Annotated in this window: 96 protein-coding genes, 4 tRNA genes and 1 pseudogene (2 of these 101 cut by a window edge); 37 read left to right on the forward strand and 64 right to left on the reverse strand. The window is 71.0% G+C overall.

Annotation, left to right across the window (positions count from 1 at the left end; all coding sequences use genetic code 11):
• On the forward strand, positions 1-449 hold the 3' portion of the coding sequence (locus B072_RS0118175; RefSeq protein WP_043244264.1) for a response regulator. 127 nt of this gene lie to the left of the window's left edge; 449 of the gene's 576 nt are visible here — the last part of the coding sequence; its start codon lies off the left edge, out of view; it ends in the stop codon at positions 447-449.
• A 33-nt stretch (positions 450-482) separates the two neighbouring features.
• On the opposite strand, the gene B072_RS0118180 is transcribed toward B072_RS0118175, so the two are convergent.
• Positions 483-2,372: an AMP-dependent synthetase/ligase gene (locus B072_RS0118180; RefSeq protein ID WP_018531390.1), complete on the reverse strand. Its 1,890-nt coding sequence runs from the start codon at positions 2,370-2,372 to the stop codon at positions 483-485.
• Between the two features lie 221 nt (positions 2,373-2,593).
• Positions 2,594-4,456 (reverse strand): translation elongation factor 4, encoded by a 1,863-nt coding sequence (gene lepA, locus B072_RS0118185; protein ID WP_026245984.1) that lies wholly within the window; start codon positions 4,454-4,456, stop codon positions 2,594-2,596.
• Between the two features lie 236 nt (positions 4,457-4,692).
• Here lepA and rpsT point away from each other — a divergent pair, with 236 nt between their 5' ends.
• Positions 4,693-4,959, forward strand: a complete 267-nt coding sequence (rpsT, locus tag B072_RS0118190; RefSeq protein WP_018531392.1) for a 30S ribosomal protein S20 — start codon at positions 4,693-4,695, stop codon at positions 4,957-4,959.
• Positions 4,960-5,231: 272 nt separating this feature from the next.
• Here the strand turns inward: rpsT and holA are convergent, their stop codons facing one another.
• Positions 5,232-6,221: a DNA polymerase III subunit delta gene (gene holA / locus B072_RS0118195; RefSeq protein ID WP_018531393.1), complete on the reverse strand. Its 990-nt coding sequence runs from the start codon at positions 6,219-6,221 to the stop codon at positions 5,232-5,234.
• 176 nt (positions 6,222-6,397) lie between these two features.
• Here holA and B072_RS43410 point away from each other — a divergent pair.
• Positions 6,398-7,351, forward strand: a pseudogene (locus B072_RS43410) (IS481 family transposase).
• Here the strand turns inward: B072_RS43410 and B072_RS0118205 are convergent.
• The 7 genes from B072_RS0118205 to leuS all read right to left on the reverse strand — a co-directional run bounded on the left by B072_RS0118205 (position 7,348) and on the right by leuS (position 17,366).
• Positions 7,348-7,593: a hypothetical protein gene (locus B072_RS0118205; protein WP_026245986.1), complete on the reverse strand. Its 246-nt coding sequence runs from the start codon at positions 7,591-7,593 to the stop codon at positions 7,348-7,350. The pseudogene B072_RS43410 and the gene B072_RS0118205 overlap by 4 nt on opposite strands.
• Before the next feature lie 52 nt (positions 7,594-7,645).
• A complete protein-coding gene (locus B072_RS0118210) occupies positions 7,646-8,530 on the reverse strand; it encodes a YceI family protein (protein ID WP_026245987.1) in 885 nt (294 codons plus the stop codon).
• A gap of 325 nt (positions 8,531-8,855) precedes the next feature.
• Complete coding sequence (locus tag B072_RS0118215) at positions 8,856-11,462, reverse strand: ComEC/Rec2 family competence protein (protein ID WP_018531398.1); 2,607 nt, start codon at positions 11,460-11,462, stop codon at positions 8,856-8,858.
• Positions 11,459-12,481 carry a helix-hairpin-helix domain-containing protein gene (locus B072_RS0118220; protein ID WP_018531399.1) on the reverse strand — a complete coding sequence of 341 codons (1,023 nt, stop codon included), beginning with the start codon at positions 12,479-12,481 and terminating at the stop codon, positions 11,459-11,461. The genes B072_RS0118215 and B072_RS0118220 overlap by 4 nt, the downstream gene beginning before the upstream one ends.
• Positions 12,482-12,701: 220 nt before the next feature.
• On the reverse strand, positions 12,702-13,550 hold the full coding sequence (locus B072_RS0118225) for a DegV family protein (RefSeq protein WP_018531400.1): 849 nt from the start codon (positions 13,548-13,550) through the stop codon (positions 12,702-12,704).
• 84 nt (positions 13,551-13,634) lie between these two features.
• A complete protein-coding gene (locus tag B072_RS0118230) occupies positions 13,635-14,342 on the reverse strand; it encodes a hypothetical protein (protein WP_078506478.1) in 708 nt (235 codons plus the stop codon).
• Between the two features lie 117 nt (positions 14,343-14,459).
• A complete protein-coding gene (gene leuS, locus B072_RS0118235; RefSeq protein WP_018531402.1) occupies positions 14,460-17,366 on the reverse strand; it encodes a leucine--tRNA ligase in 2,907 nt (968 codons plus the stop codon).
• A 506-nt stretch (positions 17,367-17,872) separates the two neighbouring features.
• Here leuS and B072_RS0118240 point away from each other — a divergent pair.
• Together B072_RS0118240 and B072_RS0118245 are read left to right on the forward strand one after the other, a co-directional pair.
• Complete coding sequence (locus tag B072_RS0118240; protein ID WP_234018878.1) at positions 17,873-19,018, forward strand: ferric reductase-like transmembrane domain-containing protein; 1,146 nt, start codon at positions 17,873-17,875, stop codon at positions 19,016-19,018.
• Positions 19,015-20,589 carry an NADH-ubiquinone oxidoreductase-F iron-sulfur binding region domain-containing protein gene (locus tag B072_RS0118245; RefSeq protein ID WP_018531404.1) on the forward strand — a complete coding sequence of 525 codons (1,575 nt, stop codon included), beginning with the start codon at positions 19,015-19,017 and terminating at the stop codon, positions 20,587-20,589. Before B072_RS0118240 ends, B072_RS0118245 begins: the two co-directional genes overlap by 4 nt.
• An 87-nt stretch (positions 20,590-20,676) precedes the next feature.
• On the opposite strand, the gene B072_RS0118250 is transcribed toward B072_RS0118245, so the two are convergent.
• Positions 20,677-20,749: transfer RNA gene (locus B072_RS0118250), tRNA-Ala, on the reverse strand.
• Between the two features lie 155 nt (positions 20,750-20,904).
• Here B072_RS0118250 and B072_RS0118255 point away from each other — a divergent pair.
• A complete protein-coding gene (locus B072_RS0118255) occupies positions 20,905-22,095 on the forward strand; it encodes a glycosyltransferase 87 family protein (protein ID WP_018531405.1) in 1,191 nt (396 codons plus the stop codon).
• Here the strand turns inward: B072_RS0118255 and B072_RS0118260 are convergent.
• The 3 genes from B072_RS0118260 to B072_RS0118270 all read right to left on the reverse strand — a co-directional run bounded on the left by B072_RS0118260 (position 22,064) and on the right by B072_RS0118270 (position 23,976).
• Complete coding sequence (locus tag B072_RS0118260) at positions 22,064-22,297, reverse strand: hypothetical protein (RefSeq protein WP_026245990.1); 234 nt, start codon at positions 22,295-22,297, stop codon at positions 22,064-22,066. The genes B072_RS0118255 and B072_RS0118260 overlap by 32 nt on opposite strands.
• 10 nt (positions 22,298-22,307) lie before the next feature.
• On the reverse strand, positions 22,308-22,529 hold the full coding sequence (locus B072_RS0118265; RefSeq protein ID WP_018531407.1) for a hypothetical protein: 222 nt from the start codon (positions 22,527-22,529) through the stop codon (positions 22,308-22,310).
• A gap of 88 nt (positions 22,530-22,617) precedes the next feature.
• A complete protein-coding gene (locus B072_RS0118270; protein ID WP_018531408.1) occupies positions 22,618-23,976 on the reverse strand; it encodes an MFS transporter in 1,359 nt (452 codons plus the stop codon).
• A 212-nt stretch (positions 23,977-24,188) separates the two neighbouring features.
• On the opposite strand from B072_RS0118270, the gene B072_RS0118275 reads away from it, so the two are divergent.
• Entirely contained in the window at positions 24,189-25,094 is a 906-nt protein-coding gene (locus tag B072_RS0118275) for a helix-turn-helix transcriptional regulator (RefSeq protein WP_199791057.1), read from the forward strand.
• A 21-nt stretch (positions 25,095-25,115) separates the two neighbouring features.
• On the opposite strand, the gene B072_RS0118280 is transcribed toward B072_RS0118275, so the two are convergent.
• From B072_RS0118280 to B072_RS48705, 7 genes are all read right to left on the reverse strand, one after another.
• Positions 25,116-25,188, reverse strand: a tRNA-Ala gene (locus B072_RS0118280).
• A gap of 127 nt (positions 25,189-25,315) precedes the next feature.
• Entirely contained in the window at positions 25,316-25,963 is a 648-nt protein-coding gene (locus B072_RS0118285) for a histidine phosphatase family protein (protein WP_018531410.1), read from the reverse strand.
• Positions 25,960-26,415 carry a ribosome silencing factor gene (rsfS, locus tag B072_RS0118290; RefSeq protein WP_018531411.1) on the reverse strand — a complete coding sequence of 152 codons (456 nt, stop codon included), beginning with the start codon at positions 26,413-26,415 and terminating at the stop codon, positions 25,960-25,962. Before rsfS ends, B072_RS0118285 begins: the two co-directional genes overlap by 4 nt.
• 140 nt (positions 26,416-26,555) lie before the next feature.
• Positions 26,556-28,223: an LCP family protein gene (locus tag B072_RS0118295; protein WP_018531412.1), complete on the reverse strand. Its 1,668-nt coding sequence runs from the start codon at positions 28,221-28,223 to the stop codon at positions 26,556-26,558.
• Positions 28,224-28,248: 25 nt separating this feature from the next.
• Positions 28,249-28,911: a nicotinate-nucleotide adenylyltransferase gene (nadD, locus tag B072_RS0118300; RefSeq protein ID WP_026245991.1), complete on the reverse strand. Its 663-nt coding sequence runs from the start codon at positions 28,909-28,911 to the stop codon at positions 28,249-28,251.
• A 44-nt stretch (positions 28,912-28,955) separates the two neighbouring features.
• A complete protein-coding gene (locus B072_RS47365) occupies positions 28,956-29,120 on the reverse strand; it encodes a hypothetical protein (protein WP_018531414.1) in 165 nt (54 codons plus the stop codon).
• Positions 29,121-29,235: 115 nt separating this feature from the next.
• Positions 29,236-29,403 (reverse strand): hypothetical protein, encoded by a 168-nt coding sequence (locus tag B072_RS48705; protein WP_018531415.1) that lies wholly within the window; start codon positions 29,401-29,403, stop codon positions 29,236-29,238.
• A 94-nt stretch (positions 29,404-29,497) separates the two neighbouring features.
• Here B072_RS48705 and B072_RS43420 point away from each other — a divergent pair, with 94 nt between their 5' ends.
• Positions 29,498-30,616, forward strand: a complete 1,119-nt coding sequence (locus B072_RS43420; RefSeq protein ID WP_043244269.1) for a M48 family metallopeptidase — start codon at positions 29,498-29,500, stop codon at positions 30,614-30,616.
• 73 nt (positions 30,617-30,689) lie between these two features.
• Here the strand turns inward: B072_RS43420 and B072_RS0118320 are convergent, their stop codons facing one another.
• The 5 genes from B072_RS0118320 to proB all read right to left on the reverse strand — a co-directional run bounded on the left by B072_RS0118320 (position 30,690) and on the right by proB (position 35,782).
• Positions 30,690-31,769: a hypothetical protein gene (locus B072_RS0118320; RefSeq protein ID WP_026245992.1), complete on the reverse strand. Its 1,080-nt coding sequence runs from the start codon at positions 31,767-31,769 to the stop codon at positions 30,690-30,692.
• 89 nt (positions 31,770-31,858) lie between these two features.
• Entirely contained in the window at positions 31,859-32,473 is a 615-nt protein-coding gene (locus B072_RS0118325; RefSeq protein WP_078506479.1) for a hypothetical protein, read from the reverse strand.
• Positions 32,474-32,513: 40 nt separating this feature from the next.
• Positions 32,514-33,803, reverse strand: a complete 1,290-nt coding sequence (locus B072_RS0118330; RefSeq protein ID WP_018531419.1) for a glutamate-5-semialdehyde dehydrogenase — start codon at positions 33,801-33,803, stop codon at positions 32,514-32,516.
• Positions 33,804-33,957: 154 nt separating this feature from the next.
• The gene (locus B072_RS0118335) at positions 33,958-34,449 is read right to left on the reverse strand and encodes a hypothetical protein (protein WP_026245993.1); all 492 of its coding nucleotides are present in this window, start codon (positions 34,447-34,449) and stop codon (positions 33,958-33,960) included.
• Positions 34,450-34,645: 196 nt separating this feature from the next.
• Positions 34,646-35,782, reverse strand: a complete 1,137-nt coding sequence (gene proB / locus B072_RS0118340) for a glutamate 5-kinase (protein WP_199791058.1) — start codon at positions 35,780-35,782, stop codon at positions 34,646-34,648.
• A gap of 304 nt (positions 35,783-36,086) precedes the next feature.
• Here proB and B072_RS0118345 point away from each other — a divergent pair, with 304 nt between their 5' ends.
• Positions 36,087-38,186: a hypothetical protein gene (locus B072_RS0118345; RefSeq protein WP_018531422.1), complete on the forward strand. Its 2,100-nt coding sequence runs from the start codon at positions 36,087-36,089 to the stop codon at positions 38,184-38,186.
• 66 nt (positions 38,187-38,252) lie between these two features.
• Here the strand turns inward: B072_RS0118345 and obgE are convergent, their stop codons facing one another.
• The 7 genes from obgE to B072_RS0118380 form a co-directional block, all read right to left on the reverse strand.
• Positions 38,253-39,701, reverse strand: coding sequence for a GTPase ObgE (obgE, locus tag B072_RS0118350; RefSeq protein WP_018531423.1), 1,449 nt, complete (start codon positions 39,699-39,701; stop codon positions 38,253-38,255).
• Between the two features lie 150 nt (positions 39,702-39,851).
• Positions 39,852-40,109 carry a 50S ribosomal protein L27 gene (gene rpmA, locus B072_RS0118355; protein WP_026245994.1) on the reverse strand — a complete coding sequence of 86 codons (258 nt, stop codon included), beginning with the start codon at positions 40,107-40,109 and terminating at the stop codon, positions 39,852-39,854.
• 16 nt (positions 40,110-40,125) lie between these two features.
• Entirely contained in the window at positions 40,126-40,446 is a 321-nt protein-coding gene (gene rplU / locus B072_RS0118360; RefSeq protein ID WP_018531425.1) for a 50S ribosomal protein L21, read from the reverse strand.
• Between the two features lie 206 nt (positions 40,447-40,652).
• Positions 40,653-41,978: a phospholipase D-like domain-containing protein gene (locus B072_RS0118365; RefSeq protein ID WP_018531426.1), complete on the reverse strand. Its 1,326-nt coding sequence runs from the start codon at positions 41,976-41,978 to the stop codon at positions 40,653-40,655.
• 238 nt (positions 41,979-42,216) lie between these two features.
• Positions 42,217-46,224 (reverse strand): Rne/Rng family ribonuclease, encoded by a 4,008-nt coding sequence (locus B072_RS0118370; RefSeq protein ID WP_018531427.1) that lies wholly within the window; start codon positions 46,222-46,224, stop codon positions 42,217-42,219.
• A gap of 255 nt (positions 46,225-46,479) precedes the next feature.
• Complete coding sequence (locus B072_RS0118375) at positions 46,480-47,283, reverse strand: TIGR03936 family radical SAM-associated protein (RefSeq protein ID WP_018531428.1); 804 nt, start codon at positions 47,281-47,283, stop codon at positions 46,480-46,482.
• A 46-nt stretch (positions 47,284-47,329) separates the two neighbouring features.
• The gene (locus B072_RS0118380; protein ID WP_026245995.1) at positions 47,330-48,532 is read right to left on the reverse strand and encodes a hypothetical protein; all 1,203 of its coding nucleotides are present in this window, start codon (positions 48,530-48,532) and stop codon (positions 47,330-47,332) included.
• Positions 48,533-48,618: 86 nt separating this feature from the next.
• On the opposite strand from B072_RS0118380, the gene B072_RS0118385 reads away from it, so the two are divergent.
• The gene (locus tag B072_RS0118385) at positions 48,619-49,206 is read left to right on the forward strand and encodes a TerD family protein (RefSeq protein WP_018531430.1); all 588 of its coding nucleotides are present in this window, start codon (positions 48,619-48,621) and stop codon (positions 49,204-49,206) included.
• Positions 49,207-49,343: 137 nt separating this feature from the next.
• On the opposite strand, the gene B072_RS0118390 is transcribed toward B072_RS0118385, so the two are convergent.
• The 10 genes from B072_RS0118390 to folC all read right to left on the reverse strand — a co-directional run bounded on the left by B072_RS0118390 (position 49,344) and on the right by folC (position 62,343).
• Positions 49,344-51,296 carry a TIGR03960 family B12-binding radical SAM protein gene (locus B072_RS0118390; RefSeq protein ID WP_043244222.1) on the reverse strand — a complete coding sequence of 651 codons (1,953 nt, stop codon included), beginning with the start codon at positions 51,294-51,296 and terminating at the stop codon, positions 49,344-49,346.
• Positions 51,297-51,337: 41 nt separating this feature from the next.
• The gene (locus tag B072_RS0118395) at positions 51,338-52,864 is read right to left on the reverse strand and encodes a CYTH and CHAD domain-containing protein (RefSeq protein ID WP_018531432.1); all 1,527 of its coding nucleotides are present in this window, start codon (positions 52,862-52,864) and stop codon (positions 51,338-51,340) included.
• 426 nt (positions 52,865-53,290) lie between these two features.
• Complete coding sequence (rodA, locus tag B072_RS0118400) at positions 53,291-54,436, reverse strand: rod shape-determining protein RodA (protein WP_086020373.1); 1,146 nt, start codon at positions 54,434-54,436, stop codon at positions 53,291-53,293.
• 62 nt (positions 54,437-54,498) lie between these two features.
• Positions 54,499-56,679, reverse strand: a complete 2,181-nt coding sequence (mrdA, locus tag B072_RS0118405) for a penicillin-binding protein 2 (RefSeq protein WP_018531434.1) — start codon at positions 56,677-56,679, stop codon at positions 54,499-54,501.
• Between the two features lie 98 nt (positions 56,680-56,777).
• A complete protein-coding gene (mreD, locus tag B072_RS0118410) occupies positions 56,778-57,452 on the reverse strand; it encodes a rod shape-determining protein MreD (protein ID WP_018531435.1) in 675 nt (224 codons plus the stop codon).
• 12 nt (positions 57,453-57,464) lie between these two features.
• Complete coding sequence (gene mreC / locus B072_RS0118415) at positions 57,465-58,415, reverse strand: rod shape-determining protein MreC (protein ID WP_018531436.1); 951 nt, start codon at positions 58,413-58,415, stop codon at positions 57,465-57,467.
• Positions 58,416-58,547: 132 nt separating this feature from the next.
• Entirely contained in the window at positions 58,548-59,567 is a 1,020-nt protein-coding gene (locus B072_RS0118420; protein ID WP_018531437.1) for a rod shape-determining protein, read from the reverse strand.
• Between the two features lie 317 nt (positions 59,568-59,884).
• Positions 59,885-60,298 (reverse strand): nucleoside-diphosphate kinase, encoded by a 414-nt coding sequence (gene ndk, locus B072_RS0118425; RefSeq protein WP_018531438.1) that lies wholly within the window; start codon positions 60,296-60,298, stop codon positions 59,885-59,887.
• Between the two features lie 165 nt (positions 60,299-60,463).
• Positions 60,464-60,808, reverse strand: a complete 345-nt coding sequence (locus B072_RS0118430; RefSeq protein ID WP_018531439.1) for a DUF4233 domain-containing protein — start codon at positions 60,806-60,808, stop codon at positions 60,464-60,466.
• Positions 60,809-60,813: 5 nt separating this feature from the next.
• The gene (gene folC, locus B072_RS0118435; RefSeq protein ID WP_018531440.1) at positions 60,814-62,343 is read right to left on the reverse strand and encodes a bifunctional tetrahydrofolate synthase/dihydrofolate synthase; all 1,530 of its coding nucleotides are present in this window, start codon (positions 62,341-62,343) and stop codon (positions 60,814-60,816) included.
• Between the two features lie 144 nt (positions 62,344-62,487).
• On the opposite strand from folC, the gene B072_RS0118440 reads away from it, so the two are divergent.
• Positions 62,488-63,501 (forward strand): rod shape-determining protein, encoded by a 1,014-nt coding sequence (locus B072_RS0118440; protein ID WP_199791067.1) that lies wholly within the window; start codon positions 62,488-62,490, stop codon positions 63,499-63,501.
• 12 nt (positions 63,502-63,513) lie between these two features.
• Here the strand turns inward: B072_RS0118440 and B072_RS0118445 are convergent, their stop codons facing one another.
• A complete protein-coding gene (locus B072_RS0118445) occupies positions 63,514-64,707 on the reverse strand; it encodes a sensor histidine kinase (RefSeq protein ID WP_043244271.1) in 1,194 nt (397 codons plus the stop codon).
• Positions 64,708-64,769: 62 nt separating this feature from the next.
• Here B072_RS0118445 and B072_RS45580 point away from each other — a divergent pair, with 62 nt between their 5' ends.
• The 6 genes from B072_RS45580 to B072_RS0118475 all read left to right on the forward strand — a co-directional run bounded on the left by B072_RS45580 (position 64,770) and on the right by B072_RS0118475 (position 69,556).
• Entirely contained in the window at positions 64,770-65,504 is a 735-nt protein-coding gene (locus B072_RS45580) for a response regulator transcription factor (protein ID WP_018531443.1), read from the forward strand.
• 151 nt (positions 65,505-65,655) lie between these two features.
• Positions 65,656-66,807, forward strand: a complete 1,152-nt coding sequence (gene wecB, locus B072_RS0118455; protein WP_026245997.1) for a non-hydrolyzing UDP-N-acetylglucosamine 2-epimerase — start codon at positions 65,656-65,658, stop codon at positions 66,805-66,807.
• A 54-nt stretch (positions 66,808-66,861) separates the two neighbouring features.
• Complete coding sequence (locus B072_RS0118460; protein WP_018531445.1) at positions 66,862-68,229, forward strand: glycosyltransferase; 1,368 nt, start codon at positions 66,862-66,864, stop codon at positions 68,227-68,229.
• Between the two features lie 106 nt (positions 68,230-68,335).
• Positions 68,336-68,512 (forward strand): hypothetical protein, encoded by a 177-nt coding sequence (locus B072_RS48710; RefSeq protein WP_018531446.1) that lies wholly within the window; start codon positions 68,336-68,338, stop codon positions 68,510-68,512.
• A gap of 59 nt (positions 68,513-68,571) precedes the next feature.
• Entirely contained in the window at positions 68,572-68,904 is a 333-nt protein-coding gene (locus B072_RS46560) for a sensor histidine kinase (protein WP_237499935.1), read from the forward strand.
• A gap of 91 nt (positions 68,905-68,995) precedes the next feature.
• A complete protein-coding gene (locus tag B072_RS0118475) occupies positions 68,996-69,556 on the forward strand; it encodes a hypothetical protein (RefSeq protein WP_018531448.1) in 561 nt (186 codons plus the stop codon).
• A gap of 76 nt (positions 69,557-69,632) precedes the next feature.
• Here the strand turns inward: B072_RS0118475 and B072_RS0118480 are convergent, their stop codons facing one another.
• On the reverse strand, positions 69,633-72,263 hold the full coding sequence (locus B072_RS0118480; RefSeq protein WP_018531449.1) for a valine--tRNA ligase: 2,631 nt from the start codon (positions 72,261-72,263) through the stop codon (positions 69,633-69,635).
• 115 nt (positions 72,264-72,378) lie between these two features.
• Here B072_RS0118480 and B072_RS0118485 point away from each other — a divergent pair, with 115 nt between their 5' ends.
• Positions 72,379-73,353, forward strand: coding sequence for a hypothetical protein (locus tag B072_RS0118485; RefSeq protein WP_018531450.1), 975 nt, complete (start codon positions 72,379-72,381; stop codon positions 73,351-73,353).
• Positions 73,354-73,425: 72 nt separating this feature from the next.
• Here B072_RS0118485 and clpX read toward each other — a convergent pair whose 3' ends face one another.
• From clpX to B072_RS0118510, 5 genes are all read right to left on the reverse strand, one after another.
• The gene (clpX, locus tag B072_RS0118490) at positions 73,426-74,712 is read right to left on the reverse strand and encodes an ATP-dependent Clp protease ATP-binding subunit ClpX (protein WP_018531451.1); all 1,287 of its coding nucleotides are present in this window, start codon (positions 74,710-74,712) and stop codon (positions 73,426-73,428) included.
• Positions 74,713-74,880: 168 nt separating this feature from the next.
• Positions 74,881-75,540 (reverse strand): ATP-dependent Clp protease proteolytic subunit, encoded by a 660-nt coding sequence (locus B072_RS0118495; RefSeq protein ID WP_018531452.1) that lies wholly within the window; start codon positions 75,538-75,540, stop codon positions 74,881-74,883.
• A gap of 56 nt (positions 75,541-75,596) precedes the next feature.
• The gene (locus B072_RS0118500) at positions 75,597-76,202 is read right to left on the reverse strand and encodes an ATP-dependent Clp protease proteolytic subunit (protein WP_051127231.1); all 606 of its coding nucleotides are present in this window, start codon (positions 76,200-76,202) and stop codon (positions 75,597-75,599) included.
• A 294-nt stretch (positions 76,203-76,496) separates the two neighbouring features.
• Complete coding sequence (tig, locus tag B072_RS0118505; RefSeq protein ID WP_018531454.1) at positions 76,497-77,879, reverse strand: trigger factor; 1,383 nt, start codon at positions 77,877-77,879, stop codon at positions 76,497-76,499.
• 161 nt (positions 77,880-78,040) lie between these two features.
• Positions 78,041-78,117: transfer RNA gene (locus B072_RS0118510), tRNA-Pro, on the reverse strand.
• Between the two features lie 175 nt (positions 78,118-78,292).
• Here B072_RS0118510 and B072_RS0118515 point away from each other — a divergent pair.
• Positions 78,293-78,363 (forward strand) — tRNA-Gly (locus B072_RS0118515).
• A gap of 78 nt (positions 78,364-78,441) precedes the next feature.
• Here B072_RS0118515 and B072_RS0118520 read toward each other — a convergent pair.
• The gene (locus tag B072_RS0118520) at positions 78,442-78,636 is read right to left on the reverse strand and encodes a hypothetical protein (RefSeq protein ID WP_026245998.1); all 195 of its coding nucleotides are present in this window, start codon (positions 78,634-78,636) and stop codon (positions 78,442-78,444) included.
• Between the two features lie 666 nt (positions 78,637-79,302).
• Between B072_RS0118520 and B072_RS0118525 the strand changes: the two genes are divergently transcribed.
• Complete coding sequence (locus tag B072_RS0118525) at positions 79,303-80,484, forward strand: acyltransferase family protein (protein WP_018531456.1); 1,182 nt, start codon at positions 79,303-79,305, stop codon at positions 80,482-80,484.
• 21 nt (positions 80,485-80,505) lie between these two features.
• Here B072_RS0118525 and B072_RS0118530 read toward each other — a convergent pair whose 3' ends face one another.
• Together B072_RS0118530 and B072_RS0118535 are read right to left on the reverse strand one after the other, a co-directional pair.
• Positions 80,506-80,943 carry an HD domain-containing protein gene (locus B072_RS0118530; protein WP_018531457.1) on the reverse strand — a complete coding sequence of 146 codons (438 nt, stop codon included), beginning with the start codon at positions 80,941-80,943 and terminating at the stop codon, positions 80,506-80,508.
• A 71-nt stretch (positions 80,944-81,014) separates the two neighbouring features.
• On the reverse strand, positions 81,015-81,812 hold the full coding sequence (locus tag B072_RS0118535) for an ABC transporter ATP-binding protein (RefSeq protein ID WP_018531458.1): 798 nt from the start codon (positions 81,810-81,812) through the stop codon (positions 81,015-81,017).
• A 229-nt stretch (positions 81,813-82,041) separates the two neighbouring features.
• On the opposite strand from B072_RS0118535, the gene B072_RS0118540 reads away from it, so the two are divergent.
• Positions 82,042-83,220, forward strand: a complete 1,179-nt coding sequence (locus B072_RS0118540; protein ID WP_018531459.1) for a cation:proton antiporter — start codon at positions 82,042-82,044, stop codon at positions 83,218-83,220.
• Positions 83,221-83,528: 308 nt separating this feature from the next.
• Here the strand turns inward: B072_RS0118540 and B072_RS0118545 are convergent, their stop codons facing one another.
• The gene (locus tag B072_RS0118545) at positions 83,529-84,701 is read right to left on the reverse strand and encodes a PP2C family protein-serine/threonine phosphatase (protein ID WP_026245999.1); all 1,173 of its coding nucleotides are present in this window, start codon (positions 84,699-84,701) and stop codon (positions 83,529-83,531) included.
• Positions 84,702-84,840: 139 nt separating this feature from the next.
• On the opposite strand from B072_RS0118545, the gene B072_RS0118550 reads away from it, so the two are divergent.
• Positions 84,841-86,070 (forward strand): GNAT family N-acetyltransferase, encoded by a 1,230-nt coding sequence (locus tag B072_RS0118550; RefSeq protein WP_018531461.1) that lies wholly within the window; start codon positions 84,841-84,843, stop codon positions 86,068-86,070.
• A 140-nt stretch (positions 86,071-86,210) separates the two neighbouring features.
• Here the strand turns inward: B072_RS0118550 and B072_RS43430 are convergent, their stop codons facing one another.
• From B072_RS43430 to B072_RS0118565, 3 genes are all read right to left on the reverse strand, one after another.
• Positions 86,211-86,432, reverse strand: a complete 222-nt coding sequence (locus B072_RS43430) for a superinfection immunity protein (protein WP_018531462.1) — start codon at positions 86,430-86,432, stop codon at positions 86,211-86,213.
• Positions 86,433-86,453: 21 nt separating this feature from the next.
• Positions 86,454-87,272 (reverse strand): Fpg/Nei family DNA glycosylase, encoded by an 819-nt coding sequence (locus B072_RS0118560; RefSeq protein ID WP_018531463.1) that lies wholly within the window; start codon positions 87,270-87,272, stop codon positions 86,454-86,456.
• A 125-nt stretch (positions 87,273-87,397) separates the two neighbouring features.
• Complete coding sequence (locus B072_RS0118565; protein WP_018531464.1) at positions 87,398-87,886, reverse strand: ribose-5-phosphate isomerase; 489 nt, start codon at positions 87,884-87,886, stop codon at positions 87,398-87,400.
• A gap of 181 nt (positions 87,887-88,067) precedes the next feature.
• Between B072_RS0118565 and B072_RS0118570 the strand changes: the two genes are divergently transcribed.
• Entirely contained in the window at positions 88,068-89,483 is a 1,416-nt protein-coding gene (locus B072_RS0118570; RefSeq protein WP_018531465.1) for an amino acid permease, read from the forward strand.
• 36 nt (positions 89,484-89,519) lie between these two features.
• Here B072_RS0118570 and B072_RS0118575 read toward each other — a convergent pair whose 3' ends face one another.
• Positions 89,520-91,133 carry a serine/threonine-protein kinase gene (locus tag B072_RS0118575; protein WP_078506481.1) on the reverse strand — a complete coding sequence of 538 codons (1,614 nt, stop codon included), beginning with the start codon at positions 91,131-91,133 and terminating at the stop codon, positions 89,520-89,522.
• Between the two features lie 186 nt (positions 91,134-91,319).
• Between B072_RS0118575 and B072_RS0118580 the strand changes: the two genes are divergently transcribed.
• Both B072_RS0118580 and B072_RS0118585 read left to right on the forward strand, forming a co-directional pair.
• Positions 91,320-92,057: an LPXTG cell wall anchor domain-containing protein gene (locus tag B072_RS0118580; protein WP_018531467.1), complete on the forward strand. Its 738-nt coding sequence runs from the start codon at positions 91,320-91,322 to the stop codon at positions 92,055-92,057.
• Between the two features lie 44 nt (positions 92,058-92,101).
• Positions 92,102-93,442, forward strand: coding sequence for an FAD-binding oxidoreductase (locus B072_RS0118585; RefSeq protein ID WP_018531468.1), 1,341 nt, complete (start codon positions 92,102-92,104; stop codon positions 93,440-93,442).
• Between the two features lie 18 nt (positions 93,443-93,460).
• Here the strand turns inward: B072_RS0118585 and B072_RS0118590 are convergent, their stop codons facing one another.
• The gene (locus B072_RS0118590; RefSeq protein ID WP_018531469.1) at positions 93,461-94,057 is read right to left on the reverse strand and encodes a biotin transporter BioY; all 597 of its coding nucleotides are present in this window, start codon (positions 94,055-94,057) and stop codon (positions 93,461-93,463) included.
• 247 nt (positions 94,058-94,304) lie between these two features.
• Between B072_RS0118590 and B072_RS0118595 the strand changes: the two genes are divergently transcribed.
• The 5 genes from B072_RS0118595 to B072_RS0118615 all read left to right on the forward strand — a co-directional run bounded on the left by B072_RS0118595 (position 94,305) and on the right by B072_RS0118615 (position 98,649).
• The gene (locus B072_RS0118595) at positions 94,305-95,672 is read left to right on the forward strand and encodes an amino acid permease (RefSeq protein ID WP_018531470.1); all 1,368 of its coding nucleotides are present in this window, start codon (positions 94,305-94,307) and stop codon (positions 95,670-95,672) included.
• Positions 95,673-95,838: 166 nt separating this feature from the next.
• Positions 95,839-97,260: an amino acid permease gene (locus B072_RS0118600; protein ID WP_018531471.1), complete on the forward strand. Its 1,422-nt coding sequence runs from the start codon at positions 95,839-95,841 to the stop codon at positions 97,258-97,260.
• A gap of 135 nt (positions 97,261-97,395) precedes the next feature.
• Positions 97,396-98,037, forward strand: coding sequence for a superoxide dismutase (locus tag B072_RS0118605; RefSeq protein WP_018531472.1), 642 nt, complete (start codon positions 97,396-97,398; stop codon positions 98,035-98,037).
• A 131-nt stretch (positions 98,038-98,168) separates the two neighbouring features.
• The gene (locus B072_RS48220; protein ID WP_158689207.1) at positions 98,169-98,384 is read left to right on the forward strand and encodes a hypothetical protein; all 216 of its coding nucleotides are present in this window, start codon (positions 98,169-98,171) and stop codon (positions 98,382-98,384) included.
• A gap of 55 nt (positions 98,385-98,439) precedes the next feature.
• Positions 98,440-98,649, forward strand: a complete 210-nt coding sequence (locus B072_RS0118615) for a hypothetical protein (protein WP_018531474.1) — start codon at positions 98,440-98,442, stop codon at positions 98,647-98,649.
• Between the two features lie 2 nt (positions 98,650-98,651).
• On the opposite strand, the gene B072_RS0118620 is transcribed toward B072_RS0118615, so the two are convergent.
• Positions 98,652-99,293 carry a DsbA family protein gene (locus B072_RS0118620; protein ID WP_018531475.1) on the reverse strand — a complete coding sequence of 214 codons (642 nt, stop codon included), beginning with the start codon at positions 99,291-99,293 and terminating at the stop codon, positions 98,652-98,654.
• A 167-nt stretch (positions 99,294-99,460) separates the two neighbouring features.
• Here B072_RS0118620 and pepN point away from each other — a divergent pair, with 167 nt between their 5' ends.
• The 5 genes from pepN to B072_RS0118645 all read left to right on the forward strand — a co-directional run bounded on the left by pepN (position 99,461) and on the right by B072_RS0118645 (position 107,543).
• A complete protein-coding gene (gene pepN, locus B072_RS0118625; RefSeq protein ID WP_018531476.1) occupies positions 99,461-102,067 on the forward strand; it encodes an aminopeptidase N in 2,607 nt (868 codons plus the stop codon).
• A gap of 135 nt (positions 102,068-102,202) precedes the next feature.
• Positions 102,203-103,528 (forward strand): hypothetical protein, encoded by a 1,326-nt coding sequence (locus B072_RS43435; RefSeq protein WP_018531477.1) that lies wholly within the window; start codon positions 102,203-102,205, stop codon positions 103,526-103,528.
• A 187-nt stretch (positions 103,529-103,715) separates the two neighbouring features.
• Entirely contained in the window at positions 103,716-104,963 is a 1,248-nt protein-coding gene (locus B072_RS0118635; protein WP_051127233.1) for an AAA family ATPase, read from the forward strand.
• A gap of 119 nt (positions 104,964-105,082) precedes the next feature.
• On the forward strand, positions 105,083-106,288 hold the full coding sequence (locus tag B072_RS0118640) for a DUF2201 family putative metallopeptidase (protein WP_018531479.1): 1,206 nt from the start codon (positions 105,083-105,085) through the stop codon (positions 106,286-106,288).
• A gap of 169 nt (positions 106,289-106,457) precedes the next feature.
• Positions 106,458-107,543: a hypothetical protein gene (locus B072_RS0118645; protein WP_018531480.1), complete on the forward strand. Its 1,086-nt coding sequence runs from the start codon at positions 106,458-106,460 to the stop codon at positions 107,541-107,543.
• A 107-nt stretch (positions 107,544-107,650) separates the two neighbouring features.
• Here B072_RS0118645 and B072_RS0118650 read toward each other — a convergent pair whose 3' ends face one another.
• Together B072_RS0118650 and B072_RS0118655 are read right to left on the reverse strand one after the other, a co-directional pair.
• The gene (locus B072_RS0118650; RefSeq protein ID WP_018531481.1) at positions 107,651-109,411 is read right to left on the reverse strand and encodes a TIGR03767 family metallophosphoesterase; all 1,761 of its coding nucleotides are present in this window, start codon (positions 109,409-109,411) and stop codon (positions 107,651-107,653) included.
• A 221-nt stretch (positions 109,412-109,632) separates the two neighbouring features.
• On the reverse strand, positions 109,633-110,097 hold the full coding sequence (locus B072_RS0118655; protein WP_026246002.1) for an NUDIX hydrolase: 465 nt from the start codon (positions 110,095-110,097) through the stop codon (positions 109,633-109,635).
• Positions 110,098-110,466: 369 nt separating this feature from the next.
• Between B072_RS0118655 and B072_RS0118660 the strand changes: the two genes are divergently transcribed.
• Positions 110,467-113,802, forward strand: a complete 3,336-nt coding sequence (locus tag B072_RS0118660) for a S8 family serine peptidase (protein ID WP_018531483.1) — start codon at positions 110,467-110,469, stop codon at positions 113,800-113,802.
• Between the two features lie 79 nt (positions 113,803-113,881).
• Here the strand turns inward: B072_RS0118660 and B072_RS43440 are convergent, their stop codons facing one another.
• Positions 113,882-114,607, reverse strand: coding sequence for a hypothetical protein (locus B072_RS43440; RefSeq protein WP_018531484.1), 726 nt, complete (start codon positions 114,605-114,607; stop codon positions 113,882-113,884).
• Between the two features lies 1 nt (position 114,608).
• Positions 114,609-115,124, reverse strand: a complete 516-nt coding sequence (locus B072_RS0118670; protein ID WP_018531485.1) for a sigma-70 family RNA polymerase sigma factor — start codon at positions 115,122-115,124, stop codon at positions 114,609-114,611.
• Positions 115,125-115,310: 186 nt separating this feature from the next.
• Between B072_RS0118670 and B072_RS0118675 the strand changes: the two genes are divergently transcribed.
• A protein-coding gene (locus tag B072_RS0118675) for an aspartate-semialdehyde dehydrogenase (RefSeq protein WP_018531486.1) crosses the window boundary here: on the forward strand, positions 115,311-115,343 show its start. It continues 984 nt past the right edge of the window; 33 of the gene's 1,017 nt are visible here — the first part of the coding sequence; the start codon lies at positions 115,311-115,313; the stop codon falls past the right edge of the window.

A 115,343-nucleotide genomic window follows, 5' to 3' on the forward strand; every position in this document is an offset into this window, starting at 1 on the left:
GCGAGGAGGCCATGAAGGCCCTGCTGCGCCGCCGGTTCGCCGTCGTCCTCCTGGACATCCGGATGCCCGGCATGGACGGCTTCGAGACGGCGACGAACATCAAGCGCCTGGACCAGACGAAGGACGTCCCGATCATCTTCCTCACGGGGACGGACGCGGACGCCGGCTACGCCTTCCGCGGCTACGCCACGGGCGCCGCCGACTACCTGACCAAGCCCTTCGACCCGTGGGTGCTGCGCGCCAAGGTCACCGTCTTCCTCGATCTGCACCGCAAGAACCAGCAGTTGGAGCGGCTGCTGGCCCGTGAGCAGGAGCAGTTCGACGAGCTGGCGGCCAGCATGTCGTCGATCGAGCACCAGCTCGCGGAACACCCGAACCCGGACGTCAGCAGACTGCGTGTCGACATCACCCAGATGGAGGAAACGTTGCGCTCGATGAGGCGCCCCTAGGAGCGAGGGGCCGCCTCGTCGTCGCGCGTCCCGCTAGCCCTCCCGGGACCCGGCGTACATCTCGTCGAGCAGGCCCTTGTAGGTCCGCTCCACGACCGGGCGCTTCAGCTTCAGGCTGGGCGTCAGCTCCCCGTGCTCGATGTCGAGATCACGGGGAAGGAGCTTGAACTTCTTGATGGTCTGCCAGCGCTGCAGCCCCTGGTTCAGCTCCTGCACGTAGCCGTCGACGAGCTGCACGGTGGCGGGCGCCGCCACGACCTCGGCGTACGACTTCCCGCCGAGCCCGTTCTCCTTGGCCCACTCCAGGATCGACGGCTCGTCGAGCGCGATCAGCGCGGTGCAGAAGTTCCGGTCGGCGCCGTGCACCAGGATGTTGGAGACGTACGGGCACACGGCCTTGAACTGGCCCTCGACCTCGGCCGGCGCGATGTACTTGCCGCCGGACGTCTTGATGAGGTCCTTCTTGCGGTCGGTGATCTTCAGGTAGCCGTCCACGGACAGCTCACCGATGTCGCCGGTGTGGAACCACCCGTCGGACTCCAGGACCTCGGCGGTCTTGTCGGGCAGCTTGTGGTAGCCCTCCATGATGCCGGGGCCGCGCAGCAGGATCTCGCCGTCGTCCGCGATCCGTACCTCGGTGCCGGGCATCGGCTTGCCGACGGTGCCGGTGCGGTACGCCTCACCGGGGTTGACGAAGGACGCGGCCGACGACTCGGTCAGGCCGTAGCCCTCCAGGATGTGGACTCCGGCGCCGGCGAAGAAGTAGCCGATCTCCGGCGCGAGCGCGGCCGAGCCGGACACGCAGGCCCGCAGCCGCCCGCCGAAGGCCTCCCGCAGCTTGCTGTAGACGAGGGCGTCGGCGACCTTGTGCTTGGAGGCGAGCGCGAACGGCACCGAGCTGACGCCGGTCCTGCGGAAGTTGTCCTGGCTGACCTTCGCGTACTCGCGGGCCACCCCGGCCGCCCACTGGAAGATCTTGTACTTGGCGGCGCCGCCGGCCCGCGCCTTGGCCGCGACCCCGTTGTAGACCTTCTCGAAGATGCGCGGCACGGCGGCCATGTACGTCGGCTGCACCACGGGCAGGTTCTCGATGATCTTGTCGACGCGCCCGTCGACCGCCGTCACGTGCCCGACCTCGATCTGACCGCTGGTGAGCACCTTGCCGAAGACGTGCGCGAGCGGCAGCCACAGGTACTGCACGTCGTCCGGGCCCACGAGCCCGGTCGCGGTCATCGCCTTCGCCATGTACGACCAGTTGTCGTGCGGGAGGCGCACGCCCTTGGGCCGGCCGGTGGTTCCCGAGGTGTAGATGAGGGTGGCGAGCTGCTCCTTCTTGAGCGCGCCGACCCGCTCCTTGACCACCTCCGGGTTCTTCTCCAGGTAGGCGGCGCCGCGCGCCTCCAGGTCCTCGAGGGTGAGCAGCCAGCCGTCGGGGTCGGCGGCGTCCGGCTCGACGCCGGTCGCGTCGATGACGACGACGTGCCGCAGCTCGGGCAGCTCGGCCCGCTGCTCGCGCGCCTTGGCGAGCTGCGCGGCGTCCTCGGCGACGAGCACCTTGGACTCCGAGTCGGAGAGGATGAACGCCGACTCCTCGGCGTTGGTCTGCGGGTAGACCGTGGTCGTCGCCGCGCCCGCGCACATGATGCCGAGGTCGACGAGGATCCACTCGACCCGCGTCGAGGAGGCGAGCGCCACCCGCTCCTCGGCCTGCACGCCCAGTTCGACCAGGCCGGCCGCGACGGCGTAGACCCGCTGCGCGGCCTGCGCCCAGCTCAAGGACTTCCACTCGTCCGGGCCCGCACCGCCGGCCGCGGGCACCGGGTAACGGTAGGCCTCGGCATCAGGTGTGGCCGCCACGCGCTCCAGGAAGAGAGACGCCACGGAGGGCGGCCGGTTCTCGATCAGGGTCTGTGTGTCGCTCACGACGTCCTCCGGGGCCCGCGACTGTTGAAACGCGGCTTGTTTAACTGGCGAGTAACCATTGAGCAGTGATCAGAGTAAGGGTCACCCGCCCGGCGCGTAAGAGGCCCCGGCCCCCGACTTGCGCAAGGTGCACCCCAACCGCCCCTGCCCACACAGGGCCCACACAAAAGCGCCTGTCCGATGGACGGACAGGCGCTCAGGTGCGGATCGGGAGCCGAGGGCTACTTCTTGCCCTTGCCGGCGCTGTCGTCGCTGGACAGCACCGCGATGAAGGCCTCCTGCGGCACCTCGACGGAGCCGACCATCTTCATCCGCTTCTTGCCTTCCTTCTGCTTCTCCAGCAGCTTCCGCTTCCGGGAGATGTCACCGCCGTAGCACTTGGCGAGGACGTCCTTGCGGATGGCGCGGATGGTCTCGCGGGCGATGACCCGGGAGCCGATGGCCGCCTGGATCGGCACCTCGAAGGCCTGCCGCGGGATGAGCTCGCGCAGCTTGGCGACCAGTCGCACGCCGTACGCGTAGGCCTGGTCCCGGTGCGTGACGGCGGAGAATGCGTCGACCTTGTCGCCGTGCAGCAGGATGTCGACCTTCACCAGGTTCGACGTCTGCTCGCCGGTGGGCTCGTAGTCCAGGGACGCGTAGCCGCGGGTCTTGGACTTCAGCTGGTCGAAGAAGTCGAAGACGATCTCGGCGAGAGGCAGCGTGTAGCGGATCTCGACGCGGTCCTCGGAGAGGTAGTCCATGCCGAGCAGGGTGCCGCGCCGGGTCTGGCACAGCTCCATGATCGAGCCGATGAACTCGGACGGCGCGAGGATGGTGGCCCGCACGACCGGCTCGTAGACCTTGTCGATCTTCCCCTCGGGGAACTCGCTCGGGTTGGTGACGGTGTGCTCGGAGCCGTCCTCCATGTCGACGCGGTAGACCACGTTCGGCGCGGTGGCGATCAGGTCGAGCCCGAACTCCCGCTCCAGGCGCTCGCGGATCACGTCGAGGTGCAGCAGGCCGAGGAAGCCGACGCGGAAACCGAAGCCGAGGGCGGCGGAGGTCTCCGGCTCGTAGACCAGGGCCGCGTCGTTGAGCTGGAGCTTGTCCAGTGCCTCGCGCAGGTCCGGGTACTCCGAGCCGTCCAGCGGGTAGAGCCCGGAGAACACCATCGGCTTGGGGTCCTTGTAACCGCCGAGCGCCTCCGTCGCACCGTTGTGCAGGGAGGTGATCGTGTCACCGACCTTGGACTGACGGACGTCCTTCACGCCGGTGATGATGTAGCCCACCTCACCGACGCCGATGCCGTCGGCCGGGGTCATCTCCGGCGAGGAGACGCCGATCTCCAGGAGCTCGTGCGTGGCGCCGGTGGACATCATCCGGATCCGCTCGCGCTTGTTGAGCTGGCCGTCGACGACACGGACGTACGTGACGACGCCGCGGTACGAGTCGTAGACCGAGTCGAAGATCATCGCGCGGGCGGGGGCGTCCTGCACACCGACCGGGGCGGGGATCTGCTCCACCACCCGGTCGAGCAGCGCCTCGACGCCCATGCCGGTCTTCGCGGAGACCTTCAGCACGTCCTCGGGGTCGCAGCCGACGAGGTTCGCCAGCTCCTCGGAGAACTTCTCCGGCTGGGCGGCCGGCAGGTCGATCTTGTTGAGCACCGGGATGATCCGGAGGTCGTTCTCCATCGCCAGGTAGAGGTTGGCGAGGGTCTGGGCCTCGATGCCCTGGGCGGCGTCGACGAGCAGGATCGTGCCCTCGCACGCGGCGAGCGAGCGCGAGACCTCGTACGTGAAGTCCACGTGGCCCGGGGTGTCGATCATGTTGAGGATGTGCGTATTGCTCTTGTCGTGGGTCGGGGCCCACGGGAGACGCACCGCCTGGGACTTGATCGTGATGCCGCGCTCTCGCTCGATGTCCATACGGTCGAGGTACTGAGCACGCATCTGCCGCTGCTCGACCACTCCGGTCAGCTGGAGCATCCGGTCGGCGAGCGTGGACTTGCCGTGGTCGATGTGCGCGATGATGCAGAAATTGCGGATCAGATCCGAGTCGGTACGGCTCGGCTCGGGCACATTCTTAGGGGTCGCGGGCACGCAGGGTCCTGTCTCTTGAGGCGCCGTTTGCCTCAGGTCGGCCTCGGTTGGGAACGATACGTAGCTTCCATGGTCCCACGGCCGGGGAGCAGGGACTGGTTTGGGCCGGTGGGAGTACGGCTGGTACCGTGGGCAGCTGTGTCTCATGCCCTCTCAGCACGAGACGCACACTCAGTGAAAATCATCGGTACGGGACCCTTACCGGCCCCGTGCCTGAACCTGCAAAGGCTCATTTCGTGGCGAACATCAAGTCCCAGATCAAGCGGATCAAGACCAACGAGAAGGCTCGGCTGCGCAACAAGGCCGTCAAGTCCTCCCTGAAGACCGCGATCCGCAAGGCCCGTGAGGCTGCTGCCGCGGGTGACGTCGAGAAGGCCACCGAGTACCAGCGCGTTGCCGCTCGTCAGCTCGACAAGGCTGTCTCGAAGGGTGTCATCCACAAGAACCAGGCCGCCAACAAGAAGTCGGCGCTTGCTTCGAAGGTCGCGTCCCTCAAGGGCTGAACCTTTCTTTCTTGATCTGAAAAGCCGGAAGGACCCGGGCGGGCCCTCTCTCATCCGCCCCCGACCGGCCTCCCGAGCCGCACACGACTGCGTTCGCCACGCGGGTGCGGCTCACATGAAGCGTGACCGAAGGCCCCGGCCAGGATCTCCTGGCCGGGGCCTTCGGCATACCCAGCCCGTCCGGCGTTTGAGGACGAGGCCGAAGGCCGATAAGCGGGGTCTGGGGGCGCAGCCCCCAGGGACGGGACGGGAAGGGGTGGCGGGGGCGAAAGTCAGCGGTTGCGCCCGGCCCGAGCGGCCCGCGCAACGGCGACGACGGCCTTCTCCAGCGCGTACTCGGGATCGTCCCCGCCCCCCTTGACCCCGGCATCGGCCGCGGCCACGGCGGTGAGCGCCACGGCAACCCCGTCCGGAGTCCACCCCCGCATCTGCTGCCGCACCCGGTCGATCTTCCACGGCGGCATCCCCAGCTCCCGAGCGAGGTCGGCCGGCCGCCCCCCGCGCGCGGAGGACAGCTTCCCGATGGCCCGCACGCCCTGCGCCAGCGCGCTGGTGATCATCACGGGCGCGACGCCGGTGGCCAGCGACCACCGCAGCGCCTCCAGCGCCTCCGCGGCCCGCCCCTCCACGGCCCGGTCGGCCACGGTGAAGCTGGACGCCTCGGCCCGCCCCGTGTAGTACCGCCCGACGACGGCCTCGTCGATGGTCCCCTCGACGTCGGCGCCGAGCTGGGTGACGGCGGACGCGAGCTCCCGCAGGTCGCTCCCGATGGCGTCGACGAGCGCCTGGCACGCCTCGGGGGTGGCGGACCGCCCGATCGTGCGGAACTCGGCCCGTACGAACGACAGCCGGTCCGCCGGCTTGGTCATCTTCGGGCAGGCGACTTCCCGCGCCCCCGCCTTGCGAGCGGCGTCGAGCAGCCCCTTGCCCTTGGCGCCACCGGCGTGCAGCAGCACCAGCGTGATCTCCTCGGCGGGCGAGCCGAGATACGCCTTCACGTCCTTGACGGTGTCCGCCGACAGGTCCTGCGCATTGCGTACGACGACGACCTTGCGCTCGGCGAACAGCGACGGGCTCGTCAGCTCGGCCAGCGTGCCGGGCTGCAGCTGATCAGGGGCGAGATCCCGCACGTCGGTGTCCGCGTCCGCGGCACGCGCGGCCGCGACCACCTCCTGCACCGCGCGGTCGAGGAGCAGGTCCTCCTGCCCCACGGCGACGGTGAGCGGAGCGAGGGGATCATCGTGTGCACTCTTCCTGGCCATCGCGGTCAAGCATCCCACGCGGCACTGACAACCCGGCCCGTCCGCTCGGAGCTGCTAGGTGTTCTGTCCTGGGGGTTGTGGACGGGTGAGGCAGGTCTCGGCTGAGGGATCTTGAACGGGTGAGGGCCTTCCGGTTCGGTGTGGATTGCGACATCTACCCCGACAGAAAGGCCCTCGTGGTCCACCGTGATGCACCCCTGACCGAGACCGGACGGCTGTGTCTGGCCCGCTGCGTGGTCGAGGACGGCTGGCCGCTGCGGCGGGCGGCCGAACGCTTCCAGGTCTCGCCGACCACGGCCCGGCGCTGGGCCGACCGCTACCGCACGCTCGGCGCGGCAGGCATGAGCGACCGCTCGTCCCGACCGCATCACAGCCCGGGCCGGACCCCGACCCGCACCGAGCGGCGCATCATCAAAGTCCGTGTCCTGCGCCGCTGGGGACCGGCCCGCATCGCCTGCCTGCTGAAATTGAACCCGTCCACCGTGCACCGGGTCCTGGCCCGCTAGCAACTGGCCCGCCTCGCTCACCTCGACCGCTCCACCGCACGGGTGATCCGCCGCTACGAACGCTCCGCGCCGGGCGAGTTGGTGCACGTGGACATCAAGAAGCTCGGCAACATCCCCGACGGCGGCGGCCACAAGACCCTGGGCCGCCGGGCCGGCCGCAGGACCCGCTCCGGCGTGGGCTGCAGCTACCTGCACAACGCCGTCGACGACCACTCCCGCCTCGCCTACAGCGAGATCCACGCAGACGAGAAGAAGGAAACCGCAACCGCCTTCTGGACCCGGGCCCAGGCATTCTTCGCCCAGGCCGGGATCACCATCCAGCGGGTGCTGACCGACAACGGCTCCTGCTACCGCTCACGCGACTGGCGCGATGCCCTGGCCGCAGCCGAGATCACCCACAAGCGGACCCGCCCCTACCGGCCGCAGACGAACGGCAAGGTCGAACGCCTCAACCGCACCCTCCTGGACGAGTGGGCCTACACCCTGCCCTACCGCACGGAGACCGAACGACGCGAGGCGTACCCCGGCTGGCTGCACTCCTACAATCACCACCGCGGACACACCGCCCTGAAAGGTCAACCACCCGCCAGCCCCGCCCCCAACCTCACAGGGCAATACACCTAGGGCTCCTCGCGCCACCCGTCCCACTCGCCCGCGAACGCGTCGAGCTCCTTCGGGTCGAGTCGGCCCCGCGGGTCCTCGACGACCAGCAGCCACTGCGCGTCCTCGGCGTCGTCCTCGCCGGCCAGCGCGTCCCGTACCAGCTGGGGCTCCTCGGCCACGCCGAAGCGCTCGGCGAGCGCTTCGGCGGCCTCTTCCGCGGCGTCGCGGTCGGGCAGCACCAGTACGTGTCTCACATCGCTCACGCCACCATCTTCGGGCACGCGCGCGACGGCTCCGCACCGGGGCGGCCGCCGGTCAGCCCTCCTTGGGCACCATCTGTACGTCGAGGTCGATCCGGACGCTGGACCCGACGACGGCGATGCCGCGGGCCAGCATGGTCTGCCAGCTGACCGTGAAGTCGTCGCGGTGCAGTTCGGTGGTGGCGCGGCAGGCGGCGCGGGTCTCGCCCTCCATCCCGTTGCCCAGGCCCAGGTACTCGGCGTCGAGCGTGACCGTGCGGGTCACGCCGTGCAGGGAGAGCGCACCGGTGATCCCCCAGCGGTTGCCGCCCTTGTGCACGAAGCGCTCGCTGTAGAACTCCAGGGTCGGGAAGCGGTCGACGTCCAAGAAGTCGCCGGACCTGAGGTGGTCGTCGCGCATCTTCACGTTCGTGTCGATGGACGACGCGTCGATGACCACGTGCATCGCGGACTGCTCGATGCGGTCGGCGACCCGCAGCGCTCCGGCGAAGGTGTTGAACCGGCCGTGGATCCGGGCGAGCCCGATGTGCCGTGCCGTGAACGCGATCGAGGAGTGCATCGGCTCGATCTCCCAGTCGCCCGCGTCGGGCAGCTGGGGCGGCGTGGCGACCTGGAGCGTCACGTCGCCGAGCGAGGCGTGCGCGCTCTCGGCGACGGTGGCGCCACCCCGGAAGGGCGCGTACCCCTCGGCCGAGACGGCGAGCCGGTAGTCACCGGCGGGCACCGCCGCCATGAACGAACCGAACGGGTCGGTCCCCCCGCTCACCACCTTGCGCCCCATCACATCGGTCACCGCGAACTCGGCGCCGCGCACCGGCTCGTTGACCGGGTCGAGGACCCGGCAGCTGAGAACGCCCGCACTGGGCGGCATCGTCACCGCCGCCAAAGGACTTGTCCGTTGAGCCCGGTTCGTACGGTTTCCCAGCCAGCGGCCGAACATGACCTACCCACCCCAGTGCGCCTTGACAACTTCCGTCACATCTTCAACGAAGAAACATTCGACCACCGTTGCGGCTTTCGAGGCAACACGGGCCCACATCCCGGGAATGGAGGAGAAGGTGCACTGTCGCCCACGACTGGCCCGAATTCACCACTCCGGTTGTCGTTTCGCCAGCTCAGAGGCATTTCTACTCACCGGTAGCAACAGCACCGGCACGCTCTGGAGCACGGGTAGGCCCCCGCCCGGCACCCCTGTCGCCCACAGCGGGCACGCAGGCCGCACACAGTCACCCGCACGCTCGCACCACGCCCTTCCCCCGCCGCCCTCAGGGTTCGGTATGCGCCACTCCCAACTCCGTTCCCCCGCGCCCGTCTTGCTCGGCTCGCCCACCTCGTCGGCCTGGGTCACCGCTCACGACCGCGACCGCTCCGTCCCGGTCCGTCCGCAACACCGCCGTGCCCCGGGACCGCAGCGCCGCCAGGGTGCGCGGAGCCGGATGACCGTACGGGTTGTCGGCTCCGACGCTGATCAGCGCCAGCCGCGGCGCGGCCCGCCGCAACAGCTCCGGGTCCTGGTAGGCCGAGCCGTGATGGGCGACTTTGAGGACGTCCACCGCGGGCAGCCGGGCCCCCGCGCCGGTTCTCGACAGGGCGCGCTGCGCGGCCGGTTCGAGGTCGCCGAGCAGCAGCAACGTCAGCCCTCCGGTGCGCACGAGCAGCGTGACGCTCGCGTCGTTCGGCCCGTCCGGGGCGGGCTCCGGCCCGGGCAGCGGCCAGAGCACCTCCCAGTCGAGCGGCCCGCTCCTGCGCCGCTCCCCCGCCGCGGCCCGGACCATCGGGATCCCGTGCTCCTTCGCGAGCCCCCGCACGAACGCGACCTGGTCCACCGGCTCCTCGAAGCCCGTCGTCTCGATCGCCCCCACCGACCGCCCCCTCAACACCCCTGACAGGCCCGCCACATGGTCCGCGTGGAAATGCGTGAGCAGCACCAGCGGGATGCGGGTGACGCCCAACGAGCGCAGACACCGGTCGACGAGCACCGGGTCGGGCCCCGCGTCCACGACGACCCCGGCGCCGGACCCGGCCGCGAGCACCAGCGCGTCCCCCTGCCCCACGTCGCACATCACCAGGCGCCAGCCCGGCGGCGGCCACCCTGTGATCACCCGGGCCAACGGCGCGGGCTGCACCACCAGGAGGAGCAGCAACAGCACACAAGCCCCGCTGACCCAAGGCGACTTGAGCACTCTCCGCCCCACGGCGACGAGGACCACCGTGCCGACCGCGAGCAGCGCTCCGCCGCGCCAGCCACCGGGCCAGTCCACGCCACTGCCCGGCAGCGCGGCCCCGGTGCGCGCGATCCCGGCGATCCAACCGGTGGGCCAACCCGCGCACCAGGCGAGGAACTTCGCCACCGGCATGGCCACCGGAGCCGCCGCGAGCGCCGCGAACCCCAGCACGGTCGCGGGCGCTACGGCGAACTCCGCCAGCAGATTGCACGGCACGGCCACCAGGCTCACCCGCGCCGCGAGCACGGCGACGACCGGCGCGCACACGGCCTGCGCGGCGGCGGCCGCCCCGAGCGCTTCGGCGAGCCGCCCCGGCACCCCGCGCCCGCGCAGCGCCGCGCTCCAGCGCGGGCCGAGGGTCAGCAGCGCCCCGGTGGCGAGCACCGACAGCAGGAACCCGTAACTCCGCGCCAGCCAGGGGTCGTACAGGACGAGCAGCAGCACGGCCGTGGCCAGCGCGGGGATCAGGGATCGGCGCCGCCCGGTGGCGACGGCGAGCAGCGCGATCAGTCCGCACGCCGCCGCCCGCAGCACGCTGGGCTCGGGCCGGCACACCACGACGAAGCCGAGCGTCAGCACCCCGCCGAGCAGCGCGGTCGTCCGCAGCGAGAACCCGGCCCGGGGCGCGAGCCCCCGTCTCTCGACGAGGTGCGCGGTGCCGGCCGGCCCGATCAGCAGAGCCAGCAAGATCGTGAAATTGGCCCCGCTCACGGCCATCAAGTGCAGCAGATCGGTCGCCTGGAACGCCGCGTGCAGCTCCGGTGCGACCCGTGCCGTGTCGCCGATGACGAGGCCGGGCAGCAGGGCCCGCGCATCCGCGGGCAACCCCTCGGTGGCCTCTCTCAGTCCCCCGCGCAGCGTGCCGGCCAGCCGCTGCGGCCCGCTCGGCGCACCCACCACCTCGGGACGGTCGTCCGCCCCGACGCGCAGCACCGCCGCGACCCGGTCGCCGTCCGTCAGCGGCGGTGCGAGCCCGCCCCTGATCCGCAGCCGGGTGGTCGGCAGCAGGGACAGCCAGGGGCTGCCGCGCGGCCCGGCCCGCCGGTCGTCCCCACCGACCCGGAGCGCACTCGCCACGACCAGCACCGGGGCCCGGGTCCGGTGCACCGCGCCGTCCGGCGCCGTCACCCGTACGACGTCGGCCTCGATGAGCACGGCGGCCGGTGCGGTGTGGTCCCCCTTGATCCGGGGCCGGGTGAGCCGCGGGTCGGAGGTGACCTCCAACTCGACGTCCACCCTGGCGTATTGGGCCGCGAGGTTCGGTACGGGGCCGCGCCGCAGATCGGCTCCGTGCAGACCCGCGGAGGTCGCTGCCGCGGCGGTGCACAGGAGGAGTGTCGCGACGGGGATCCGCCAGACTCCGGGTGAGCGGCCGCCGGGGTGGAGGGCTTCGAGCGTGCCCGTGTCCCGCGCTCCTGCGGGACGCCTTCCCCTGCGGCCCGCCACCAGGAGCCCCGAGCCGGTGAGCGCGCACCCCACGGCCACCGCGCCCGCCCACCATCCCGGAGCCGTCAGCAGCAGCGCCGCCGTGACCCACGCCGCCAGCGCGGGCGGCACCAGCCTCAGGTCCACCGGCCCCTCGTCCCGCGGACCGGCGACGCCGGGCCCGCTCCCGACTCGCTCCCCCTCCACCGTCGCACGGGTCATGGCCGGACAAGATTCTGCAGATCCTCGAAGCGGCGGTCCCCGATGCCGTTGACCTCGCGCAGTTCGTCGACCGAGCGGAAACCTCCGTGCTCCGTGCGGTAGTCGATGATGTGTTGAGCCAGCACCGGGCCGACGCCGGGAAGGGTGTCGAGCTGTTCCACCGTGGCCGTGTTCAGGCCGATCGGCCCGGTGGGCGCCGCGGCCGTACCTCCGCCCGCGCTCCCGCTCCCGCCCGGCGGGGCAGCGCCGACGGCCGCCGCCGGTGCGCCGACCAGGATCTGCTCGCCGTCCATCAGCAGCCGCGCCCTGTTGAGCCCCGCGGTGTCCGTGCCGGGGCGCACTCCGCCGGCCACCCGCAGCGCGTCCGCCACCCGCGCCCCGGCGGGCAGCCGATGGATCCCCGGGTGCCGCACCTTGCCGCTGACGTCCACCACGATTCCCGCGGCACCCGTCGGCGGGGGTCCGGGTGTCGGCGCGGGAACCGTCTCGTCGGCGGGCTCGGCCGCCGCGGGCTGCGCCGCGCGCACCGTCTCCGGCGCCCGCACCGGTTGTGTGCGCCCCGCCCAGAAGTGCTGCACGGCGAAGAGCGCGGCGACGCAGAGGACCACGACGAGCGCCACGGCGCCCCGCCGCTCGACACCGCACCGCGTCTGCACCCACAGCGGCAGCCGGTCGCGCACGGCGAGAGTGGTGCGCTCCCGCCAGGAAGGCCCGGACGCGGGCGGCTCGGGCCCGACGACGGCCGGGACCGGTTCCGGTTCGCCGTCCAGGATTGACTCCCGAGGGCTGAGCCGGACCGGCTCCCGTGGGCCGGGCCTGACCGACTTCGACGCGCTCAGCCCGACCGCCGCCGGCGCGCTCGGCCGGACCCGCTCCACTGCCTTCGGTACGGGATCCCGCGCCGAAGGCCCGTCCCATCGCGCCGGCTCCACACCCTCGTACGGCCGCCGCGGGGCGAAGAGCGCCTCCGCCCGCAGCCGGGTCTCCTCCGCCGCGGCGCGGGCGCGCCCGCGCCGCACGCGACGCCGGATCTGCCGATGGCGGGCCCTGCTGTCCGACGCGGGGCCACGCCCCGGTCCGCTGGATGTCTGTGCTGTCCGAGACAGTGATCGAAGTGCCATGTCCGAGACGGTAGGCATCACCGCACGAACCAGTGGATCTTGGTCAATTCCCGGGGACAACACGCCAGTTGTGGATAACTCCGTCACCCGCACCAGCGACAGCGGCAGGCCGCGAACCCTACTCCCGCGGCGAGATCACCGCGCCGAGCAGCCCCGGTCCTGTGTGCGCCCCGATGACCGCTCCCACCTCGCTGACGTGCAGCTCGGCGAGGCCGGGCAGCCGCTCACGCAGCCGGCCCGCGAGGACCTCGGCCCGCTCCGGCGCGGCCAGATGGTGCACGGCGATGTCCACCTGCCCACTGCCCGCGCGCTCGGCGACGATCTCCTCCAGCCGCGCGATCGCCTTCGACGCCGTGCGGACCTTCTCCAGGAGTTCGATGCGGCCGCCGTCGAGCTGCAGCAGTGGCTTGACCGCGAGCGCGGAGCCCAGCAGCGCCTGCGCGGCACCGATCCGGCCGCCGCGACGCAGATAGTCCAGGGTGTCGACGTAGAAGTACGCGGACATGCCCGCGGCCCGCTTCTCCGCGGCGGCCACCGCCTCGTCGACGGTGCCCCCGGCGTCCACCGCCTCCGCGGCCGCGAGCGCGCAGAAGCCGAGCGCCATGGCGACCATCCCGGTGTCCACCACGCGCACCGGGGCCGGGGCCTCGCGCGCGGCCAGGACCGCGGCGTCGTAGGTCCCGGAGAACTCGGCCGACAGGTGCAGCGAGACAATGGACGTGGCCCCGGACTCGGCGACCCTGCGGTAGGTCTCGGCGAACAGCTCGGGGCTGGGTCTCGACGTCGTCACCGACTGCCGCTTCTGCAGCGCCTCGGCGAGCGAACGGGCGGAGATCTCCGTGCCCTCCTCGAGTGCTCGGTCGCCCAGGACCACGGTCAGCGGCACTGCCGTGATGTCGTGGCGCTCCATCGTCCGCTGCGGCAGGTAGGCCGTTGAATCGGTGACGATCGCGACATGGCGGGACATGCACCGGAGATTACCCGGCGGGGCCCGTCGTCGGCAGCCCGGCCCCCGACGAGCGGCGCCTGTCGGCCAGCGAGCGGCCGTGGATCAAGTCGTGCTCTCCGGGCGGGGTTTCTTCTGCCACGGATAGACCGGTCGTACACCGGGCGGGGTGATGGCGGCGGGCCGGTCCTGCTCCTGCCGCCCGGACGGCGAGGGCTGCTCGGCCCGCGAGGGCTGCTGTGCGGCGCCCGGCTCCTCCTCGGCCCGAGGCTCCGTCGTCCAGTGCCGCAGCGCCCCCGCCTCCAGGTCGATCTGCAGGCTCAGGGAGTCCAGATCGTCGGCCGCGAACCGGGTGGCCCGGTCCCGGGCCGCGTGCCGCAGGGCGTCGGCTGCGTTCGTGATCTGTTCCGTACGCGCTGTGAGATCCGGCAGCAGGCGCGCCACCTGAGCCTTGTCGGGCTCGCTCTCCAGGCGCTTCAGTTCGTCGTCCAGCTCATGCCCGTGGGCGCTGAGGCGCCCGAAGAGGTCGACGGATTCCTTGAGGGTGGCGTCCTCGGCCACGCGCGCGTGCAGCGCGTCCTGCGTGGCCCGCATGGAGCCGCGCAGCTTCAGCCGCAGCTGCGCCAGCTCGCTGGCCGCACCCGGCTGGAAGCTCTTGGCCCGCAACGTGGTGTCCTCCACGGTCCTGCGGGCCTGCGCCACCGTGCGGTCCACGCCGCGCTTGGCCGCGCCGACGGCCTTCACCGTCGCGTACGCGCCGAGCACCAGGAACGCGATGAAGATCAGCGCCACGATCACCAGCACAGTTTCCACGGCGCTCCTCCGATTCGTCCGCCCCGTTGTCCCGCTCTCTCCACCGTAAACGGAGCGGGCAGGCCGAGGGTTCCGGCGGAACCCCCAACCTGCCCGTAGGGAACAACCCTGAGCCCGTTACGCAGGCACGATGTTCACCAGCTTCGGCGCCCGCACGATCACCTTGCGGATGCCGGCGCCGTCCAGCGCCGCGACGACCTTCTCGTCGGCCAGGGCGACCTTCTCCAGCTCCTCGTCGGAGATCGACGGGGAGACCTCCAGGCGCGCCTTGACCTTGCCCTTGATCTGCACGACGCAGGTCACGGCCTCGTCCACCACGTACTGCGGATCGGCGACCGGGAAGTCCTGGTGGACGACCGAGTCGGTGTGGCCCAGCTTGCGCCACAGCTCCTCGCCGATGTGCGGGGCCAGCGGCGCGACCAGCAGTACCAGCCGCTCGGCGACCGAGCGCGGCAGCGCCGCGCCCGCGTACGTCTTGACCAGGTGGTTGTTCAGCTCGGTGACCTTGGCGATGGCGGTGTTGAACCGCATGCCCTCCAGGTCGCCACGCACCCCGTCGATCGCCTTGTGCAGGGCGCGCAGCGTGGCCACGTCGATGTCCGCGTCGGCGACGTCGGCGACGGTGACCTCACCGGTCGCCTCGTCGACGATGTTGCGCCACAGGCGCTGCAGCAGGCGGAACTGGCCGACCACCGCACGCGTGTCCCACGGCCGGGAGACGTCCAGCGGGCCCATCGCCATCTCGTACAGACGCAGCGTGTCCGCGCCGTACTCCGCGCAGATCTCGTCCGGCGTGACGGCGTTCTTCAGGGACTTGCCCATCTTGCCCAGCAGCCGGGAGACCTTCTCGCCCTGGTAGTAGTACGCGCCGTCGCGCTCCTCCACCTCGGCGGCCGGTACGGCGATGCCGCGCGCGTCCCGGTAGACGAACGCCTGGATCATGCCCTGGTTGTACAGCTTGTGGAACGGCTCGGCCGACGAGATGTGGCCCAGGTCGAACAGCACCTTCGACCAGAAACGGGCGTACAGCAGGTGCAGCACGGCGTGCTCGGCACCGCCCACGTACAGGTCGACGCCACCGGTCGGCATGCCCTCGCGGGGGCCCATCCAGTACTGCTCGACCTCGGGGTCGACCAGCTTCTCGCTGTTGTGCGGGTCCAGGTAGCGCAGCTCGTACCAGCAGGAACCGGCCCAGTTGGGCATGGTGTTGGTCTCGCGGCGGAACGCGCGCGGGCCGCGGCCGTCGCCCAGGTCCAGGGTGACGTTGACCCAGTCCTCGTTGCGCGACAGCGGCGTCTCGGGCTCGGTGTCGGCGTCGTCCGGGTCGAAGGTGCGCGGGGTGTAGTCGTCGACCTCCGGCAGCTCCAGCGGCAGCATCGACTCGGGCAGCGCGTGGGCGATGCCGTCCTCGTCGTAGGCGATCGGGAAGGGCTCGCCCCAGTAGCGCTGGCGGCTGAACAGCCAGTCGCGCAGCCGGAAGTTGACCGTGCCGTGGCCGATGCCCTTGCGCTCCAGCCACTCGGTCATCCGGGCCTTGGCGTCGGCGACGCCCAGACCGTCCAGGGAGACCTCGTCACCCGAGGAGTTCACCAGCTTCGCCTCGTACGCGACGAACGCGTCGTCCCACGTCGACGGGTCGGTGCCACGGTCGTCCGACGGCTCGACGACGCAGCGCATCGGCAGCTCGAAGGCGCGCGCGAAGGCGAAGTCGCGGGCGTCGTGCGCCGGGACGGCCATGATCGCGCCGGTGCCGTAACCCATCAGCACGTAGTCGGCGATGAAGACGGGAACCTTTTCGCCGCTGACGGGATTAATGGCGTACGCGCCCGTGAAGACGCCGGTCTTGTCCTTGGCCTCGGCCTGACGCTCGACGTCCGACTTGGAGGCGGCCTGCTTGCGGTACGCGGCCACGGCCTCGGCGGGCGTCGCGTGACCGCCGGTCCACACGTCGTGGGTGCCCTCGGGCCAGGCGGCCGGGGTGATCTTCTCGACCAGGTCGTGCTCGGGGGCCAGCACCATGTAGGTGGCGCCGAACAGGGTGTCCTGGCGGGTGGAGAAGACGGTGATGGCCTCGTCGCCGACCGCGAAGTCGATGCGGGCGCCCTCGGAGCGGCCGATCCAGTTGCGCTGCTGCAGCTTGATCGCCTCGGGCCAGTCCAGGCCGTCCAGGTCGTCCAGCAGGCGGTCCGCGTAGGCGGTGATGCGCATGTTCCACTGGCGCAGCTTCGCCTTGAAGACGGGGAAGTTGCCGCGTTCGGAGCGGCCGTCGGCGGTGACCTCCTCGTTGGCCAGCACGGTGCCCAGGCCCGGCGCCCAGTTCACGGGCGCGTCCGAGGCGTACGCCAGGCGGTACTCGCCCAGGATGTCGGCCCGCTCGGCCTCGCTCAGCGCGCCCCACGAGCCGCCGCCGGGAACGGCGCGCTCACCGGTCTCGAACTGCTGGATCAGGTCGGCGATCGGACGGGCCTTCTTCAGGTCGTCGTCGTACCAGGAGTTGAAGATCTGCAGGAAGATCCACTGCGTCCACTTGTAGTACTCGGGGTCGATCGTGGCGAACGACCGGCGCTTGTCGTGGCCCAGGCCCAGGGCGCGCAGCTGCGCCTTCATGTTCTCCATGTTGGCCTCGGTCGACGCGCGCGGGTGGGTGCCCGTCTGCACGGCGTACTGCTCGGCCGGCAGGCCGAACGCGTCGAAGCCCAGGGTGTGCAGCACGTTGTGGCCCGTCATGCGCTGGAAGCGCGCGAAGACGTCCGTGGCGATGTAGCCCAGCGGGTGGCCGACGTGCAGGCCCGCACCCGAGGGGTACGGGAACATGTCCATGATGAACTTCTTCGGGCGGGCGGCGATCGCCCTGGCCTCGTCGGAGTCCCCGGCCAGGTCGCCCTTCGGGTTGGGCGCCTCGTACGTGCCGTCCTCGTCCCAGAAGTCCTGCCAGCGTGCCTCGATGTCGGCGGCCATGACCGCCGTGTAGCGGTGCGGCGCGACCGCCGCCTCGGAAGTGGCGGCGGTGTTCGTCTCGCTCATGATCCTCAAAGCTCCATCGATCGTCTCTGCCTGCGGCCAGTGCTCAGGAAATGAAAAAGCCCCTCGCACAGGAGGGGACGCCGCGCCGATTCCGACCTCACGCCAGTGGCGGGTCGGGACTGATCAGCGCGGCTCGCTAAGCAGAAGGCGTACGGCACGCATGGCGTCAGGGTACCGCAGGGCGCGCGCGGGCCGCGACGGGCTTCCTCGCGCCCCACCGGGCGCCCTTGGTTACTCCGCGTACCGGCCTCTATCGGGGCAACACAAATACCAGGCTTCCTCTAGATAACAGCGAGATAACTCAAACCTCGTACTGGCTGGTATTCGGCGACCTAGAGTGCGGGCTGTGGGTCCACTGTGCCGAACCTTTCGGAGTCGCCCCCATGAACCCTCGAGTCCCGCAAACTCTGAACTCCCCTCGCACGCTTCGGAGTTCACGTACCACTGGTAGTGGCCGCCGCGCCAAGACGGGGGTGTTGAGCGCGGCGGTCCTCCTGCTCATACCCGTGGTTGTCGTCACGGGGAGCGACGCCTTCAGAGCGGCGCTCGACTTCACCACGGGCGTGCTGTCCCTGGTCTCGCTGTCGGCGTCCGTCGTATGGGGCCTGGTGGCCTCGGACCGCCTCTTCCTGACCTCCCGGCAGCGCCTGCTGTCCCAGGCCGTCCACCGGGCCACCGCGGTCGCCTCGCTCGGCTTCCTGCTGCTGCATGTCAGCGTGAAACTGGCGCTCGCCCACGTGACGCTCATCGGGGCCCTGATCCCCTTCGGCATGGGCGTCACCGGCAGCAGCGGCCTGATCGGCCTCGGCGTCCTCGCCGGGCTCCTGATGGTGGCCACGGGCGTCACCGGCGCGCTGCGCAGCTCCATGGCCTCCCCGGCCCGGCTCGCCGCCCGCTGGCGCGCGACCCACATGCTCGCCTATCCCGCCTGGTGCTTCGCCCTGATGCACGGCCTGTACGCGGGCCGGCCACCGAAGACGTACGTCGTGGTCCTGTACTGCCTGTGCCTGCTCGCGGTCGCCGCGGCGGTCGCCCTGCGCGCGGCGCCACGCCCCGTGAAGGTCAAGGTGGCGGCCCGGATCTTCGCCTTCCTGGACCGCGACGACCGAGGCGACCGAAGCACCCGCGGCGGCCGGGGCACCCGGGCCGACCGGCGCGTCCGAGCCCCCCGCGCGGAGCGCGACGTGGCCGAGCAGCCCTTGCCGGCCACGGACATCCCGGTCCGCCCCGCGGCGACGACGCCGCCCGACGCCGGTTTCGCGGCCGCCTACCGCGCCGTCTCGGCGACCCCGCGCAGGGAGGCGACCACCGAATCGCTCCCCTATGTGCAGGCAACGCCTTATGTAGACCCCATGGGCCCCATGGAGGCGCCTTCCTCTCCGCTTCCCTCGATGGACCCCGTAGAGCCGCCGCCCACCCAGCGCTGGCCCGCGCCTTCGCCCCCGCCGCCGGCCGAGGCCCCGCCGTCCGCGTACGACCCCACGTACGACACGCCTTACGGGGGCGTCCCCGCCTACGAGGCCGCCTACGGGAACGACCCGGCCCACCAGGGCGCCGGCTCCTACGACGCCCCGACCGAACCGATCCCCGATCCCTTCCAGGCACCGTCCTCCGGCGAGCCCTGGTCCACGCCTTACGGAGGCACGCAGTGAACACGGCGCTGCCCGACGTCCCCGAAGTACGCGTCGTCGGTCTTCCCCAGCTCACCTCGGGGTTCGACCTCGTGGAGCGGCTCGACCTCGACATGCACCTCAAGGTGCACGGCCCGCTGGAACCTCTGGCGGGCGAGCAGCTCGCGCAACTGGCGCAGGCGGTGTCGCTGCGCGGCCGGGGCGGCGCGGGCTTCCCGTTCGCCAAGAAGCTGCGCGCGGTCGCCGAGTCGGCGATCCGGCGCGGTGTGCGGCCCGTGGTCGTCGTCAACGGCAGCGAGGACGAGCCCGCCTGCCGCAAGGACACGGTCCTGCTCAATCGGGCCCCGCACCTGATCCTCGACGGCGCCCTCCTGGTCGCGGAGGCGATCGGCGCACGCACCCTCGTCGTCGGCGTGACCCGCGACTCCACCGAGGCGTCGATGCAGGCGGCCCTCGCCGAGCGCGGCCTGTCCAACCGTCGCAACGCGCCCCTGCGCGCACGCGTGCAGCGCAATCCGGTGCGCATGGTCACCGGCGAGTCCTCGGCCCTGATCCGCTCGGCGGACGGCGGTCCTCCGATGCCGCCGGGCCGCAAGGTGCGCGCCTCCGACTCCGGGGTGGGCGGCGCCCCGACCCTCCTGTCGAACGCGGAGACCTTCGCGCAGCTCGCCGTCGCCGCCCGCACGGGCCCCGAGCGCTACTGCCGCACCGGCCTGCACGACGAGCCCGGCACGGTGCTGCTGACCCTGTCCGGCGCGGTCGCCCGCCCGATGGTCCTGGAGGTCCCCTCCGGTGTCCCGCTGCGCTACGTCCTCCAGCTGGCCGGCGCTCCCCCGCTGCCCCAGGGCGTTCTCACGGGCGGCTACCACGGCAAGTGGCTGGACGGCGTCGGAGCGCAGGACGCGATCGTCTCCCGGGCCTCCCTGGAGGCGTGCGGCGGCGCTCTGGGCGCGGGCGCGATCCTGCCGATCGGGCCTGACACCTGCCCGCTCGGCGAGTCCCTGAAGGTCGCCCAGTGGCTGGCGGCGGAGAGTGCGGGCCAGTGCGGGCCCTGCTACCTCGGGCTCCCGGCGGCCGCGCGCGGCCTGGAGGACGTCCTGAACGGTGGCGGCCCGACCGCGCTGGAGGCGCTGCGCGAGGTCACGCGCGCGGTGAAGCGGCGCGGGGCCTGCAAGCACCCGGACGGTTCGGCGGCGTTCATCGAGTCGACGATCTCGGCGTTCACCGACGACCTGGCCGCGCACGTGCTGGGCGCGGGCTGCGGCCGCCCGGTGCGCGGGGTGCTGCCGCTGCACACGGAAGGGCCGGTGAGCTCGGCGCCCAGCGGCAAACGCCTGGCCGTCGACTGGACGCTGTGCCAGGGCCACGGTCTGTGCGCGGACATCGTGCCAGAGCTCATCCAGCTGGGCCCCGACGGCTTCCCCGCGGTCGCGGAGGCCACGGTGCCGCGCTACTCGGAGGCGAACGCGGTGCGGGCCGTCCGCCGCTGCCCGGCGCTCGCCCTGCGCATCGAAGGGGACCCGGCGGCGCTTCCGCCGCGCCCGGCCCTGCCACCGGCGCTGCCTCCGGGTCGGAGCCGCGCCCGCAGGTGACCTCGGGACATACGAAAGCTCGGGACATACGAGAGAAGGACACACGAAAGAGGGCCATCCGATCGGATGGCCCTCTTTCAATTCCTGTGGAGCTAAGGAGAATTGAACTCCTGACCTCCTGCATGCCATGCAGGCGCTCTACCAACTGAGCTATAGCCCCTTGCGGTGTGCTGCCGTTTCCTTCAGGTCTTCCCTGTCGGTTTCCCCGGCGGCGACGCCAACATTACACGGTCACCTGGGTGCACCACCAAATCGTTTCCCATCTGCCCCAGCTTGTTGGGAAAAGATCCTTATGAGGCCACTACGGTGCCTCCCGTGACCGCGCTCGTCCTGCCCCGTACCCACCGTCGTGTCTCCGCATCCCTGGGAGTCTGCCTGCTGTCCTTCGTGAGCTTCTGGATCGCCCAGCGCGCGGCTCACGTCTCGATGATCGACCTGCTCGTCTACAGAGCGGAGGGCGCGACCGTACGGGCGGGAGGCGACCTGTACGCGCTCAGAGCGACCCACGCCGAGCTGCCGACCACGTACCCGCCGTTCGCCGCACTGCTGTTCACGCCGCTCACGCTCCTGGACGTCGCCGACCTGCGCGCGCTCGCGACCGCCGCGAACCTCGCCCTGCTCGTCGCGTTCGTGCACCTGTCCCTGCTGCTCGTACGACGCCACGCGCGCGTGGAGCACGCGCTGTGGGTGGCGGCGGGCGCCGTGTGGTGCGAACCGGTGTGGACGACCCTGCGCTACGGCCAGGTCAACCTGCTGCTCGCCGTGCTCGTCCTGTGGGACCTGACGCGACGCCCCGGCCACCGCTGGGCGGGCGTGGGCATCGGCCTGGCCGCCGCGATCAAGCTGACGCCGGCGCTGTTCGCGGTGTTCCTGCTGTGCACGGGCCTCGTGCTGGCGGCCACCAGGGGCGCGTGGCGGCCCTGGCTGCGGCCCGCGTGGATGGCGGCGGGCACGTTCGCCGGCGTCACCACGCTGACGGCCATGGCCCTGCCGCACGACTCGCGCCGCTTCTGGACCCGGATGGTCTTCGAGGCGAGCCGGGTCGGGCATGCCGAGGAGACCGGTAACCAGTCGCTGCGCGGCGTCCTGGCCCGGCTGCTGCACACCGACGACCCGGGCCTGTGGTGGGTGCTCATCGCCGCGGCGGCGGGCGTCACGGGACTCGCGGTGGCCGTCGCGGCGGCGCTGCGCGGACGGCACGCGCTCGCCGTCGTGGCGTGCGCGGCGACGGCCCTCCTGGTCAGCCCGGTCTCCTGGTCGCACCACTGGGTGTGGTGCGTACCGCTCGTCCTTCTGGTGTGGGAGTCGGGCCGTCGCGGCGTCGCCGCCTTCATGGCCGCGCTCTTCTGCTCGTACGCCCTGTGGTGGGTGCCGCACGGCGGGGACCGGCCCGAACTGCGTCAGAACGGTGCGGAGTTGGTCCTGTCGGCGCTCTACGTGGGCATGGCCTGCGCCTTCTTGGCGCACTCCGGGATCAGGCTCTGGCGAACGAGTAGAACCGCTTGAGGGTGCAGTGCTCGTCCAGGAGACGGCCGTAGATCGGCTCGCCCTCCAACTCGCGGTACGTCTCGATCGGATCGCCCTTTATGATCAGCGCCCGCGCGCACTCCTCGCACCAGTACTGGTACTCCGGATTCACGGGCTCCATGTCGCGCACGATGGGCGTACCGCCGCCGCACCAGTCGCACTTCCTCCTGTGTGACCCCATGTCGTTCCGCTCAGCTCCAGCTGTGGCCGCAGGCCGTGCACACGTACGAGATCCCGCCGTTGTCACCCAGCATCTGGGCGACATGGGAGGAGCCGCAGGACGGACAGTTGAGACGAAGCGGGGTGACGCCCGGGGAGACCTCGGGGACGGCCTCGGACAGGGTCGGGGGCTCGGCGGATATCGCCGTCACGCCGAGGAGGCGGTCGGCCTCCTCCATGATGCTCGCGGGCATCGCGCACTCCCTCCCGTCGGGCCGTCTTCGTCGGTCGGACGCAGCCCCCTTCCGGCCGTCCGATTCTGCCACGGCCGGAGCAATACGGTCAGCGACGCCTGCGTACCAGTCCGGACACGGCCCCCAGAGCCGCCGCCCCGGCCAGCGCATAAGCGCACATCAAGAGCGCGTCCGAAGAGGTATACGCCCCTGAGGCCCCCAGTGCCTCAAAGCGGTTGAGGAAAAGTGTGCCGAAGGTGGCGACGCCGATCAGCTGGCCGAGCTGGGTCACGGTGGTGAGCAGTCCGCTGGCGTCCGCCGCGTCCTCCGGCCGCACCGTCGCCAGGGCCCCGGTGAGCGTCGGGCCGAAGGCGAGCGCGAGGCCCGCACCGAGCGCCACGAAGGCCAGATACAGCCCCGCGCCACCGTCGCCTCCGCCGTGCAGCGCGAGACCGGTACCGAGCGATCCGGCCGCCGCGAGCACGAATCCGCCCGGGATCATGGCCGGTTGCCAGCGCCGCGGCCAGCGCCGCCAGGTGAGCCCCACGACGCCGAACGCGACCGCGGTGGGCGCGACGGTCAGCCCGGCGCGCAGCGCGCTGTACCCGAGGCCGCTCTGGATGTGCAGGGTGAGCGCGAAGAGGTAACCGGCGTTCACGGCCATCGCGGCGAGCACTCGCAGGATGGCGAGGCCGATGCCGGGCAGTCGCAGCACGCGCGGCGCGATCAGCGGCGCCCCGTCGCGCCGCGCGAGAGCGGACTCGTACCGGCAGAACAGGGCGAACAGCACCACGGACGACGCCAGGCAGAGCCTGGACCACAGCGGCCAGTCCTCCTCCTGGCCGAGCACCAGCGGCACGGTCAGCAGCGACACGGAGCCGCCGAGCAGCACGAGCCCCACCAGGTCGAGGGTCCGGCCCGCACCGCGGCCGGCGTCACGGGGCAGCGCGCGCCACCCGAGGACGAGCAGCACCGCGCCGACGGGCACGTTCACCAGGAACGCCGAGCGCCAGCCGGTGCCGAGCAGATCGGCGCTGACCAGGACCCCGCCGAGCACCTGCCCGACCGCGGCGCCCACGGCGAGGACCGCCGCGTACACGCCGAGCGCACGGGTGCGGGCCTCCCCGGTGAAGTTCCGCTGGATGAGGCTGAGCACCTGCGGGACCATCAGCGCCGCACCGGCGCCCTGCACCATGCGGAACGCGATGAGCTCGCCGCCGCTGCGCGCGAGGCCGCAGGCGAGCGAGGCCGCGGTGAACACGGCGAGCCCGGCGAGCAGGGCCCGCCGGTGGCCGAACAGCGCGCCGAGCCGGGCGCCGGTGATCAGCAGGACCGCGTACGTGATCGTGTATCCGGCGACGACCAGCTGCAACGCGGCGCCGGACGCGTCGAGTTCGGTCCGGATCGTGGGCGCGGCGACGTTCACGATGAACACGTCGAGGACGGCCATGAACTGGGCGGTCAGCACGAGCGCGAGCAGCCGCCCGCGACCGGCCGCGGGCCCGTTGTCAGTGCCAGGGGCTTTACTGGATCCGGGAGTTGGGGAACGCGGACTTTCCGGGACTGTTGTCGTCATGCCTGGAGCCTGACGGCGATCGGACACGGGTACCGAGAGCCCGATGATGCTGGTACCGGCACCACCCGGTACGCGCCTTCCGGGGCGCGGCGCCGGCGCACACGATGGGGGATGTGACGACGATGACCACGACGGAGCGGACGACGAGCGAGCCACCCGACCGCCGCAGGCCCGAGCTGGCCGCCTTCCTGCGCGCCCGCCGCGCCAGAGTCACCCCCCAGGACGTCGGCATGCCCGCGGGCCCGCGCCGGCGCACCCCCGGCCTGCGCCGCGAGGAGGTCGCACAGCTCTCCGGCGTCGGCGTCACCTGGTACACGTGGCTGGAGCAGGGCCGCCCCATCAACGCCTCGCCGCAGGTCCTGGACGCGGTGGCGCGCACCCTGCGCCTCGAGCAGCCGGAGCTCGAGCATCTCTACCACCTGGCGGGGGTGGCGTACGCGTCGGCGCCGCAGGACCTCGGGCAGACGCTCGGGCCGGACGTGCAGGGGGTCCTGGACGCCCTCGACCCGCTGCCCGCGGTGGTCTACAACACGCGGTACGACGTGCTGGCCACCAACCTCGCGTACCGGCTCCTGTTCCAGGTCCGCCCGGATCTCATGGACCCCGTGGCGGGGCGCGGGGCCAACGCGCTGTGGACGCTGTTCGTCACGCCCGACAACCTGTGCCCGCTGGTCTTCCGGGAGAGCGAACTGCCGGTGATGGTGGCCATCCTGCGCTCGGCGTACGGGCGGCACGTGGGCGAGCCGGCGTGGGAGGACTTCATACGCTCGCTGGCCGAGGCCAGCCCCGACTTCGCCCGGCTGTGGAAGAGCGGCGACGTCGCGCCGCACGGGCAGTACGTGAAGACGTTCCGGCACCAGGACCTCGACGGCGAACTGCGCATGACGTCGACCTCGCTCTCGATCGACAACATGCCGGAGTGCCGGATCGTCGTGTACACCCCCGTGGACGACGAGACGCGCGACCGTCTGGCCGCACTGCGCGCGGGAAACGAAAAATCCCGCCCCTGACGGGACGGGATCTTCGGACTGTGGAGCTAAGGAGAATTGAACTCCTGACCTCCTGCATGCCATGCAGGCGCTCTACCAACTGAGCTATAGCCCCTTGTGCTCTTTCCCCCGGTTTCTCCCCGGCGGGCCGAACAAGAAGAACTTTAGCCTGCCCCCCGCCAGAAAGTGAAATCCGGTCCCCGCGCCCTCGGGGACCGGCCACAGACCGACGTTCTCGCAGGTCAGTCGTCGTCGCCGAGGACCGGTTCCGGCAGCGTGCCCGCGTTGTGCTCGAGCAGGCGCCAGCCGCGCGCGCCCTCGCCGAGCACGGACCAGCAGCAGTTCGACAGACCGCCGAGGCCCTCCCAGTGGTGGGCCTCCAGACCCAGGAGGCGACCGATGGTGGTGCGGATGGTGCCGCCGTGGCTGACCACGACGAGCAGGCCGTCGTCCGGCAGCTTGTCCGCGTGCCGCAGCACGACGGGCGCGGCCCGGTCGGCGACCTCGGTCTCCAGCTCGCCGCCGCCGCGCCGCACGGGCTCGCCGCGCTTCCACCCGGCGTACTGCTCGCCGAAGCGCGCCTTGATCTCCTCGTGGGTCAGGCCCTGCCACGCACCGGCGTACGTCTCGCGCAGACCCTCGTCGTGCGTGATGTCGAGGCCGGTCAGGGCGGCCAGCTCACCGGCCGTGGCGGCGGCCCGCTCGAGGTCGGAGGCGACGATCGCGTCCGGCTTCAGCGAGGCGAGCAGCCGGGCGGCACGCTTGGCCTGGGCCACTCCGTCCTCGGTGAGCGCGATGTCCGTGGTGCCCTGGAAGCGGCGCTCCAGGTTCCAGGAGGTCTGGCCGTGCCGCCACAGGATGACCCGGCGGCCGCGTGGAGCTGCGGTCAAAGGACCTCACCGCCGAATTCCCGGATGTCCTCGGCAGCGGCCGCCTCCTCGCCCTGGGCGTGCTCGGCGGCCTTGCCGCGGGTGGCCTTGGCCTCCTCGGGCAGGTCCAGCTCGGGGCAGTCCTTCCACAGCCGCTCCAGGGCGTAGAAGACGCGCTCCTCGCTGTGCTGGACGTGGACGACGATGTCGACGTAGTCGAGCAGGATCCAGCGGGCGTCGCGGTCGCCCTCGCGGCGGACCGGCTTGGCGCCGAGCTCCTTGTTCAGGCGCTCCTCGATCTCGTCGACGATCGACTTGACCTGGCGGTCGTTGGGCGCGGAGGCCAGCAGGAAGGCGTCCGTGATGGACAGCACGTCGCTGACGTCGTAGGCGATGATGTCGTGCGCGAGCTTGTCTGCGGCCGCCTGCGCGGCGGCGTTGATGAGCTCGATGGATCGGTCGGTGGCGGTCACTACAAGGCTTTCCGTCGAAGGTCAGAATCCCCCGGACTGTCCCTCACCGGGCCCTCACGGGGATACCCCAAGGGTCTCACGGACCGCCGGCCGGCCTCACGGCCTTACCGGCGCCCCGCTCCGGGGCGCCGGTCACCGCGTCACTTGCCGGTGTAGTTCTGGCCGAGGACCACCGAGACGTCCGCGTTCGCGGAGGTCTTGCCCTTCCGTACGGCCGAGGTCGGCAGGCCCAGGGTCTTGGCGACCTCGACGGCGTCCTGCTTGCGGTCGGCGTCGGCGTACGTGACCTGCGACGCGGACCGGGCTGTGCCGGTGCCGCCGGAGACGAAGGTGTAGCCGCCGTTGACCAGGGCGACGCGGGCCGTCTCGGTGCGGGTCTTGACGCCGGTGGCGTTCTGGAGCGAGACGCGCGGCGAGGCGTTCTTGTCGGTGTTCTTCACGGTGCCGCCGAGGACGTCCTTGACCACGGAGTCCGCTGCCGCCTCGGAGAGCGTGCCGTCCTGCTGGACCGGGAGCAGCGCGGTCTTGTAGTCGCCCTGCTTCGCGTGGTCGGCGAGCTTGGCGAGGAAGGCGCCGAGGTCCTTCTCGGTCAGCGGCGGCTCGATGATCTGGGTGAGCGTCTGCACGGTGGTCGTCGCGGCCTGCGGGTCGGACGAGATCTTGCGGAGCACGCCCTGCATGACCTGGCCGAACCGCATGAGCTGTGCGGTCTGCGCCTCGCCCTTGGCCCGGTACGTGGCGTAGGCGACGGCCATGGCGCCGCTCAGTGTCTGGTCCTGGCCCTTGTGGACGAGGGCGGTGCCCTTCTTGTCCGGGTCGGGGACCTCGGCGTTCGTGTCGACGTCGATGTTCCCGACGAGCTCGACGAGGTTGCTGAGGAAGGGGGTGTCGAGCCGCCAGGTGCCCTCGATGTCGGTGCCGAGCAGGGTGTCGATCGAGTCGCTGGTGCCCGAGGAGCCGTCGTCGTCGACGGACTTGCCGAGCGTGGCGGCGCCGCCCTCCTCGTCGGTGAGGCCGAGGGAGTTGGGCAGCAGCACGGTCGTGCCCTGCTTGGTGGTCGTGTTGTTCACGAGCAGCGCCGTGGAGGTGCCGCCGCCCTTGGTGTTGTGCAGGTGGACGACGATGACGTCACGGTTCTGCGGTCCGGCCGCGGCGGCGCCGCCGGACTTCGCGGAGTCGTCGGAAAGGAACGGCAGCTTGCCCGCGTACCAGAGGTAGCCGGCGCCGCCGACGACGCACAGGGCGAGGACGACGACGAGGGCGACGACCCGGTTGCGGCCGCGGCGCCTGGCCTCCTCGCGCCGTTCGGTGCGCGACTCGGTGAACTTCAGCCAGTCGATGACGTCTTCGGAGTTCTCGTCCGGCTCCTCGACGAAGTCGAACTGCTCGGTGCCGTGCTCGCGCGGCGGTGCCTCGTTCCCCGCCGGGGCGGCCGGCCGGGCGGGCGGCTGCGTGGGCGGCGCCTGCTGCGGGATGTACGCGGTGGCCTGCGCCTGCTGCTCGGCGACGGAGGGGTGCGCGACCCGCTGCTGCTGCCCGGTCCCGGCGGCCGCGCCGTAGGGGTCGTACCCGCCCGAAGTCCCTTGCTGCGCGCCGCCGTAGGGGTCGTACGACTGCGGCGGAACGGGCTGTTGCTGCCCGTTCGCGTACGGGTCGTAACCGTATCCGTACGTCGCGTGGTCCGCCTGGGGTGCGTGCTGCTCGTACGACGGCGCCTGCTGCACCTGCCGGTAGACCGGCTGGCCGAATTCGTCATAGCCGACCAGCTCGTAATTCTGCTGGTCGTAACCGTCGTATCGGTCGTTCACCGATGCCCCTCTCGGCGGTGCAGGGTCATTCGCCTCGGTACAGCTGGCGTTTGTCGATGTAGCGCACCACACCGTCCGGTACCAGGTACCAGACGGGGTCGCCCTTGGCGACCCTGTCACGGCAGTCCGTGGACGAGATCGCGAGGGCGGGAACCTCGACCAGCGAGACACCGCCCTCCGGCAGGCCGGGGTCGGTGAGCGTGTGACCTGGCCTGGTGACGCCGATGAAGTGTGCCAGGGAGAAGAGCTCTTCGGTGTATCGCCAGGTGAGGATCTGACCCAGGGCGTCGGCACCCGTGATGAAGAAGAGGTCCGTGTCCGGATTGAGCGCGCGCAGATCGCGCAGCGTGTCCGTGGTGTACGTCGGTCCGCCGCGGTCGAGGTCGATGCGGCTGACCGAGAACTGCGGATTCTCGGCGGTCGCGATGACCGTCATCAGATAACGGTCCTCGGCGGGCGAGACCTTCTTGTCGCTCTTCTGCCAGGGCTGCCCGGTCGGTACGAACACCACTTCGTCCAGGTGGAACTGCGAGGCGACCTCGCTGGCCGCCACCAGGTGTCCGTGGTGGATCGGGTCGAACGTTCCGCCCATGACGCCGAGGCGTCTCTTGGCCGGTGAGGCCCACTGGTGATCCGGGCCGCCGGCCGGGCTGTTGACCGGGCCGGTAGGCATGTCCTGCGCTCCCATGCGTGCAGAGCCTACTGGCCCGATCCGAGTGGTCCCGTCCGGGATCAGCGGTCGCGGTTGAAGCGGGTGGTGATCCACAGCAGTACGAGCAGGATGACGAACGCGCCACCGCCCGTGATGTACGGGCTGAGGCTTTCGTGGTTGCCGCCGTGCTCGCCGCCCTCGGCGGCGAGGGTGGCCAGCTGGGCAGCGGTGCTGTGGAGGCTCATCGTCAGCAGGACCTATCCGGTGTGGGATCGGGATAAAGACTTCTGACCCATCGTAAGCGGGGGCTCCCGCGCCGCTCACGCCGACTCTGCCGTACGGGCCCACGCAACCGTCACATCAGTCGTCGCGCTTGTACCCGCGCAGCAGGAACCAGGCCAGGAAGACGGCGCCGAGGACGCCCACGATCAGCACGATGCGCAGCAGCGGGCCGGTGCCCTGCTCCGCCGCGGCACTGATGACGTGGTCCAGGTGACCGGGGTACCCGAGGTGATCGGGATGATCCATGACGGTTCGCTCCTTCTGTGTGCTGCCCCGTCACGGTATCTCCGCCTAGTGTGGAGTCCACCTTGGGGGCACAACCACACACATGGGGGGCCGCATGCCCGACGAACCGAACGAGCAGCACGAGAACGTACCCAGCAGGCAGCGCAGGCGCTTCCCGGGGATCTCCTCGCGGGCGTACGAGCATCCGGCGGACCGTTCGGCCCTGGTGGCGCTGCGCAAGCTCAGCGGGTTCGACACGGTCTTCAAGGCGCTGAGCGGTCTGCTGCCCGAGCGCAGTCTGCGGCTGCTGTTCCTGTCGGACTCGGTGCGGGTCTCCGACGATCAGTTCGCGCACCTCAACACGATGCTGAGGGACGCCTGTTACATCCTGGACCTGGAGAAGGTCCCGCCGATGTACGTCCATCAGGACCCGCAGCCGAACGCGATGTGCATCGGCCTGGACGAGCCGATCATCGTCGTGACGACCGGGCTCGTGGAGCTGCTCGACGAGGAGGAGATGCGGGCGGTCGTCGGCCACGAGGTCGGGCACGCGCTCTCCGGCCACTCGGTCTACCGGACGATACTGCTGTTCCTGACCTCGCTGGCGCTGCGCGTCGCGTGGATCCCGCTGGGCAACCTCGCGATCATGGCGATCGTGACGGCGCTGCGCGAGTGGTTCCGCAAGTCCGAACTCTCCGCGGACCGCGCCGGGTTGCTGGTCGGCCAGGACCTGCAGGCCTCCATGCGCGGCCTGATGAAGATCGCGGGCGGCAACCACCTGCACGAGATGAACGTGGACGCGTTCCTGAAGCAGGCCGAGGAGTACGAGGCCGGGGGCGATCTGCGCGACTCGGTCCTGAAGATCCTGAACGTGATGCCGCGCTCGCACCCGTTCACCACGGTGCGCGCCGCCGAGCTGAAGAAGTGGGCGGAGACCCGCGACTACCAGCGGCTGATGGACGGCCACTACCCGCGCCGCACCGAGGACAAGGACACCTCGGTGACGGACTCGTTCCGCGAGTCGGCCTCGCACTACACGGACCACGTGAAGAGCTCGAAGGACCCGCTGATGAAGCTGGTCAGCGACATCGCGGGCGGCGCGGGCGACCTCGGCGGCCGGGTGCGGCGCGGCTTCGGGGGCTTCGGCGGCGCAACCGGTGGCAGCGGTGGCGCCGGCGACGGCGGCGCGGGCAACAACGGAAATCACGGCACCCGCGAGGACGACGACGCGTAACTCCGGCGATCCGTAAGAGCGATCCCTAAGCGCGATGCGTAAGGGCGATGCGTAAGAGCGATCCGCAGGAGCGTCAGACGGAGGGCTGGGCATCGGGTGCGAGCGCGCCGCACAGCGCGGTCGCACTGCCCGCCGCATACGGGTCGGTGCCCGCGGGCCCGTCCTGCTTGGCCCGCTGGCCGGCGAGCAGCGGATGCAGATGCGCGGCCGAGTCGGCGGAGCAGGCGAGCGGGCCCGCCTGGACGTAGGACACGAGGACCTCGGCCTGGTGGTTGCGCAGGTCGTCGCGGTCGAAGCGGAAGTGCAGCTCGCGGCGGACGGTGAACAGGGACGCCTCGGAGTCCGGCCGGCCGACGGGCCGCAGTGCGTAGACGAACGTGTGGTCCGAGGAGACTTCAAGGCTGCTCGCGTCCGTCTCGGCGACGTGCAGGGTGCCCCGGACGCGGATGTGCGGGTCGGCGAGCGCGGTCTCGGCCGGGTCGAAGCGGACCAGCCAGCCGGTGGCCGCGTGCCGCCCGTCGGCGGCGGGCCGGGCGAAGCTCTGGTCGAACTGGCCGAGCTGCTGCGGATCGAGCAGCTGGCGGACCTGGCGGACCGAGCCACCGGTGAGCACGTCCGGGTCGAGCGAGGAGTCGACCAGGTAGTCCTTGACGGTGGTCAGCGCGGCCGTGACCTGACCGTCGGAGAAGTGCGTGGTGGCCCGCGGGTCCTTGGGGACGTCTATCCCCCGGGCCGCGACGGCGAACGCGGCCGCCGGGCTGTGCCGGTACAGCTTCGCGGCCGAGGCGTCCCCGGGGACACGGCCGGCCGGGGCGAGCGGGATGACGGTCATCCGCAGCGGCTCGGTGTGCCGGGAGACCTGGGTCGTGCGGTACGGGCTGCGTATGCCCATGTAGATCGCGGTGCCGAAGGCCAGCACGATCATGACGACGAGGATGACGGCCTGCCGGGTCAGTCCGCGGCGCAGCGCGGGCGTGCGGCGCACGGCCGGGGCGTGATCGGTGATGCGCTCCTGCGCGGAGAACTCCTGGAGCCGGGCAGCCTTGACGAACGATTCGTCGAACACGACGGACCGGTACTCGTCCTCGCTTCCGCTGCCACCGCCGGGGCCGCCTTCCGGTGTCCCCTCCGGTGGGTCCGCTGGCCCACCCATACCTTCAGAGTAGGTCCCCGGGACCTCAGGTAAACGCCCTGGTACACGTCAACTTCTTACAGGCCCTCAGGAGGCCGCTGACGGCGTGCTCAGGGCGTCCGGGGAACCGCGGACACCGCGGGCCGGGAATAGTCGGCGGAGGCGGAGGGACCCGGGAGGCTCTTCTCCAGTTCCGTCGTCGCGGGCGGCGGCACCCGGTCGTCCTGGCGGCCCGCGGACGCGCCGCGGTAGACGGCCGTGAAGGCGAGGGCGACCATGCCGACGCCCATGAGCAGGGCGAGTGCCCAGGCGACGGGCCTGCGCCAGCGGATCCGGGCGGGGAAGGCGCCGGTCCTGCCGTCCCGGTCGAACTCGTCGTCGTAGAGATCGTCGAGTTCGCGCCCGAAGTCGCCGGCGTCGTCGTGGCCGTATCCCTCGGGGTCGGCGTCCTCGTAGAAGTCGTCGTCGGCGCCGCGGCGTATGCGCGCCCTGCGGGCCTCGGCCTCCTGGGCCTCGGCACGGGCCTGCGCCGCGGCGAGCAGGCGCTCGACCGCGGTGGGCTCATGGACCTCGGCAGACTTCACGAAGTCCTCGTCGAAGACCACGGAGGCGAACTCTTCGTCCCAGCCCCCGCGGTCGTGGTCGTCGTCGGGCTCCCCGCCGTCCGGGAACGGCGTGCCCCCCACGTCCTCCGGCACCTGTCCAGAGTAGACCTGAGGGGTCAATTTGGGCAGACGGTAAGGGAATTCACCGCACAAGACGTGACTAACGCGTGTGGCCGTCGCCCGTGACGATGTACTTGGTGCTCGTCAGTTCGGGCAGGCCCATCGGGCCGCGGGCGTGCAGCTTCTGCGTGGAGATGCCGATCTCGGCGCCGAAGCCGAACTGGCCGCCGTCGGTGAACCGCGTCGAGGCGTTCACGGCGACGGTCGTGGAGTCGACGAGCTGGGTGAAGCGGCGGGCCGCCTGCTGGGAGGTGGTGACGATGGCCTCGGTGTGGCCCGACGACCACAGCCGGATGTGCTCGACGGCCTTGTCGAGGTCGTCGACGACGGCGGCCGCGATGTCGTACGAGAGGTACTCGGTCTCCCAGTCCTCCGCCGTGGCCTCGACGACGGTGGCCTTGCTCTGCCCCGCGTACGCGAGGATCCGCGGGTCCGCGTGGACGGTGACGCCCGCCTCGGCGAGCGCGTCGAGGGCGCGCGGCACGAACGCGTCGGCGATGTCCTGGTGGACCAGGAGCGTCTCGGCGGCGTTGCAGACGGAGGGGCGCTGGGCCTTGGAGTTGATCAGGATGTCGACGGCCATGTCGAGGTCGGTCTGCGCGTCGACGTAGACGTGGCAGTTGCCGGTGCCGGTCTCGATGACGGGCACGATCGAGTTCTCGACGACGTTCTTGATGAGCGACGCGCCGCCGCGCGGGATCAGTACGTCGACCAGGCCGCGGGCGCGCATCAGCTCGGTCACCGAGTCGCGGCTCTCGCCGGGCACGAGCTGGATCGCGTCGGCGGGCAGTCCCGCGCCGCCGACGGCGTCGCGCAGCACCTTCACCAGGGCGGTGTTCGAGTGGTACGCGGAGGAGCTGCCGCGCAGCAGGACGGCGTTGCCCGACTTGAGGCAGAGCGCGGCCGCGTCGACCGTCACGTTCGGCCGGGCCTCGTAGATGATGCCGACGACACCGAGGGGGACGCGGATCTGGCGCAGGTCGATGCCGTTGGGCAGCGTCGAGCCGCGGACGACCTCGCCGACCGGGTCGGGCAGGGCGATGACGTCGCGCACGTCGGAGGCGATGGCGCGGATCCGCTCCGCGGTGAGCGTGAGGCGGTCGATGATGGCCTCGCTGGTGCCGGTCTCGCGGGCACGGGCGACGTCCTTGGTGTTGGCCTCGATGATCTCGGCCGTACGGACTTCGAGGGCGTCGGCGATCGCGGCCAGGACGTCGTCCTTGTCGGCGCGCGGCAGCGGAGCGATCTCGTTGGCCGCGGACCTGGCGCGGTAGGCGGCCTGGGTCACGGGAGGCAGCGAGTCGTACGGGTTGAGCGAAAGCGAGGTCATGCTCCGCAGGGTAGCGGGGGTTCGGCGCGGGTTCACCGGGGGTTTCGGGGGGTGAGACATGGCCGAAAACGGTTCGTTCGTGAGGGGTTCTGTTTCGATCCCGATCGACGGTTGTCCATGGCTGGTCGCGCAGTTCCCCGCGCCCCTTACGGGGCTAGAACGGATGAACGCCCACCGGGGTCGCCGGCAGCGGGCCGTAGCCCTCGGCGATCCTGTGGTGGTAGGTCTGGCGGTCGATGACCTCGAGGCCGACGATCTCCCAGGGCGGGAGCTGGGAGGTCTGACGGTGTTCGCCCCACAGGCGCAGGGCGACGGCCGCCGCGTCGTGCAGGTCGCGGGCCTCTTCCCAGTAGCGGATCTCGGCGTGGTCCACGGCGTAGCGGCTGGTCAGCAGAAAAGGGTGGTCGTGGGCGAGCTGTTCGAGGCCCCGGCGGACTTCCGCGAGGGGTGCCTCGGCGCCGGAAACGCTGAGCGTGATGTGCCACAGGCGGGGGCCGGTCTCGGCGTCCCCCGCGGGCTCCCCGGTGGCGTCGGCGACGTCTGCGGTCCGCTCCTCGTACGCGTCCCCCGCGGCCACACTCGTCAGTGCCCGCTCCGCCGACCCTCGGGACCCTGCAGATCCAGCCCCCGGGCGCGCTCGTCTCACGACGGCCTCCTTTGCGCAATGGACGTGATGGTCGTGATGGTCGTGATGGTCGTACGGAACTTCCCCGAGTGAAACTCTCCGCATCAAGAGTTGAGCAGGACACGAGGCTTCGTGGGGTGCTTTTGGGGAAGGTCCCCCACGGGTGGCAGGCTTTCGGCCTTTTGCACAGGCGGTTTCCAAGGTGGCCGATGGGGTTTCAAGCCCGGAGGAGGACCAGGTCGTCCCTGTGTACGACTTCCCTCTCGTAGGCCGGACCGAGGTCGCGGGCGAGCTCCCGTGTTGAACGGCCGATCAGCTGCGGGATCTCCTTCGCGTCGAAGTTGACCAGGCCACGGGCGACGGCCACGCCGCTCTCGTCGCGCAGTTCGACGGGGTCGCCCGCGCTGAACTCGCCCTCCACGGCCGCGATCCCGGCGGGCAGCAGCGACTTGCGCCGCTCGACCACGGCCCGGACGGCGCCGTCGTCGAGGGTGATCGCGCCCTGCGGGGTCGAGGCGTGCTGGAGCCACAGCAGGCGGTCGGCGCTGCGCCGCCCGGTGCGGTGGAAGTACGTGCCGGTGTCGCGGGCGGCGAGGGCGTCGGCGGCGTACGAGGCGGAGGTCAGCACGACGGGGATGCCGGCCGCCGCGGCGATCGAGGCGGCCTCGACCTTGGTGACCATGCCGCCCGTGCCGACGCCCGCCTTCCCGGCGGAGCCGATCTTGACGTGCGCTATGTCGGCGGGGCCGCGCACCTCGGCGATGCGGGAGGTGCCGGGCTCGGCCGGGTTGCCGTCGTACAGGCCGTCCACGTCGGACAGCAGGACGAGGAGGTCCGCGTGGACGAGGTGGGCGACGAGGGCGGCGAGCCGGTCGTTGTCGCCGAAGCGGATCTCGTCGGTGGCGACGGTGTCGTTCTCGTTGACGACCGGGAGGGCGCCCATCGCGAGGAGCTGGTCGAGGGTGCGCGAGGCGTTGCGGTGGTGGGCGCGGCGGGCCATGTCGTCGCTGGTGAGCAGGACCTGGCCGACGCGGACGCCGTAGCGCGCGAAGGAGGCGGTGTAGCGGGCGACGAGGAGGCCCTGGCCGACGCTCGCGGCGGCCTGCTGGCGGGCGAGGTCCTTGGGCCGGCGGGTCAGGCCGAGCGGCGCGAGTCCGGCGGCGATGGCGCCGGAGGAGACCAGGACGATCTCCTTCGCTCCCCCGCCGCGGTGCTTGGCGAGGACGTCGACGAGGGCGTCGACGCGGTCCGCGTCCAGGCCCCCCGCGGCCGTGGTGAGCGAGGAGGATCCGACCTTGACGACGATGCGGCGCGCGTCCGCCACGCCCTGCCGCGCTGTTGCTGCCCCTGACATGCGTCGCAATCTACGTGACGTGACCGAGCGAACGCTCTCGGGTTTCGAAGGGCGGACACCCGGCGAGCACCGTACGGACACCCCACGAACATCCCACGGGCACCCCTGTGGACAACCTGTCGGGCGGACGGGAATTTGGTCCCACGAGTTCCGTGCCTTTTGCCCCTGTATGCCGTGATTGATATCACCGAGGATTGCTACGGGACCGGTGAAAGTCATACGGTCAGTGGTCAGCCTTTTCACCGAGGTGGACCAGCCCCCCACGGTCCCACTCGACCTCCTATCCCTGCCAGGAGCCCAGCCCGTGCCCTCCGCCGGACTTGCCCCCCGCCGCGTCGTACAGCTCTCCGCGCTGTTCGCGATGTTCGCGCTCTATGTGGCCCAGCTCGTGAGCGCGCTCGTTCCGTACGTCCCGGTGTTCGTCGCAGCGAGCGCCGCGGGCCTCGCCCTCGACACATACCTGCAGTACCGACAGCCCGGCCTGCTGTCGCTGCTCGGCAAGATCCGCTTCGACGTCACCGTGCGGCAGTTGCTGCGCGACATGCTGATCTTCGTCGGCCTGCTGCGCATCGACGGCATCAACCCGCTCGGGGAGCAGGCGCCGCTGCTGATCATGTTGCTCGTCGTGTACGTGCTGCACTTCGGCTGCCAGGCCGCCGCGGTCCTGGTGCGCCGCACCCGTATGCTGCCGATCGTCACGCGCAACATCGACTCCACCCCGCTGCGCCTGTCCGCGGCCCCGCCGCGCATCCTGGCCCGCCGCTCCAGCCACCGCATGCTGGCCTTCTCGATCCCGGCCACCGCCGGCCTGCTGGCCACGGCCGCGACGACCGACGCGCTGTGGGGCGGCATCGGCATCGGCGTCTCGATCGTCCTGTTCGGCGGCGGCGCCGCGTACCTGGCCACCTGGCTGCTGCCCAAGAAGCGCCCGCTGAACGACCAGCAGGTCATCGAGTGGCTGGACCAGTGGCTGGCCGACTACCGGCCGACCGTGGCCATGTACTTCTCGGGCGGCACGACCTCCGCGTACCAGGCGAACATGTGGCTCTCCACGCTCGCCGACGTGGACGGCAAGCCGCTGATCGTGCTGCGTGAGCGCTTCATGGTGAACAAGATCGACGCCACCGACGTGCCGATCATCTGCTTCCCCAAGGTCGCCACGATGTTCTCGCTGGAGAACTCGACGCTGAAGATGATGCTGCACCCGGCGAACGCCGCGAAGACGTCGCAGGTGCTGCGCATCCCGACGATCAAGCACGCCTTCATCAACCACGGCGAGTCCGACAAGCTGAGCTCCTGCAACCCGTACGCGAAGGCGTACGACGAGGTGTGGGTGGCGGGCCCCGCGGCCCGCGACCGCTACCAGCTGGCCGACGTCGGCGTCGAGGACAAGGACGTCGTCGAGGTGGGCCGCCCGCAGCTCTCCCCGATCACGGTCGGCACGGGCCCCGCCGAGGGCGCGTACACGACGGTCCTCTACGCCCCCACCTGGGAGGGCTGGGACGGCAACCCGGGCAACACCTCGGTGATCCTGGCCGGCGAGAACATCGTCCGGCACCTGCTCGCCGACGACAAGGTCCGCCTGATCTACAAGCCGCACCCCATGACGGGTTCGCAGGTCCCCGCCGCGGGCGAGGCCAACAAGCGCATCATGGCGATGATCCGCGAGGCCAACACCCACCGCTCCGGCGCCCGCCCGGGCCCGGAGGCCGCCGACCGGCTGACCCGCGCCGCGGCCGCCCTCGACCGGCTGACCTCCACCTCGTTCCGCACCAGCGCGGACGAGATGGAGAAGATGCTGCTCCAGGGCAAGCCCGACGGCGGCCGTGCCGCTGCCGTGGCCGAGGCGATCACCGCCTGGGAAGAGGCCTACTGGGCGTCGTTCCCGGAGTGGGAGCACCTCATCGTCACCGAGGCCCGCCCGGCGATCTTCACCTGCTTCAACCAGGCCGACGTCCTGATCTCGGACGTCTCCTCGGTCGTCTCCGACTGGCTGAGCAGCGAGAAGCCGTACGCCGTCGCCAACACCTCGGGGCTGTCCGAGACGGACTTCCGCACCGGCTTCCCGACGGTGAGCGCCGCGACGATCCTCACCCCGAAGGCGAAGGGCGTGCCTGCCCTTCTCGCGGCCGTTCGCGGCGAGAAGGAGGACGAGCACGCCGAGGCCCGTCTGGAGCTCAAGGAGCACCTCCTGGGCCCCTCGGACCCGCCGTCCATGGACCGCTTCAACGGCGCGGTGCGCGCCCTGTGCGACCGTGCCGACGAGCGCCGCGTCCGGATGGCCGCGCGCGGCGAGACGGAGATCCCGACGCAGCGCGAGGACTCCGTGGAGGAGCAGGTGGCCGAGGTCGTCGAGTCGGACGGCACCGACACGGCCGAGTCCGAGGACACGGTCACGGCGTAACCACCGCAGTCAGGACATGGCGAAGGGCCCGGGAGATTCCTCCCGGGCCCTTTTCCATGACTACGGCTAGAAGGGCCTGAAGTCGTCGAACTCCTGCTGCGCCTCGTCGCGCGCGGCCTGCCGGTCGCGACGACGCTGCTCGGCGGGGCGCGGAGCCTCCATGCGGTGGTCCTCGCCACGGCGGCCGAGCATCTCGGCACCCGCCATCATGGTGGGCTCCCAGTCGAAGACGACCGCGTTGTCCTCGGGGCCGATCGCGACGCCGTCGCCGCTGCGGGCGCCGGCCTTCATCAGCTCCTCCTCCACACCGAGGCGGCTGAGGCGGTCGGCCAGGTAACCCACGGCCTCGTCGTTGCTGAAGTCGGTCTGCCGCACCCAGCGCTCCGGCTTCTCGCCGCGCACCCGGAAGAGGGGCTCGCCCTCGGCGTCCTCGCGTACGACGGTGAAGCCCGCGTCGTCGACGGCCTTCGGGCGGATGACGATCCGGGTCGACTCCTCCTTGGGCTGCGCGGCACGGTGGTCGGCCACCAGCTGGGCGAGCGCGAAGGAGAGCTCCTTGAGGCCCTTGTGGGCGACGGCGGAGACCTCGAAGACGCGGTAGCCGCGCTCCTCCAGGTCGGGCCGGACCATCTCGGCGAGGTCCTGGCCGTCGGGCACGTCGATCTTGTTGAGGACGACGAGCCGCGGCCGGTTCTCCAGGCCCGCGCCGTACTCCCGCAGCTCCGCCTCGATGACGTCGAGGTCGGAGACCGGGTCACGGTCGGACTCCAGGGTCGCCGTGTCGAGCACGTGGACGAGCACGCTGCACCGCTCGACGTGGCGCAGGAACTCCAGGCCGAGGCCCTTGCCCTGGCTCGCGCCCGGGATCAGGCCCGGCACGTCGGCGATGGTGTAGACGGTCGCGCCCGCGGTGACGACGCCCAGGTTCGGGACCAGCGTCGTGAACGGGTAGTCGGCGATCTTCGGCTTGGCGGCGCTGAGCACGGAGATCAGCGAGGACTTGCCGGCGCTCGGGTAGCCGACCAGCGCCACGTCGGCGACGGTCTTCAGCTCCAGGACGACGTCGCGCAGGTCGCCGGGGACGCCGAGCAGCGCGAAGCCGGGGGCCTTGCGGCGGGCCGAGGCGAGGGCCGCGTTGCCGAGGCCGCCGCGGCCGCCCTGGGCGGCGATGAAGGTGGTGCCCTCGCCGACCAGGTCGGCGAGCACGTTGCCCTGCTTGTCGAGGACGACCGTGCCGTCGGGGACCGGCAGGACCAGGTCCTGGCCGTCCTTGCCGGAACGGTTGTCGCCCGCGCCGGGGGCGCCGTTGGTGGCCTTGCGGTGCGGGCTGTGGTGGTAGTCGAGGAGCGTCGTCACCGACTGGTCGACGACCAGGATGACGTCGCCGCCACGGCCGCCGTTGCCACCGTCCGGGCCGCCGAGCGGCTTGAACTTCTCACGGTGGACGGAGGCACAGCCGTGGCCCCCGCTACCCGCGGCGACATGCAGTTCGACGCGGTCCACGAAGGTGGTCATGGTTCAGTGCCTCCAGATACAGCAGTACGTCAGCAGCTGTACGTCAGCTACGTACAGGAATGTCTTTACTTCAACACGCGAAAGGCGGACCCGCTTCCCCGGAAGGGAAGTGAGGTCCGCCTCGCGAAAAACTACCGGTCAGGCTGCCTTTCAGGCGGCGACCGGAACGATGTTCACGACCTTGCGGCCACGGTGGGTACCGAACTCCACCGCACCGGCGTCGAGCGCGAACAGCGTGTCGTCCTTGCCACGACCCACACCGTTGCCCGGGTGGAAGTGGGTGCCGCGCTGGCGGACCAGGATCTCACCGGCGTTCACGGTCTGACCGCCGAAGCGCTTCACACCGAGCCGCTGAGCATTGGAATCGCGCCCGTTCCGAGTGGACGATGCGCCCTTCTTGTGTGCCATGTCTCAGTCCCTACCCTTACTTCGCAGCCGCGGGGATCTCAGTGACCTTGATCGCCGTGTACTGCTGGCGGTGGCCCTGACGACGGCGGTAGCCGGTCTTGTTCTTGTAGCGAAGGATGTCGATCTTCGCGCCCTTGTGGTGGTCCACGATCTCGGCCTGGACCTTGATGCCGGCAAGGACCCACGGGTCACTCGTCACGGCGTCGCCGTCGACAACGAGCAGCGTAGAGAGCTCTACGGTGTCGCCGACCTTGGCGGTGGGAAGCTTGTCAACCTCAACGATGTCGCCGACAGCAACCTTGTGCTGGCGACCACCGCTGCGCACGATGGCGTACACGCGGATCTCTCTTTCGCTCGGAACGGAACCCCCGCAGTCCAGCCGCGCGAGGCGGCCTCTCCGGAATCCCGGCATCTCTGCCGAGAAATCGGAGGAAGAAGGTTTACGGGAGTGAGGCGCGTCGATGGACACGCCGACGGTCAAGGTTACGGGGCACCCCTCAGAAGGGTCAAACCGGCCCCCTGACCGCCGTCCGGCCGACCCGCTCAGGTGGTCTTGCCCTCACCGTCCTGCGGGAGCGTGCTGACGCCCTTGCACAGGTTGGTGTTGTCGTTCGTCCCCGGGTACGCGACGTTCCACACGTTCGTGAAGTGCGTGCGGTACGTGTCGTGCACCGAGTCGTCGTCGATCTTGACGTACGCCTCGTCGTTCTCGCGCAGCGCCGGGTTCGAGGCGTTCTGCGAGCCGGTGAACGTGATCTTGTTCCGGGAGCCGTCGTACATGCCGTCGATCAGCACGTACTTGGTGTGGATGATGAACGGCGTGCCGAGCTTGGTGCCGGGGTTCAGCGGGTCCCGGTCGTCGTTGTAGCAGCGCCGGGGCGGGGCGCCGCTGGCGTGCATCGACTTCCAGGTGCCGCTGTCGGACGTCGCGTACTCGATGGAGACGGTGCAGCCGGCCTTCTTCAGCGAGACCAGCTTGTCGGCGATGGCCTGCCGGGTGATCTGGAAGATCGCGGCCCGCACGACGGTGTGCTTCGTCGTGCCCGCGGAGTCCTTGTAGGTGCAGGAGACGTTGTTGAGGACCGAGTACAGCGTGTCCGTGGCGTTGGTGGTGCCGGCCCGCGGGAAGAAGTACGCCTTGTAGCGGCCGTTGCTGACCGTCCGGTAGTCCCAGTTCTGCCAGACCTTCGCGGCCATGTCGTCGAAGTAGTCGGCGTACGCGCCGTACAGGACCGGGTTGTTGGGCAGCTGGAGCGCCTCGTTGAAGAACCGCGTGCTCGCCGACGGCGTCGAGTTCGAGGTGGTCTGCACGACGACGTTCGTGGCGCCCTCGACGGCCGAGAACAGCCAGAACTTGTTGTGCATGATCGACTTGCCGAACTTGGGGTCACCCAGGCAGGACTTGTCCTTCGGGCACAGCGTCACGAAGGACTGCGCGGTGATGCTGGTGCCGAACGCCGCCTTCAGCTGCCCGTAGATCGGGTTCGTGGGGCGGTCGTTGACGCTGGACGAGTCCATCACGATCTGTACGTGCACGCCGCGGGCCTTGGCCCGGATCAGCGCGTCCGAGATCGTCTGCTCCCAGACGTGGTAGACCGCGATCTTGATGTACGAGCCGGGCAGCGCGGCGTCCGTCAGCTCGACGAGCCGGGTGCGGATCGCGTACTGCTCCTGCGTCGTGCCCAGCGGGTCGTTGAAGATCGGCCCCTCGGTCCAGGTCCGCGTGTCGGCCGACGCGGTGTCCACCGCGATGCCCGCCTGCACGCCCGCCGCCGAGAGCACGGTGGCGATCGCCACCGCCTGCCGGCCGCCCTTGACCGGCTTCACGGCACGGTGTCGGCCCGTGCCTCTGAGACGCACGTGCGCCATCGAAATCCCTCCCCTGGGCAACAGGTGCGGCGTCTCCCCAACGAACACCCCTGCCCTGCATTCACTTGTACGGCCCCATGAGTTTTACAGGTAGTACACCGTGATCCAAGAGGCGGGGGGCGAATTACGTGCGTTTCGCCGCCCCGCGATGTTCCTCACAGCGCAGTTGTTCCACCCGGCGCATGCGACGGCGTCCCCGTCACGGCCGTCAGCCGTGACGGGGACGCCGTCGGTGTGCTCAGGCCTCGTCGGCCGCCGCCGTGACGGACGGCAGCGACTGCTGCTCGGCCGCCGCGGTCTTCTTCGCGGTCGTCTTCTTGGCGGCGGTCTTGGTCGCCGCCTTCTTGGCCGTCGTCTTCTTCGCCGTGGTCGTCTTCTTGGCCGCGGTCTTCTTGGTGGCCGCCTTCTTCGCCGTCGCCTTCTTGGCCGTCTTACGGGCCGTCTTCTTGGCGACGGGCGCCTCCTCGGCGTCCTCGGCACCCTCCGCCCGGGGAGCGTCCTCCGTGGCCGACGGGACGACCAGGACGGCCGCCTCCTCGGTCGCGGTCGGGGCCGTGGCCTTGCGGACGGCGCGACGGCGCGGGCGGGCCGGGGCCGAAGCCTCGGTCTCCTGCACCGTCTCCTCGGCGGGCTTGGGCTCCTCGGCCTTCGGCTCGGCGGCCTTGGGCTCCGGCTCCACGACGGTCACCGCGGCGGCCTCCTCGGAGGACGCCTTCGGGGAACCGGCGGGGGCGCTCGCCTTACGGGTGGCACGACGACGCGTCCGCGGCGCGGGGGCCTCGGCGGCAGCCTGCTCCTGCACGGGCGCGGCGGCCTCCTGCGGCTTCTCCGCCTCGACGACCGGCGCGGCCTCGACCTCGGCCACCGGGGCGGCCTCGACGGTCTCCGCCTTCTCGGCCTTGCCGCTCCTCCTGTCGGCCTTCTCGGCCTTCGGGGCACCGGCCGGGGCCGACGCACGGCGCGTGGCGCGACGGCGCGAGCGGCCACGCCCGGCCGCGGCCTCCGCCTCGGCGGGGCTGGAGTACAGCTCCTCGTCCGGGACGAACTCCGGCTCGGGCAGCGCCACGGGGGCGGCGGCCTCCGCGGCGACCTCGGCCTCGGTCTCGGCCGAGTCCGACGACTGCGTGTCCTCGTGCTCGTGCGTGTCGTGCTGGTGGTCCGCGCCGTTGCCGCCGCGGCCGCGCTTCTTGCGCTTGCCACCGCCACCGCTGGACGAGGCCTGCTCCATGTGGACGATGACGCCGCGGCCGTTGCAGTGCACGCAGGTCTCGGAGAAGGACTCCAGGAGGCCCTGGCCGACGCGCTTACGGGTCATCTGGACCAGGCCCAGCGAGGTGACCTCGGCGACCTGGTGCTTCGTACGGTCCCGGCCCAGGCACTCGAGCAGACGCCGCAGGACCAGGTCCCGGTTCGACTCCAGGACCATGTCGATGAAGTCGATGACGACGATGCCGCCGAGGTCACGCAGGCGCAGCTGGCGCACGATCTCCTCGGCCGCTTCGAGGTTGTTCCTCGTCACGGTCTCTTCGAGGTTGCCGCCCTGGCCGGTGAACTTACCGGTGTTGACGTCGACCACGATCATGGCCTCGGTCTTGTCGATCACGAGGGAGCCGCCGGAGGGCAGCCACACCTTGCGGTCGAGCGCCTTGGCGAGCTGCTCGTCGATCCGGTACGTCGCGAAGACGTCGACCTCGGACGTCCACCTGGACAGCCGGTCGGACAGGTCGGGGGCGACGTGGTTGACGTAGCCGTGGATGGTGTCCCACGCCTCGTCACCGCTGACGATGACCTTGGAGAAGTCCTCGTTGAAGATGTCGCGCACGACACGGACGGTCATGTCCGGCTCGCCGTACAGCAGGCTCGGCGACGACGTCGAGATCTGCTTGGACTTCTTCTGGATGTCCTCCCACTGGGCCTGCAGACGCTCGACGTCGCGGCGCAGCTCGTCCTCGCTCGCGCCCTCGGCGGCGGTGCGCACGATGACGCCCGCGTCCTCGGGGACGATCTTCTTGAGGATGGTCTTCAGACGCGCGCGCTCGGTGTCGGGCAGCTTGCGGCTGATGCCGGTCATCGAGCCCTCGGGCACGTAGACCAGGTAGCGGCCGGGCAGCGAGACCTGGCTGGTCAGGCGGGCGCCCTTGTGGCCGATCGGGTCCTTGGTGACCTGGACGAGCACGGACTGGCCGGACTTGAGGGCGGTCTCGATGCGGCGCGGCCCGTTGGCCATGCCGAGCGCCTCGAAGTTGACCTCACCGGCGTACAGCACCGCGTTGCGGCCCTTGCCGATGTCGATGAAGGCGGCCTCCATCGACGGCAGCACGTTCTGGACCTTGCCCAGGTACACGTTGCCGACGTACGAGGTCGACTGCTCCTTGTTGACGTAGTGCTCGACGAGGATGTTGTCCTCGAGCACGCCGATCTGGGTGCGCTCGCCGTTCTGCCGGACGACCATCACGCGCTCGACGGCCTCGCGGCGCGCCAGGAACTCGGCCTCGGTGATGATCGGGACGCGGCGGCGGCCCTGCTCACGGCCCTCGCGGCGGCGCTGCTTCTTCGCCTCCAGACGCGTGGAGCCCTTGATGGACTGCACCTCGTCCGAGGACGTCGAGCGCTCGGCCCTCTCTTCCTTCTTGCGCGGCTCGCGGACCTTGACGACGGTGCGCTCCGGGTCGTCCGTGGACGGCTCGGCGTCCGCGGGCGAGTCGCCGGAGCGACGGCGGCGGCGACGGCGGCGACGGCTGCTGCTCGATCCGCCGGAGGAGGACTCGGCCTGCGCGTCGTCCGCCTCGTCGTCGTCCGCGTCGTCGGCCTGCTCGTCGTCGGCGTCGGTGTCCTCGTCGGACGTGCCCTCGGCGTCGGTCTCCGCGTCGGCGGAGTCACCGCGGCGGCGGCGACGGCCCCCGCGACGGCGGCGGCGGGCCGGGCGGTCGCCCTGCTCGTCGTGGTCGTCGTGCTCCTGCTCGTCCTGGTCGTCGGCCTCGGCCTCGGCCTGCTCCTCCGCGACCGGCTCGGCGGCCGGCTCGGCGACGGGCTCAGGCTCGGCCGGGCGCTCGTCGGCGGCGCGGCGACGACGGCGACGGCGCGGCGTCTGCTCCTCCTCGGCGACGACCGCGGCGGGCTCGGGCTGGGGCTCGGGCTCGACGCTCTTCTCCTCGGCGGCCTCGGCCGCGGCAGCGGCGGCGGCGCGCTCCGGCGTCTGGAACATCGGCTCGGTGAAGACCGGCGCCTGGAACACGGCGACGGACGGCCGCTTCGGACGGCCACCGCTCTCGCCGTCCCCGCTGCTGCCGTTGCTCCCGGAGTCGCGCTTGGACTGCTTCGGCTGCTTCGGCTCGGCGAAGCCACCGGCGGCCTTGCGGGTGGCACGACGGCGGGAACGGCGCGGGCCGCCGTCCTCGGCGGACTCGGCCTGCTCCTCGGCGACCGGCTCGGCCGTCGCGGTCGGCTCGGCCTGCTTCTGCTGCTCCTGCGCGGGCGCCTCGGGCTCGGCCTCCGGCGCGGCGACGGCGCGCGTGGCACGGCGACGGCGGCGCGGCGCGGCGTCCTCGGCCGGGGCCTGCGCGGCCGGCTCGGCGGCGGACGTCTCGGGCTGCGGCTCCTCGGCGGCCGGGGCCTCGGCGACGGGCGCGGTCTCGGCGGTGGGAGCCGACACGGTCCGGGTGGCGCGGCGACGGCGGCGCGGCGGCGCGGCGTCCTCGGCGGCGGGCTCCTCCGCGACGGCCTGCGGCGCTTCGGCGGCGGGCGCGCTCTCGGCGGCCGGGGCCTCGGCGACGGGTGCTTCGGCGGTGGGCGCGGACACGGTCCGGGTCGCGCGGCGACGGCGGCGCGGCGCGGCGGCCTCGGCCGGCGCCTCTTCGGCGGCGGGCTCGGCGACCGGTGCCACGGTCTGGTCCGGGGCGCTCTCGGCCACGACGGTCTCGGCCTGCGCGTCGGCGCCGGTCGGCGTACCGGCGGGCGCGGAGGCGCGGCGGGTCGCACGGCGGCGCGGGCGGGCGGCGGGCGCCTCCTGCGGCGCCTCGGCGGCCGGGGCCTCGGCGGTCTCGGTGGCCTCGGTGGCCTCTTCTGCGGTGTCGAGTTCTTCCTCGGCGTCCGCGGCGGTGGCCGGTATGGCCGGCGCGGCCTGCTCGGCGGCGGCGGCCTGCGGCGGGCCCGCGGGTCGCGACGCGGCCCGGCGCCGACGGCGCGGGGGCAGGGTGTCGCTCGGGCTGCTCAGCTCGGAGGCGGTGGGTTCGATCGGCTCGGGCATGCGGGTGGATCTCCCGTCAGGCCCCCGGGCGCCGCGCCTGATCCATGACCGGTGACGTCCGCGGCCCGCGCGCTCCGTGAGAACGATGCGCGGGTACCGCCGGTCCGGGGCGCGGGCGCCGCACGGGGGCTCTTCTGTCTGTTCTCGCCGGTTCCGGTACGCCTTGTACGTACGGCCTGGCGAAAGTCCTTGGGTGGGTGCGCTGCCCGACCCAGGTGGCTCCCGAGTCCGAGGGCGGCGCGACGGCGACCGTCCTTACGCGGAACCTTCCACGGCAGGCACCGTCGCGGCGGCAGATCCCGCGGCCTCCGTTGAGGGGGCGGACTGGACTGCCTCGCGGTCGGGCGCGAGCGGGTCGGTCACCGTGCCGGTCTCTTCATCGAAAGGCCCCTGCGCCAGCCTGGTCACCGCTGCGGGGACCGGCGGCGCCAGGTCGGCCACGGCGCGGAGACCGGACAGGACGTCGTCGGGTCGAACGGCAGGCGTCACGTGCCGAACAACCAGGCGCAGTATCGCACAGGCCTTGTCGCCGGGCCTATCAGCCGGAACATCCGAGGCCGAAGCCGCGTCCTGTGCCGCCAGGGAGACCACGGCCTCGCGGGCGTCGAACGTCCGCATGCCGTTCTTGGTGCGGCGCTGGACCTCGACGGCCTCGGCGGCGCGGAACACGTCCGCGGCGCGCGCGGCCTCCTCGACCGTCACGCCGTCCAGGCGCAGCTCCCACACGGAGGCGGTGAGCCGGTCGGCGAGGCCCGAGGTACGGGCCTCCACGGCGTCGACGATGTCGAGGCCCACGGGCATCGACTCGTCGAGCAGCACACGGAGCTTCTCGGGGTCGCGCGGCGCGGTGAGCGCGATCTCCAGGTACTCGGCCTCACTGCCCGTGCCGGTGGGTGCGGCATTGGCGTACGACACCTTGGGGTGCGGCGTGAACCCCGCCGAGTACGCCATGGGCACCTCGGCGCGGCGCAGCGCACGCTCGAAGGCGCGCTGGAAGTCACGGTGGCTGGTGAACCGGAGGCGGCCGCGCTTGGTGTAGCGCAGTCGGATGCGCTGCACCGCGGGTGCGGGCGGCGGGCCTACGGGCTGTCGCTTGCCCAGTGTCCTAATCCTTAATGAATGCGGTCTGCGTAGGTGCGGTCGTACTGCTACCAAGAGTACGTCCCTGCGCGCCCTCCGGTTCCCGCACCTCCCTGACCAGCGGTTCCGGCTGCCTGTCCGGGCCGAACAGCGCGCGCCGCACGTCGGCGCGGGCCTGCCGGACACTGGCGCGGGCCGCGCCGAGCGCCTGCCGCACACCGCGCCCGACCTCCCGGGCCGCCCGCGCGAAGGGCCGCCACACCTGGTCCCGTACGACGTGCCCGATCGGCGTGAGCACACTGCGGTACGCCCAGCGCACCGGTTCCACGAAGGTCCAGCGCAGCAGCTTGCCGAGGAACCGCCCGACGGCGAGCGACACGTACCCGGCGACCCGCCAGGCGACCCCGAGCGCCTCCCCGATCTCCCGTACGAGGACGACGAGGGCCCGGCCGACGGGCACGAGGACCCAGCGCCACAGGGCCAGCACGGGGAGCACGAGGATCCACCGGACGAGTGCCGCGACGGCCCGGCCGACGGGGGTGAGCACATACGCGTACAGCCACCCCGCGAACGGCACGACCACGTACCGCCACAGCGCCGCCCACGGCCACACGAACAACGCCATGGCGACCCACCGCAGGCCGATCCCGATGCCCGTGACCAACAGGGTGATCGCGTGTCCGAGCGGCGTGAGGACATGGGCGTACAGCCACACCGCGGGCACGACCAGCAACACCCGCCCCAGCCAGGCGAGTCCACGGCCGAGGGGCACGGCGACGTAGCACCACAGCGCGACCCACGGCCACACGAACAGCGCCATGCCGATCCACCGCAGCACCGCTCCGGCGCCCCGCGCGAGCCAGGCGATCGCGTGCCCGAGCGGCGTGAGGACATGCGCGTACAGCCACACCGCGGGCACGACCACCAACACCCGCCCCAGCCAGCCGAGTCCACGGCCGAGGGGCACGGCGACATACCGCCACAGCGCCACGAACGGCCACCCGAACACGGCGAACAGCACCCACCCGACGGCGCGGGCCAGCGGCACGAGCGCCTTCTCGTACAGGAAGCGGCCGCCCGTGACGAACGCGTCCCACACGAGCCGCACCGGCACCACGACGACCAGTGCCACGATCCGCACCGGCATGCGGATCGCCGCCACCAGACAGCCTTCCGGGGCGGCGGGCGCCGGAGGCGGGGCGGGTTCGGGACGCTTCTCCAGATCCATGCAGTGTGAGACGCCGAAGAAGGGCTTCCGGATGCGGATCGGACGCCGATGCTTCACAAAGCAACCGTCCCAGGCAGAATCTGCGCATGATTACGCTTACGAAGGAAGACGGCCCCGCGGATCTCGACGGTGTCACCCACCTCTCCATCGGGGTCTCCTGGGACCCGACCGCCGGCAGCAGCGGCGGTGTGCTCGGCGCGCTGCGCCGCAAGCAGGGCACCGACCTGGACCTCATCGCGATAGCCATCTCGGGCGCGGACCCGGTCCGCCTCGCGGGCCTCGACTCCCTGGACCCGCTGGGCAACGGGGCGATCCTGCACAGCGGCGACAACCAGACGGGCAAGGGCGACGGCGACGACGAGACCGTGACGGTCGAGTTCGCGAAGGTGCCGTCGCCGATCACGTCGATCGTGTTCATCGCGGCGGCCTACAAGAAGGGCAGCTCGTTCCAGAAGGCCCGCAACATCAGCTTCAAGGTGTACGACGCGACGGGCGGCAGCAGCCAGCAGGTCGCCGACATCTGGCCGAGCCTGCTCAGCGCGGACAACGGCTGCCTCGTGGCGAAGGCCATCCGGACCCCCGCGGGCGTCTGGAAGCTGGAGGTCATCAACGAGACCGGGAAGATCAAGCAGGGCGACGAGCGCGCCCTGATGCGCTTCGCCGTCAGCAAGTAGCCGGTCGGCCTCGGCGCGGCACGGAGCGGCGCGGCGCGGCGCGGCACGGCGCGGCACGGCACGGCACGGCGCGGCACGGAGCAACGAGGGGCGGCCGGATGCTCACCGGCCGCCCCTCGCTCATGTCTCGCCTGTCGCTACTTCACGACCGTCAGCGGCAGCAGCTTCTTGCCGGTCGGGCCGATCTGGATGCTCGTGTCCATCTGCGGGCAGACACCGCAGTCGAAGCAGGGCGTCCAGCGGCAGTCCTCGACCTCGGTCTCGTCGAGCGAGTCCTGCCAGTCGTCCCAGAGCCAGTCCTTGTCGAGACCGGAGTCCAGGTGGTCCCAGGGCAGGACCTCCTCGTACGTACGCTCACGCGTCGTGTACCAGTCGACGTCGACGCCGTACGCGGGCAGCGTCTTGGCGGCGCTCTCCATCCAGCGGTCGTAACTGAAGTGCTCACGCCAGCCGTCGAAGCGGCCGCCGTCCTCGTAGACGGCGCGGATGACGTCGCCGATGCGGCGGTCGCCGCGGGAGAGCAGGCCCTCGACGATGCCGGGCTTGCCGTCGTGGTAGCGGAAGCCGATGGAGCGGCCGTACTTCTTGTCGCCGCGGATCTTGTCGCGGAGCTTGGCGAGGCGGGCGTCCGTCTCCTCGGACGACAGCTGCGGGGCCCACTGGAAGGGCGTGTGCGGCTTGGGCACGAAGCCGCCGATGGAGACGGTGCAGCGGATGTCGTTGCCCGCGACCTCGCGGCCCTTGGCGATGACGTTCGCCGCCATGTCCGCGATCTGCAGGACGTCCTCGTCGGTCTCGGTGGGCAGGCCGAGCATGAAGTACAGCTTGACCTGGCGCCAGCCGTTTCCGTACGCGGTCGCGACGGTGCGGATCAGGTCCTCTTCGGAGACCATCTTGTTGATGACCTTGCGCATGCGCTCACTGCCGCCCTCGGGGGCGAAGGTGAGGCCGGAGCGGCGACCGTTCCTGGTCAGCTCGTTGGCCAGGTCGATGTTGAAGGCGTCCACGCGGGTCGACGGCAGCGAGAGGCCGATCTTGTCCTCGGTGTAGCGGTCGGCGAGGCCCTTGGCGATGTCGCCGATCTCCGAGTGGTCCGCGGACGAGAGGGAGAGGAGGCCCACCTCCTCGAAGCCCGTCGCCTTGAGGCCCTTGTCGACCATCTCGCCGATGCCGGTGATGCTTCGCTCCCGCACGGGGCGCGTGATCATGCCGGCCTGGCAGAAGCGGCAGCCGCGGGTGCAACCGCGGAAGATCTCGACGGACATGCGCTCGTGGACGGTCTCCGCGAGCGGCACGAGGGGCTGCTTCGGGTACGGCCACTCGTCGAGGTCCATGACGGTGTGCTTGGAGACCCGCCACGGGACGCCCGACTTGTTCGGGACCACACGGCCGATGCGGCCGTCGGGCAGGTACTCGACGTCGTAGAAGGCCGGGATGTACACGTTCCCGGTCTTCGCGAGGCGGAAGAGGACCTCCTCGCGGCCGCCGGGACGGCCCTCGGCCTTCCACGCGCGGATGATGTCGGTCATGTCGAGCACGGCCTGCTCGCCGTCGCCGATGACCGCGGCGTCGATGAAGTCGGCGATCGGCTCCGGGTTGAAGGCCGCGTGGCCGCCCGCGAGGACGATCGGGTCGTCCAGCGTGCGGTCCGCCGACTTCAGCGGGATGCCGGCCAGGTCGAGCGCGGCGAGCATGTTGGTGTAGCCGAGCTCGGTGGAGAACGACAGTCCGAAGACGTCGAAGGCCTTCACCGGGCGGTGCGAGTCGACCGTGAACTGAGGCACCTTGTGCTCGCGCATCAGCTCTTCGAGGTCCGGCCAGACGCTGTACGTACGCTCGGCGAGGACGCCGTCGCGCTCGTTCAGCACCTCGTAGAGGATCATGACGCCCTGATTGGGCAGCCCGACCTCGTACGCGTCCGGGTACATCAGCGCCCAGCGGACGTCGCAGGACTCCCACGGCTTGACCGTGGAGTTGAGCTCTCCGCCGACGTACTGGATCGGCTTCTGCACATGCGGGAGCAGCGCTTCGAGCTGCGGAAACACAGACTCGACCGCTTGGGGCGCCGCGGGGGCGGCTTCGGCAGGCATAACCGTGGACCTTTGTGAGCTGACAGGGGTGACCCTCAAGCCTAACCCGCCGAAAGGTCCGCCTCCGCCGCGCTCCGCCACACCTCCGGCAGCTCCCGCTCCCGGTCCGCGGCGGCCGCCTGTTCCTGTCCGTACAGAAGGCCCCAGGTGAAGGCGGTCTCCCCGGCGGCGTGCGCCTGGATCGCGAGGTGGCGCAGGGCCTCGCGGGCGACGACCGAGTCCTGGTGGTCGCCGAGCAGGGACTGCACCGCCTTCATCTCCTTGCCGAACTTCTTGGCCTGCTTGCCGAGCGCGGGCACGGCGGCCTCTCCGGCGTACCGGGCGCGCTTGGCGGCCTTGCGGGCCTCGTGCAACGCCAGGTCGCGGTCGGTGCCAGGCGCCAGCGACAGGGCGTGCTCGACGCGGGTCGCGAGGCGGGCCTGGTCCTTGAGGGCGGCTTTGACGAAGACGGGGGCGGCGGGTTTTCCGGCCCTCGGGGTGAGCGGCGGATCGGTGAGCAGCGCGTCCAGGGTCTCCAGGAGCGCCAGGTACCGCTTGCCGTCGAGCAGGGCGACGGTGTGGCGGCGCGAGCCGTGGCGCTGGGCCACCGCCCAGATCCGCAGGCGGCCGCGGACGGGCCCGAGCAGCAGGGTGCGCGGCAGGGCGTCGATGCGGGCGGTGAGCCGCTCGGTCAGCACCTCGCGGTCCCGGTCGATGCCGAGCTCGCCGCCGAGCCATTTCAGCTCCTCGGCGACCGGCGCGGTGACGGCGGGGTCGAGCAGCTTCTTGTACGTCTTGAAGGCGCTGCGCATCCGGCGGGCGGCGACCCGCATCTGGTGCACGGAGTCCGGCAGGTCGCGGCGGACGGCCGGGTCGAGCTCGACGAGGACGTCGCGCTGGGCGCGCAGGTGGGCCAGGACGTGGTCGCCCGCGGTGACGGGCGCCTCGGCGTCGGCCTTCTGTGCGCCCTCCCCCGCCCCGGTCTCGTCGAGGGCGCGGGCCAGCTTGGAGGTGGCCCCGGAGCGGTCGACGCCGGCCTTGCGCAGCCTCTTCTCGACCTTGCCGAGGAAGGCCGGGTCGCCGTCGTCGGCCAGCTCGACCTCGATCTCCGTCCAGGCGGCGCTGCCCTGCCCCCCGGGGCGTTCGGCGCGCACGGCGTCCACGCACACCTCGGCGAGCAGCTCGCCGTCGGCGCCGGTCAGGTGGGAGACGTCGCGGGACGACAACAGCCGCACGACGGGGACGAGTTCGGCGTCCCGGACGCGGGACCTGACGAGTCCGGCGAGCGCGCGCGGCACCTGTGCGGACAGGGGTGCCCGCACCTCGTCCCGTACGCCCTCGCTCAGCGCGACCGGCAATTTGAGGTGCCAGCCCGCGTCGTCGCCGCCGGTGCGCCGGCGCAGGGTGATCTTGTCGGCCGCGAGGCGTTGGTCCTCGGTGTCGTAGTACACGGCGTCGAGCTCCACGACGCCCTTCTCGATGACTGCCGCCACGCCGGGGACCTTCAGCAGGTCGGGCAGCTCGAAGTGCTCGTCGGGGGCGCCGGGAACCTCATATTTCCGCTCGATCTCGCGCTTTGTGTCCGCCATGACCTGAATCTAGACGTCAGCGGGTCGCCCGGAAAGGGGCGCGGGGCCGCAGAGAACACGCGGCGCTGCACCCATCAGCGGCTCCGCCGCGGAGCGCGCTGGGAACGCGGGCGAGGACGAGCCCCGTAAGGGGCGCGGGGAACTGCGCGCTCAGCCCCCACCGGGCGGTCAGCCGCGAACGGCGCCGAGGCGACCGCCCCCTGAAGCGCTCACCCAGCGCCGGGGTGCCGCCTTGCCCACCCTGCCGCCCAATGGGGTCTCCCCTGCTCGAGCGACGTTCGAGAGCTCGGGGGAAGGCAGATTGCCCAAGGCTGCGGCGACCGCCAAGGCGATGGGCGCAGCCCGAAACGGCGGGCGCAGCCCGAAACGGCGGGCGCAGCCAGGAGCGCGGGGCCCGCCCGGAGACCAGGTCGCCGAGCGGAGCGGTTACGCCGACATGGGGCGCTGCACTCTGATCGACTGAAGCAGTCCGATCGCCACCCACACCGCGAACATCGACGATCCGCCGTACGACACGAACGGCAGCGGCAGGCCCGCGACCGGCATGATGCCGAGCGTCATGCCGATGTTCTCGAAGGCCTGGAACGCGAACCACGCGATGATCCCGGCGGCGACGATCGTGCCGTACAGCTCCGACGTCTCCCGCGCGATCCGGCAGGCGCGCCACAGCACGACGCCGAGAAGCAGCAGGATCGCCCCGGCCCCGACGAACCCGAGCTCCTCCCCCGCCACCGTGAACACGAAGTCCGTCTGCTGCTCGGGCACGAACTGGCCGGTGGTCTGCGAGCCGTGGAACAGGCCCGCGCCGGACAGCCCGCCCGAACCGATCGCGATCCGCGCCTGGTTGGTGTTGTAGCCGACGCCGGCCGGGTCGAGCGCCGGGTTGGCGAAGGCGGCGAAGCGGGCGATCTGGTAGTCGTCGAGGACGCCGAGCTGCCACACCGCGACGGCGCCCGCCGCGCCGACGCCGATGAGCCCGAGCACCCAGCGGTTGGAGGCGCCGGAGGCGAGCAGCACACCGAGCACGATCATCACCATGACCATGACGGACCCGAGGTCCGGCATCAGCATGACGACCATCATGGGGACGGCGGCGAGCCCGAGGGCCTGGAGCACCGTGCGGTGGTCGGGGTGTTCGCGGTCGCCCGCGTCGACCCGCGCCGCGAGCAGCATCGCCATCCCCAGGATGATCGTGATCTTCACGAACTCCGAGGGCTGGAGCGAGAATCCGCCGCCGATGATGATCCACGCGTGCGCGCCGTTCACGGTCGCGCCGAGCGGGGTGAGGACCAGCAGCACCAGGAAGACCGAGATGCCGTACAGGATCGGGACGGCGGTGCGCAGCGTGCGGTGGCCGAGCCAGATCGTGCCGATCATCAGGGCGATGCCGATGCCCATGTTGAGCAGGTGGCGGAAGAGGAAGTAGTACGGGTCGCCCTGGTTCAGCTCGGTGCGGTTGCGCGTCGCCGAGAAGACGAGCGCGGAGCCGATCAGCGACAGCGCGATCGCCGACAGCAGGATGGGCCAGTCGAGCCGCCGCACCACCGAGTCGCGGGCCATGAGCCGGGACATGGCGGAGCGTTGCTGCGGCCCGTACCCGGAGACGGAGAAACCACTGGTGCTGCCTGCCACGGTCAGTCCCTCCTGCTGTACGTCGAGGCGGGCAGTCCGGCCGCCAGTTCCTGCTGCGCGGGCGGCTGCTGCTTGCTCGGGTCGTACGTCTCGATCGTCGGGGCGTCGATCGAGCCGTCCTTCTGGATCTTCGGCAGGGACTTCTCGGGCTGCGGCAGCAGCGCCTTCTTGAGGTCCTGCTTGCCACTGCCGTCGAGGCCGTAGATCGCGTCGTAGATCTTGCGGACGGCGGGTCCCGAGGCGCCGGAACCCGTACCGCCCTGGGAGATCGTCATCACGATCGAGTAGTCCTTGGTGTACGTCGCGAACCACGACGTCGTCTGCTTGCCGTAGACCTCGGCCGTACCGGTCTTGGCGTGCATCGGGATCTTGTCCTGGGGCCAGCCCTGGAAACGCCAGGCGGCCGTACCGCGGGTCGCCACTCCCGCCAGTGCTTGGTCTATCTCGTCGCGGGTCTTGCCCTTGAAGGGGAGCTTGGCGTTGACCTTCGGCTGGATCTCCTGGACCTGCTTGCCGTCGGCGCTGACGATGGCCTTGCCGACCTCGGGCTCGTGCAGGGTGCCGCCGTTGGAGATGGCCGCGTAGATCGACGCCATCTGGATCGGGGTGACGAGCGTGTCGCCCTGGCCGATGGAGTAGTTGACGGAGTCACCGGCGCGCATGAGGTTGCCTTCGAGGCAGTTCTCGTAGTTCAGCCGCTGGACGTAGTCGCCGTCCTTCTTGCCGGACTTGCACCAGGAGTCCTTGTTGGCCTTCCAGAACCGCTGCTTCCACTGGCGGTCGGGGACCCGGCCGGTGACCTCGTTGGGCAGGTCGACGCCGGTCTCCTTGCCGAGACCGAACTGGTGGGCCGTCTTGTAGAACCAGTCCTGGGTGTCCTTGTTGCCCTTGAGGCCGCCGTCCTTCTTCCACTCGTTGTGGGCGAGTCCGTAGAAGACGGTGTCGCAGGAGACCTCCAGGGCGCGGCCCAGGTTGATCGGGCCGAAGTTCTCCGACTCGAAGTTCTTGAAGACCTGGTTGCCGATGGAGTACGAGCTGGTGCAGGGGTAGCGCCCGTTGAACGGGTAGCCCGCGTTGACCGCGGCGGTCGTGGAGATGACCTTGAAGATCGAGCCCGGTGCGGCCTGGCCCTGGATGGCCCGGTTCAGCAGCGGGTAGTTGGAGTTCTTGCCCGTCAGCCGGGCGTAGTCCTTGCCGGAGATGCCGCCGACCCAGGCGTTCGGGTCGTAGGTGGGGTTGGACGCCATGGAGACGATGCGGCCGGTCTTGGCCTCCATCACCACGACGGCGCCGGAGTCGGCCTTGTAGTTGGTGCCGGTGTTCTTGTCGAACTCCTTGCGGGCGGCCTTCATCGCCGCCTGCAGCTCGTACTCGGCGACGCGCTGGACCCGTGCGTCTATCGACGTGACGACGTTCGCTCCCGGCTCGGCCTTGTCGCTGTCGGCGCGGCCGATGACGCGGCCGAGGTTGTCGACCTCGTAGCGGGTGACGCCGGCCTTGCCGCGCAGTTCCTTGTCGTACGTGCGCTCCAGACCGGAGCGGCCGACCTGGTCGGAGCGCAGGTACGGCGAGTCCGTGTCCTTCGCCTTCTCGATCTCGGCGTCGGTGACCGGGGAGAGATAGCCGAGGACCTGCGCGGTGTTCGCCTTGCCGGGGCTGGCGTAGCGGCGTACGGCGGTCGGCTCGGCGGTGATGCCGGGGAAGTCCTCGCCGCGCTCGCGGATCTGCAGCGCCTGCTTGGGGGTGGCCTCGTCGGTGATCGGGATCGGCTGGTACGGCGAGCCGTTCCAGCAGGGCTGCGGCGTCTTGGCGTCGCACAGCCGGACCTTCTCCTCGACCTCCTTGGGCTTCAGGCCGAGGACGCCCGCGAGCTTGGTGAGGACCCCCTTGCCGTCGTCCTCCATCTTCATGAGGTCGGTGCGGGAGGCGGAGACGACGAGCCGGGTCTCGTTGTCGGCGATCGGCACGCCCCGCGCGTCCAGGATCGAGCCGCGCACGGCGGGCGTGACGACCTGCTGGACGTGGTTGCCGGAGGCCTCCTTGGCGTACTCGTCGCCGTTGCGGATCTGGAGGTACCAGAGGCGGCCGCCGAGAGTGAGCAGGAGGGACAGGACGAGGATCTGGAGAATGACGAGGCGGATCTGGACGCGGGGGGTCCGGCCGGTCTCGGGGATATTGGTCACCTGTGCTGCTCCCCCTCAGTGCGTGTGCGAGTACGAGTGGTACGTGTACACGCCCAACCTGTGTGTGTGCGTGACCGGGTCGGTCAACTGCCGTGCGCTCACAGGCGCTTGACCCCCTTGATGCGTCCGGCGCGGGCGGCACGGGCCTTGACCGACTTCATCCGCAGGCCGCCGCGCTGGTTGCCGATGCGCAGGCCCGTACCGGCCGAGAGCCAGCCGGAGGAGACGTCGGTGGCCTTGCCGGAGCCGCCGCCGGCCTCGGCCAGCGGATCGTTCTCGGCGCGTCTGGCGAGCGCCATCACGCCGGGCACGACGAACGGCGCGAGCAGCAGGTCGTAGAGCGCGGCGGTGAAGAGCAGGCTGCCGAGGCCCACGTGGCGGGCCGCGGTGTCGCCGACGAGGGCGCCCACTCCCGCGTACAGGAGGGTCGTGCCGATGGCGGCGCCGACGACCACGACCATCGGGCCCGCGGCCGAACGCAGCTGCCCGTTCTCCGGCTTGGCCAGGCCCGCGAGGTAGCCGATGACGCACAGGACCAGGGCGTAGCGCCCGGCGGCGTGGTCGGCGGGCGGGGCCAGGTCGGCGAGCAGGCCCGCGCCGAAGCCGATGAGGGCGCCGCCCACGTGGCCGTAGACGAGGGCGAGGCCGAGGACGGTGAGGAGCAGCAGGTCCGGTACGGCGCCGGGGAGTTGGAGCCGGGCCAGGATGCAGACCTGGACGACGAGGGCGACGACGACGAGGGTCGTGGAGAGGAGGATCCGGTTGAAGCGCATGGTCAGCTCCTCCTACTGCTCGGTGCCGGCGTCGGCGGCGCCGTTCGCGGGCGCGGACGGGGTGGCGGTGACCGTCACGGTCGGCGTGGGCTTGGGTTTGGCGGGCTTGGCCGGCAGGACCTCGTCGCGCGGGTCGGTGCGCGGTGCCTGGACGACGACGCCGACGATGTCGAGCTTGGTGAAGCCGACGTACGGCTGGACGTAGATGGTGCGGGTCAGGTCACCGCCGGACGGGTCGACGCGGACGACCTTGCCGACCGGGACGCCGGGCACGAACGGCTTGTCGGCCTGCGAGCCGAAGGTGACGAGCCGGTCGCCCTTCTTGACCTTGGCCTTACCGTTGAGCAGTTGGACGCGCAGCGGGCGGTCGCCCTGCCCGGAGGCGAAGCCGAGCTCGTCGGTCTTCTCCATGCGGGTGCCGACGGTGAAGTCGGGGTCGTTGGCGAGCAGGACGGTGGCGGTGTTCGGGCCGACCGTCGTGACGCGGCCGACCAGGCCGTCGCCGTTCAGGACCGTCATGTCGCGCTTGAGGCCGTCGTTGGCGCCCGCGTCGATGGTGACCGTCCAGGAGAAGCCCTGCGCGGACCCTATGGCGATGACCTGGGCCCCCTTGATGCCGTACTGGCCGGCGCCGGCCGTCTTCAGCATGGTGTCGAGCTGGCGGATCTTGCTGCGGTTGCGGTCGTCGCTGCCGAGCTTCGACTTCAACGCGGCGTTCTCGCGCTCCAGTTGGCTGATCCGGTCGTGCCGCTCGTCGGAGTCGCGGACCGCGCTTATGGCGTTGCCGATGGGGTCGACCGCGCCGGAGACGCCGTTCTCCACCGGGCCGAAGACCTTGGCGGCGGCCTGGCGGGCACCGTCGACCGGCGAGTCCTCACCGCCGCGGATGTCCACCGTGATCAGTGCGAACGCGATGGCGATCAGCAGCACCAGGAGCAGCCGGCTCTCTCGTGTGTCCCTCACGTGCGGCGGCCGTGCCTTCCTCAATCGTTACTGCGGAGGTTCTTGCTGAGGATTTCTTATGCCTTGCCTATATATCAACGATCCGCCGTACGAAGTGGCAGGCACTCGTACGGCGGACGGCTGCGCGTCGTGTCATCTGCGCGGAGAGGCGTCCAGCACCTGCTGGAGCGCCTCGAACTCCTCGACGCACTTTCCGGACCCCAGCGCCACGGAGTCCAGGGGGTCCTCCGCGATGTGGATCGGCATGCCCGTCTCGCGACGGAGCCGCTCGTCGAGGCCGCGCAGCAGTGCGCCGCCACCGGTGAGAACGATGCCACGGTCCATCACGTCACCCGACAGTTCGGGCGGGCACTTGTCGAGGGTGGTCTTGACCGCGTCCACGATCGCGTTGACCGGTTCCTCGATCGCCTTGCGGACTTCCGCCGCCGAGATGACGACGGTCTTGGGCAGCCCCGACACCAGGTCGCGGCCGCGGATCTCGGTGTGCTCGTCGGAGTCGAGGTCGTACGCGGAACCGATCGTGATCTTGATCTGCTCGGCGGTCCGCTCACCAAGAAGCAGCGAGTACTCCTTCTTGATGTGCTGGATGATCGCGTTGTCCAGTTCGTCGCCCGCGACGCGGATGGACTGCGCCGTGACGATTCCGCCGAGCGAGATGACCGCGACCTCCGTGGTGCCACCGCCGATGTCGACCACCATGTTGCCGGTGGCCTCGTGGACCGGGAGCCCGGAGCCGATGGCCGCGGCCATGGGCTCCTCGATGATGTGCACCTGGCGGGCACCGGCCTGCGAGGAGGCCTCGATGACCGCGCGGCGCTCGACGCCGGTGATGCCGGAGGGGACGCAGACGACGACTCGGGGCCGGGCGAGGTAGCGCCGCTTGTGGATCTTCAGGATGAAGTAGCGGAGCATGCGCTCGGTGATCTCGAAGTCGGCGATCACGCCGTCCTTCAGCGGACGCACGGCGACGATGTTGCCAGGGGTGCGCCCGATCATCTTCTTGGCTTCGGCGCCGACCGCGAGGATGCCACCGGTGTTGGTGTTGATAGCGACCACGGACGGTTCGTTGAGCACGATCCCGCGACCCCTGACGTACACCAGCGTGTTGGCGGTCCCGAGGTCGACAGCCATGTCACGGCCGATGAACGACATTGAGTTCCCCATCAGGATTCGTCTGGCCTTCCCCAAGTGGAGCGTTTGATTGCTTGTCAGGTAGGCGAGAGGTGGACGCGGTGTGGCGTGAAGGCTTCCATCGTAGTCTCGCCTGCACGATCACGGCGCGAGGGTCTTCGCCATTGTCAGCAGATGAATCCCCGCCCCGCTATTGGGGACGTGCCGACGGAGGGTTGCGTTCCCCCAATCGGGGCGCATATGCCAAAGAGCGGCCCGAATTCTCGAGCCGCTCCAGGCCAGTGGCGCTAAGTGACTGAGTGATCGTCAGAAACTGACTTTCCGAAAGTTCGCGGGCGTTACGCCAGACCCGGGAAGAAAATCTTCAGCTCACGCGCGGCCGAGTCCTCGGAGTCCGAGGCGTGGATCAGGTTCTCGCGCACGATCGTGCCGAAGTCGCCACGGATGGAGCCGGGGGCCGCGGCGATCGGGTCGGTCGGACCCGCGAGCTGGCGGACGCCCTCGATGACGCGCTCGCCCTCGACGACCAGGGCGACGACCGGGCCGGAGGACATGAACGCGACCAGCGGCTCGTAGAACGGCTTGCCCTTGTGCTCGCCGTAGTGCTGCTCCAGCGTCTCCTGGCCGAGCTCGCGCAGCTCCAGGGCGCTGATCGTCCAGCCGGCCTTGCGCTCGATACGGCCGATGATCTCGCCGATCAGGCCGCGGCGGACCGCGTCGGGCTTGAGCAGGACGAGCGTGCGCTGGGTCATGTTGGCTGGACTCCTTGTGCGGCCTGGGTGTGCGGGTCCCTGAGGTTACAGGGGGTCACCGTCGGGCCCGCACCGGGGCTTTGTCACTCCGTGGTCGGCCGACGGCCGGTGGGGGCTGGTCGCCCCCACCGGCCGTCGGCCGAAGAACGCACCCCGTGAAAAATCTCAGGCCGCGCTCGACCCCTGCTCCGCCCAGCGCGCCTTCGCCGCGTCGACCTTGCGGCCGAAGTGCACCGAGGCCCACCACAGCGCCGCGAAGCACGCGCCCAGGAAGAACATCACGGGGACGAAGAAGCCGCTGATGATCAGGGCGATCTGCAGGGCCCAGCCGAGCTGGACGCCGCCCGGCCGGGTGACCATGCCGCACAGCAGGACGCTGAGCACCATGGCGACGCCGCAGACCGTCCACACCAGGCCGGTCGACAGGTCCGCGTCCTTCATGGCCACGAGGCCCGCGAAGCCGATGATGAAGAACTCGCCGATCAGGGTCGAGGAGCACAAGGTACGCATGGCGGTCAGCCCTTCCCCAGAAGCAGTCGGGCCTCGCCGACGGTGATCACGGAACCGGTGACCAGGACGCCGCCGCCCGCGTACTCGCCCTCTTCCTCGGCCAGCGTGATCGCGGCCTCCAGGGCGTCGTCGAGGCGCGGCTCGACCTGGACGCGGTCGTCGCCGAAGACCTCGACGGCGATGGCGGCCAACTCGTCGGCGTCCATGGCGCGGTGGCTGGAATTCTGCGTGACGACGATCTCCGCGAAGATCGGCTCGAAGGCTTCGAGCAGTCCTCGTACGTTCTTGTCGCCGCTGGCGCCGACCACACCGATGAGGCGGCTGAAGTCGAAGACCTCGCTGATCGCCTCGGCGGTGACGCGGGCGCCCGCCGGGTTGTGCGCCGCGTCGAGGACGACGGTCGGCGAACGGCGTACGACTTCGAGGCGGCCCGGCGAGGTGACCGACGCGAACGCCGTGCGGATCGTGTCGATGTCGAGCGGGCGGGCGTGCTGCGAGCCGATGCCGAAGAACGCCTCGACCGCCGCGAGCGCCACCGCCGCGTTGTGCGCCTGGTGCGCGCCGTGCAGCGGGAGGAAGACCTCCTCGTACTCGCCGCCGAGACCCCGCAGGGTGACCAGCTGGCCGCCGACCGCGATCTGACGGTCCACCACGCCGAACTCGAGGCCCTCGCGGGCAACCGTCGCGTCCGTCTCGACGGCCTTCTTCAGGATCACCTGGGCCGCGTCCACCGGCTGCTGCGCCATGATCACGGTCGCGTCCTGCTTGATGATCCCGGACTTCTCGCCCGCGATCTCGCCCGGCGTGTTGCCGAGCCGGTCGGTGTGGTCGAGGTCGATGGGGGTGATGACGGCGACCGTGCCGTCGATCACGTTCGTCGCGTCCCAGCTGCCGCCCATGCCGACCTCGACGACCGCGACGTCGACGGGGGCGTCCGCGAAGGCCGCGTACGCCATGCCGGTCAGCACCTCGAAGAAGGAGAGCCGGTACTCCTGCTGGGAGTCGACCATCTCCACGTACGGCTTGATGTCCTCGTACGTCTCGATGAAGCGCTCGTACGAGATCGGGGCGCCGTCCAGGCTGATGCGCTCGGTGACCGACTGGACGTGCGGGGACGTGTACCGCCCCGTGCGCAGGTCGAAGGCGGCGAGCAGGGCCTCGATCATGCGGGCCGTGGACGTCTTGCCGTTCGTCCCCGTGATGTGGATCGAGGGGTACGCCTTCTGCGGATCGCCGAGCACGTCCGTCAGCGCCGCGATGCGGGCGACCGACGGCTCCAGCTTCGTCTCGCCCCAGCGCGTGGCCAGGTCGGCCTCGACCGCGCGGAGCGCCTTCTCCACCTCCGGGTCCTGCGGGCGGGCCGGGATGCCGTCGCCCTGCGGGGCGCCGCCCTGGGTGCGCAGGGTGCGGCTGCCCGCCTCGATCACCGCGAGGTCGGGGTCGCGGGTCGTCTCGGCGTCCACGATCTCGTCGAAGGCATCGTCACCGAAGGGGGTGTCGTCGTCGCTGCTGTCGCGCGGGGGGAGGTCACTCACGTACGCCAGTCTACGGAGGACCCCGACGAGCGCCGACAGCGGCGCGGATGCCGCCCGTCGGGACGGAACGGGACCTTTGGCCTGTCCGTTTCGGGACCTTGGTCCTCATCGGACGCACAGCAACACCCTGCAAACTTGGTGATCATGGACATAGGCATCGATCTCGGCACCGCCAACACTCTTCTCTACGTACGCGGTCAGGGGATCGTGCTGAACGAACCGTCCGTGGTCGCCGTCAAGGAGGGCGGCAAGCACGCCTCCGTGCTCGCGGTGGGCACCGAGGCGAAGGAGACCATCGGGCGCACCCCGGGATCCATCACCGCGATCCGGCCGCTGCGCGACGGTGTCATCAGCGACTACGAGGCGGCCGAGGAGATGATCCGGCACTTCGTGCGGAAGGTCGCCCCGGGGCGCCGTCCCCGTACGCGCATGGTCGTGTGCGTGCCGAGCGGGGTCACGCCGGTCGAGCGGCGGGCCATCGTGCACGCCGCCCAGCGGTCGGGCGCGAAGGCGGTGCACCTGATCGAGGAGCCGATGGCGGCGGCGATCGGGGCCGGGCTGCCGGTGGCCGAGCCGCGCGGGTCGATGGTGGTCGACATCGGCGGCGGGACCACCGAGGTGGCCGTCATCTCGCTGGGCGGGGTCGTCACGGCGCAGTCGCTGCGGGTGGGCGGCGACCGGCTCGACGAGGCGATCACCGATCACGTGCGCAAGGCGCACGGGCTGCTCATCGGGGAGCGGACGGCGGAGGACATCAAGGTCGCGATCGGGTCCGCGTGGCCGGTGCCCGGCGAGGACGCCTTCGAGATGCGGGCGTTCACCGTGCGGGGGCGGGAGAAGGTCGCCGGGCTGCCGAAGACAGTGGAGCTCACCGTGCGCGAGGTGCGGGCCGCTCTGGACGAGCCCGTGGAGGCGATCATCTCGGCGGTGAAGGCGACGCTGGAGTCGTGTCCGCCGGAGCTGTCCGGTGACGTCATGGAGCACGGGATCGTGCTGACCGGCGGGGGTGCGCTGCTTCCCGGACTCGATCTGCGGATCGCTTCCGCCACGGGGATTCCGGTGTTCGTGGCCGACGATCCGCTGGACAGCGTGGCTCTGGGGTGCGGGAAGTGCGTGGAGGACTTCGACGGTCTTGAGCGGATGCTGGGGGCCGCGTAGGCGCCTTGGGGGTTACGGGGCGCTTCTCGCCGGCAGCTCCGCCTCGACCTCGTAACAGTCGCCCTTGAGGCCCGCCTTGAACGTGCCGCCCACCGTGACGACCCGCTCCGCCATGCCCGCCGTACCCGTGCCCGCCGAGACCGGGGGCACCACGGGCACGTCCGTCGGGAGCGGGTTCGTCACCGTCACCCGGAGGCGGGTCGGGCCGGCCAGCGTCACCGTGACGTCCACCGGGGCGCCCGGGGCGTGCTTGGCGGCGTTGGTGAGGCATTCCTGGACCACCCGGTAGACCGCCGCCTGGCGCAGCGGGGACTGGGCGCGGGCCGCGTCGTCCACGGTGAGGGTCACGTCGTTGCCGGTCAGGGCGCTCTGGGCCACCAGGTCGGGCAGCGCCTCCAGGCCGGGGGTGGGGGCGCCGCCCCCGCTGCCCCGCCGGACCACGATCTCGTTCAGCAGGAGGTGCGCGCGGCGGGCCGTCTCCGCGAGCTCGTCGAAGTCCTGCTCCCACCGCTCGCCGCGGGCCCGGCGCGAGAGCACCCCCGCGCGGACCGAGAGCATCGTCAGCTCGCGGCCCACGAAGTCGTGGACGTCGCCCGCGACGCTGCCGCGCTCCTCCTGGACGGCCTGGAGCAGGGCGGTCTCCGTGCGCTGGGCCTCCAGGGCGCGGACCAGGTCGAGGCGGTTCGCGGCGATGCCGACCCCGGTGGCGAGGACGCCGACGGGGACGACCAGGGCGAGGAACTGGCTGACGGTCTCGCCCCGGTGGACCGGCCAGTTCGGGAGCGCGTACGAGACACAGGCCGCCACGAGATAGCCGAGGCACGACACCACGCCCGCCGCGCGGCCCCGGTAACGGGCCACCGAGTACAGGGCGAACTGGACCAGCGTGAGCTCGTGCAGCCAGCCGAGGAACACCAGCGACACCGCGTACGGGAGCCAGGGGCCCCACGGCACCCTGCGCCGGAGCAACAGGGTCGCCGCGCCGAGCGCGAGGACGATCGTGGCCGTCGCGCCGGTGAGGGCGTTGTCCGCGTGGGCCAGGCCCGGGATGTCCAGGCTCATCAGGGCGAAGCAGCCGCCGGCCGTCACCAGGTCGAGGGCGTGCGGGGTGCCGCGCCAGTCCGCGACACGCGGCCACAGCCGCCCGAGACGACGGCCCGCGGCCGACGCCCGGCGGATCGCCCGTGCGCCGGCCTTTTCGTGCATGAGGCCCATCATCCAAGGTCCAGGTACCCGATTCGACCGATATAGGGCATTAATGGAGTGATATGAGGCACTCAGCTCACTCAGCCACGGACGAGACCGGGGACCGGCTCCTGGTCCTCGTCGCCGCCCCCGACGGCGAGGCGACCCGTTACGTCGTGCGCTGGCTGCGGGTCATCGGCTACGACACCCGCACCGCGCCCACCGTCCGGGAGGCGCTGCGCGATGTCGCGACGGACGCTCCGGCCGGGGTCGTCGTGGGGCGGCTGCTGCCGCACCCCGGCGCGTGGGAGCTGGTGCGGCTGCTGCGGGCCGCCGACCCGGTGCTGCCGATCGTGGTCGTCGCGAAGGAGTACGAGACCGACGACGAGACCCGGGCGTACCGCGAGGGCGCCGACGACTACCTCACCTACCGGACCCGGCCCGAGCAGTACCGGGCCCGGTTCGACGCCCGGATGCGGCGGGTCACGAACGCCGCCGCGCAGGGGCGCCGGGAGCTCGGCGACGACCGGCTGCGGGTGGACCGCACGACGCACGAGGCCTGGGTGGACGGCAGGCCGCTCGACCTCACGCCCACCGAGTTCGAACTCGCCGTGGCGTTCCTGCGCCATCCGGGTCAGGTGCTCGGCCGGGAGCAGCTCGTCCGGCTCGCCTGGCATGAGGAGCCGGACGAGGACAGCACCCGGGTGAAGTACGCGGTCCAGCGCCTGCGCCGCAAGATGGACCGGGCCGCCCCGGGCACCCCGTCCCGCATCACGGCGGTACGCGGCATCGGCTACCGGTACGAAGGCGCCCCCTGACCGGGGCTCCGCTCCCGGCCCCGCCCCGCGAACGCCGGAGGGGCCGGACTGCCCGGGTCCAAAGTCCCCGGTTCCGGCGGAGCCACCCGCTGCCCCCGTTCCGCCCCCGTCCCACCCCCGATTCGCCCCCGCGGCGCCGAACGCTGAACGCATGCACGCTACAACTGGTTCCTCCCTCTCCCCCGGCTCCGTGGCCGTCGTCCTCGGCACCCGCCCCGAACTGGTGAAACTCGCCCCGCTGCTGCACGACCTCGGCGACGCCGCCCGGCTCGTGCACACCGGGCAGCACTGGGACGAGGCCCTGTCGGGCCGGTTCCTCGACGAGCTGCGGCTGCCCGAGCCGCAGCTGCTCACCGGCGTCGGCGGGCACCCCCGCGGCACCCAGATCGGCCGCGCCCTGCAGCAGCTGGACTCCCTCTTCGACGCCGACCGGCCGGCCGCCGTCGTCGTGCAGGGCGACACGAACGCCACCCTCGCCGGGGCGCTGGCCGCCAATGCCCGCGGCATCCCGCTGGTCCACGTGGAGGCCGGTCTGCGCTCCCGTGACCGGGCCATGCCCGAGGAGCACAACCGGGTCATGGTCGACGAGCTGGCCGACGTGCTCTGCGCCGCCACCGAGGAGAACGCCGCCAACCTGCTGGCCGAGGGCCACCCCGCCGAGCGGATCCACCGCACCGGCAACACCGTCGTCGAGGTCGTCCGCTCCTCGCTGCCCGCCACCCCGGAGCGGGCCGCGCTGCTCGCCTCGTACGGCCTGACCAAGGACGGGTACGTGCTCGCCACCGTGCACCGCCCCGAGAACACCGACTCCCCCGAGACGCTGCGCGCGCTGCTCACCGCGCTCGGCCGGATCGCCGCCGAGGGCGCGCCCGTGCTGCTGCCGCTGCACCCGCGCACGGCCGCGGCCGTGGAGCGGTTCGGACTCGGGGCGCTGCTCGACGGGCTGCGGGTCGTGGAGCCGGTCGGGTACGGGGAGTTCCTCGGGCTCGCCCGGCACGCGGCGCTGCTCGTCTCCGACTCGGGCGGCGTGCAGGAGGAGTGCACGGTGCTCGGAAGGCCGCTGCTCGTCGTACGCCGCTCCACCGAGCGTCCCGAGTCGGTCGACGCCGGGTTCGCGGCGCTGGTGCGGCCGGGGCCGCAACTCGCCGAGACCGCGCTCGCCCGGCTCGCGGACCGGGCCGCGCTGCTCAACTCCCTCGCCCGCAGGGCCAGCCCGTACGGCGACGGCCTCGCCTCCGCCCGGATAGCGCGCCTGACCGAGCGGGTCGCGCAGACCCCTACGGCCCGGCCGATCGCGGTCTGAGCCCTTCCGCCGCCACCCGACCTTCCTGTCTCCGCCATCTCTCAGGGGGACCCCATGACCATCGAAGGCGTCCTGACCGTCCTCGCCGCGTTCATGACCGTGCTCGCGGCCCTCACCCTGCTCCGCTTCCTCGCCTACTGGTTCGCCGTCTCCGACGCCCTGTGGGAGGACCGGCCGCTGGACGCCGGTGACGTGTCCGCCTTCTCCTGGCACTTCTTCATCCCGTGCCGGGACGAGGAGGCCGTCATCGGTACCTCCATGGCGCGGCTGCGCGAGACGTACCCCGGCTGCCACGTCTGGGTCATCGACGACCACAGCGAGGACGGCACCCGCGCCCTGATCGAGGAACGCGCCGCCTGGGACGACCACATCCACCTGGTGGCCCGCCGGATGCCCGCGGCCCGGCTCGGCAAGGGCGCCGCGCTGAACGCCGCGTACCGGCAGCTGAGCGACTGGCTGCCCGCCGGCGCCGACCGCGGCGACGTCGTCGTCTGTGTCGTGGACGCCGACGGGCAGCTCGCGGGCAACGCCCTGGAGCAGGCGTCGGCCGCCTTCGCCGACCCGGACGTCGGCGGCGCGCAGATCGGCGTACGGATGCGCAACGCGGGCGAGAAGCCCGCGCGGCCCGGCGCGAACCGGCTGGTCGACGCGCACGCCCGCTGGCTGGTCCGGATGCAGGACGTGGAGTTCTCCGTGAACAATGCGGGGATGCAGATCCTGCGCCGCCGCACCGGCAGCGTGGGCCTCGGCGGCAACGGCCAGTTCGTCCGGCTGACCGCCCTGGACTCGCTCGCCGACGGCACGATTCACGCCTGGCCCGACGGAGCCCTCCTGGAGGACTACGAGTCGGGGCTCCTGATGCGTCTGGAGGGCTGGGAGCTGACGCACCTGGAAGGCACGTACGTCTCCCAGGAGGCCGTCACCTCCACCCGCCGCTTCCTCACCCAGCGCACCCGCTGGGCGCAGGGCAACCTGCAGTGCCTGCGCTATCTGCCGCGGATCGTGAACTCCCCGCACTACACCGTCTGGGGCAAGTGGGAGACCGTCTACACGCTGCTCCAGGGGCCGCTGCACGTCCTGCTCGCGCTGACCACCACCCTGTTCGCCGCGCTGACCCTGGTCGCCTGCGTCCAGGACCCCGGCGCCCACGTCTTCGCCCACATGCTGCTGCCGGGCGCGCTGTTCCTGGTGGCGGCGGGCCCGCTCGCCCTGTGGGGCACCCGCTACCGGGCCCTGCGCCGGCGGGACGCGCGGCGCGGCGCGGGCGTCGTCTGGGGGCTCGGCCTGTGGCTGTACACGTACCACCTGTTCTGGGTCTCCTGCCGGGGCCTGGCCCGGATCGTGCTGGGCCGCAACGGCTGGGCCAAGACCCGGCGCAACGCCGAGGCCGTCGGCGTCGGTCCCATCGCCAAGGAGGTATGAGCCACCGTGCCCACGAGCGTGCCGTCGCAGGTCACCGTGCTCGTCGTCGAGGACGACCCGGACGTCCGTCTCGTCCTGTCCGCCCCACAATCCATGGAGGCCCACCATGTCCGCCCTCGCCGCCCTCAAGCGCTCCCCGGTCCGCGTCGTCTACGTGATCGCCTTCCTGCTCTTCGCCCTGGTGATCGTCGGCGTCCTGCCGACGGTCGCGCTCCTCGTCCCGGTCGCCCTGACCGTGGCCGCCGAAGTGAACCGGACCCGCCGCGTCACCCGCCGCGCCTGACGAACCGTCACCGCGGCGCGGTCCAGCGTCGCCTCACGCCCGACGAGTACGCCGACGACCTGCTCGGCAACGCCGTGAAGTTCACCCCCGCCGGCGGCCACGTCCACGTGCGGGCCCGTTACGAACCCGCCACCCGGCACTGGGTGCTGCGCATCAGCGACACCGGCATCGGCATCCCCGCATCGTTCCTGGACTCGCTGTTCGAGCCGTTCCAGCGGGCCGCGAACGCGAACCGGCGACGCGGCAGCGGCCTCGGCCTGTTCATCACCCGTGGCATCGTCGAACGGCACGGCGGCACCGTCACCGCCACCAGCACCGAAGGCACCGGCTCCACCTTCACCGTGGAGCTGCCGCTGCACCCGGTCTCCCTGCGCAAGCGGGGCGAGTCATGAAACCCCCCGGGGCACCCCCGATTGCCGTAACCCCCGCGCCCGTCCGGCGCGGTGACCCCCCGCCCCGCACGCCCGGTGTTCCCATCGCACCATGTGGTACGCACATCAACCCGGCCGCCGCGCACGCCAACTCCTCGGCGACGGCGCGGTTCTGCTCTGGACCGCGCTGTGGGCCGTCGCCGCGGTGGTCGCGCACCGGCTGATCACCCTCGCGGCCCGCCCCACGCCCCCGCACACCCGCACCCGGCTCCCGCTGCTCGGCCCCCGGATGAACGGCACCCTGCACGACGTCGCCCGGGCCGGCGACCGGCTGGCCGACGCGGCGCCCACCGGGCAGGCCCCGTTGCAGGCTCTGGCGCTGCTCTCCGCCGTCGCCCTGTTCGTCGTGCCCGTGGGCCTTCTGCTCGCCCTGTGGCTGCCGCGCCGCATCCGCTGGACCCGGCAGGCCGCCGCCGCCCGCGAGCTGGCCGCCACCGAGGACGGGCGCGAACTCCTCGCGCTGCGCGCCCTGGTCCGCCCGCTCGACGAACTCGCCCGGTTCAGCGACGCGGGACCCGGCCGCCTCGCTGAGGGCTGGCGCGAGGCGGACCCGGCCGTCCTGGACGCCCTGGCCGACGTCGAACTGCGCCGCCTCGGACTCGCCCGGAACTGACGCGCGCAGGACTCAGGGCCCACGCACGAAGGCCCCCGGAACCGTGCGGTTCCGGGGGCCTTCGGGTGCGTAGGCACTAGGCCTGCGGCAGACGCTCCAGCTGGGCCTGGATACGGGCGATGTCCTCGTCCGCCTTCACCAGGCGGGCCCGGATGCCCTCGACGACCTTCTCCGGGGCCTTGCCGAGGAACTTCTCGTTCCCGAGCTTGCCCTCGGCCTGCGCCTTGTCCTTCTCGGCCGCGGCGAGGTCCTTGGCGAGGCGCTTGCGCTCCGCCGCCACGTCGATCGCGCCGGACAGGTCGAGCGCCACCTCGGCGCCCGCGACCGGCAGCGTGGCCGTGGCGCTGAAGCCCTCGCCCTGCGGCTGCAGCTTCAGCAGCTGACGGATGGCGGTCTCGTGCGGGGCGAGCGCCGTGCCGTCCAGGGTGAGCCGCGCCGGCACGCGCTGGCCCGCCTTCAGACCCTGCTCGCCCTTGAACCGGCGGACCTCGGTGACGACCTGCTGGACCGTCTCGATCTCCCGCTCGGCCGCGTCGTCACGGAAGCCACTGTCCTTGGGCCAGTCGGCGACGACGACGGACTCGCCACCGGTCAGCGTGGTCCACAACGTCTCCGTCACGAACGGCACGATCGGGTGCAGCAGCCGCAGCGTGACGTCGAGGACCTCGCCGAGGACCCGGCCGGACACCTTGGCCGGCTCGCCGCCCGCCATGAACGTCGTCTTCGACAGCTCGACGTACCAGTCGAAGACCTCGTCCCACGCGAAGTGGAAGAGCGCGTCGGAGACCTTGGCGAACTGGAAGTCGTCGTAGAACGCGTCGACGTCGGCGACCGTCTTGTTCAGCCGGGACAGGATCCACCGGTCGGTGGCCGTCATCTCGGACGGCTCCGGCAGCGGGCCCTCGATCGTCGCGCCGTTCATCAGCGCGAAGCGCGTGGCGTTCCAGATCTTGTTGGCGAAGTTGCGGGAGGCCTGGACCCAGTCCTCACCGATCGGCACGTCCGCGCCGGGGTTGGCGCCGCGGGCGAGCGTGAAGCGGACGGCGTCCGAGCCGTACGCGTTCATCCAGTCGATCGGGTCGACCGCGTTCGGGTTCGACTTCGACATCTTCTTGCCGAACTCGTCGCGGACCAGACCGGTGAGCGCGACCTTCTTGAACGGGATCTCGCCGTCCATCGCGTACAGGCCGAACATCATCATCCGGACGACCCAGAAGAAGATGATGTCGTGGCCGGTGAGCAGGACGTCGGTCGGATAGAACTTCTCGAGGTCCGGGGTCTCCTCGGGCCAGCCCAGCGTCGAGAACGGCCACAGACCGGACGAGAACCAGGTGTCGAGGACGTCCTCGTCCTGCGTCCACCCCTCGGCCTCGGTGCCCGGCGGCTGCTCGTCGGGACCGACGCAGACGACCTCGCCGTTCGGCCCGTACCAGACCGGGATGCGGTGGCCCCACCACAACTGCCGCGAGATGCACCAGTCGTTGAGGTTGTCGACCCACTCGAAGTAGCGCCGCTCCATGTCCTTCGGGTGGAGCTCGACGCTGCCGTCACGGACGGCGTCACCGGCCGCCTTGGCCAGCGTCTCGACCTTGACCCACCACTGCAGCGACAGACGCGGCTCGATGGTGGTCTTGCAGCGGGAGCAGTGACCGACGGAGTGGACGTACGGACGCTTCTCGGCGACGATCCGGCCTTGCTCGCGCAGCGCGGCGACGATCGCGGAGCGCGCCTCGAACCGGTCGAGCCCCTGGAACGGACCGGGCACGGTGATGACCGCCCGCTCGTCCATGATCGTCATCGTCTCGAGGTCGTGCCGCTGCCCGATCGCGAAGTCGTTCGGGTCGTGTGCCGGGGTCACCTTGACGGCGCCGGTCCCGAACTCCGGGTCGACGTGCTCGTCCGCGACGACCGGGATGGTCCGGTCGGTCAGCGGCAGCTTGATCCGCTTGCCGATGAGGTGCGCGTACCGCTCGTCGTCCGGGTGGACGGCGACGGCCGTGTCACCCAGCATCGTCTCGACACGGGTGGTGGCGACGACGACGGTCTCGTCGCCCTCCCCGTACTGCAGCGACACCAGCTCACCGTCGTCGTCCTGGTAGTCCACCTCGATGTCCGAGATGGCCGTCAGGCAGCGCGGGCACCAGTTGATGATGCGCTCGGCACGGTAGATCAGCTCGTCGTCGTACAGGTCCTTGAAGATCGTCTGGACGGCGCGGGACAGCCCCTCGTCCATCGTGAACCGCTCACGCGACCAGTCCAGACCCGCGCCGAGGCGCTTGAGCTGCCCCAGAATGCGGCCGCCGTATTCGTTCTTCCACTGCCACGTCTTCTCGACGAAGGCCTCACGGCCGATGTCCTGCCGGGACTTGCCCTCCTCGGCGAGCTGCTGCTCGACCTTGTTCTGCGTCGCGATACCGGCGTGGTCCATGCCCGGCAGCCACAGGGTCTCGAAACCCTGCATGCGCTTGCGGCGCGTGAGCGCGTCCATCAGCGTCACCTGGAACGCGTGGCCCAGGTGCAGGGCACCCGTGACGTTCGGCGGCGGAATGACGATCGTGTACGGCGGCTTCTCGCTCTTGGCGTCCGCGGTGAAATACCCCCGGTCTACCCAGCGCGCATACAGCGTCTCCTCTACCTCGGCCGGCGCGTACTGGGTCGGCAGTTCGGTGGTGGGCGCTGGGTTCTGCTGCGATGAGTTCTCGGTCACGGAGCCAGTTTAGAGGGGTCACGGTCTCGTACTGAAACCGAATCCGGTGGCCTGATGCGTACTCCCGTACGCCAGGATGTCAGGAGCACATAAGCATCGGGAGGGAACCCATCCAATGAGCTACAACCAGCCGGGCCCCTACGGAGGCCAGCAGCCGCAGCAGCCCGGACCCTACGGCCAGCCGCAGCAGCCGGGTCCGTACGGGCAGCAGCCCCAGGCCCCTCAGCCCGGCTACGGGTACCCGCAGCAGGCGCCGCCCGGTGTCCCGCCCCAGCAGCCGAACCCGTACGGCCAGCAGCCCCAGGCCCCTCAGCAGGGCTACGGCTACCCGCAGCAGCAGGCTCCGTACGGCCAGGACCAGTACGGGCAGCAGTACCCGCCGGCGCCCCCGACGAGCGGCGGTGGCGGCAAGAAGACGGGCCTGATCATCGGCGCGGTCGCGGTCGTCGCGGCGCTCGGTGTGGGGGCGTACTTCGTGCTGGGCGGGGGCGGTGGGGGTGGCGCCTCGGTCGCGGACGACGGCGCGCACAAGCTGACGACGCCGGCGACGGTGCTGGGCGAGTACCAGAAGGAGGACTCCTCGTCGTCGGGCGGCTTCAGCTCGTCGGACATGCAGGACGCCGAGAAGCAGGGCCTGAAGAACGGGAAGCCCGTCGCCGCCGGCTACCAGGTCAAGGACTCCTCCAACCCGCTGGGCGGCAAGGTGCTGCAGTTCCAGGGCGCCTACGGCGAGATCGACGACCCGGAGAAGCTCGTCGACGGCATGTTCGACAAGGGTGCGCTGGAGATCACGAAGGGCAGCAGCAGCGACGGCAAGGCCACGCTCGTCGGCGACCCCAGCGACTACAGCACGGACGACGTCACCCTGAAGTGCCAGGAACTGACGATGGAGAGCACCGGCTCCGCGTCCGGCAGCTCCACGACTCCCAAGGAGATGCACATGCCGGTGTGCATCTGGAGCGACCACAGCACGATGGCGATCATCACCTCCGCGGAGATCGCCGACATGATGGCCGGCAAGTCCCCGGACTTGAAGGCTGCGGCGGACCTCGCCGCCAAGCTCCGCAAGGAAGTCCGCGTCCCCGCGTAACACCCACGGCGGCACGCGAAGGGCCCCGGCGGATCTCCCGCCGGGGCCCTTCCTGCGTCAACCGTCGTACGGCTACGCCGACTTCATCTCCCCGCTGCCGCCGCCCCGCGCGTCCCGCGGAATCAGCGTCGGGTTCACGTTCGAGTGAACGGCGTCCGCCGTGATGACGACCCGGGCCACGTCCTTGCGGGACGGGACCTCGTACATCACCGACTGGAGGACCTCCTCCATGATGGCCCGCAGGCCACGCGCGCCGGTGCGGCGCAGGATCGCCTGGTCGGCGATGGCCTCCAGGGCCTCGCGCTCGAAGTCCAGCTCCACACCGTCGAGTTCGAAGAGGCGCTGGTACTGCTTGACCAGTGCGTTGCGCGGCTCGACGAGGATCTGGAGCAGGGCCTCGCGGTCCAGGTTGTGGACCGAGGTGATGACCGGGAGACGGCCGATGAACTCCGGGATCATCCCGAACTTCACCAGGTCCTCCGGCATGACCTCCTGGAACTGGTCCTTCTCCTCCAGCTCGCGCTTGGAGTGGATCGTCGCGCCGAAGCCGATGCCCTTGGCGCCGGCCCGCGACTCGATGATCTTCTCCAGGCCGGCGAACGCGCCGCCCACGATGAACAGCACGTTCGTCGTGTCGATCTGGATGAACTCCTGGTGCGGGTGCTTGCGGCCGCCCTGCGGGGGCACGGAGGCAGTGGTGCCCTCCAGGATCTTGAGCAGGGCCTGCTGGACGCCCTCGCCGCTCACATCGCGGGTGATCGACGGGTTCTCGGACTTCCGAGCCACCTTGTCGATCTCGTCGATGTAGATGATCCCGGTCTCCGCCTTCTTGACGTCGTAGTCGGCGGCCTGGATCAGCTTCAGCAGGATGTTCTCGACGTCCTCGCCGACATAGCCCGCCTCGGTGAGCGCCGTGGCGTCCGCGATCGCGAACGGGACGTTCAGCATGCGGGCCAGGGTCTGGGCGAGCAGTGTCTTGCCCGAGCCGGTCGGGCCGAGCAGCAGGATGTTGGACTTCGCCAGTTCGATGGCGTCCTCACGGCTGCTGCCCCCGCCGTTCTCCCCGGCCTGGACGCGCTTGTAGTGGTTGTAGACCGCCACGGAGAGCGCCTTCTTGGCGGCCTCCTGGCCTACGACGTAGCCCTCGAGGAACTCGTAGATCTCGCGCGGCTTGGGAAGTTCTTCCCAGCGCACTTCACTCGTCTCCGCGAGCTCTTCCTCGATGATCTCGTTGCAGAGGTCGATGCACTCGTCGCAGATGTATACACCGGGGCCTGCGATGAGCTTCTTGACCTGCTTCTGACTCTTTCCGCAGAACGAGCACTTGAGCAGATCGCCGCCGTCACCGATGCGTGCCACGAGGTGCTTCCCCTTCGCCTGGGAGACGCCACGTTCAGCGGCTCCTGGTGCCTGTATCCGACGGTACCTTGCCGGGCCCCCCGTTCGGGCCCCCCTTGGCACGGTTCACTTCCTCCGGTGGGGAGTTCGTTGTCCGTGCCAAGGGATGGCAGACGATACAGCGAGCCGTTACGCGATCGCCTCGTTGTTCATCTTGCGCGTCGAGATGATCTGGTCGACCAGGCCGTACGCGAGCGCGTCCTCGGCCGTCAGGATCTTGTCGCGCTCGATGTCGTCGCGGATCTTCTCGATCGGCGTCGTCGAGTGCTTGGCCAGCATCTCCTCCAGCTGCGTACGCATCCGGAGGATCTCGTTGGCCGCGATCTCCAGGTCGGAGAGCTGCTCACGGCCGGTGCCGCCGGAGGGCTGGTGGATCAGCACGCGGGCGTTCGGCAGGGCCATGCGCTTGCCCGGCGTACCGGCGGCGAGGAGCACAGCGGCCGCGGAGGACGCCTGGCCCATGCAGACCGTCTGGATGTCCGGCTTCACGAACTGCATCGTGTCGTAGATGGCCGTGAGGGCCGTGAACGAGCCACCGGGGCTGTTGATGTAGATGGAGATGTCACGGTCCGGGTCCATCGACTCCAGGCACAGCAGCTGCGCCATGACGTCGTTGGCCGACGCGTCGTCGATCTGGACGCCGAGGAAGATCACGCGCTCCTCGAAGAGCTTCGCGTACGGGTCGTACTCACGCACGCCCTGCGAGGTGCGCTCGACGAAGCGCGGGATCACGTAGCGGTTGTCGACCTGCGGGCCCGTGTAGAGGCCGCTGCCGGGGATGTTGTTCATGATGGCGGTGTTCCGTCCTGGTGAGGGAGGCAGTGGGCTTGAATCGGGGCCTGTGATCAGGCGCCGGTGCCGCCGCCGCCCGGAACACCCGTAGCGGCAGTGATGATCTCGTCGATGAGGCCGTACTCCTTGGCCTCCTCCGCGGTGTACCAGCGGTCGCGGTCACCGTCACGGATGATCGTCTCGACGGTCTGGCCGGAGTGCTGGGCCGTGATCCTCGCCATGCGCTGCTTCGTGCGCAGCAGGTACTCGGCCTGGATCTTGACGTCGGAGGCCGTACCGCCGATGCCGGCGGAGCCCTGGTGCATCAGGATGTCGGTGTTCGGGAGCGCGAAGCGCTTGCCCGCCGAACCGCCCGTGAGCAGGAACTGGCCCATCGAGGCCGCCATGCCCATACCGATCGTCACCACGTCGTTCGGGATGTACTGCATGGTGTCGTAGATCGCCATGCCGGCCGTCACCGAGCCGCCGGGGCTGTTGATGTAGAGGTAGATGTCCTTGTCCGGGTCGGCGGCAAGGAGCAGCATCTGCGCGGTGATCTTGTTCGCGATGTCGTCGTCGACCTGCTGGCCGAGGAAGACGATCCGCTCGCCGAGCAGCCGGTTGTAGACATGGTCGCCGAGGCCACCACCGATGGACGGCTCGCCGGCGGCGGAAGGCATCAGATTCGTCACGTATCCACCTGCTCGTCTCTGACGGCTACGCGCCGTCTCGCGTCTCTAGCTGGGGGCGGGGCCCTTGCTCAGGACTCCCCTGCCCTCCTCTTCATGGACCCTAACGCGCGGGTCCCTTCGGGGAATCCCGCGAAGGGAACTGTTCGCTGTGAGCGCAGGGTGCCCCGCAAGGGGGCGGGGAGCCGCGCGACCAGCCACGTACGGGCCGTACAGCGCCCCTGGCGGGGCGCGACAGGCCCCCGGGACGTGTCCCGGGGGCCTGTCGTGTGACTACGGGGAGGCTCAGGCCTCCGTCTTCTCCTCGGCGGAGTCGGTGGACTCGGCGGCGGCCTCGGTGGCCTCCGTCTCCTCCTCGTCGTCCTCCAGGTCGACGACCTCGCCGTTGGTGTCCTTGACGGTGGCGGCCTCGACGACCACGGCAAGGGCCTTGCCGCGGGCGACCTCGCCGACCAGCATCGGGACCTGGCCACCCTCGACGACGGCCTGGGCGAACTGGTCGGGGGACATGCCGGAGGAGGCGGCGCGACGCATGAGGTGCTCGGTGAGCTCCTCCTGGTTCACGTTCAGCTTCTCCTTGTTGACGAGCTCGTCGAGGACGAACTGCGTCTTGATGCCCTTGACGGCCTGCTCGCGCGTCTCGGCGTCGAACTCCTCGACCGTCTTGCCCTGGATCTCGAGGTACTTCTCGATGTCCAGGCCCATCTGGCCGAGCTGGTGGTGCTCCAGGTTGTGCTTGCGGGTCTGGACCTCGTCCTCGAGCAGCTTCTCGGGAACGGGGACCTCGACCAGCTCGAGCAGCTTCTCCAGGACGCGCTCCTGGGCCTGCGTGGCCTGGTCGTACTGCTTCATGTTCTCGAGTCGCTTGCGGCTGTCGGCCTTCAGCTCGTCGAGGGTGTCGAACTCGGAGGCGAGCTGGGCGAACTCGTCGTCCAGGGCCGGGAGTTCGCGGGCGGCGACCTGGGTGACCTTGACGGTGACCTCGGCGTCCTTGCCCTCGGCGCTGCCGCCCTTGAGCTGCGAGGTGAAGGTGGCCTCGCCACCGGCCTCCAGGCCCTTGACGGCCTCGTCGATGCCGTCGAGGAGCTCGCCCGAGCCGATGGTGTAGGAGACGCCGGAAGCGACGCCGTCCTCGAGGACCTCGCCCTCGACCTTGGCCTCCAGGTCGATGGTGACGACGTCGCCGTCCTCGGCGGCGCGCTCGACCGGGGAGGTCGAGGCGAAGCGGTCGCGCAGCTGCTCGACCGACTTGTCGACGTCCTCGTCGGTGACCTCGACCGCGTCGACCTCGACCTCGATGCCGGAGTAGTCCGGGATCTCGATGGCCGGGCGGACGTCGACCTCGGCGGTGAAGTTCAGCGTCTCGCCGTCCTTCAGCTCCGTGATGTCGACCTCGGGCTGGCCCAGGACGTTGAGCTCCGCCTCATTGACGGCCTCGGTGTAGAACTTCGGGAGCGCGTCGTTGACGGCCTCCTCCAGCACCGCACCGCGGCCGAAGCGCTGGTCGATGACGCGGGCCGGGATCTTGCCCTTGCGGAAGCCCTTCACCGTGACCTGCTGGTTGATCTTCTTGTACGCCGCGTCGAGGCTGTCCTTGAGCTCCTCGAAGGGCACCTCAATGCTGAGCCGAACCCGGGTCGGGTTCAGGGTCTCGACGGCGCTCTTCACGGTGGGTCTCCTTGGGGGCTGACTTCAGGAATCGTGCCCGGCTTAGAGACACACGGGCATGCAGCTTGCATAGTAACGGCACGCCGGAGCCCGCCCACAATGCGATCTTGAAGTCGGTCCCACCGGGACCCGCGCGGGGAGCCGTGCCGCCGCGCCAACGCTGGTCGGGGTGGCGGGATTTGAACCCACGGCCTTCCGCTCCCAAAGCGGACGCGCTACCAAGCTGCGCCACACCCCGTTCGGTGCGACACGTAGGGTACATGGCCACAGGCGGCGCGGCGCCCGCATTGCGGCCGCGGCGCAGGCGGCGGCCCCTGACCGGACGGACCGTCGGTAAGGGGGTGTGCGGGCGGGGCCCATGACCCGCTACGATGCCTTTCGTGCCGCGGTCACCGAACCGGGGCGCGCGCTGTGCGGGCGTAGCTCAATGGTAGAGCCCTAGTCTTCCAAACTAGCTACGCGGGTTCGATTCCCGTCGCCCGCTCTCGACAAAGGCCTCCGGCCCGGTCCCGCTTCTCCGCGGACCGGGCCGGGGGCTTTTTCGCTTCCCCGGCCCCGGGTCTCAGAAATTGATCGCGCTGATGCTCTCCGCGACAGAGTTGAGGAAGTTGTTGATCGCTGGGGCCATTCCGGTCGATGCCAGGAAGAAGCCGAAGAGCACCGCCACGATGGCGGGCCCCGCCTTGATCGATCCACCGCGCATGAGCACCACGAGGACGATCGCCAACAACAGCACCACTGACAGCGAAATGGCCACACTGATCACACCCTAGGTCGGTCCGCTCTCCCGGCCCGGGGGGCACAGCCCCGCACACCCCCCGCCAGAACCATCGTGCCACCAACCCGGCTTCTGTATGCGGCCGGTGACGCATCGTCGGCCACGCGCGCGTGGGGGCTCGCGGGCCGCGCACCCCCGGGGCGCGGGTGCGGCGCACGTCGCGGCGGGGGCGGCGGTTGCCGAGGAGGCGCCGGCGGGGGTCGGAATTCGGCTTGATCGTTTCCATCGGGGCACATGTGGCGCACACATGCCCCTCGCATGTCGTTCCCGGTTTTCCCGCACTTTCCCCTTGTTCTGCGCACAGGGAAATCCAGGGAATTCGACGGCTCATTACCGACCTGCGGGCCGAGCGGCAAAAGGTCCATCACTGGACAATCCGACCGGGTCGATTACGGACAATATGCGCCATTTAAGCGGGATTAACCACGCCATAGGGGGCAGATCGGCAAGTTTTCGGCAGCGTCCGCACGCATGTCGACTTTCGCGAATCCGGGGTACCCGGGGGCGATAAGGAGGAATCGAGTTGAGGGTTTTACGAAATCCCACAGGCACCACTAGGGTGCCTCAGATGTTCCACACTGCCATGACCCCCGCCGGCGCAGTGCGGTCCCGGACGGTCTCCCCGAGCCCCTGGTGGGAGGACCTGTGACCAACTCGCTGTATCCACACGGTTCGCATCGTTCGCCGCTTCCCCCGGCCGCGCCGCCCCGGGACGGCGTACCGTCCCCCCACCCGCGCCCCCACCGCCCCGCGCCCGCCGCCGCACCGGCCCCCGCTCGGACTGCCGAGCCCAAGCCCAAGCAGCGGGACGCCTTCTTCGACAACGCGAAGTACCTGGCCATCGTGTTCGTCGCGATGGGCCACTCCTGGGAACCGCTCACCGACGGCAGCCGCGCCGCAGAGGCGCTGTACATGGTCGTCTACACGTTCCACATGCCGGCGTTCATCATCATCTCCGGCTACTTCTCTCGCTCGTTCGACGCGAGCCCGAAGAAGCTCATGCGGCTGATCACCGGTGTCGCCGTCCCGTACGTCCTCTTCGAGGTGGCGTACACCTTCTTCAAGCGGACGGCCGGGGGCGACCCCGACTACCCCATCAGCCTGCTCGACCCCTGGTACCTGACCTGGTTCCTCGTCGCCCTGTTCGTGTGGCGGCTGACCACGCCGATCTGGAAGATCGTGCGCTGGCCGCTGCCGCTGGCCGTCGCCATCGCCGTCCTCGCGTCGGTCTCCCCCGACATCGGTGACGACCTCGATCTGCAGCGCGTGCTGCAGTTCCTGCCGTTCTTCGTGCTCGGCCTGTGCCTGAAGCCCGAGCACTTCCAGCTGGTGCGACGCCGCGAGGTACGCATCCTCGCCGTGCCGGTCATGCTGTGCGGCCTCGCGCTCGCCTACTGGGCCGGGCCCCGGATGACGTCCGCGTGGTTCTACCACCGGGACAGCGCGCAGGAGCTGGGCGCCCCGTGGTGGGCCGGTGTCGTCATGACGCTCGCCCTGTTCGGCTGCTCGATCGTGCTCACCGCGTGCTTCTTCGCGTGGGTGCCGGGCCGCAAGATGTGGTTCACGGCGCTCGGCGCGGGGACCCTGTACGGCTACCTGCTGCACGGATTCCTGGCGAAGGGCTCCCGGTTCTGGGGCTGGTTCGACGCCGCGTGGGTCCATACGCCGTGGGGCCAGATCGTCGTCACGGTCGCCGCCGCGTCCGTCATCACCGTGCTGTGCACGCCACCGGTGCAGCGGATGTTCCGGTGGGCCATGGAGCCGAAGATGGAATGGGCGTTCCGGCGGGACGCCGCGGAGCTGGCCCGGCAGCGTCAGCGCGCCTAGGTTCCGTCCGCCGGACAGAGCCTAGGCCAGGCCGAGAAGTGCGCGCATCGTCGCGTACTTCCGGGTCAGGCGAGTGCGGGTCGGCTCGTCCAGGACCGCGAGGCGGGCCGGGTTCGCGTTGTGGGCCAGGTCCGCCTCCTTGATCAGGCGGGCGCCGGGAGTGGCGAGGATGCGGTGCGCGTACGCGCCCGGGTCCTCGCCCTTCTGTTTGGTCAGGGCCCGGATCATCGCCTTGGTCGCGTCCGTGAGCGCGGCCGTCGTCAGCCACTCCTCGGAGAGCGCCTCGTCCTCCATCGCGTCGTGCAGCCAGGCCGCGGCGATCTGCTCATCGGTGCCGCCGCGCGTGGCCACTCCGTCGGCCACGGCGTGCAGGTGCTCGGCGTAGGGGCGGCCGGCCTTGTCGGTCTGACCCTCGTGCGCCCTGCGGGCCAGGGCCTCGATCTCCGTGAGTGTGAGCATGGGGCGAGGTTATGCCCGGGGGTTTCCAGGGAGTGCGGGCCCGTCCTGGCCGACCAGGAACCCGCGGAGCGCTACGCCGCCGACCTCATGGCCGCGCGGGCCGTCAGGGTGTTCATGCGCGCGGCGATGACGTCCGCCGACACGCCTTCGAGTTGGTCGACGAGCGCGCCGTCCGCGAGGAACAGGACGCGGTCCGCGTGGGCGGCGGCCACCGGGTCGTGCGTGACCATGACGACGGTGGCACCCATCCGGTCGACGGCGGAGCGCAGCAGGCCCAGGATCTCGGCGGCCGTCGTGGTGTCGAGGGCGCCGGTCGGCTCGTCCGCGAAGATCACGTCGGGGTCGGTGACGAGCGCGCGGGCGATGGCGACGCGCTGCTGCTGACCGCCGGAGAGTTCGCCGGGGCGTCGCCTGCCCTTGTCGGCGAGGCCGACCCGGGAGAGGACGTCGGCGGCGCGGCGCCGGCTCGGGCGGTGTCCTGCGAGGCGCATCGGGAGCAGCACGTTCTGCTCGACGGTGAGCGAGGGCAGCAGGTTGAACGCCTGGAAGACGAAGCCCAGGCGGGTGCGGCGCAGCTCGGTGAGCTTGTTCTCGTTCATCCCGGTGATCTTCGTGCCGCCGAGGACGACCGTGCCGTCGGTGGGGCGGTCGAGCCCGGCCGCGCACTGCAGGAACGTCGACTTCCCGGAGCCAGAGGGCCCCATCACGGCGGTGAACGTGCCGCTGCGCAGGGCGAGTTCGACACCGCGCAGGGCGTGCACGGCGGCGCCGCCGCGGCCGTACTGACGCGACACTCCGCGCAGTTCGACGGCCCAGCCGCCGCCGTGCGGTGCCTCGTCGTGACGCTGGCGCTTGTTGCGCAGGCCCATGGTTGCCCTCTCGTCCGTGCCGGATGGCGCATTCGATAGAGCGAACGTACGGATGCGGGGGCCCCGCGGGCCATGGAGACACCTGGCCGATCCGGGGTGGGGAGAACCCCACCACGGGACTTCCGACCCGCCCTTTCAGTACTTTGGTAAGCTAAATATTGACGCTTTCTTGACGATCCCTTTACCAAGGAGGAACGGGCCCATCGGACACGCGGACACCTTGATAGCCATGGGCGGCGCCTTCCTCGCCGCCGCCGTCCTCGCCCGCCTCGGCGGACGCATCGGACTCCCCACCATCCCCCTGTTCATCCTGGCCGGGATCCTGCTCGGCCCGCACACACCCGGCATCGTGCTGGTCGCCGACCCGCACGACCTGGAGATGCTCTCCGCGCTCGGCCTGGTGCTGCTGCTCTTCTACCTCGGCCTCGAGTTCCACCTGGACGACCTCAAGGAGGGCGGCCGCAAGATGGCCGTCGCCGGAGGGACGTACCTCGCGCTGAACGTCGGCGCCGGCCTCGGTTTCGGATTCGCCCTCGGCTGGGGCACCTCCGAGGCTCTGGTCCTCGCCGGGGTGCTCGGCATCTCGTCGTCCGCGATCGTCACCAAGGTCCTCGTCGACACCGGGCGGCTCGGCAACCCGGAGACCAAGCCGATCCTCGGCATCATCGTCGTCGAGGACATCTTCCTGGCGCTGTATCTGGCGGCGCTGCAACCGATCCTGTCCGGCGCCGACTCGCTCGCGGCGGCCGTCATGGACGGCGGCAAGGCGTTCGGGTTCCTGCTGCTGCTCGCGCTCGCGGCGCGGTTCGGCACGCGGGTCGTCGGCAAGCTCTTCAACACCAAGGACGACGAGCTCCTCGTCATCTCCTTCCTCGGTGCCGCGGTGTTCGTGGCGGGCGTCTCGGAGTGGTTCGGCGTCGCGGACGCCATCGGCGCGTTCATGGTCGGCCTGATGCTCGGGTCGACCTCCTCCGGGGAGCGCATCCGCAAGCTCGTGCATCCGCTGCGGGACGCCTTCGGCGCGATCTTCTTCTTCGCGTTCGGGCTCTCGATCGATCCCGGGGACCTGCCGACCGTGGTGTGGCCGGTACTGGCCGCTGTCGCGGTGACGCTGGTGATGAACGTGCTGGCGGGGCTCGGCGCCGCGCGGGTGTACGGGTTCGGGCCCGGGCCCGCGGCCAATATCTCCACGACGCTGCTGGCCCGGGGGGAGTTCGCGTTGATCCTCGCCACGATGGCCGCCGGCGCGGGCCTCGACGAGCGGCTCTCGCCGTTCATCGCGGGGTATGTGCTGGTGCTGGCGGTGCTGGGGCCTCTGGCGGCGGGGCGGTCCGCTTGGTTGGCCCGGATTCTGCCCGGGGGGCGGTCGCCCGAGCCGGTCGAGGAGCGGGTCGGCGCCGGGGTGTGACCGGCTGCGCGCCGTAGGGGTGGATGGTGCGTCGCCGAGTGCGGGTGCGTGGGGCTTCTCGCGCCGTTCCCCGCGCCCCTGAAGCGCCGTTGCCCCGCCGGTTCGGATGTTGAGTGCCGGTCTCGTCGTGGTTGCTCGCGCCGTTCCCCGCGCCCCTGAAGGCATGCGCTGCGCGCAGCCTTCCCCTGAGCGAGCGGAGCTCGCTTCAGGGGCGCGGGGAACGGCGCGACCAGCCCACCACCCGCGGCCGCGAGACGAAGAGCGGCACGGCAGACGCTACGGCGCAAAGGGCCCAGGTCGCCGAACGATCAGGAATCCCGGCACAGAAGCAGCAGCGCCCTGTCGTCGTTCACGTCCTTGGCCACCGCCTCGATGAGGTGCCAGGCCGCGCCGTGGAAGCCGCCGGTGACGTAGCGGTCGGCCTCGCCGGTGAGGCGGTCGATGCCCTCGGCGATGTCGCGGTCGGAGGTCTCGACCAGGCCGTCCGTGAAGAGCATCAGGACGTCGCCGGGCCGCAGCGTGCCCTTCGTCGCGTCGAACTCGGCGCCGTCGTAGACCCCGAGGAGCGGGCCCTCCGCCGCCTTCTCCTCCCAGCGGCCGGTGCCCGCGCTGAGCTGGAGGCCCGGCGGGTGGCCCGCGGAGTAGAGCTCGTAGTCGCCCGATTCGAGGTCGAGGACGAGGTGGATGGAGGTCGCGAAGCCCTCGTCCCAGTCCTGGCGGAGCAGGTAGCCGTTGGCCGCGGGGAGGAAGGCGTGCGGCGGGAGGGAGCCGAGCAGGCCGCTGAAGGCTCCGGCCAGGAGCAGGGCCCTGGACGCCGCGTCCATGCCCTTGCCGGAGACGTCGGTGAGAACGACCTCGAGGGTGCGGCCGTTGTTGGTCCGGGCCGCGACCACGAAGTCGCCGGAGAACGACTGGCCGCCGGCCGGGCGCAGCGCCATCTCGCGGTGCCAGCCGGCCGGCAGCTGCGGCAGCCGGGACTGGGTGCGGATGCGCTCGCGCAGGTCGAAGAGCATCGTGCCGCCGCGCCGCCAGGGCACGCCGACGCGGCTGCGGAACTGCGCTATGAGCAGGCCGAAGAAACCGCAGGCCGCGACCGTGAGGACGGTGCCGGGAGTGACCGCGGCGGGCTGCTGCTCGTACGGGCCGAGCTGGTACGACTCCACGATCAGGGCCGCGGCCGCCGCCGCGTACAGGCCGAGCAGGCTGGCCGGGCGCAGCAGCAGGCCGCCCGCGACGATGGGCAGGACCAGGACCGCCGGGGAGCACCAGACCGGGTTGAGGATCGTGGCGCAGGCGATCAGCGGCACCATGATCAGCAGGCCGGCCAGGGCTATCCAGTCCGAGCCGTCGCCGCGGAAGTAGTCCACCCCGGATTTGCGCACGGCTGTGCGGACCCGGTGCACACGCATCTTCAACCGGGCCGGAAGCGTCTCGGCCTCCGCGCGCTGTTCGCGCCGTCGCCGTTCTCGTCGTACCGCCATTGCTCGTGGACCTTATCCATCGGGCCTGGATCTGTGCACGGGAGGTCCCACTTGTCCCCCTTTCCGGGCACGTCCGGCAAGGGGGAAGGACCGGGAAAATCGCTCGCTCCCGACTTGCCCGCGCTGATAAGCCTGGCGTATGACGACCGACCTGCGCGTGCTGAGCCGTGACGAGTGGGACCGCTGGTACGGGAGGCTGATGCTGGCCTTCGGCGGGGTGCCCGAGTCGCCGCAGGAGCAGCGGCTGTGGGACGACCTGACGGACGTCGACCGCTCGCTGGGGGTGTGGGACGGCGAGGAGTGCGTGGGCACCGCGGGCGCCTTCTCGTTCCGGGTCTCGGTGCCCGGCGGCGCGTTCGTGGACGCCGCGGGCGTGACCATGGTGAGCGTCGCGGCCACGCATCGCAGGCGCGGCCTGCTCACCTCGATGATGCGGCGCCAGCTCGACGACGTACGGGCGTGGGGCGAGCCGCTCGCGGTGCTGACCGCGTCCGAGCCCGCGATCTACGGGCGGTTCGGATACGGCATCGCCACCCGGCAGTTGAGCCTCACCATCGACTCGTCACGGGTGCGGATCGACGTCCCTGCCGGGACGGACGACGTACGGCTGCGGTACGTGGATCCGGCCGAGGCCGCCGAGCGGTGCGAGGCGGTGTATCTGCGGACCGTCGGCAGCCGGCCCGGGAATCTCGCCCGTTCGCCCGGCTGGGAGCGGCTGCCGCTGCTCGATCCGCCGGAGGACCGGGACGGCGCCTCGCCGCTGCAGTGCGTGCTCGCCGAGCGGGGCGGTGAGGTCGTCGGCTTCACCCGCTTCCGCAACAGGCCGGGCGGCGACTGGGGGGTGTCGCGCGCGCGGATCCAGGCGCGGGACGTCACGGCGCTCGATCCGGCGGCGTACGCGGCGCTGTGGCGGTTCCTGCTGGACATCGATCTGACGGAGACGGTGGAGAGCCGGAACCGTCCGGTCGACGATCCGCTGCTCTCGATGATTTCCGACGTTCGCCGGTGCGGTGTCCGGATGCGTGACTCGATGCACGTACGTCTGGTGGACATGGCGACCGCCCTCGAAGCGCGTACGTATGTCGCGCCGCTGGACGTGGTGCTGGAGGTCGAGGACGCCTTCTGCCCCTGGAACGCGGGGCGTTGGCGGCTGACCGGGGACGCGAAGGGCGCGTCCTGCGAGCGGACCACGGACGCCGCCGAACTCGCGCTGTCCGTACGGGAATTGGGTGCGGCCTATCTCGGTGACGTGTCGCTGGCCGAGCTGGCGGCGGCCGGGCGGGTGCGGGAGCTGCGGCAGGGCGCGCTGACGGAGGCGGCGGTGGCGTTCGGCTCACCGGTCGCACCGTGGCTGCAGCACGGGTTCTAGGTCGTGTCCGCAAAGTCCCTCCGTCCGCCCGGAGGGCGGGCCCTGCGGCGTCAATGGGGTCTCCCCTGCTCGGAGCCTGTCGAAGAGCTTGGGGAAGCGTGCCAGGCGTCGCCGGGCAGGAGGGACTTTGCGGACACGACCTAGGCGGTCTCGACGGCCCGTCGCTCCGTACGCGGGCGCAGGGCGAACCAGAGCGCGATGAACCAGCCGATGCCGGTGCCGCCGAGGAGGACGTTCAGGACCAGGATCATCCAGCGGTGGTCGGCCTTGCGTTTGAAGGCGATCCAGGTCGGCAGCAGGCCTATGACGAGGCAGAAGAAGGTGATGATGAGGACCTCGGTGGGCCCCAGCTGGGAGAACATGAGCGCACTGTATGTCGAAGGTCAGTGCGACGGCTGGCAGTTGGGGCACCAGAAGAGGTTGCGGGCCGCCAGTTCCGCCGTGCGGATCTCCGTGCCGCACAGGTGGCAGGGCTGCGGCGCGCGGCGGTAGACGTAGACCTCGCCGCCGTGGTCGTCGACGCGCGGCGGGCGGTTCATCGCCTCCGGGGTGTGCTCGGGGCGGACCGTGTCGATGCGGTTGTGGCGGACGCCCTCGCGCATCAGGGCCACCAAGTCGTCCCAGATCGCGGTGAATTGGCCCTCGGTGATGCTCTTCCCCGGCGTGTACGGGTCGATGCCGTGGCGGAAGAGGACCTCGGCCCGGTAGACGTTGCCGACGCCCGAGACGACCTTCTGGTCCATGAGGAGCGCGGCGATCGTGGTGCGGCTGCGGGAGACGCGGGCGTACGCCCTGGCGGGGGTGTCGGCGGGGCGCAGCGGGTCCGGGCCGAGGCGGTCGTGTATCGCCTGCTTCTCGGCGTCCGTGATCAGGGCGCAGGCGGTGGGGCCGCGCAGGTCCGAGTAGTGGGCGTCGTTCGCCAGGCGCAGGCGGACCGTGTCCGTGGGGGGCGGGGCCGGGGTCTCGCCGAGGGTGTACTTGCCGAAGAGGCCCAGGTGGATGTGGACCCAGGTGTCCTCGGCCGTGCCGAATCCGAGGAAGAGATGCTTGCCGTGGGCCTCGGTGCGGGTGAGTTCTTGGCCGGTGAGGAGGGCGGCCGCGTCGGAGAACTTGCCCTGGGGGCTGCTGACCCTGGCCTCGCGGCCGAGGAATCGGTCGGCGTGGTCCTGTGCGAGGCGGTGGATCGTGTGGCCCTCGGGCACGGCCGTCGTTCTCCTCGGGTGGGTGGGGGCTGCTGTCCTGGGGCGCTGCCCCAGACCCCGCTCCTCAAGCGCCGGAGGGGCTGGATTTCACCCGGGCGGGCTTGAGGAACGAGGAAGAGCCGGGCTCAGCCCTGCTGGGGGTGGTGGTCCGGGATCGCCGGCAGCTCGCCCGTCTCCTCGTAGCGCGACAGCATGTCGATGCGGCGCTGGTGGCGCTCCTCGTTCGAGTACGGCGTGCTCAGGAAGATCTCGACGAACTTCGTCGCCTCCTCCTCGCTGTGCATGCGGCCACCGATGGAGATCACGTTCGCGTTGTTGTGCTCACGGCCGAGCGCCGCGGTCTGCTCGCTCCAGGCGAGGGCCGCACGGACGCCCTTGACCTTGTTCGCGGCGATCTGCTCGCCGTTGCCGGAGCCGCCGATCACGATGCCGAGGGCGTCGGGGTCCGCCGCCGTCCTCTCCGCGGCGCGGAGGCAGAACGGGGGGTAGTCGTCGACGGCGTCGTAGATGTGGGGCCCGCAGTCGACGGGCTCGTGGCCGTGGGCCGTCAGCCATTCGACCAGGTGGTTCTTGAGTTCGTAGCCGGCGTGATCAGAGCCGAGATAGACGCGCATGGATCCGAGTGTGGCACGCCGCGGCCCGGGTAGTCGCTGGCGGGGCCCTGACCTCGTACGTCACAGGGCTTCACCGGCGTAACGAAGACAACAATCCGGAGTCGACTCTTCCGTATCCACCGCCCCGGCGCTTTGAATGCCAGGGCTCGCAACCCGAGTCCCCACGAACGTAAGGACGTCCATGACCGCGCAGTCATCCCTGCAGTCGTCACCTGAGACGCAAGAGACCCCGCCGGGCGGCGACGGCCTCAAGGCCGGGCTGAAGAACCGGCACCTGTCGATGATCGCCATCGGCGGTGTCATCGGCGCGGGCCTCTTCGTCGGGTCCGGTTCCGGGATCGCGGCGGCGGGGCCCGCCATCCTCGTCTCGTACGCGCTCGTCGGCGCGATGGTCGTGCTCGTGATGCGGATGCTCGGCGAGATGGCCGCCGCGCGGCCCTCGTCCGGCTCCTTCTCCGCCTACGCCGATCAGGCGCTCGGGCGCTGGGCCGGTTTCTCCATCGGCTGGCTGTACTGGTTCTTCTGGGTCGTGGTGCTCGCCGTGGAGGCGACCGCCGGGGCGACCATCCTCAACGGGTGGATACCGGCCGTGCCGCAGTGGGCCTGGGCGCTGATCGTGATGGTCGTGCTGACGGTCGTGAACCTGGCGGCCGTCGGGTCGTACGGCGAGTTCGAGTTCTGGTTCGCCGGGATCAAGGTCGTCGCCATCGCGGCGTTCGTGATCATCGGGCTGCTCGCGGTCTTCGGCGTGCTGCCGGGCTCCGACAACCCGGGCGCCGGGTTCGGGCACCTCACCGACGCGGGCGGCTTCTTCCCGAAGGGACCGGGAGCGATCCTCACCGGTGTCCTGATGGTCGTCTTCTCCTTCATGGGCAGCGAGATCGTCACCCTGGCCGCCGGTGAGTCCGAGGACCCGCAGAAGGCCGTGACCCGGGCGACCAACTCGGTGATCTGGCGGATCGGCATCTTCTACCTCGGCTCGATCTTCGTCGTGCTGACCCTGCTGCCGTGGAACGACCCGTCGATCGTCAAGGACGGCTCGTACGTCGCGGCGCTCAACTCCATCGGCATCCCGCACGCCGGTCAGGTCATGGACGTCATCGTGCTCACCGCCGTGCTGTCCTGCCTCAACTCGGGCCTGTACACCGCCTCCCGCATGGCCTTCTCGCTCGGGCAGCGCGGGGACGCGCCGAAGGCGTTCGCGAAGACCACCTCGCGCGGTGTGCCGCGGACCGCGATCCTCGGCTCCGTCGTCTTCGGGTTCCTCGCCGTCTGGTTCAACTACCAGTGGCCGGACACCGTCTTCAACTTCCTGCTGAACTCCTCCGGCGCCGTCGCCCTCTTCGTCTGGCTCGTCATCTGCTTCACGCAGCTGAAGATGCGCGGCATGATCCTGCGCGAGCAGCCGGAGAAGCTCGTCGTGAAGATGTGGCTGTTCCCGTACCTGACGTGGGCGACGATCGCGATGATCTCGTTCGTGCTCGTGTACATGCTGACCGACGACGCCGGGCGTGAGCAGGTGCTGCTGTCGCTGTTGGTGGCGGCGTTCGTGGTCGGGTTCTCGCTGGTGCGGGAGAAGGTGCAGCGGAAGCGCTGAGCACCCGCGACGGTGCCGCGGCCCGTGGACAGGCCCTCAATTGGGCCGCAGCACCGTGAACGTCTTCTTCACCTGCTCGTAGCGCTCCTTCGCCGGGCCCGCCACCTGCGGCTGGTACCAGGTCCCGATCTGGTACGACTGCGAGTCCTGCTCGAAGCCGAGCAGTTCGGCGTGCCAGCGCCTGCCGTCGAGGGTGAACAGGTACTCCCAGACGACCGCGGGGCGGCCCCGGAACGTCGTACGGTTCAGACGGATCTTCGCGTAGTCCTGGCCCTGGTGGGCGTCGCGCTCCGACTTCTGCCAGGTCGTGAAGAGGTCGTCCTTGGCGAGCGCCGACTGCGTGACCAGTTCCTGGGTGCCGTCGGGTGAGGTGTAGTGCACCTCGGACGCCGTCTTCACCGACCGCTTCCAGTCCTGGGGCGGCACCCACGCGTAGCCGACCTCGCGGCGCGACCCGGGCGGCAGTGTCTGGGCGGTCGTCGGCGGGCGTGACGTGCCCTCGACCGTCGGCGGCAGGGACGTGACCGTCGGGCTGCCGCCTCCCCCGCCCGTCTCGGGATCCTCGCCGCCCGGCAGTGTGAGCGCGAGCGCCGCCGCGATGCCGCCGGCCAGCACCGCGCCGAGGACGACCAGCGGGGCGCGGCGGCGGCGCGGGCGCGGGTCCGCCGGGGTCGGCGGGCCGAGCAGGTCGTCGCCGGAGCCGGGCTTCGCGCACTCGGTCGGGGACTCGGCGGGCGACGAGGTCTCCTGCGAGGAGACGGGCGGCGGCGGGGCCGGGCGGCGCAGTCCGATGTCCAGGGTGCGGGTCCTGGGGTGCCAGGCCGGGTCGGGGGCGGGCGGCACGAGAGTGTCCGCGATCTCGTCGAGCCCCGGCCTGTCCCGCGGCTCCTTCGCCAGGAGCCGGGTGAGCAAGGGCGTCAGCCTGCCCGCTTCCGGAGGCAGTTGCGGCTCCTCGTAGAGCACGGCGTGCAGGGTCGCGAGGGTGGTGTCCCGGCTGAACGGGGACCGGCCGCCGAGCGCCGCGCACAGCGTCGCCCCGAGGGACCACAGGTCGGACGGCGGGCCCTGCGGTTTGCCGGAGACCCGCTCGGGCGCCATGTAGTCGGGCGAGCCGACGAGCATGCCGACCACGGTGAGCGCCTTGGTGTCCTGGATGGCGGCGATGCCGAAGTCGGTGAGCATGACGCGACGCCGCCCCGACCGCTCGATCATCACGTTGCCGGGTTTGATGTCGCGGTGCAGGACGCCTCCCGCGTGCACCTGGCGCAGCGCCTGGGCCAGGCTGAGGCCGATGCCCGCGGCCTCGTCGACGCCGAGCGGGCCGTCCTCGACCAGGACCTGCTCCAGGGAGCGGCCGGCGACCAGCTCCATGACGATCCACAGCCGCTCGCCCTCGTCGACGACGTCGTAGACGCGGACCACGTTGGGATGGTCGATCCGGGCCGAGGCGCGGGCCTCGCGCAGGGTGCGCTCACGGCGGGTGCGGGCGTCCTCCGGGTCGAGGCCGTCGATGCGCATCTCCTTGACGGCGACCGGCCGGTCGAGCATCTCGTCGACCGCTCGCCACACCCGCCCCATGCCGCCCTGGCCAATGTGTTCGTCCAGGCGGTAGCGCGCGGCCACCACCAAGCCACGGACGCCTCCGCTCATATTCCCTGGCAATCGACTGCACCCCCGAAACACACGCAACACTCGAAACGCACGGAATCACAAAATCGACACTTCGCGCCGTCCCAGCATAGTGGGGAGAAATCTTGTGGTACCTCTTCAAGTACTGCGAATTCAGGCGCAGTTGCAGAAGTCACGGGGGAAACAGAAACACCTAGGGGGACGAACATGAGTTCACGGCGTCACGCCAAGATCGCCGGGTCACTGCTGACCGCGACCGTCACTGCGGTGCTGGTCCTGCCGTTCGCCGCGGTCGCGGACGACCCGCCGGGGCCGGGCAGCAGCGAGGGCGGCAAGGCCATGGACAAGGCGCCCGCGGGCGTCGAGCTGACCACGACTCTGCCCAAAAAGATCTCGGTCGACAATTCGACCGAGGAGACGAAGGATCTCGTCGCGAGCGTGCGTAATCAGGGGACCGAGGACAGCGGAAAGATCATTCTGGCCGTCGTCGGATTCGACGGACTCTCGGTGAAAGATGTAGCGGGTTGTACAGCTATTCCGAAGAACAAACTTCCGAAGGGTTCCAACAGCGGTTTCTCCTGCGCGATCGACAATCTCGCGGCCGGGAAATCGAAGTCCTACAAGGTCGCCGCGACCTTCGATCTCGACAAGACCGGCAAGATCTGCCTGCCGGTGCAGAGCGGGGACGGCAAGAAGACGTTCTGGCAGCAGGGCCCGGTGCCGTTCGGCACGACCAGCCCGTCGCCGAACGCGCCCGTGACACCGCTGCTGCTCAACACGGAGAACAAGCCGGCCACGCCCGCGGGTGACAAGGGCAAGGAAGACCTCCCCTCGACCGGCATCGGCGACGAGGTGCTGCCGCTCGGCATGGTGGGCGCGGGCCTGATCGCGGCCGGCGGGGCGGGCCTGTGGGCCTCGCGCAGGAAGCCGTCCGGGACCGGCTGAAAAGCTGCCGGAATCTGTCAGGTTATGCGGGCAGAGTGCGGGTCATGACGACACACGACGACAGTCATGACCCGCACACGCTCCGCCCGGGCGACCCCGGGTACGACGAGGAGCTGGCCGGATTCCAGACCGGGTTCACCCAGCGGCCCGACATGATCAGTGCGGCGGCCACCGCGGACGACGTGGTGGCCGCCGTGGCGTACGCGGCGGACGCGCACCTGCCGATCGGGGTCCAGGCCACCGGCCACGGCCTGCCGGACACCTCCACGGGCGGCGTCCTCATCAGTACGCGGCGGATGACCGAGGTACGTGTCGACGCCGGGGCACGCACGGTGCGCGTCGGCGCCGGAGCCACCTGGGGCGCCGTCGCGCGGGCCGCGGCCCCGCACGGCCTGGCCCCGCTGAACGGCTCGGCGCCGAGCGTCGGCGTGGTCGGGTACACGCTGGGCGGCGGACTCGGCATCCTGGCACGGGAGTTCGGTTACACCGCCGACCATGTGCGCGCCCTGGACGTGGTGACCGCGGACGCCGTCCCGCGCCACGTCACCGCCGACAGCGACCCCGAACTGTTCTGGGGCCTGCTGGGCGGCGGCGCCAATCTCGGGGTGGTGACGTCCCTGGAGGTCGGCCTGGTCCCGGTGACCCGGCTGTACGGGGGCTCGCTCGCCTTCGACGGGCGGGAGACGGACGTGGCGGGGATCGTCGCCGCGTACACGGACTGGACGTCCACCGTCCCGTCCACGCTGACCTCGTCGCTCGCCGCGCTCGTCCACCCGGACGTCCCGGCGATGCCGCCGCACCTGCGCGGGCGGTACCTGGTCTCGGTGCGGATCGCGTTCACGGGGACGGCGCAGGAGGGCGCGCGCCTGGTCGCGCCGCTGCGCGCCGCGCTCGGGGAGCCCGTCACGGACACCGTGCGCGAGATGCCGTACGGCGACAGCCCCACCATCCACGCCGACCCGGACTTCCCGCACCCCTACTACGGGGACAGCGTGTTCCTGGACCACGCGGACGCGGCGGGGATCGGTGAGCTGTTCACGCTCTCCGGGCCCGCCGCCGACGGGATGCACGTCGTGCAGCTCAACCACCTGGGCGGCGCGCTGTCGCGGCCCGCGCCGAACGCGGTGCCGTACCGGTCGGCGGGCTGGCTGGTGCGGATCCTGTCGCCGCTCGGGGAGGGTGGCCGGGAGGCGGCGCGGGCGCATCACGCGCGGGCGTTCGCGGCGGTCGCGGACCACACCGTCGGGCGGTCGCTCAACTTCGCCTTCGGCGGCGGCGACCGTACGGAAGGGCTCCACGACCCGGACACACGAAAGAGGCTCGCCGATCTGAAGGCCGCGTACGACCCGGCGAACCTCTTCCGGAGGAACTACAACCTGCGGTAGCCGCTTACTTGTAGCCGCTTACTTGTTGGCGAACTTCCAGGCGGTGGGCAGCGCGCCCATCGCGAGCGCCGCCTTCAGCACGTCACCGAGCAGGAACGGGGTCAGGCCCGCGGCGATCGCGGCGCTCAGGCCCATGCCGGTGGAGAGCGCCAGGTACGGGACGCCGACCGCGTAGACGATGGCCTCGCCGAGCAGGAACGTGCCCGCGGTGCGCAGGACCGAGCGGTCCGCGCCGCGGCGGGCCAGCGCGCCGACGGCCGCGGCGGCCAGCATCAGGCCGATGACGTAGCCGAACGACGCCATGGCGTAGCCCGAGCCGCCCCCGGCGAACCACGGCACACCGGCCATGCCCGCGAGCGCGTACAGCGCGAGCGAGAGGAAGCCGCGGCGGGTGCCGAGCGCGGTGCCGACGAGCAGCGCGGCGAAGGTCTGTCCGGTGACCGGCACCGGCGAGCCCGGGACGGGGATCGCGATCTGCGCGGCGATGCCGGTGAGGGCGGCGCCGCCGATGACCAGCGCCGCGTTCCGCGCGACGGCGGCGGACCCGGTGCGGGAGGCGGGGAGGAGGTCGGCCAGGACCTTGCCCGGACGGGCGACTGCAGCGGCGGTGCTCATGGGGACTCCGCAAGTGTTCGTGGGCGGGCAGGGTGGGACTCCGTGACGCTATCCCAGGGGAGTTGAGCCGATCACGGTCACCGATCGACAAAGGCTTGAGCTCCGTGTTGGTGGGCTCTGCACAAAGAACCGCATGTACACCACATACGGGGTGACGCTCGTCACTGGGACGAGTCCGTTTTGCGCGGGAGGACGCCCGAAAGCGAGACTGTAGGTTCCCGCCAATGCCCAGATCGGCTGAACCCTCATGCACGACGACGTGACCCCCGAACCGCTCGCCGGGGGCCTCAAGCAGCGCCACCTGACCATGCTCGGCCTGGGCGGTGTCATCGGCGCCGGGCTCTTCGTCGGTTCGGGCGCCGGGATCCAGGTCGCGGGCCCCGGCATCGTCCTCTCCTATCTGATCGCGGGCGCCATCGCGATGTGCGTGATGCGGATGCTCGGCGAGATGTCGGCGGCGATGCCCGCGTCCGGCTCGTTCTCGGTGCACGCGGAGCGGGCGCTCGGCCGCTGGGCCGGGTTCAGCGCGGGCTGGCTGTACTGGTTCATGCTCGTGGTCGTGCTCGCCGTGGAGGCGACGGGCGCGGCGCAGATCGCCAACGGCTGGGTGCCGGGTGTCCCCCAGTGGGCCTGGGTGCTCCTCTTCATGGTGGTGTTCACCGGGGCGAACCTGGCGGCGGTGAAGAACTTCGGCGAGTTCGAGTTCTGGTTCGCGACGCTCAAGGTCTTCGCGATCATCGCGTTCCTGGTGCTCGGCACGCTCGCGATCTTCGGCGTCCTGCCCGACACCGACCCCGTGGGCCTCACCAACCTCACCGGGCACGGCGGATTCCTGCCCCACGGCTGGCAGGGCGTGGTCTCCGGCGTGCTCGCGGTGGTCTTCGCGTTCGGCGGCCTGGAGGTCGTCACCATCGCGGCCGCCGAGTCCGACGACCCGGTGCGCTCGGTGGCGCGGGCGGTGCGCAGCGCGGTCTTCCGGATCCTGTTCTTCTACGTCGGTTCGATGCTGGTCATCGTCACGGTCCTGCCCTGGACGGAGCAGAAGGCGGGCATCAGCCCGTACGTCACCGTGCTGGACTCGATCGGCATCCCGTCGGCCGGCCAGATCATGAACATCGTCGTCTTCGTGGCGCTGCTCTCCGCGCTCAACGCCAACCTCTACGGCTCGTCCCGCATGGTCTTCTCGCTGGCCGAGCGCGGTGAGGCGCCGAAGGCGCTGCTGAAGGTGAGCGGGGGTGGCGTGCCGCGCCGGGCGGTCCTGGCGTCGGTGGCCTTCGGCTTCGTCTCCGTCCTGCTCAATCTGAAGTGGCCGGACAGCGTCTTCCTCTACATGCTCAACTCGGTCGGCGCGGTGCTGCTGTTCGTGTGGGCGCTGATCGCGCTGTCGCAGCTCAGGCTGCGGCGCCGGATCGAGGCCGAGACGCCCGAGCGGCTCGTCCTGAAGATGTGGGCGTTCCCGTGGCTGACCTGGGCGGCGCTCGTGGCCATGGCGGCGGTCTTCGTCCTGATGCTGACCGACGACACGGCGCGGCCGCAGCTGCTGTGGTCGACGGGGGCGACGCTCGCGGTGCTCGCGGTCGCGGGTGTGCGGGAGTTGCGCGCACGGCGTGTCTGATCGTTCACGCAACGTCGACACCGGCATCGCCGAGTGTGAGCGTCGTGTCCGTATAGCGGAAACGTATTCCCTGTGAACGGTGTGCGTGCCCAGACTGTGGCCGCTTTACGCGCTCATTACATGGGCGCACCCGCACCCCGTCTCAGCTACTGAACAGGGCACTTCCATGTCTCGGACGTCCGCGCAGCAGCCGGTCGACGCCTCGGCGTCGACGGGTGGGCCCGACCAGCCGGTGGACACCTCGTCACTGTCGCACGGCCTCAAGCAGCGCCATCTCTCCATGATCGCGCTCGGCGGCGTGATCGGCGCCGGGCTCTTCGTGGGCTCCGGCACCGCGATCGCCGCGGCAGGTCCTTCGATCATCCTCGCCTACGCGATATCGGGCGCCCTCGTGATGCTCGTGATGCGCATGCTGGGCGAGATGGCGGCCGCGTATCCCGCCTCCGGCTCCTTCTCGGTGCACTCCGAGCGGGCCATCGGTCCGTGGGCCGGGTTCACGGCGGGCTGGGCGTTCTGGTTCCTGCTGTGTGTGGCGGTGGGTCTGGAGGGCATCGGCGCGGCGGGCATCGTGCACGCGTGGGTGCCGGGCGTTCCCGAGTGGGCCTGGGTCGCCCTGTTCATGCTGCTGTTCACGGGCACGAACCTGTCGGCGGTGAAGAACTTCGGCGAGTTCGAGTTCTGGTTCGCGACGCTGAAGGTCGGCGCGATCGTGCTCTTCCTCGTCATCGGCGTGCTGGCGATCCTCGGCGTCCTGCCCGATGTCGACGCGCCCGGCATGTCGAACCTCACCGGCCACGGCGGCTTCATGCCCAACGGCACGGAGGGGCTGATCGTCGGCCTGTTGGCCTCGGTCTTCGCGTACGGCGGTCTGGAGACCGTGACGATCGCGGCGGCCGAGTCGGAGCACCCGGTGCAGGGTGTCGCCAAGGCGGTCCGTACGGCGATGTGGCGCATCGCGCTGTTCTACGTCGGCTCGATGGCCGTCGTCGTGGTGCTGCTGCCGTGGACGGCGAAGGAGATCCCGACCAAGGGCCCGTACGTCGCCACGCTCGACCACCTGGGCATCCCCGGCGCCGGCCAGATCATGAACGTGGTCGTCCTCGTCGCCCTGCTCTCCGCCATGAACGCCAACATCTACGGCGCCTCGCGCATGGCCACCTCGCTGGTCTCCCGCGGCATGGGCCCGAAGACGATCGGCAAGACCTACGGCGGCGTGCCGCGTCTCGCCGTCACGCTCTCCGCGGTCTTCGGCTTCGTGTGCGTGCTGCTCAGCTACTGGCGTCCCGACGACGTCTTCGCCTGGCTGCTCAACACCATCGGCGCGATCATCCTCGTCGTCTGGTTCTTCATCGCCTTCTCGCAGCTGACCCTGCGCCGCAAGCTGGAGCGCGAGGCGCCGGAGAAGCTCGTCGTGAAGATGTGGGCGTACCCGTACCTGACGGTCGTGGCGCTCGTCGGCATGGTCGCGATCTTCGTCCTGATGGCCCGTGAGCACGACACCCGCGTGCAGCTGTACTACACGGGCGGTCTGACGGTCGTCCTCGCGATCGTCGGTTACGTGCGGCAGAAGGCGGCCGCGAAGAAGTAGCACTCCCCACTCCCCCACTTCGCAGGACCCCCGGGCCACTCGGCCCGGGGGTCCTTCTCGTTGCACGCGGCACTCTTGCTGTTAGCCTGCAGTTGCGAATAACTTGCAATAAGCAGTCGGAGGGCACGGAGAGACATGGCCACGTACACGCTTCCTGAGCTTCCGTACGACTACGCGGCGCTGGAACCCGTCATCAACCCGCAGATCATCGAGCTGCACCACGACAAGCACCACGCGGCGTACGTCAAGGGCGCGAACGACACCCTGGAGCAGCTGGCGGAGGCCCGTGACAAGGAGCAGTGGGGCTCCATCAACGGGCTGGAGAAGAACCTCGCCTTCCACCTCTCCGGCCACATCCTGCACAGCATCTACTGGCACAACATGACCGGTGACGGTGGCGGCGAGCCGGTGGCCGCCGACGGGGTGGGCGATCTGGCCGACGCGATCGCCGAGTCCTTCGGGTCGTTCGCCGGGTTCAAGGCGCAGCTGACGAAGGCCGCGGCGACGACGCAGGGTTCCGGCTGGGGCGTGCTCGCCTACGAGCCGGTGAGCGGCCGCCTCATCGTCGAGCAGATCTACGACCACCAGGGCAACGTGGGCCAGGGCTCGACCCCGATCCTCGTCTTCGACGCCTGGGAGCACGCCTTCTACCTGCAGTACAAGAACCAGAAGGTCGACTTCATCGAGGCCATGTGGGCCGTCGTCAACTGGCAGGACGTGGCGAAGCGTTACGCGGCCGCGAAGGAGCGCGCGTACAACTTGCTGCTGGTCCCGTGATGCCGTGAAGCGTCCCGCCTCGTGATCGTCTTCTCAACCTTCATGCGGCGGGCGGAAAAAGGACGGACCCCCGTGCGGACGTGACGCACGGGGGTCTGTCGGTATGCGAGGTTCCGGGGGACCGTGTGGGGATGCCAAAGTCGATAAATCTCCCCTGCCCGACGTGTCTGCCGCACCGCTCCCAGCCCCACAAGCCCCTGACCAAGGAGCAGAAGGACTGGATGCGCCAGAACACGGACGTGAAGTACACGGACGACTGGTGGAAGTGCGCCGTGACCGGCTGCCTCACCGCCCGGTCCTACACCAACGAGGGAAAGCGCGTGCAGTTCCCCCCGGACATCGCCTGACGGCCCGGGCCTATTCTCCCGGAACGAGCGGCGATACACCGAAAAGAGGCCTCAGATGGTGTCCAAGGTCTGCACGGAGTGCGACGGCACGATGCAGGAGTTCGAGAACCTCACGCCCGAGCAGCAGGATCACGTCCTGAAGCACAAGCCGAAGTACACCCGTCTGCGGTCCTACCTCCACTGCACGAGTCCGGACTGCCTGCGGTACCAGCTCAGGGGTAACAAGAAAATCGGCGGATCGTTCCCCCCGCCCGAGGACGACTGACCTCAGTCGAAGATCGGCCCCTGCGTGCGCGTGCGCTTGATCTCGTAGAAGCCCGGGACCGAGGCGACGAGCAGGGTGCCGTCCCAGAGTTTGGCGGCCTCTTCGCCCTTGGGGGCCGGGGTGACGACCGGGCCGAAGAAGGCGATCTGGTTGCCGTCGGCGCCGGGGACCGCGATGACCGGGGTGCCGACGTCCTGGCCGACCTTGTCGATGCCCTCCTTGTGGGAGGCGCGCAGTTCGGCCTCGTACGGCGTCTTGTCCCAGTGGTCGAGGAGTGCGGCGGGCAGGCCGACCTCTTCGAGGGCGCCGGCGACGGCCTCCTTCGTGGGGCCCTCGCCGCGGTTGTGGATCCGGGTGCCGAGCGCCGTGTACAGGTCACCGAGGACCTCCGCGCCGTGCTCCTCCTGCGCGGCGATGACGACGCGGACCGGGCCCCAGGCCTGGGTGCGCATCATCTCCTGGTACTGCTCGGGCAGCTCGTCCAGGCGCGGCTCGTTCAGGACCGCGAGGCTCATCAGATGCCAGCGGACCTGGATGTCGCGCACCTTCTCGACCTCCAGGACCCAGCGCGACGTCATCCACGCCCAGGGGCACAGGGGGTCGAACCAGAAGTCGACAGGGGTCTTCTCAGCCGTGGTGGACATGGCTCTCCTCGTAAGTCACCGTGACATCGCTGATGTGCCTCTTGCCTGCGGCAACGCGACGGCGGGCGCCGGCATTCCCGTGCGAGGATCGTAGGCGGATCGCAGGCACCACCCGCCTGCGGAACAGTCCACGAGGACGCCGCATACGTCACGAAGGAGTGCCGCCCGTGCCCGGTGAGAATCTGTCCCGCGACGAGGCCCGCGAGCGGGCGGGTCTGCTGTCCGTCGACGGGTACGAGGTCGCGCTCGACCTGCGCTCAGCGGTCGGCGAGGCCGGCGGCGAGGGGCCGCGCACCTTCCGCTCGGTGACCACGATCCGGTTCCGGGCGAACGAGCCGGGCGCGGGGACGTTCGTCGATCTCATCGCCCCGTCCGTCACCGCCGTGTCGCTCAACGGCGAGGACCTCGACCCGGCGGCCGTGTTCGACGGCAGCCGCATCCAGCTGGAGAACCTGGCCGAGGACAACGAGCTGGTCGTCGACGCCCAGTGCGCTTACTCGCGCACCGGTGAGGGCATGCACCGCTTCGTCGACCCCGAGGACGGCGAGGTCTACCTCTACACGCAGTACGAGCCCGCCGACGCGCGGCGCGTCTTCGCCAACTTCGAGCAGCCCGACCTGAAGGCGCCCTACCGGTTCAGCGCGCAGGCCCCCGAGGGGTGGACGGTCTGGTCGAACGGGGCCGGTGAACTCGTCGACGGTGTCTGGCAGTTCGCGGAGACCAAGCCGATCTCGACGTACATCACGGCGGTCGTCGCCGGCCCGTACCACTATGTGACCGACTCCTACGAGCGCGCCTTCGACGACGGCTCCAAGCTGGTCATCCCGCTGGGCGCCATGTGCCGCAAGGGTCTCGCCCCGTACTTCGACGCCGACGACATCTTCGAGGTCACCAAGCAGGGCCTCGACTTCTTCCACGAGAACTTCGACTACCCGTACCCCTTCGGGAAGTACGACCAGGCGTTCGTGCCCGAGTACAACCTCGGCGCGATGGAGAACCCGGGGATGGTGACCTTCCGCGAGGAGTTCATCTTCCGGGGCAAGGTGACCACCGCGTCGTACGAGCGGCGCGCGAACGTGATCCTGCACGAGATGGCCCACATGTGGTTCGGCGACCTCGTCACCATGCAGTGGTGGGACGACCTGTGGCTGAAGGAGTCCTTCGCGGACTTCATGGGCTCGTTCTCGATGGTCGAGGCGACACGGTTCCAGAACGGCTGGATCACCTTCGCCAACAACCGCAAGGCGTGGGCGTACCGGGCGGACCAGCTGCCGAGCACGCACCCGATCACGGCCGACATCCGTGACCTGGAGGACGCCAAGCTCAACTTCGACGGGATCACGTACGCGAAGGGCGCTTCCGTGCTGAAGCAGCTCGTCGCGTACGTGGGGCGCGACGCGTTCCTGGAGGGTGCGCGCCGGTACTTCAAGCGGCACGCGTACGGGAACACGCGGCTCGGCGATCTGCTGTCCGTGCTTGAGGAGACCAGCGGGCGCGACATGGCGACCTGGTCGCGGGCCTGGTTGCAGACGGCCGGGGTCAACTCCCTCACGCCGCAGGTCACTTCGAGCGGCGAAGGGAAGATCGTCGAGCTGGCCGTGGTGCAGGAGGCCGCCGCGTCGGCTGATTCTGATGCTGCGGCTCCGCCGCGTGGCGAGCTGCGGCCGCACCGGGTGGCGGTCGGCCTGTACCGGCGCACGCCCGAAGGGGCCCTGGAGCGGTACGCGCGGGCCGAGGCCGACGTGGCCGGGCCGCGCACCGTGATCGAGGAGCTGGCCGGGGCCGAGGCGCCCGAGCTGGTCCTGGTCAACGACGACGACCTCACGTACTGCAAGATCCGCTTCGACGCGGAGTCGCTGGCCACGCTGCGGGAGCGGCTCGGCGACATCACCGACCCGCTGGCCCGGGCGCTGTGCTGGTCCGCGCTGTGGAACCTGACGCGGGACGCGCTCATGCCCGCGCGGGACTTCGTCGACCTCGTGCTGCGGTTCGCGGGGCGCGAGTCCGACATCGGCGTGCTGCAGATGCTGCACGCGTGGGCGCGTTCGGCGCTGGTGCACTACGTCGCTCCCGGGTGGCGCGAGGAGGGCGGGCGGCTGCTCGCCGAGGGCGCCCTGAAGGAACTGCGGCTCGCCGAGCCGGGCAGCCAGCACCAGCTGACGTGGGCCCGGTTCTTCGCTTCGGTCGCCTCCAGCGCCGCCGATCTGCAGCTGCTGCAGGGGCTGCTGGCCGGCAACGCGAAGATCGACGGCCTGGAGGTCGACCAGGAGCTGCGCTGGGCGTTCCTGGAGACGCTGGCGTCGAACGGGGTCGCCGACGAGGCCGCGCTGGCCGCCGAGCTGGCGCGGGACGACACCGCGTCCGGCAAGCGGCACCAGGTGCGCTGCCTGGCCTCCCGTCCGTCGGAGGCCGTGAAGGCGCAGGCCTGGGCGCAGGTCGTGGAGTCGGACGCGCTGAGCAACGCGCTGGTGGAGGCGACGATCGCCGGGTTCCAGCAGTCGTCGCAGCGGGAGCTGACCGCGCCGTACGCGGAGAAGTACTTCGCGGCGATCGAGCGGGTGTGGGGCGAGCGGTCCATCCAGATCGGGATGGACGTGGTGCGGGGGCTGTTCCCCGGGCTGCAGGACTCGCAGGCGACGCTGGACGCGACGGACGCGTGGCTCTCCGGGCACGAGCAGGCGGCTCCGGCGCTGCGGCGGCTGGTGCTGGAGGCCCGGGACGATCTGGCCCGGGGGCTTCGGGCGCAGGACTGTGACGGAGCCACGGCCAACTGAGGCTCGCCGTAACGGTGTTGGGGCGGGCGACCGAAAGATCGCTCGCCCCGCGCCGGAGGTCGTGGTTATGATGACCGCGATGATGAACTTCTCCTTGTATGGATTGGGGGACTCGTTCGCACAAGGTGAGTGCTGATGGCACTTCACTTCGCGAACGGGATTCCGACCCGCCTTTCGATGTGGCAGCGCGTGCGTGCGTACGCCGTGCCACCGTCCATGATCGAGACCTGCACCGTGCGGCGTGCCGCCGGTGACTGGGCCGGGGCCTGTGCCGCCGCCCGTATCGATGTCGATCTCGATCTGCGCGCCGTGCGCCGTCGCCACGGCATCTTCCTTGCCGACCGTGTCCGTGCGGATCTGCGCCGTCTCGCGCCCGATCTGCTGCGCTGGCACATGCCCCGCGTCGCCCCCGACGGGCGGCTGCGGCCCGGTCTGACCGTCTCCCTCGCCCGGTACGGGCCCCTGCGCCTCGTGGTGCGGACGCCGCCCGAGCGGGCCGGTGGCGGGCAGCGGATGTCCCTGTCCCTGTGGGAGGGGCCCGGGAGCGGTCCGCCGCCCGACCACCATCCCCATCCGTATCCCGAGCGGCGGTTCCGGCTCGATCTGCACCGGCATCTGTGGGACGCCGGACGCAGCGGCGAGCTGGCGGCGCGCGCCGTGGCCGGGTGGGCCGCCGAGGCGGAGCTGCTGCTGCGGGCCGAAGGGGCGGGTCCGCGCGGCGCGTTCACCGTGCGGTTCGCCGCGCGCGAGCGGGCCGTCCTCGAACTCGTCGCCCCGGACGACAGCCATGCCCCGACCTGCCGTCCGCTGCGGGAGCTGCCCGCGCCCCAGGTGGTCGCGGCGCTGCCGGTGTTGCCGGACGCGGCGGTCAGGAAGCTGCCGGACCTGGAGCTGCTGCGGGCCGGGCTGATCACGCCCGGGCAGCTGCACCCGCTGGTCGCAGCAGCCCTGGCCGGTCTCGGCGCGGCACCGCAGGCCGGTCCGCCCGTGCCCGGGCCCGGTGATCCGCATCGGGTCGAGTGCCGGGGCGAGGTCCACCGGATCGCGCTGCGGGACGGGGTGCTGACGGCCGTCGACCACGATCCGGACCAACTGCGCCGCGAGGAGCTGCTGGTGGCGCTCGGCGGTCCCGGGCTGCCGTGTCTGCGGGCCATCGACGCGGTGCACCGCAGTCCCGAGGCGCTGCCCGCCGTGCGCGAGCGGCTTCTGCACGGGGACGCGGTCGGGGCGCTGGCCGTGGTCGAGGGGCTGCTCGGGGCCGGGGCGGTGCTCCGTGCCGGGCCGCTCAAGGACGAGCTGGAATCGGCCGCGGCTCGTCGGGTCGGGCACGGGCTGTTCCGGGCGGGGCTCGATGCCGTGCCGGGCGGCGGCCCGTCCCGCCGGCCGTTCGATGCGCCCCGGCCGGTACGCCCCCGTCTCTCCGCCGGTGGGGGCTGGTCGCGCAGTTCCCCGCGCCCCTGAAAGATCCGCGTCTGCCCCGACCTGTTTCGTCGCGACCTGACGGCCGGTGATCCTGCCCCGCGCAGTTCCCCGCGCCCCTGAAGCATGCGCTGCGCGCAGCTTCCCCGATCAGATGCCGCACGAAGTGCGCGACTCAGGGGCACGGACACCTCCTTCACCCCTCCCTACTCCACCCAAGGTGATGACCATGACTTCTCGCACTCTTCCGTCCACCTCTCAACTCTCCGTCGCCGAGGACCTGTTGGGTCTGCTGCGGAACACCTCCTCCGAGCCGCGCCCCGACGAACAACTCGAAGCGCTCACCCTCGCCGTCGCCGCCGATCTGCCGGTGCTGCTGTGGGGCGAACCGGGGATCGGCAAGACCGCCGTGCTGACGCGGCTCGCGGAGTCGCTCGGGCTGCCGTTGACCACCGTGATCGCCAGCGTCCATGAACCGTCCGACTTCTCCGGGCTGCCCATCGTGGGCGAGGACCCCGCCACCCAGGGGGTGCCGATGGCTCCGCCGCAGTGGGCGGTCGAGCTGGTGCAGGCCGGGCGGGGGCTGCTGTTCCTCGACGAGCTGTCGACCGCGACCCCGGCCGTGCAGGCCGCGCTGCTGCGGGTCGTGCTGGAGCGCAGGGTCGGCGCGCTCCAACTGCCGCCCGGCGTGAGGATCGTGGCCGCCGCCAATCCGCGGGCGTCGGCGGCGGACGGGTGGGAGCTGAGCCCGCCGCTGGCCAACCGGTTCGTGCACCTGCAATGGGTGCACGACCGGGACGTGGTGGTGCGCGGGCTCGGCGGCGTCTGGCCCCGGGCCGAACTCCCGTGCCTCGTACCGGAGTCGCTGCCGGAGGCGGTGGCGTTCGCGCGGCGTGCGGTGTGCGGGTTCCTGGAGGCGAGGCCGACGCTGATCCACCGGCTGCCCACCAGCGAGACGCGGCGCGGGGGCGCCTGGCCTTCGCCGCGCAGCTGGGAGACCGCGCTGACGCTGCTGGCCTTCGCGACGGCGGCGTCCGTCTCCCGAGAGGTGCTCGCGCTGCTGGTACGCGGCGCCGTGGGCGACGGACCCGGGCTCGAACTCCTCGCCCATCTGGACCGGTTGGACCTGCCGGACCCGGAGTCGCTCCTCGCCGATCCGGCCGCCGCCGAGCTGCCGGTCCGCGGCGACCTGCGGCAGGCCGCCCTGGAGGGAGTGATCGCCGCCGTCGGGTCGCGGCCCGAGCGGGAGCGCTGGGAGGCCGCCTGGGCCGTACTCGTCCGCGCCCTGGAGACCGGCGCCCCGGACCTGCTGGTCGCCCCCGCGTCGGCGCTGGCCGGGCTGCGCCGCGACGACTGGGAGGTGCCGGCCGCGGTGGAACGCCTGGCCGGGGTCGTCGGGATCGCCGGACGCGCCGAGCGGTCCGTGACGCGGGCCGAGCGGGCGATGGCGCGCGCCGAGGCGCGGGTGGGCCGATGACGGGGGCCGGCGGGCGGCCGGTACCGCGGCCGCCGCTCAGGCCCGCGCCGCCGCGTCCGGTGCGGGTGGTTCCGCGGACTCCGGAGGCCGGTCCCTCGGATGCCGAACTGCCCTTGGACATGGACAAGTTGCTGACCGCCCGGCTGCACGCCGTGCGGGTACGCCCCTATCTGGCCGCCGCCCTGTTCGCCCTGCACGTGGTGGAGGACCGGGCGGTGCCGACCATGGCGGTGGACCCGTACTGGCGCTGCTACGTCTCCCCCGGGTTCGTGGCCCGCACTCCGGTGGAGGAGCTCGCGGGCGTCTGGGTGCACGAGGTGTCCCATCTGCTCCGGGACCACCACGAGCGGGGCGAGCGGTACGCGCGGGAGCACGGTGAGCACGGGCCGGGCGAGCGACTGCGGCGCAACATCGCCGCCGACTTCGAGATCAACGACGACATCTACGGCGACGGGCTGCCGCTGCCCTCGGGCGCGGCCCTGCCCTCGATGCTGCGGCTGCCCGACGACCTCTTGATGGAGGAGTACCTGCGGTCCGCGTCCATGGCGGGGCTCGCCGCGGACCTGGCCTGGCTGGACTGCGGCAGTGGCGCCGACGGGCAGGCCAGGCCGTGGGAGCTGGGTCCGGACGGCGCGCACGGGCTGACCAGGCAGCAGCGGGACGCGGTGCGGTTCCGGGTCGCCGAGGGGATCAAGGGACGGCCGGGCGACGCGCCGGACGGGTGGCGGCGGTGGGCCGAGGAGGCGTTCCATCCGCCGCAGCCCTGGCGGGAGTTGCTCGGGGCGGCGATCCGCGCGGCGGCGGGGTCGCCCGGGGTCGGTGAGAACCACAGCTACCGGCGCCCGTCCCGGCGGTCGGCGAGCGTGCCGGGGGTGATCCTGCCGAGCCTGCGCCGGATGCCGCCCCGGGTCTGCGTCGTCATCGACACCTCCGGGTCGGTGAGCGACGCCGAACTGGGCAGCGCGCTGCTCGAAGTGGCGGCGATCGCGCGGGCCGTGGGCGGGCGGCGCGATCTGGTGTCGGTGATCTCCTGCGACGCGGCGGCGAACGTCGCCGTGCCGCTGTGCCGGGCCGAGAGTCTGGAGCTCGTCGGGGGCGGCGGAACAGACCTGCGGACCGGGTTCGCGCGGGCCCTGCGGTCCGGGCCCCGGCCGGACGTGATCGTCGCCCTGACCGACGGACAGACACCCTGGCCCTCGGCTCAGCCGCCCTGCCGCACCGTGGTCGGGCTGTTCCCGCGGCCCGGCCGCGCGGTGCACGAGGACGATCCGGATTACGTGCCGGAGTCACCGCCGGACTGGGCCCGAGTCGTCACCCTGGGGTGAGGGCACCGGCGGCGTGTTACCGAATGCGGGCACTCGGAGCCGTAACCCCGTGTGCCGCCAGGGCTTTTCGGCACATCGGGCGGTCAGCTTTAGGGCGATCTTGTCCGGTTTTGTCGACGGGACTGTAACAGCGGTTAGCGGGGCGTTCGGTGGCGGGAACACCCACACCATGAACCACAACACCCCCGCTTCCACCTCCACCCCCTCCCCCCTCGCTCCCCGCCCGCTGCGTCACCTCGTCAAGACCCAGCGGCGCGTCATGAGCGGTACGCAGCTGAAGGCGCACGGGGTCTCCGCCGCCGCCGCGCTGCGGCAGTGCCGCTCGGGCGGGCCCTGGCAGCAGGTGCTGCCGGGGGTGTTCCTGCTCCACCCGGGCCCGCCGACCGGCGAAGAGCGGCTGCACGCGGTGCTGTTGTACGCGGGGCGGGTCCAGGAGCGGGTCACCCCGGTGGACGCCGTGCCGACGCAGCCGTCGGCCGGCGAGGCGCACGCGGCGCCCGCCGTGCCGTACTCCGACGCCATGATCACCGGGCTCGCGGCGCTGACCCTGCACGGCTTCTCGTCCGCTCCCCCGCTGCTCTCGCTCGACCACGTCGACGTCCTCGTACCGCGCACCCGGCGCCTGCGGTCGAACGACTTCGCGCGCCTGGTCCGCTCGGCGGGCCTGCCGACTCCCGTACCGGTCAAGGGAGTTCCGGTGGCGCCGGTGCCCCGGGCCCTCGCGGACGCCGTGGCGCAGCTCGGCGACGCGAACGCGGTGCGACGGCTGCTCACCGAGGCGGTGCGCGGCGGGCATTGCGACCCGGCCTCCGTCGTGAGGGAGTTGACCAGGGCGCGACTGCTGACCCGGCCGCACGTCGTGGACGCCGTCGACTCCCTCCTCGCCGAGGGGCGGGCGATCGCCGAGGAGCGGCTGTACACGATGGTGCGCGAGCACGGGCTTCCGGACCCGGTGTGGAACGTGGACCTGCGACTGCCCGGCGGCCCGCACCTCGGCGGTGTGGACGCGTACTGGCCCGATCAGGCGGTGGCCGTGGAACTCGACACCCGGGCACCGCGCCAGGACGAGGACGCCTTGTGGAGCGAGTACGCCCGTAAGCGCGAGCACTTGGAGCGGCTCGGGATCACGGTCGTCCACCTCACGCCCCGCAAGCTGCGGGACTCGCTCGATCAGCAGGCGGCGGTGGTACGCACCGCGCTGATGGCGTCCGGCGACCGCGATCCTGCGGCGTATGTCGTGGTGCTGCCCCGGTAGTTCCGGTCGTGACGGACCGGTTCGGGGCGGTATCAGGAGGGGAGCGAAGGGGTGGGGCCGCGGGGCGCGGCTCCACCCCTTCGCACGTGCGGACCGTGCCCGCCGGCTCAGCCCTTGCGCAGCAGTAGTTCGGTGTTCCGGTCGCCCGCGGTGCCGGACAGGGTCGCCCTGGATCCCGGTGCGTTGAAGGCGAGTTCGCGGTAGAGGGCGGCCAGCCCGGTCTGGGTGAGGTCGGTGAAGTCGGTGCGGTGCGGGGCCGCGGACTCGATGAGTGTGGTGAAGAGGGAGAGCGTGCCGTCGTGGTTGTCGGCGATCTCGATGATGCGCGCGAGTTGGGGGAAGTCGACGTGGGAGGCCGTGGAGATCTCCCAGAATCCGCCGGGGCCCTCCGCGGCCGGGTGCGGGGTGATGGCGTTCTTGTGGCTGTGGCCGTTGACCCAGGCCAGGACGGGCCGGTGCCGGGCGAGCAGGTCCGCGATCTCCTGGCCGCCGTGGCGCTTCTCGCCGGGGTGGTGCGGGTCCTCGCGGAGGTTGCGCATCGTCCCGCTGGTGTGGTGGGAGAAGACGACGACGTGGTCGCCGTCCTTGGCCGCCGCCTTCAACTGGCGCTCCAGCCAGGCGAGCTGGGTGGCGCCGAGGGAGCCCTCGTAGTGGCCGCCGGGGTCCGTCGTGTCGAGGCTGATGCCGATGACGTCGTCCGAGATCCGGAACGTGTAGTACTGGGTCGCCGACGCGAGGTTGGCCCGGGTGTAGCCGTGGCCGACCGGGCCGGGGCCGGTGTGCGCCGGGTCGAGGTGGGCGGCGAGGTACTCGGTGGGGGTGAAGGGGGCGCGGGACTCGTCGGGGGTGACCGGGCGCATGTGGCGGGCCTGGCTCTTCAGCAGCGCCTTGAACGCCTCGCCCTTCGGGTCGCCGCCGCTCTTGACGTTGTCCCAGATCGCCTTGCCGGTGGCCGCGGGGAGTTCCATCAGCTTCCGTCCCCCGACCGCCAGTTCGGCGAGGAAGCCGTCGCCGGGCGCGTAGCAGCCGCCGGGCAGCGCGTCGTGGTTGCCGACCGTGGAGTACCAGGGCAGGTTGAGGCCCGGGCTGCGCAGTTCGGAGATCGCGGCGGCGAGGAAGCCGTCGACGCGGGGGAAGTGGTGGTCGCGCTTGTCGGTGTCGCGCAGGGGCGCGTCCGGGTGCCAGTACAGGGGCAGGCCGCTGTTCTGGACGCCCTCGTAGTGGCGGGGGTCACCGGTGTTGGGGGTGATCCGGCCGCCGCTCATCGCGGTGAGGAACCAGTCGAGTTCGGAGCGGGCGTTGTTGTCGGTGTTGTCGCCCGTCGTCATCACGAAGTGCAGTGGCGAGGCGGTGACGGGGGCGCCGCGCAGGGCGTTGACGCGTTCGACGAGGGCGACCGCGCCGGCCACCGAGAGCGCCTCCTGCGGGCGCCAGGCACTCGCCGTCTGCGCCCTCAAGTACTCGTAGCGCAGCGGGTGCTGTACGTCGACCAGGTGCAGGTCGGTGAACTGGACGAAGGCGGCGAGCGCCGTGCGGCGGGCCTCGCGTCCCGGCTTCGGTCCGCCCAGCTCGGAACGGACGGCGCGCTGCCAGGCCGGGCCGTCGCCGAGGCGCCGGAAGCCGGTGCCGCGCGGGGCGGCGACCGAGGCGAGGGTGGTGCCGCGGGTGTACGGGGCGAGCGGGGCGGCGGGGGCCTGGCGGGACACGGCCCGCACGGGTACGGGCGCGGGTCCGGCGGCGGCCTCGTGCCCGCCCGGGCCCAGGGCGTATCCGATGCCGGCGGTCAGCGTCACCGCGCCGGTCGCGGCGAGGAACGTACGGCGGTCGAGTTCTGCGGCGGCCTTGGTGACAGAGCGTGTGCGCGACATGGCGCGGTCTCCCCGAGTGCGAACGCGTCGACAGTGGCGGCCGGGCGGCGGTGCGTCGAACTGCCCGTCCGTACTGGATCGTTGGCATCGGGGGTGGCCTGTGCGTTAACGGCGACGCAACGCGCAGCGCCGATCACGGTACGTGGATCACCGGAGGGATGCGCCGGGTCCGCGATGTCATGCGCGGGTGGGTGACCGGCGAACTCGCCGTCACGCTGCGTTCACTTCGCGGGGAAGGCGGCCCGGATGTGGCCGTCGCGCGGGCGCTCGCGCCACAGGGTGAGTCCCACGTCGACGAGTTCGACGCGGGGCAGATCGACGACGGCCGCGAGGTCGTGCCAGGCGGCCATGTCGGTGGATCCGTTCTCCTCGTGGCGCAGGGTGCCGCCGGTGATCTCGCCCTCGTAGACGAGACGCAGTCCGTGGAAGTCGGCGATCTTGCCGAGCTTGCGGGGGTAGCGGCGCAGCACGGAGTGGACGCCGAGCAGGGTGCCGGGGGCGAGGGCGTAACCCGTCTCCTCGTCGACCTCGCGGATCACGGTGTCGTACGGGTCCTCGCCGTGGTCCATGCCGCCGCCGGGCAGCGTCCAGCGCCTGCTGCCGTCGCCCGCGATCCAGCGGGCCAGGAGGACCTGTCCGTCGCGCACGCACACGGCGTACGCCGCCACCCTCAGCTCTTTGTGCATCCCCTGACGCTAGAGGCATCCGGGCCGGTGCGCATGGGGATGGCGGGCTTTGTCCCCTCGCCTCGATGGCCTCTTGCCCTGCGATGGGGCGCCTATGGGGTGGGTGTACGGATTCGCGGGCGAGTGCGGGTTGTGTGGGCTTCTCGCGCCGTTCCCCGCGCCCCTGGCGGGGCGTTCCTTAGCCACCTTTATAGGGATTTGGTCGGCATGGCGTATGGCGGGATTACGCCATGGCCTTATCCCGCCTCGGGCAACTCTCCCCAAACTGTGCTCACTTAAGTAAAGCTGAGCGGTCATCCGGCACCGAATTCCGGAGCCTTTCCGATCGTCGATCGCCGATCGTCCTCACCTTCACGTACAGGGATGCAGATGACCCCCGATCCCCAGCGCGCACCGATATCCGGCGCGAGACGCGCGGCCCGACTCGCGGCCGCCGCGGGCCTCGTGGCCGCGCTCACCGCGGCCGGGCCGATACCCATGGCCCTCGCGGCGGACTCCGGTTCCGCACCGGCCGCCGACCCCGCCGTCAAGGCGGGCAGCGACAAGCTCGGCTCGCAGGACGCCGAACTGCTCGCCGACGCCAAGGCGGACGGCAAGAAGAACGTGACCGTCATGGTCGCCACCGCCCCCGGCAAGACGGAGGAAGTCGCCTCGCAGCTCGACTCCGTCAAGGGCGGCTCCGTGGGCCGCACCTACGACAAGCTCGGCTACGTCCGGGCGACGCTGCCCACCGGCAGGGCCGAGGCCGCCATCAAGGGCGCCGAGAAGCTCGACTCCGTGCTCGGCATCGACCTGCGCCAGGAGATCGCGCTCGACGACCCGACGCCGACCGCGGACACCGCGAAGGGCGCCAAGGGCTCGAAGGGCTCCGCCTCCGGTTCGTACAGCGGGCCCGGCAAGAACACCCCCGAGAAGAACCCGTACAACCCGTCCTTCGAGACGGGCGCCGTCGACTTCGTGAAGGACAACCCGAAGGCCGACGGGCGCGGTGTCACCATCGGCATCCTCGACTCGGGCGTGGACCTCGGTCACCCGGCGCTGCAGAAGACCACCACCGGCGAGCGCAAGATCGTCGACTGGGTCACCTCGACCGACCCGATCGTGGACGGCGACGCGACCTGGCGGGCGATGGTCACCCAGGTCTCCGGCCCGACGTTCACGTACGGCGGCCGCACCTGGAAGGCGAAGGCGGGCTCGTACGGCATCAGCACCTTCTCGGAGTCGGCCACCACCGGCGGTGACGCCAAGGGCGACGCGAACCGGGACGGCGACACCACCGACAAGTGGGGCGTGCTGTACGACGCGGCCGCGGGCACGGTGACCGTCGACCTGAACGACAACGGCGACTTCACCGACGACACCCCGATGAAGCCGTACAAGGACGGCTACCAGATCGGCTACTTCGGCAAGGACGACCCGTCCACCGACGTCGTCGAGCGCCAGCCGTTCGTCGTGGAGATCCGCAAGGACGTCCCGATGGACCCGTACGGCGGCGACTGGGTCGGCCAGAAGCGCGACTTCGTCAACATCGGTGTCATCGAGTCCGAGCACGGCACGCACGTCGCGGGCATCACCGCGGCCAACTCCCTGTTCGGCAACAAGAACATGAACGGTGCCGCCCCCGGCGCCAAGATCGTCTCCTCGCGGGCCTGCACCTGGTCCGGCGGCTGCACCAACGTCGCGCTCACCGAGGGCATGATCGACCTCGTCACCAAGCGCGGCGTCGACATCGTGAACATGTCGATCGGCGGTCTGCCGGCGCTGAACGACGGCAACAACGCCCGCTCGCTGCTGTACACGCGGCTCATCGACGACTACGGCGTCCAGCTCGTGATCTCGGCGGGCAACTCGGGCCCCGGCGCGAACACCATCGGTGACCCGGGCCTGGCCGACAAGGTCGTCTCGGTCGGTGCCTCGATCTCCAAGGACACCTGGGCCTCCAACTACGGCTCCCAGGTGGAGAAGTCGTACGCGATGATGCCCTTCTCCTCGCGCGGTCCGCGGGAGGACGGCGGCTTCACGCCGACCATCACCGCGCCGGGCGCGGCGATCAACACCACCCAGACCTGGCTGCCCGGTGCTCCGGTCGCCGAGGCGGGCTACTCCCTGCCGGCCGGCTACTCGATGCTGCAGGGCACGTCGATGGCGTCCCCGCAGGCCGCCGGTGCCTCCGCGCTGCTGCTGTCCGCCGCCAAGCGCGCGCACGTCGACCTGACCCCGGCGAAGCTGCGCACCGCGCTGACCTCGACCGCGGACCACATCAAGGGCGAGCAGGCGTACGCCGAGGGCTCCGGCCTCATCGACATCGAGGACGCCTGGCACTCCATCCGGCACGGGGCGAGCGCGCACACGTACACCGTGAAGGCGCCCGTCGACACCGCGATCGACGACGCGCTCGCGACGCCGGGCTTCGGCACGGGCATCTACGACCGCGAGGGCGGCCTGAAGGCCGGCCAGCGCAAGACGTACGACGTCACCATCACGCGTACGTCGGGCTCGGCCAAGCCGGTGCTGCACAAGCTGTCGCTGAAGAACAACTCCGGTGACACCTTCGCCATCGCGGGCTCCAGCTGGGTGGTGCTCCCGCTGAACAAGGCCGTCACCGTGAAGGTGCAGGCCAGGCCGGAGTCGGCCGGGCTGCGCAGCGCGATCCTCCAGGTCGACGACCCTAAGACCGAGGGCGTGGACCAGCAGGTCATGGCGACGGTCGTCGTCTCGACGCCGATCGCGAAGCCGTCGTACACCTTCTCCGCGAAGGGCTCGGTGCAGCGCAACAGCACCACGTCGTACTTCGTGACGGTGCCCGAGGGCGCCAAGTCGCTCCAGGTGGCGATGAGCGGTCTCAAGGCCACGAGCCAGACCCGGTTCATCTCCATCCACCCGTACGGTGTGCCGGTCGACGACACGTCGACGCCGAGCTGCTACCCGAACTACAACAACCCGGCCAACACCTGCCGCCCGGACCTGCGTTCGTACGCGGACCCGCAGGCCGGTGTCTGGGAGATCGAGGTCGAGGCGCGCCGTACGTCGCCGCTGCTCGACAACCCGTACACGCTGGGCGTCTCCGTCCTGGGCGCCGCGTTCGACCCGGCCGTGCAGACGGTCCCCGAGGCCAAGGTCGGTACCCCGGCCGACGTCTCGTGGAAGGTCACGAACAACTTCGCGGCCATCAGCGGCGGCAAGCTGCAGGGCGGTGCGCTCGGCTCGTCGAAGTCGGCGCGGCCCAGCATCGCGCAGGGCGCCACGCAGACCTCCGAGGTCGTCGTGCCCGAGGGCGCGGAGAAGCTCGCCGTCTCGATCGGCAACGTCTCCGACAAGTCGGCCGACCTCGACCTGACGGTGTACGACGCCGCGGGCAACCAGGTCGCGCAGTCCGCGGACGGCGACTCCGAGGAGGCGGTGACGGTCACCAAGCCGGCCGCCGGCACGTACACCGTCGAGATCGTCGGTTACTCGGTGCCGTCCGGTTCGACCGACTACGACTACGCGGACGTCTTCTTCTCGCCGGCCCTCGGCTCGGTGACGGTCGACGACTCGAAGCCGGTCTCGCTGGCCACCGGCGCGTCCACCACGGTGACCGCGAAGGTCACGGCGGCCGCCGCGGCTCCGGAGGGCCGTGAGTTCTTCGGTGAGGTGCAGCTCGTGAACGAGCGCGGTGTCGTCGCCGGCACCGGCAGCGTGAAGATCGAGAAGGTCACTCCGTAAGGTTCCGGGTGGCTTGAGCGAGGGGCGGACGCCGTCGGCGTCCGCCCCTCTTTCCGTTCTTCCCGTTCTTTCCGTTCCTTCAGTGGCCGGGGCCCTCGCAGGCGAGGCCGTCGGCGCCGGGCAGCGCTGCGCGGATGCCGTCGCGCGCGTCCTGCACACCCCGGCCGGTCTCCCAGTCCTGCCGGTCCTCCGGACGCACGGGCGTGCGGATCAGCGTGTACGTGCCGGGCTTCAGGTCCTCCTTCGCCAGGCCGTCCAGGGTCACGGCGAACGTGGGGTGTTCCGCGACCGAGCGCTCGGGACGGTAGTAGCGCTTCACCTTGAGCACGACGCGCACGTCGCCGTCGGCGCGCGGCGTGACGCTGACCACCCGGCCCTCGACGAGCACCTTGGAGCAGGCGATGTGCATCTGCGGCGAGGAGACGTCGTCACCGGCCGAGCCCTTGCCCTTGCTGTCGGAGGCCGCCGCCTTGTCGCTGTCTCCGCTGTCGCTGCTGATACCGCCGCCCACTCCGGGCGCGTTCACGCCGAGCCACACCAGGCCGCCGACGAACGAGGCCGCGCAGGCCACGGCCACCGCGCCGAACGCGATCCGCAGCGGGCGGCGGGTCCGCGCGGGGCGTTTCACCGGTACCGGCTCCGGCTTCGGGGCGGGGCGGGCGGCGAGTGCGTCGCCGAGGCCGCGCACCTGCTCCCGCAGCAGCGCGACGTCCGCGGCGATGTCCGCGGCCTCCGGATCGCCGTCCGGCAGCGGTTCCCCGGCGATGGCCAGCATCAGCAGCTGATCCTCACGGTTCGCGTCCACGTCAGACCACCTCCTGTTCGTGCAGCCGGGCCCTGAGCATCCGCACCGCCGTGTGCAGGCGGCTCTTGACGGTGCCCTCGGGCACACCGAGCTCGACCGCTATGTCCCGGACCGGCAGATCGGCGTAGAACCGCAGCACGACCACCTGCCGCTGCGGGTCCGGGAGCTGGTCGAGGCCCTGGGCGACGGCGAGGGAGAGCACCCGGGTCTCGGCGGCGTCCCGCGCGTCCTCCTGGCGCAGCGAGGCGAGCCGCTCCCCGAGCCGGTCCTGGCGCCGCCTGGCCCGGTGCCAGTCCATGGCGAGGTTCGAGGCGACGACCGCCGCCCACGCGGAGACGTCGCGCGGCGCCTCCTGCCCCTTCGCCGCCCGTTCCAGGAGCCGCAGCCGCACCTGCTGCACCCCGTCCGGCAGGTCCGCGTACGGCACCCCGCCCAGTGACAGGACGGCCCGCACCCGGTCCTCGACGGCCGCGTCCAGGGGGTCGTCCGGCCGACCCCTGGTTTTTCTGCGCAGCACTGCCCCTCCCCTCCCCGCGTGTGACCTACGACGCGCGAGGCACCGGAAACGTTCGCGGGAATCCGTGATCCGGCTGTGGTGAACCCCACGCGTCCCGCACCTCGGACAATCGATTGGACAAGCCGGGCCTGGACAGACGCATCATTGAGTGGCACCCCGCCGCTTGTGTACGTACGGAGGAACCCTGTGAAGGTCGGAATCGTCGGAGCCACCGGTCAG

It is taken from the genome of Streptomyces sp. HmicA12 (genome assembly GCF_000373565.1).
Lineage (GTDB): Bacteria > Actinomycetota > Actinomycetes > Streptomycetales > Streptomycetaceae > Streptomyces.

Bases quoted from the DNA above. Each gene is read 5' to 3' on its own strand.
- B072_RS0118390 (WP_043244222.1), bottom strand. From the start codon at position 51,296: ATGCCTGCCGAAGCCGCCCCCGCGGCGCCCCAAGCGGTCGAGTCTGTG.
- B072_RS0118265 (WP_018531407.1), bottom strand. From the start codon at position 22,529: ATGCCCGCGAGCATCATGGAGGAGGCCGACCGCCTCCTCGGCGTGACG.
- B072_RS0118640 (WP_018531479.1), top strand. From the start codon at position 105,083: ATGGACAAGTTGCTGACCGCCCGGCTGCACGCCGTGCGGGTACGCCCC.
- B072_RS0118570 (WP_018531465.1), top strand. From the start codon at position 88,068: ATGACCGCGCAGTCATCCCTGCAGTCGTCACCTGAGACGCAAGAGACC.
- B072_RS0118260 (WP_026245990.1), bottom strand. From the start codon at position 22,297: ATGGGGTCACACAGGAGGAAGTGCGACTGGTGCGGCGGCGGTACGCCC.
- B072_RS0118655 (WP_026246002.1), bottom strand. From the start codon at position 110,097: ATGCACAAAGAGCTGAGGGTGGCGGCGTACGCCGTGTGCGTGCGCGAC.
- obgE (WP_018531423.1), bottom strand. From the start codon at position 39,701: ATGACCACCTTCGTGGACCGCGTCGAACTGCATGTCGCCGCGGGTAGC.
- mreD (WP_018531435.1), bottom strand. From the start codon at position 57,452: ATGCGCTTCAACCGGATCCTCCTCTCCACGACCCTCGTCGTCGTCGCC.
- B072_RS43430 (WP_018531462.1), bottom strand. From the start codon at position 86,432: ATGTTCTCCCAGCTGGGGCCCACCGAGGTCCTCATCATCACCTTCTTC.
- B072_RS0118330 (WP_018531419.1), bottom strand. From the start codon at position 33,803: ATGACCTCGCTTTCGCTCAACCCGTACGACTCGCTGCCTCCCGTGACC.
- wecB (WP_026245997.1), top strand. From the start codon at position 65,656: ATGCACGCTACAACTGGTTCCTCCCTCTCCCCCGGCTCCGTGGCCGTC.
- B072_RS0118650 (WP_018531481.1), bottom strand. From the start codon at position 109,411: ATGTCGCGCACACGCTCTGTCACCAAGGCCGCCGCAGAACTCGACCGC.
- nadD (WP_026245991.1), bottom strand. From the start codon at position 28,911: ATGGGAGCGCAGGACATGCCTACCGGCCCGGTCAACAGCCCGGCCGGC.
- B072_RS0118580 (WP_018531467.1), top strand. From the start codon at position 91,320: ATGAGTTCACGGCGTCACGCCAAGATCGCCGGGTCACTGCTGACCGCG.
- B072_RS48220 (WP_158689207.1), top strand. From the start codon at position 98,169: ATGCCAAAGTCGATAAATCTCCCCTGCCCGACGTGTCTGCCGCACCGC.
- B072_RS0118595 (WP_018531470.1), top strand. From the start codon at position 94,305: ATGCACGACGACGTGACCCCCGAACCGCTCGCCGGGGGCCTCAAGCAG.
- B072_RS0118275 (WP_199791057.1), top strand. From the start codon at position 24,189: ATGGGGGATGTGACGACGATGACCACGACGGAGCGGACGACGAGCGAG.
- leuS (WP_018531402.1), bottom strand. From the start codon at position 17,366: ATGAGCGAGACGAACACCGCCGCCACTTCCGAGGCGGCGGTCGCGCCG.
- ndk (WP_018531438.1), bottom strand. From the start codon at position 60,298: ATGACCCAGCGCACGCTCGTCCTGCTCAAGCCCGACGCGGTCCGCCGC.
- B072_RS0118320 (WP_026245992.1), bottom strand. From the start codon at position 31,769: ATGGGTGGGCCAGCGGACCCACCGGAGGGGACACCGGAAGGCGGCCCC.
- B072_RS45580 (WP_018531443.1), top strand. From the start codon at position 64,770: ATGAGGCACTCAGCTCACTCAGCCACGGACGAGACCGGGGACCGGCTC.
- B072_RS0118600 (WP_018531471.1), top strand. From the start codon at position 95,839: ATGTCTCGGACGTCCGCGCAGCAGCCGGTCGACGCCTCGGCGTCGACG.
- B072_RS0118475 (WP_018531448.1), top strand. From the start codon at position 68,996: ATGTGGTACGCACATCAACCCGGCCGCCGCGCACGCCAACTCCTCGGC.
- rodA (WP_086020373.1), bottom strand. From the start codon at position 54,436: ATGTCCCGGCTCATGGCCCGCGACTCGGTGGTGCGGCGGCTCGACTGG.
- B072_RS47365 (WP_018531414.1), bottom strand. From the start codon at position 29,120: ATGAGCCTCCACAGCACCGCTGCCCAGCTGGCCACCCTCGCCGCCGAG.
- B072_RS0118215 (WP_018531398.1), bottom strand. From the start codon at position 11,462: ATGACCCGTGCGACGGTGGAGGGGGAGCGAGTCGGGAGCGGGCCCGGC.
- B072_RS0118210 (WP_026245987.1), bottom strand. From the start codon at position 8,530: ATGTTCGGCCGCTGGCTGGGAAACCGTACGAACCGGGCTCAACGGACA.
- B072_RS0118495 (WP_018531452.1), bottom strand. From the start codon at position 75,540: ATGAACAACATCCCCGGCAGCGGCCTCTACACGGGCCCGCAGGTCGAC.
- B072_RS0118225 (WP_018531400.1), bottom strand. From the start codon at position 13,550: ATGTCCCGCCATGTCGCGATCGTCACCGATTCAACGGCCTACCTGCCG.
- B072_RS0118395 (WP_018531432.1), bottom strand. From the start codon at position 52,864: ATGGCGGACACAAAGCGCGAGATCGAGCGGAAATATGAGGTTCCCGGC.
- B072_RS0118445 (WP_043244271.1), bottom strand. From the start codon at position 64,707: ATGCACGAAAAGGCCGGCGCACGGGCGATCCGCCGGGCGTCGGCCGCG.
- holA (WP_018531393.1), bottom strand. From the start codon at position 6,221: ATGGCCAGGAAGAGTGCACACGATGATCCCCTCGCTCCGCTCACCGTC.
- B072_RS0118615 (WP_018531474.1), top strand. From the start codon at position 98,440: ATGGTGTCCAAGGTCTGCACGGAGTGCGACGGCACGATGCAGGAGTTC.
- B072_RS0118645 (WP_018531480.1), top strand. From the start codon at position 106,458: ATGAACCACAACACCCCCGCTTCCACCTCCACCCCCTCCCCCCTCGCT.
- B072_RS0118590 (WP_018531469.1), bottom strand. From the start codon at position 94,057: ATGAGCACCGCCGCTGCAGTCGCCCGTCCGGGCAAGGTCCTGGCCGAC.
- B072_RS0118370 (WP_018531427.1), bottom strand. From the start codon at position 46,224: ATGCCCGAGCCGATCGAACCCACCGCCTCCGAGCTGAGCAGCCCGAGC.
- B072_RS0118485 (WP_018531450.1), top strand. From the start codon at position 72,379: ATGAGCTACAACCAGCCGGGCCCCTACGGAGGCCAGCAGCCGCAGCAG.
- B072_RS0118575 (WP_078506481.1), bottom strand. From the start codon at position 91,133: ATGAGCGGAGGCGTCCGTGGCTTGGTGGTGGCCGCGCGCTACCGCCTG.
- B072_RS0118660 (WP_018531483.1), top strand. From the start codon at position 110,467: ATGACCCCCGATCCCCAGCGCGCACCGATATCCGGCGCGAGACGCGCG.
- B072_RS43420 (WP_043244269.1), top strand. From the start codon at position 29,498: ATGCCCGACGAACCGAACGAGCAGCACGAGAACGTACCCAGCAGGCAG.
- B072_RS48710 (WP_018531446.1), top strand. From the start codon at position 68,336: ATGTCCGCCCTCGCCGCCCTCAAGCGCTCCCCGGTCCGCGTCGTCTAC.
- B072_RS0118500 (WP_051127231.1), bottom strand. From the start codon at position 76,202: ATGCCTTCCGCCGCCGGCGAGCCGTCCATCGGTGGTGGCCTCGGCGAC.
- B072_RS0118380 (WP_026245995.1), bottom strand. From the start codon at position 48,532: ATGGATCTGGAGAAGCGTCCCGAACCCGCCCCGCCTCCGGCGCCCGCC.
- B072_RS0118635 (WP_051127233.1), top strand. From the start codon at position 103,716: ATGACTTCTCGCACTCTTCCGTCCACCTCTCAACTCTCCGTCGCCGAG.
- rpmA (WP_026245994.1), bottom strand. From the start codon at position 40,109: ATGGCACACAAGAAGGGCGCATCGTCCACTCGGAACGGGCGCGATTCC.
- B072_RS43435 (WP_018531477.1), top strand. From the start codon at position 102,203: ATGGCACTTCACTTCGCGAACGGGATTCCGACCCGCCTTTCGATGTGG.
- B072_RS0118540 (WP_018531459.1), top strand. From the start codon at position 82,042: ATGGGCGGCGCCTTCCTCGCCGCCGCCGTCCTCGCCCGCCTCGGCGGA.
- B072_RS0118550 (WP_018531461.1), top strand. From the start codon at position 84,841: ATGACGACCGACCTGCGCGTGCTGAGCCGTGACGAGTGGGACCGCTGG.
- B072_RS0118430 (WP_018531439.1), bottom strand. From the start codon at position 60,808: ATGCGTACCTTGTGCTCCTCGACCCTGATCGGCGAGTTCTTCATCATC.
- B072_RS0118460 (WP_018531445.1), top strand. From the start codon at position 66,862: ATGACCATCGAAGGCGTCCTGACCGTCCTCGCCGCGTTCATGACCGTG.
- proB (WP_199791058.1), bottom strand. From the start codon at position 35,782: ATGTCAGGGGCAGCAACAGCGCGGCAGGGCGTGGCGGACGCGCGCCGC.
- B072_RS0118585 (WP_018531468.1), top strand. From the start codon at position 92,102: ATGACGACACACGACGACAGTCATGACCCGCACACGCTCCGCCCGGGC.
- B072_RS0118365 (WP_018531426.1), bottom strand. From the start codon at position 41,978: ATGGCGCACGTGCGTCTCAGAGGCACGGGCCGACACCGTGCCGTGAAG.
- B072_RS0118440 (WP_199791067.1), top strand. From the start codon at position 62,488: ATGGACATAGGCATCGATCTCGGCACCGCCAACACTCTTCTCTACGTA.
- B072_RS0118535 (WP_018531458.1), bottom strand. From the start codon at position 81,812: ATGGGCCTGCGCAACAAGCGCCAGCGTCACGACGAGGCACCGCACGGC.
- B072_RS0118420 (WP_018531437.1), bottom strand. From the start codon at position 59,567: ATGTCGTTCATCGGCCGTGACATGGCTGTCGACCTCGGGACCGCCAAC.
- B072_RS0118620 (WP_018531475.1), bottom strand. From the start codon at position 99,293: ATGTCCACCACGGCTGAGAAGACCCCTGTCGACTTCTGGTTCGACCCC.
- B072_RS0118545 (WP_026245999.1), bottom strand. From the start codon at position 84,701: ATGGCGGTACGACGAGAACGGCGACGGCGCGAACAGCGCGCGGAGGCC.
- B072_RS0118565 (WP_018531464.1), bottom strand. From the start codon at position 87,886: ATGCGCGTCTATCTCGGCTCTGATCACGCCGGCTACGAACTCAAGAAC.
- B072_RS0118530 (WP_018531457.1), bottom strand. From the start codon at position 80,943: ATGCTCACACTCACGGAGATCGAGGCCCTGGCCCGCAGGGCGCACGAG.
- B072_RS0118605 (WP_018531472.1), top strand. From the start codon at position 97,396: ATGGCCACGTACACGCTTCCTGAGCTTCCGTACGACTACGCGGCGCTG.
- B072_RS48705 (WP_018531415.1), bottom strand. From the start codon at position 29,403: ATGGATCATCCCGATCACCTCGGGTACCCCGGTCACCTGGACCACGTC.
- B072_RS0118385 (WP_018531430.1), top strand. From the start codon at position 48,619: ATGATTACGCTTACGAAGGAAGACGGCCCCGCGGATCTCGACGGTGTC.